At 71.9% G+C, this 103,767-nt stretch carries 98 protein-coding genes, 13 tRNA genes and 3 pseudogenes (1 of these 114 running past the window's edge); 69 read left to right on the forward strand and 45 right to left on the reverse strand.

Features of this window, described 5'->3' with window-relative positions:
* Window positions 1-2,315, forward strand: the 3' portion of a protein-coding gene (locus N912_RS52300; RefSeq protein ID WP_051580235.1) for a ribonucleoside-diphosphate reductase subunit alpha. It extends 460 nt beyond the left edge of the window; 2,315 of the gene's 2,775 nt are visible here — the last part of the coding sequence; its start codon lies beyond the left edge, outside the window; the stop codon is at window positions 2,313-2,315.
* The gene (locus N912_RS52305; protein ID WP_245645297.1) at window positions 2,312-3,382 is read left to right on the forward strand and encodes a ribonucleotide-diphosphate reductase subunit beta; all 1,071 of its coding nucleotides are present in this window, start codon (window positions 2,312-2,314) and stop codon (window positions 3,380-3,382) included. Before N912_RS52300 ends, N912_RS52305 begins: the two co-directional genes overlap by 4 nt.
* 130 nt (window positions 3,383-3,512) lie before the next feature.
* Here N912_RS52305 and N912_RS52310 read toward each other — a convergent pair whose 3' ends face one another.
* Entirely contained in the window at window positions 3,513-4,865 is a 1,353-nt protein-coding gene (locus N912_RS52310) for an MFS transporter (protein WP_051580236.1), read from the reverse strand.
* 97 nt (window positions 4,866-4,962) lie between these two features.
* Entirely contained in the window at window positions 4,963-5,592 is a 630-nt protein-coding gene (locus N912_RS0116225) for a LysE family translocator (RefSeq protein ID WP_028923257.1), read from the reverse strand.
* A gap of 75 nt (window positions 5,593-5,667) precedes the next feature.
* On the opposite strand from N912_RS0116225, the gene N912_RS0116230 reads away from it, so the two are divergent.
* A complete protein-coding gene (locus tag N912_RS0116230; protein WP_028923258.1) occupies window positions 5,668-6,543 on the forward strand; it encodes a LysR family transcriptional regulator in 876 nt (291 codons plus the stop codon).
* Here N912_RS0116230 and N912_RS52315 read toward each other — a convergent pair.
* Complete coding sequence (locus tag N912_RS52315; RefSeq protein ID WP_051580237.1) at window positions 6,462-9,716, reverse strand: AfsR/SARP family transcriptional regulator; 3,255 nt, start codon at window positions 9,714-9,716, stop codon at window positions 6,462-6,464. The two genes, N912_RS0116230 and N912_RS52315, sit on opposite strands and share 82 nt — an antisense overlap.
* 87 nt (window positions 9,717-9,803) lie before the next feature.
* Here N912_RS52315 and N912_RS52320 point away from each other — a divergent pair, with 87 nt between their 5' ends.
* The 10 genes from N912_RS52320 to N912_RS0116285 all read left to right on the forward strand — a co-directional run bounded on the left by N912_RS52320 (window position 9,804) and on the right by N912_RS0116285 (window position 21,727).
* Window positions 9,804-11,345, forward strand: a complete 1,542-nt coding sequence (locus N912_RS52320; RefSeq protein ID WP_037064482.1) for an MFS transporter — start codon at window positions 9,804-9,806, stop codon at window positions 11,343-11,345.
* Window positions 11,346-11,450: 105 nt separating this feature from the next.
* Entirely contained in the window at window positions 11,451-12,041 is a 591-nt protein-coding gene (locus tag N912_RS52325) for a hypothetical protein (protein ID WP_051580238.1), read from the forward strand.
* A 131-nt stretch (window positions 12,042-12,172) separates the two neighbouring features.
* Window positions 12,173-13,774, forward strand: a complete 1,602-nt coding sequence (locus N912_RS0116250) for an ABC transporter substrate-binding protein (protein ID WP_028923259.1) — start codon at window positions 12,173-12,175, stop codon at window positions 13,772-13,774.
* Window positions 13,771-14,790 (forward strand): ABC transporter permease, encoded by a 1,020-nt coding sequence (locus tag N912_RS0116255; RefSeq protein WP_211261247.1) that lies wholly within the window; start codon window positions 13,771-13,773, stop codon window positions 14,788-14,790. The genes N912_RS0116250 and N912_RS0116255 overlap by 4 nt, the downstream gene beginning before the upstream one ends.
* Complete coding sequence (locus N912_RS0116260) at window positions 14,787-15,662, forward strand: ABC transporter permease (protein WP_028923261.1); 876 nt, start codon at window positions 14,787-14,789, stop codon at window positions 15,660-15,662. The genes N912_RS0116255 and N912_RS0116260 overlap by 4 nt, the downstream gene beginning before the upstream one ends.
* Window positions 15,659-16,636 carry an ABC transporter ATP-binding protein gene (locus N912_RS0116265; protein ID WP_028923262.1) on the forward strand — a complete coding sequence of 326 codons (978 nt, stop codon included), beginning with the start codon at window positions 15,659-15,661 and terminating at the stop codon, window positions 16,634-16,636. Before N912_RS0116260 ends, N912_RS0116265 begins: the two co-directional genes overlap by 4 nt.
* Entirely contained in the window at window positions 16,636-17,607 is a 972-nt protein-coding gene (locus N912_RS52330; RefSeq protein ID WP_051580239.1) for an ABC transporter ATP-binding protein, read from the forward strand. Before N912_RS0116265 ends, N912_RS52330 begins: the two co-directional genes overlap by 1 nt.
* On the forward strand, window positions 17,591-19,237 hold the full coding sequence (locus N912_RS52335; RefSeq protein WP_051580240.1) for a DUF885 family protein: 1,647 nt from the start codon (window positions 17,591-17,593) through the stop codon (window positions 19,235-19,237). The genes N912_RS52330 and N912_RS52335 overlap by 17 nt, the downstream gene beginning before the upstream one ends.
* Window positions 19,230-21,203, forward strand: coding sequence for a S9 family peptidase (locus N912_RS52340; protein ID WP_084210957.1), 1,974 nt, complete (start codon window positions 19,230-19,232; stop codon window positions 21,201-21,203). The genes N912_RS52335 and N912_RS52340 overlap by 8 nt, the downstream gene beginning before the upstream one ends.
* Window positions 21,200-21,727 (forward strand): VOC family protein, encoded by a 528-nt coding sequence (locus N912_RS0116285; protein ID WP_028923263.1) that lies wholly within the window; start codon window positions 21,200-21,202, stop codon window positions 21,725-21,727. Before N912_RS52340 ends, N912_RS0116285 begins: the two co-directional genes overlap by 4 nt.
* On the opposite strand, the gene N912_RS0116290 is transcribed toward N912_RS0116285, so the two are convergent.
* Window positions 21,720-22,445: a helix-turn-helix transcriptional regulator gene (locus tag N912_RS0116290; protein WP_342670858.1), complete on the reverse strand. Its 726-nt coding sequence runs from the start codon at window positions 22,443-22,445 to the stop codon at window positions 21,720-21,722. The two genes, N912_RS0116285 and N912_RS0116290, sit on opposite strands and share 8 nt — an antisense overlap.
* 165 nt (window positions 22,446-22,610) lie before the next feature.
* On the opposite strand from N912_RS0116290, the gene N912_RS0116295 reads away from it, so the two are divergent.
* Window positions 22,611-23,081 (forward strand): hypothetical protein, encoded by a 471-nt coding sequence (locus tag N912_RS0116295; RefSeq protein WP_211261248.1) that lies wholly within the window; start codon window positions 22,611-22,613, stop codon window positions 23,079-23,081.
* Between the two features lie 150 nt (window positions 23,082-23,231).
* Entirely contained in the window at window positions 23,232-23,756 is a 525-nt protein-coding gene (locus tag N912_RS0116300) for a DoxX family protein (protein WP_037064485.1), read from the forward strand.
* Window positions 23,757-23,774: 18 nt separating this feature from the next.
* Here N912_RS0116300 and N912_RS0116305 read toward each other — a convergent pair whose 3' ends face one another.
* Entirely contained in the window at window positions 23,775-24,161 is a 387-nt protein-coding gene (locus tag N912_RS0116305; RefSeq protein ID WP_028923267.1) for a VOC family protein, read from the reverse strand.
* A gap of 88 nt (window positions 24,162-24,249) precedes the next feature.
* On the opposite strand from N912_RS0116305, the gene N912_RS0116310 reads away from it, so the two are divergent.
* Complete coding sequence (locus N912_RS0116310; protein WP_028923268.1) at window positions 24,250-24,432, forward strand: hypothetical protein; 183 nt, start codon at window positions 24,250-24,252, stop codon at window positions 24,430-24,432.
* Between the two features lie 24 nt (window positions 24,433-24,456).
* Here N912_RS0116310 and N912_RS0116315 read toward each other — a convergent pair whose 3' ends face one another.
* The 4 genes from N912_RS0116315 to N912_RS52345 form a co-directional block, all read right to left on the reverse strand.
* Window positions 24,457-24,684: a DUF2795 domain-containing protein gene (locus N912_RS0116315; protein WP_169747884.1), complete on the reverse strand. Its 228-nt coding sequence runs from the start codon at window positions 24,682-24,684 to the stop codon at window positions 24,457-24,459.
* Window positions 24,685-24,751: 67 nt separating this feature from the next.
* Complete coding sequence (locus N912_RS62075; RefSeq protein WP_084210898.1) at window positions 24,752-24,940, reverse strand: encapsulin; 189 nt, start codon at window positions 24,938-24,940, stop codon at window positions 24,752-24,754.
* Between the two features lie 190 nt (window positions 24,941-25,130).
* Entirely contained in the window at window positions 25,131-25,379 is a 249-nt protein-coding gene (locus N912_RS0116325; RefSeq protein ID WP_028923270.1) for a hypothetical protein, read from the reverse strand.
* 62 nt (window positions 25,380-25,441) lie between these two features.
* Window positions 25,442-27,079, reverse strand: coding sequence for a PP2C family protein-serine/threonine phosphatase (locus N912_RS52345; protein WP_156993613.1), 1,638 nt, complete (start codon window positions 27,077-27,079; stop codon window positions 25,442-25,444).
* Between the two features lie 86 nt (window positions 27,080-27,165).
* Between N912_RS52345 and N912_RS0116335 the strand changes: the two genes are divergently transcribed.
* On the forward strand, window positions 27,166-27,795 hold the full coding sequence (locus tag N912_RS0116335) for a TetR/AcrR family transcriptional regulator (RefSeq protein WP_028923271.1): 630 nt from the start codon (window positions 27,166-27,168) through the stop codon (window positions 27,793-27,795).
* Window positions 27,796-27,812: 17 nt separating this feature from the next.
* Here the strand turns inward: N912_RS0116335 and N912_RS0116340 are convergent, their stop codons facing one another.
* From N912_RS0116340 to N912_RS0116375, 8 genes are all read right to left on the reverse strand, one after another.
* Complete coding sequence (locus N912_RS0116340; protein WP_028923272.1) at window positions 27,813-28,220, reverse strand: RidA family protein; 408 nt, start codon at window positions 28,218-28,220, stop codon at window positions 27,813-27,815.
* A 1-nt stretch (window position 28,221) separates the two neighbouring features.
* On the reverse strand, window positions 28,222-29,052 hold the full coding sequence (locus N912_RS0116345; protein ID WP_028923273.1) for a phytanoyl-CoA dioxygenase family protein: 831 nt from the start codon (window positions 29,050-29,052) through the stop codon (window positions 28,222-28,224).
* 89 nt (window positions 29,053-29,141) lie between these two features.
* On the reverse strand, window positions 29,142-29,654 hold the full coding sequence (locus N912_RS0116350) for an SRPBCC family protein (RefSeq protein WP_028923274.1): 513 nt from the start codon (window positions 29,652-29,654) through the stop codon (window positions 29,142-29,144).
* A complete protein-coding gene (locus N912_RS52350) occupies window positions 29,647-31,200 on the reverse strand; it encodes a tripartite tricarboxylate transporter permease (protein ID WP_051580242.1) in 1,554 nt (517 codons plus the stop codon). Before N912_RS52350 ends, N912_RS0116350 begins: the two co-directional genes overlap by 8 nt.
* Entirely contained in the window at window positions 31,201-31,680 is a 480-nt protein-coding gene (locus N912_RS60380) for a tripartite tricarboxylate transporter TctB family protein (RefSeq protein ID WP_028923275.1), read from the reverse strand.
* 4 nt (window positions 31,681-31,684) lie between these two features.
* Window positions 31,685-32,695 (reverse strand): tripartite tricarboxylate transporter substrate binding protein, encoded by a 1,011-nt coding sequence (locus N912_RS0116365; RefSeq protein ID WP_064745262.1) that lies wholly within the window; start codon window positions 32,693-32,695, stop codon window positions 31,685-31,687.
* A gap of 88 nt (window positions 32,696-32,783) precedes the next feature.
* The gene (locus tag N912_RS52360; RefSeq protein WP_064745263.1) at window positions 32,784-34,076 is read right to left on the reverse strand and encodes an MFS transporter; all 1,293 of its coding nucleotides are present in this window, start codon (window positions 34,074-34,076) and stop codon (window positions 32,784-32,786) included.
* 87 nt (window positions 34,077-34,163) lie between these two features.
* The gene (locus N912_RS0116375) at window positions 34,164-35,072 is read right to left on the reverse strand and encodes a LysR family transcriptional regulator (RefSeq protein WP_028923277.1); all 909 of its coding nucleotides are present in this window, start codon (window positions 35,070-35,072) and stop codon (window positions 34,164-34,166) included.
* Between the two features lie 71 nt (window positions 35,073-35,143).
* On the opposite strand from N912_RS0116375, the gene N912_RS0116380 reads away from it, so the two are divergent.
* From N912_RS0116380 to N912_RS52365, 3 genes are read left to right on the forward strand one after another with little or no spacing between them, the layout of a single operon-like run.
* Entirely contained in the window at window positions 35,144-36,847 is a 1,704-nt protein-coding gene (locus tag N912_RS0116380) for an amidohydrolase (RefSeq protein ID WP_028923278.1), read from the forward strand.
* The gene (locus tag N912_RS0116385) at window positions 36,844-37,653 is read left to right on the forward strand and encodes an enoyl-CoA hydratase/isomerase family protein (protein ID WP_028923279.1); all 810 of its coding nucleotides are present in this window, start codon (window positions 36,844-36,846) and stop codon (window positions 37,651-37,653) included. Before N912_RS0116380 ends, N912_RS0116385 begins: the two co-directional genes overlap by 4 nt.
* Before the next feature lie 8 nt (window positions 37,654-37,661).
* A complete protein-coding gene (locus N912_RS52365) occupies window positions 37,662-39,170 on the forward strand; it encodes an AMP-binding protein (RefSeq protein ID WP_051580243.1) in 1,509 nt (502 codons plus the stop codon).
* Here N912_RS52365 and N912_RS0116395 read toward each other — a convergent pair.
* Complete coding sequence (locus N912_RS0116395) at window positions 39,102-39,995, reverse strand: LysR family transcriptional regulator (protein ID WP_028923280.1); 894 nt, start codon at window positions 39,993-39,995, stop codon at window positions 39,102-39,104. The two genes, N912_RS52365 and N912_RS0116395, sit on opposite strands and share 69 nt — an antisense overlap.
* A gap of 32 nt (window positions 39,996-40,027) precedes the next feature.
* Complete coding sequence (locus N912_RS52370; RefSeq protein ID WP_037064487.1) at window positions 40,028-40,792, reverse strand: MmyB family transcriptional regulator; 765 nt, start codon at window positions 40,790-40,792, stop codon at window positions 40,028-40,030.
* Window positions 40,793-40,800: 8 nt separating this feature from the next.
* Here N912_RS52370 and N912_RS52375 point away from each other — a divergent pair, with 8 nt between their 5' ends.
* The 3 genes from N912_RS52375 (at window position 40,801) to N912_RS0116415 (ending at window position 44,101) form a co-directional block, all read left to right on the forward strand.
* A complete protein-coding gene (locus N912_RS52375; protein WP_051580325.1) occupies window positions 40,801-41,694 on the forward strand; it encodes a Rossmann-fold NAD(P)-binding domain-containing protein in 894 nt (297 codons plus the stop codon).
* Between the two features lie 190 nt (window positions 41,695-41,884).
* The gene (locus N912_RS0116410) at window positions 41,885-43,195 is read left to right on the forward strand and encodes a reverse transcriptase family protein (RefSeq protein ID WP_425415294.1); all 1,311 of its coding nucleotides are present in this window, start codon (window positions 41,885-41,887) and stop codon (window positions 43,193-43,195) included.
* A 93-nt stretch (window positions 43,196-43,288) separates the two neighbouring features.
* The gene (locus N912_RS0116415) at window positions 43,289-44,101 is read left to right on the forward strand and encodes an SAM-dependent methyltransferase (RefSeq protein WP_028923282.1); all 813 of its coding nucleotides are present in this window, start codon (window positions 43,289-43,291) and stop codon (window positions 44,099-44,101) included.
* Between the two features lie 3 nt (window positions 44,102-44,104).
* Here the strand turns inward: N912_RS0116415 and N912_RS52380 are convergent, their stop codons facing one another.
* Both N912_RS52380 and N912_RS63545 read right to left on the reverse strand, forming a co-directional pair.
* Complete coding sequence (locus tag N912_RS52380; protein ID WP_037064489.1) at window positions 44,105-44,278, reverse strand: CsbD family protein; 174 nt, start codon at window positions 44,276-44,278, stop codon at window positions 44,105-44,107.
* Between the two features lie 80 nt (window positions 44,279-44,358).
* The gene (locus N912_RS63545) at window positions 44,359-44,511 is read right to left on the reverse strand and encodes a hypothetical protein (protein WP_156993615.1); all 153 of its coding nucleotides are present in this window, start codon (window positions 44,509-44,511) and stop codon (window positions 44,359-44,361) included.
* Between the two features lie 117 nt (window positions 44,512-44,628).
* Between N912_RS63545 and N912_RS0116430 the strand changes: the two genes are divergently transcribed.
* The gene (locus tag N912_RS0116430) at window positions 44,629-45,000 is read left to right on the forward strand and encodes a hypothetical protein (protein WP_211261249.1); all 372 of its coding nucleotides are present in this window, start codon (window positions 44,629-44,631) and stop codon (window positions 44,998-45,000) included.
* Between the two features lie 24 nt (window positions 45,001-45,024).
* Here the strand turns inward: N912_RS0116430 and N912_RS52385 are convergent, their stop codons facing one another.
* Both N912_RS52385 and N912_RS0116440 read right to left on the reverse strand, forming a co-directional pair.
* Entirely contained in the window at window positions 45,025-45,987 is a 963-nt protein-coding gene (locus N912_RS52385) for a dihydrodipicolinate synthase family protein (protein ID WP_051580244.1), read from the reverse strand.
* Window positions 45,975-46,718 carry an IclR family transcriptional regulator gene (locus N912_RS0116440; RefSeq protein ID WP_028923284.1) on the reverse strand — a complete coding sequence of 248 codons (744 nt, stop codon included), beginning with the start codon at window positions 46,716-46,718 and terminating at the stop codon, window positions 45,975-45,977. The genes N912_RS52385 and N912_RS0116440 overlap by 13 nt, the downstream gene beginning before the upstream one ends.
* Window positions 46,719-46,873: 155 nt before the next feature.
* On the opposite strand from N912_RS0116440, the gene N912_RS52390 reads away from it, so the two are divergent.
* The gene (locus N912_RS52390; RefSeq protein ID WP_211261250.1) at window positions 46,874-48,148 is read left to right on the forward strand and encodes an MFS transporter; all 1,275 of its coding nucleotides are present in this window, start codon (window positions 46,874-46,876) and stop codon (window positions 48,146-48,148) included.
* 3 nt (window positions 48,149-48,151) lie between these two features.
* Here the strand turns inward: N912_RS52390 and N912_RS0116450 are convergent, their stop codons facing one another.
* Complete coding sequence (locus N912_RS0116450; RefSeq protein WP_028923285.1) at window positions 48,152-48,796, reverse strand: TetR/AcrR family transcriptional regulator; 645 nt, start codon at window positions 48,794-48,796, stop codon at window positions 48,152-48,154.
* 82 nt (window positions 48,797-48,878) lie between these two features.
* Between N912_RS0116450 and N912_RS52395 the strand changes: the two genes are divergently transcribed.
* From N912_RS52395 to N912_RS0116470, 4 genes are all read left to right on the forward strand, one after another.
* Window positions 48,879-50,282: a DHA2 family efflux MFS transporter permease subunit gene (locus N912_RS52395; RefSeq protein WP_051580246.1), complete on the forward strand. Its 1,404-nt coding sequence runs from the start codon at window positions 48,879-48,881 to the stop codon at window positions 50,280-50,282.
* A gap of 98 nt (window positions 50,283-50,380) precedes the next feature.
* A complete protein-coding gene (locus N912_RS0116460; RefSeq protein ID WP_064745299.1) occupies window positions 50,381-50,893 on the forward strand; it encodes a cupin domain-containing protein in 513 nt (170 codons plus the stop codon).
* Entirely contained in the window at window positions 50,886-52,385 is a 1,500-nt protein-coding gene (locus tag N912_RS52400; RefSeq protein WP_156993617.1) for a gamma-glutamyltransferase, read from the forward strand. The genes N912_RS0116460 and N912_RS52400 overlap by 8 nt, the downstream gene beginning before the upstream one ends.
* Window positions 52,382-53,221, forward strand: coding sequence for a polysaccharide deacetylase family protein (locus N912_RS0116470; RefSeq protein ID WP_028923287.1), 840 nt, complete (start codon window positions 52,382-52,384; stop codon window positions 53,219-53,221). The genes N912_RS52400 and N912_RS0116470 overlap by 4 nt, the downstream gene beginning before the upstream one ends.
* On the opposite strand, the gene N912_RS0116475 is transcribed toward N912_RS0116470, so the two are convergent.
* Window positions 53,218-54,021, reverse strand: coding sequence for an SDR family NAD(P)-dependent oxidoreductase (locus N912_RS0116475; RefSeq protein ID WP_028923288.1), 804 nt, complete (start codon window positions 54,019-54,021; stop codon window positions 53,218-53,220). The two genes, N912_RS0116470 and N912_RS0116475, sit on opposite strands and share 4 nt — an antisense overlap.
* A gap of 140 nt (window positions 54,022-54,161) precedes the next feature.
* Between N912_RS0116475 and N912_RS0116480 the strand changes: the two genes are divergently transcribed.
* The 17 genes from N912_RS0116480 to N912_RS0116555 all read left to right on the forward strand — a co-directional run bounded on the left by N912_RS0116480 (window position 54,162) and on the right by N912_RS0116555 (window position 60,278).
* Window positions 54,162-55,013 (forward strand): SMP-30/gluconolactonase/LRE family protein, encoded by an 852-nt coding sequence (locus N912_RS0116480; RefSeq protein WP_028923289.1) that lies wholly within the window; start codon window positions 54,162-54,164, stop codon window positions 55,011-55,013.
* A 132-nt stretch (window positions 55,014-55,145) separates the two neighbouring features.
* Complete coding sequence (locus N912_RS0116485) at window positions 55,146-56,186, forward strand: DUF418 domain-containing protein (protein WP_028923290.1); 1,041 nt, start codon at window positions 55,146-55,148, stop codon at window positions 56,184-56,186.
* 316 nt (window positions 56,187-56,502) lie between these two features.
* Window positions 56,503-56,571: transfer RNA gene (locus tag N912_RS0116490), tRNA-Trp, on the forward strand.
* Window positions 56,572-56,759: 188 nt separating this feature from the next.
* Window positions 56,760-56,832: transfer RNA gene (locus N912_RS0116495), tRNA-Gly, on the forward strand.
* A 51-nt stretch (window positions 56,833-56,883) separates the two neighbouring features.
* Window positions 56,884-56,956 (forward strand) — tRNA-Asp (locus N912_RS0116500).
* An 18-nt stretch (window positions 56,957-56,974) separates the two neighbouring features.
* A tRNA-Phe gene (locus tag N912_RS0116505) sits at window positions 56,975-57,049 on the forward strand.
* Window positions 57,050-57,059: 10 nt separating this feature from the next.
* Window positions 57,060-57,136, forward strand: a tRNA-Leu gene (locus tag N912_RS0116510).
* 1 nt (window position 57,137) lies between these two features.
* Window positions 57,138-57,213 (forward strand) — tRNA-Thr (locus tag N912_RS0116515).
* A gap of 49 nt (window positions 57,214-57,262) precedes the next feature.
* Window positions 57,263-57,334: transfer RNA gene (locus N912_RS0116520), tRNA-Gln, on the forward strand.
* 29 nt (window positions 57,335-57,363) lie between these two features.
* A tRNA-Gln gene (locus N912_RS0116525) sits at window positions 57,364-57,439 on the forward strand.
* A 9-nt stretch (window positions 57,440-57,448) separates the two neighbouring features.
* A tRNA-Arg gene (locus N912_RS0116530) sits at window positions 57,449-57,520 on the forward strand.
* A gap of 9 nt (window positions 57,521-57,529) precedes the next feature.
* Window positions 57,530-57,602: transfer RNA gene (locus tag N912_RS0116535), tRNA-Asn, on the forward strand.
* 87 nt (window positions 57,603-57,689) lie between these two features.
* Window positions 57,690-57,762, forward strand: a tRNA-Val gene (locus N912_RS0116540).
* Window positions 57,763-57,764: 2 nt separating this feature from the next.
* Window positions 57,765-57,841 (forward strand) — tRNA-His (locus tag N912_RS63550).
* 76 nt (window positions 57,842-57,917) lie between these two features.
* Window positions 57,918-57,988 (forward strand) — tRNA-Cys (locus tag N912_RS63555).
* Window positions 57,989-58,682: 694 nt separating this feature from the next.
* Window positions 58,683-59,276, forward strand: a complete 594-nt coding sequence (locus N912_RS60390; protein ID WP_028923292.1) for a TerD family protein — start codon at window positions 58,683-58,685, stop codon at window positions 59,274-59,276.
* 177 nt (window positions 59,277-59,453) lie between these two features.
* Window positions 59,454-60,278 carry a DUF72 domain-containing protein gene (locus N912_RS0116555; RefSeq protein ID WP_028923293.1) on the forward strand — a complete coding sequence of 275 codons (825 nt, stop codon included), beginning with the start codon at window positions 59,454-59,456 and terminating at the stop codon, window positions 60,276-60,278.
* A gap of 4 nt (window positions 60,279-60,282) precedes the next feature.
* On the opposite strand, the gene N912_RS0116560 is transcribed toward N912_RS0116555, so the two are convergent.
* The 4 genes from N912_RS0116560 to N912_RS52410 form a co-directional block, all read right to left on the reverse strand.
* Entirely contained in the window at window positions 60,283-60,501 is a 219-nt protein-coding gene (locus N912_RS0116560; RefSeq protein WP_037064493.1) for a hypothetical protein, read from the reverse strand.
* 18 nt (window positions 60,502-60,519) lie between these two features.
* On the reverse strand, window positions 60,520-61,005 hold the full coding sequence (locus N912_RS0116565) for an aromatic-ring-hydroxylating dioxygenase subunit beta (protein ID WP_028923295.1): 486 nt from the start codon (window positions 61,003-61,005) through the stop codon (window positions 60,520-60,522).
* Window positions 61,002-62,276, reverse strand: coding sequence for an aromatic ring-hydroxylating oxygenase subunit alpha (locus N912_RS0116570; RefSeq protein ID WP_028923296.1), 1,275 nt, complete (start codon window positions 62,274-62,276; stop codon window positions 61,002-61,004). Before N912_RS0116570 ends, N912_RS0116565 begins: the two co-directional genes overlap by 4 nt.
* A gap of 156 nt (window positions 62,277-62,432) precedes the next feature.
* On the reverse strand, window positions 62,433-63,059 hold the full coding sequence (locus N912_RS52410) for a TetR/AcrR family transcriptional regulator (protein WP_051580250.1): 627 nt from the start codon (window positions 63,057-63,059) through the stop codon (window positions 62,433-62,435).
* A gap of 165 nt (window positions 63,060-63,224) precedes the next feature.
* Between N912_RS52410 and N912_RS52415 the strand changes: the two genes are divergently transcribed.
* From N912_RS52415 to N912_RS0116605, 6 genes are read left to right on the forward strand one after another with little or no spacing between them, the layout of a single operon-like run.
* The gene (locus N912_RS52415) at window positions 63,225-64,613 is read left to right on the forward strand and encodes a phenylacetate--CoA ligase family protein (protein WP_051580251.1); all 1,389 of its coding nucleotides are present in this window, start codon (window positions 63,225-63,227) and stop codon (window positions 64,611-64,613) included.
* Entirely contained in the window at window positions 64,610-65,413 is an 804-nt protein-coding gene (locus tag N912_RS0116585) for an enoyl-CoA hydratase/isomerase family protein (protein ID WP_028923297.1), read from the forward strand. The genes N912_RS52415 and N912_RS0116585 overlap by 4 nt, the downstream gene beginning before the upstream one ends.
* Entirely contained in the window at window positions 65,410-66,150 is a 741-nt protein-coding gene (locus N912_RS0116590; protein WP_028923298.1) for an SDR family NAD(P)-dependent oxidoreductase, read from the forward strand. Before N912_RS0116585 ends, N912_RS0116590 begins: the two co-directional genes overlap by 4 nt.
* Window positions 66,151-66,194: 44 nt before the next feature.
* A complete protein-coding gene (locus N912_RS0116595; protein WP_342670859.1) occupies window positions 66,195-66,986 on the forward strand; it encodes a class II aldolase/adducin family protein in 792 nt (263 codons plus the stop codon).
* Between the two features lie 25 nt (window positions 66,987-67,011).
* The gene (locus N912_RS0116600) at window positions 67,012-68,331 is read left to right on the forward strand and encodes an MFS transporter (protein WP_028923300.1); all 1,320 of its coding nucleotides are present in this window, start codon (window positions 67,012-67,014) and stop codon (window positions 68,329-68,331) included.
* Entirely contained in the window at window positions 68,328-69,197 is an 870-nt protein-coding gene (locus N912_RS0116605; RefSeq protein ID WP_028923301.1) for a 2-dehydropantoate 2-reductase, read from the forward strand. The genes N912_RS0116600 and N912_RS0116605 overlap by 4 nt, the downstream gene beginning before the upstream one ends.
* A 3-nt stretch (window positions 69,198-69,200) precedes the next feature.
* Here the strand turns inward: N912_RS0116605 and N912_RS62080 are convergent.
* The 6 genes and pseudogenes from N912_RS62080 to N912_RS0116630 form a co-directional block, all read right to left on the reverse strand.
* A pseudogene (locus N912_RS62080) lies at window positions 69,201-69,698 on the reverse strand (carotenoid oxygenase family protein); the annotation flags it as partial.
* Between the two features lie 133 nt (window positions 69,699-69,831).
* Window positions 69,832-69,972, reverse strand: a complete 141-nt coding sequence (locus N912_RS65750; protein WP_245645314.1) for a hypothetical protein — start codon at window positions 69,970-69,972, stop codon at window positions 69,832-69,834.
* A 64-nt stretch (window positions 69,973-70,036) separates the two neighbouring features.
* Window positions 70,037-70,150 (reverse strand): annotated as a pseudogene (locus N912_RS66770) (LysR family transcriptional regulator); the annotation flags it as partial.
* 25 nt (window positions 70,151-70,175) lie between these two features.
* On the reverse strand, window positions 70,176-70,889 hold the full coding sequence (locus N912_RS0116620) for an SGNH/GDSL hydrolase family protein (protein WP_051580252.1): 714 nt from the start codon (window positions 70,887-70,889) through the stop codon (window positions 70,176-70,178).
* A 101-nt stretch (window positions 70,890-70,990) separates the two neighbouring features.
* Window positions 70,991-71,845, reverse strand: coding sequence for an oxidoreductase (locus tag N912_RS0116625; protein ID WP_028923304.1), 855 nt, complete (start codon window positions 71,843-71,845; stop codon window positions 70,991-70,993).
* 126 nt (window positions 71,846-71,971) lie between these two features.
* Window positions 71,972-72,847, reverse strand: coding sequence for a helix-turn-helix transcriptional regulator (locus N912_RS0116630; protein WP_028923305.1), 876 nt, complete (start codon window positions 72,845-72,847; stop codon window positions 71,972-71,974).
* 295 nt (window positions 72,848-73,142) lie between these two features.
* On the opposite strand from N912_RS0116630, the gene N912_RS0116635 reads away from it, so the two are divergent.
* The 7 genes from N912_RS0116635 (at window position 73,143) to N912_RS0116665 (ending at window position 83,528) form a co-directional block, all read left to right on the forward strand.
* Window positions 73,143-73,898, forward strand: coding sequence for an SCO4651 family lipoprotein (locus N912_RS0116635; protein WP_156993619.1), 756 nt, complete (start codon window positions 73,143-73,145; stop codon window positions 73,896-73,898).
* A gap of 47 nt (window positions 73,899-73,945) precedes the next feature.
* The gene (locus N912_RS60395; RefSeq protein WP_051580253.1) at window positions 73,946-76,039 is read left to right on the forward strand and encodes a serine/threonine-protein kinase; all 2,094 of its coding nucleotides are present in this window, start codon (window positions 73,946-73,948) and stop codon (window positions 76,037-76,039) included.
* A gap of 17 nt (window positions 76,040-76,056) precedes the next feature.
* Entirely contained in the window at window positions 76,057-77,901 is a 1,845-nt protein-coding gene (locus N912_RS60400; protein WP_051580254.1) for a serine/threonine-protein kinase, read from the forward strand.
* A 346-nt stretch (window positions 77,902-78,247) separates the two neighbouring features.
* Window positions 78,248-80,416, forward strand: a complete 2,169-nt coding sequence (locus tag N912_RS0116650) for a DEAD/DEAH box helicase (protein ID WP_028923307.1) — start codon at window positions 78,248-78,250, stop codon at window positions 80,414-80,416.
* Between the two features lie 157 nt (window positions 80,417-80,573).
* Window positions 80,574-80,963, forward strand: a complete 390-nt coding sequence (locus N912_RS60405; protein WP_051580255.1) for an anti-sigma factor antagonist — start codon at window positions 80,574-80,576, stop codon at window positions 80,961-80,963.
* Between the two features lie 427 nt (window positions 80,964-81,390).
* Window positions 81,391-82,125, forward strand: coding sequence for a response regulator transcription factor (locus N912_RS0116660; protein WP_156993621.1), 735 nt, complete (start codon window positions 81,391-81,393; stop codon window positions 82,123-82,125).
* Window positions 82,122-83,528, forward strand: coding sequence for a sensor histidine kinase (locus N912_RS0116665; protein WP_245645300.1), 1,407 nt, complete (start codon window positions 82,122-82,124; stop codon window positions 83,526-83,528). Before N912_RS0116660 ends, N912_RS0116665 begins: the two co-directional genes overlap by 4 nt.
* Window positions 83,529-83,658: 130 nt before the next feature.
* Here N912_RS0116665 and N912_RS0116670 read toward each other — a convergent pair whose 3' ends face one another.
* The 6 genes from N912_RS0116670 to N912_RS52440 all read right to left on the reverse strand — a co-directional run bounded on the left by N912_RS0116670 (window position 83,659) and on the right by N912_RS52440 (window position 88,694).
* Window positions 83,659-84,183, reverse strand: coding sequence for a methyltransferase family protein (locus tag N912_RS0116670; RefSeq protein ID WP_211261251.1), 525 nt, complete (start codon window positions 84,181-84,183; stop codon window positions 83,659-83,661).
* Window positions 84,183-84,941 (reverse strand): TetR/AcrR family transcriptional regulator, encoded by a 759-nt coding sequence (locus tag N912_RS52435; RefSeq protein WP_064745264.1) that lies wholly within the window; start codon window positions 84,939-84,941, stop codon window positions 84,183-84,185. The genes N912_RS0116670 and N912_RS52435 overlap by 1 nt, the downstream gene beginning before the upstream one ends.
* Window positions 84,938-86,287 carry an MFS transporter gene (locus N912_RS0116680; RefSeq protein WP_064745265.1) on the reverse strand — a complete coding sequence of 450 codons (1,350 nt, stop codon included), beginning with the start codon at window positions 86,285-86,287 and terminating at the stop codon, window positions 84,938-84,940. Before N912_RS0116680 ends, N912_RS52435 begins: the two co-directional genes overlap by 4 nt.
* Before the next feature lie 84 nt (window positions 86,288-86,371).
* A complete protein-coding gene (locus tag N912_RS0116685; protein WP_051580257.1) occupies window positions 86,372-87,166 on the reverse strand; it encodes an SDR family oxidoreductase in 795 nt (264 codons plus the stop codon).
* Complete coding sequence (locus N912_RS0116690) at window positions 87,166-87,618, reverse strand: 2,4'-dihydroxyacetophenone dioxygenase family protein (RefSeq protein ID WP_028923313.1); 453 nt, start codon at window positions 87,616-87,618, stop codon at window positions 87,166-87,168. Before N912_RS0116690 ends, N912_RS0116685 begins: the two co-directional genes overlap by 1 nt.
* Window positions 87,619-87,725: 107 nt before the next feature.
* Entirely contained in the window at window positions 87,726-88,694 is a 969-nt protein-coding gene (locus tag N912_RS52440; protein WP_051580258.1) for a LysR family transcriptional regulator, read from the reverse strand.
* 89 nt (window positions 88,695-88,783) lie between these two features.
* Between N912_RS52440 and N912_RS0116700 the strand changes: the two are divergent.
* Window positions 88,784-88,996, forward strand: a pseudogene (locus N912_RS0116700) (fumarylacetoacetate hydrolase family protein); the annotation flags it as partial.
* Window positions 88,997-89,348: 352 nt separating this feature from the next.
* Here N912_RS0116700 and N912_RS60410 read toward each other — a convergent pair.
* Entirely contained in the window at window positions 89,349-89,537 is a 189-nt protein-coding gene (locus N912_RS60410; RefSeq protein ID WP_084210907.1) for a transposase, read from the reverse strand.
* Between the two features lie 389 nt (window positions 89,538-89,926).
* Between N912_RS60410 and N912_RS52445 the strand changes: the two genes are divergently transcribed.
* Genes N912_RS52445 through N912_RS0116730 form a run of 5 tightly spaced genes read left to right on the forward strand, consistent with a single transcriptional unit; the run spans window position 89,927 to window position 97,064 of the window.
* Window positions 89,927-91,588 carry a (2,3-dihydroxybenzoyl)adenylate synthase gene (locus tag N912_RS52445; protein ID WP_037064494.1) on the forward strand — a complete coding sequence of 554 codons (1,662 nt, stop codon included), beginning with the start codon at window positions 89,927-89,929 and terminating at the stop codon, window positions 91,586-91,588.
* On the forward strand, window positions 91,588-92,631 hold the full coding sequence (locus tag N912_RS0116715) for a cupin domain-containing protein (protein WP_037064495.1): 1,044 nt from the start codon (window positions 91,588-91,590) through the stop codon (window positions 92,629-92,631). The genes N912_RS52445 and N912_RS0116715 overlap by 1 nt, the downstream gene beginning before the upstream one ends.
* A gap of 4 nt (window positions 92,632-92,635) precedes the next feature.
* Complete coding sequence (locus tag N912_RS52450; protein WP_037064498.1) at window positions 92,636-93,487, forward strand: fumarylacetoacetate hydrolase family protein; 852 nt, start codon at window positions 92,636-92,638, stop codon at window positions 93,485-93,487.
* A complete protein-coding gene (locus N912_RS0116725; protein ID WP_028923316.1) occupies window positions 93,484-95,025 on the forward strand; it encodes an FAD-dependent monooxygenase in 1,542 nt (513 codons plus the stop codon). Before N912_RS52450 ends, N912_RS0116725 begins: the two co-directional genes overlap by 4 nt.
* Complete coding sequence (locus N912_RS0116730) at window positions 95,022-97,064, forward strand: acetate--CoA ligase family protein (protein ID WP_028923317.1); 2,043 nt, start codon at window positions 95,022-95,024, stop codon at window positions 97,062-97,064. The genes N912_RS0116725 and N912_RS0116730 overlap by 4 nt, the downstream gene beginning before the upstream one ends.
* On the opposite strand, the gene N912_RS52455 is transcribed toward N912_RS0116730, so the two are convergent.
* Window positions 97,059-97,925, reverse strand: a complete 867-nt coding sequence (locus N912_RS52455; RefSeq protein ID WP_169747885.1) for a PaaX family transcriptional regulator — start codon at window positions 97,923-97,925, stop codon at window positions 97,059-97,061. The genes N912_RS0116730 and N912_RS52455 overlap by 6 nt on opposite strands.
* Window positions 97,926-98,096: 171 nt before the next feature.
* Between N912_RS52455 and N912_RS0116740 the strand changes: the two genes are divergently transcribed.
* A complete protein-coding gene (locus tag N912_RS0116740; RefSeq protein WP_245645301.1) occupies window positions 98,097-99,002 on the forward strand; it encodes an NAD-dependent epimerase/dehydratase family protein in 906 nt (301 codons plus the stop codon).
* 122 nt (window positions 99,003-99,124) lie between these two features.
* Here N912_RS0116740 and N912_RS0116745 read toward each other — a convergent pair whose 3' ends face one another.
* Window positions 99,125-99,844, reverse strand: a complete 720-nt coding sequence (locus tag N912_RS0116745; protein ID WP_028923319.1) for an anti-sigma factor family protein — start codon at window positions 99,842-99,844, stop codon at window positions 99,125-99,127.
* Window positions 99,841-100,398: a sigma-70 family RNA polymerase sigma factor gene (locus N912_RS52460; protein ID WP_051580326.1), complete on the reverse strand. Its 558-nt coding sequence runs from the start codon at window positions 100,396-100,398 to the stop codon at window positions 99,841-99,843. Before N912_RS52460 ends, N912_RS0116745 begins: the two co-directional genes overlap by 4 nt.
* A gap of 1,105 nt (window positions 100,399-101,503) precedes the next feature.
* On the opposite strand from N912_RS52460, the gene N912_RS52465 reads away from it, so the two are divergent.
* From N912_RS52465 to N912_RS52470, 3 genes are all read left to right on the forward strand, one after another.
* On the forward strand, window positions 101,504-102,385 hold the full coding sequence (locus N912_RS52465; RefSeq protein ID WP_169747886.1) for a YVTN family beta-propeller repeat protein: 882 nt from the start codon (window positions 101,504-101,506) through the stop codon (window positions 102,383-102,385).
* Window positions 102,386-102,627: 242 nt separating this feature from the next.
* Window positions 102,628-103,113 (forward strand): superoxide dismutase family protein, encoded by a 486-nt coding sequence (locus N912_RS0116760; protein ID WP_245645302.1) that lies wholly within the window; start codon window positions 102,628-102,630, stop codon window positions 103,111-103,113.
* Window positions 103,114-103,196: 83 nt separating this feature from the next.
* On the forward strand, window positions 103,197-103,767 hold a 571-nt coding region (locus N912_RS52470), incomplete at its 3' end, for an RNA polymerase sigma factor (protein ID WP_156993623.1).

Genomic DNA, 103,767 nt, shown 5'->3' on the forward strand with positions numbered 1-103,767 from the left:
AGGTGCGGTCCGAGACCCGCGCGCTGCTCTACGACGGCATCGGCGTCGCCGAGCTGGACCAGGCCCCGGTGCTGGCCGCCCGCGCGCTGGTGGAGACCGACCCGGACTACTCGTTCGTCGCCGCCCGGCTGCTGCTGGACGTGCTGCGCAGGGAGGCGTTCGCCGCGCTCGGGCTCGCCCCGCCCGCCGACCAGGCCGAGACCGCCCGCCGCTACCCGGAGTACCTGGCCGCCTACCTGCGCCGGGGCGTCGAGCTGGGCCAGCTGGACCCGGCGCTGGCCGAGTTCGACCTGGACCGGCTGGCCGCCGAGGTCGCGCCGGAGCGGGACCTGGACTTCGGCTTCCTCGGGTTACAGACGCTCTACGACCGCTACCTGCTGCACTCCGGCGGCGCCCGCTACGAGCTGCCGCAGGCGTTCTTCCTGCGGGTGGCCATGGGCCTGGCGCTGCGCGAGGTGGACCGCGAGGCGCGGGCCGCCGAGTTCTACCCGCTGCTGTCGCGCTTCGACGTGATGTGCTCAACGCCCACGCTGTTCAACGCGGGCACCACCCGCCCGCAGCTGAGCTCGTGCTTCCTGACCACGATCCCGGACGACCTGCCCGGCATCTTCGGCGCGATCAGCGACAACGCGCTGCTGTCCAAGTACGCCGGCGGGCTGGGCAACGACTGGACGCCGGTGCGCGGCATCGGGGCGCACATCCGGGGCACCAACGGGGTGTCGCAGGGCGTGGTGCCGTTCATGAAGATCGCCAACGACACGGCGGTCGCGGTGAACCAGGGCGGCAAGCGCAAGGGCGCGGTGTGCGGCTACCTGGAGACCTGGCACATCGACATCGAGGAGTTCCTCGACCTTCGCAAGAACACCGGCGACGACCGCCGCCGCACCCACGACATGAACACCGCGAACTGGGTGCCCGACGAGTTCCTGCGCCGGGTGCGGGCGGACGGGCAGTGGACGCTGTTCTCCCCGGACGAGGCCGCCGACCTGCACGACCTCTACGGCGAGGAGTTCGCGGCGGCGTACCGGGAGCACGAGGCGGCGGCCGCGCTCGGCGAGCGGAAGGTGTTCCGCACGGTGCGCGCGGTGGAGCTGTGGCGGCGGATGCTGACCATGCTGTTCGAGACCGGCCACCCGTGGATCACGTTCAAGGACCCGTGCAACCTGCGCTCCCCGCAGCGCCACGCCGGGGTCGTGCATTCGTCGAACCTGTGCACCGAGATCACCCTGAACACCACAGCGGCTTCGGGCGAAGAGGAGGTCGCCGTGTGCAACCTGGCCTCGGTGAACCTGGCCCGGCACGTCACCGCCGACGGGCTGGACGCCGCGCGGTTGGCCAGCACGGTGCGGACCGCCGTCCGGATGCTGGACAACGTCATCGACATCAACTTCTACACGATTCCGTCCGCGCGCCGGTCCAACCTGCGCCACCGCCCGGTCGGGCTGGGCCTGATGGGGCACCAGGACGCGCTGTTCGCCCAGCGCATCCCGGTGGCCTCGGACCGCGCCGTGGAGTTCGCCGACGAGTCGATGGAGCTGATCAGCTACCACGCCATCGCCGCGTCCTCCGACCTGGCCGCCGAGCGCGGGCGCTACGCCAGCTTCGACGGCTCGCTGTGGAGCAGGGGCGTGCTGCCCATCGACTCGATCGAGCTGCTCTCCGCCGCCCGGGGCGAGGGCGAGCTGGAGCTGGACCGCACCACCCGGCTGGACTGGGACGCGCTGCGCGCCAAGGTCGTCGCCCAGGGCATGCGCAACTCCAACGTGATGGCCATCGCCCCGACCGCGACCATCGCCAACATCACCGGCGTGAACCCGTCCATCGAGCCGCTGTACCGCAACCTCTACGTCAAGGCGAACATGTCCGGCGACTTCACGGTGGTCAACCCGCACCTGGTCCGCGACCTGGCGGCGCGCGGGCTGTGGGACCAGGTGATGGTCGGCGACCTGAAGTACTTCGACGGCGCCCTCGGCGAGATCGAGCGGGTGCCCGACGAGCTCAAGCGGCTCTACGCCACCGCGTTCGAGATCGACCCCCGATGGCTTATCGAGGCGGCCGCCCGCCGCCAGAAGTGGCTCGACCAGGCCCAGTCGCTGAACCTCTACCTCGCCACCCCCAGCGGCCGCGAGCTGGACGCGCTCTACCAGCTGGCCTGGACCAGGGGCCTGAAAACCACCTACTACCTGCGCTCGCAGGCCGCGACCAGGGTGGAGAAGTCCACCCTCGCCGGCACCGACGGCCGGCTCAACGCCGTCGCTCCGGTTGTCGCCGCGGCCTGCTCGATCGACGACCCGGACTGCGAGGCCTGCCAGTGAACGCCAACACGCCGTCCGGACTCGGCGCCATCGAGCGCGGCGCCGCCCGCGTGGACGTCTCGGACAAGCGCATGATCAACGCCAGGGCGGACGTCAACCAGCTTCTCCCGCTGAAGTACCGCTGGGCGTGGGAGAAGTACCTGTCCGGCTGCGCCAACCACTGGATGCCCTCGGAGGTGTCCATGCAGGCCGACATCTCGCTGTGGCGCGCGCCGGCGTCCTCGGGAGGCCTGACGGACGACGAGCGGCACATGGTCAGGCGCAACCTGGGCTTCTTCGCCACCTCCGAGTCTCTGGTCGCCAACAACATCGTGCTCGCCGTCTACCGGCACCTGACCAACCCGGAGTGCCGGCAGTACCTGCTGCGCCAGGCCTTCGAGGAGGCCGTGCACACCCACACCTTCCAGTACATCTGCACCTCGCTGGGCCTCGACGAGGGCGAGCTGTTCAACGCCTACCGCGAGGTCCCGTCGATCACCGACAAGGCCGCCTGGGCGCTGGAGCACACCCGCAGCCTGTCCGACCCCGACTTCCGCACCGGCACCCCCGCCGCCGACCAGGCGTTCCTGCGCGACCTGGTCGCGTTCTACGTGGTGTTCGAGGGAATGTGGTTCTACACCGGGTTCGCGCAGATCCTGGCGCTGGGCCGGCGCGGCAAGATGGTCGGCATCGCCGAGCAGTACCAGTACATCCTGCGCGACGAGTCGATCCACCTGAACTTCGGCGTCGACGTGATCAACCAGATCGCCACCGAGAACCCCGGGCTGTGGACCGAGTCGTTCCGCTCCGAGGTGCGCGCCATGCTCGCCGAGGGCTGCGAGCTGGAGATCGCCTACGGCCGCGACACCCTGCCCAGGGGCATGCTCGGCCTGTCCGCCGAGTCCTGCGAGCGGTACATGCGGTTCATCGCCGACCGCCGCTGCGCGCAGCTAGGCCTGCCCCCGCTGTTCAACACCACCGAGAACCCGTTCACCTGGATGTCGGAGTCCATGGACCTGACCAAGGAGAAGAACTTCTTCGAGACCAGGGTCACCGAGTACCAGACCGGCGGCACCCTCGTCTGGTAACCCCACCGCGAGTCGGGCGTCTCAGCACACTGAGTCGCGGTTTTCGGCACATCCCGAGGCCGCCGGCGGGTGCCGAGCCGTGTGCTGAAACGCCCGACTCGGTGTGCCAGGAGCCCCGACTCGCGGGGGGTTAGGTGCGGGCGGTGTCTGTGGTCGCGGTGGTGGGGGTGCGAGCTTCGACGCGTTTCTGTTGGTCCCACACCACGCCGGCGACGACCGCGACGGCGCAGAGGAGGAACATGAGGGCGACCGGCCAGTAGGCGTGGTCGGGGGTCACGGCGATCAGGCCGAAGCCGACCAGCGGAGCGATGCCGCCGGCGATGCCACCGGTTTCCTTGCCGGTGCCCAGGCCGGTTGCCCGCACGCTGGTCGGGAACTGGCGGGCGAAGTATGCCCCGGAGGCGGCGAGCATGGCGGGGATGACGATGCCGGTGGTCGCGATCATCACGGCCCAGATCGGGAGGGGCGCGCCGGTGTCGAGCGCCCAGAAGAACGGGAACGCCAGCAGCGCGATCCCGGCCGCGCCGGCGAACAGCACCTGGCCGGCGTCGTACCTGTCGCACAGCCAGCCGGCGACCGGGACCGCGGCGATGGCCACGGCGCTGGCGAGCGTCACGCCGAACGCGCCGATGTTCGCCGGCACCCCTCGGAACTCGGTCAGGTAGGACAGGCTGAAGGTCTTGAACAGGTAGCTGGCGCTCAGGTAGCCGATGACCACCAGACCCACGGCGCACACCCCGCGCCAGTCGTAGCGGAACAGGTCGCGCAGCGGGGTGGCGTGCGAGCGCCGGTCGTCGTCGTCGGAGACCTCGGCGTACTCGGGCGTCTCCGGCATCCGGGAGCGCACCCAGAAGCCCACCGCCACCAGCGCGAAGCTCGCCACGAACGGGATGCGCCAGCCCCAGGTCACCAGGAACTCCTTGTCCATGCTGGTGAGCAGGGTGACCGTGAGCGACGAGGCGAACAGCCCGATGTTGACGCCCAGTGCGGGCAGCGAGCCGAACAGGCCCCGGGTGCGCACGCCCGCGTGCTCGTAGGACACCGCGATGGCGCTGCTGAACTCGGCGCCCGCGCCGAGCCCCTGGGCCAGCCGGAGCACGACCAGCAGGATCGGCGCGAACACGCCGATCGAGCCGTACGACGGGATCAGCCCGATCAGCCCGGACGAGACGCCCATGAGCAGGAACGTCAGCGTCAGCACCCGCTTGCGGCCGATCTTGTCCCCGAGGTAGCCGAAGAAGATCCCGCTCAGCGGGCGGACCACGAACCCGACGGTGAACGTGGCGATCGAGGAGAGCGTCGCGGCCACCGGGCTCTGTCCCGGGAAGAACACCTTGCCGAAGACCAGGGCGGCCATCGAGGCGAACAGGTAGAAGTCGAACCACTCGAGGGCCGAGCCGATGATCACGGCGGGGGCGACCGTGCGCGCGGCCGCGGACGTGGTGCGCCCGCCCGCCGGCGCGGGTGGGTCGGAGTGACTCATGGGCGCTACCGTCCTCGTGCGTCGTTGCGCGTACCATCTAGTGAAACATTCACACCACTGTGTGATGCATGTTTCCTACCTGCATCGGATGAACGGGTCAAGAGCCCTCGGTGACGAGTCGGACGGCGACGCCCGCCAGCAGGAGCCCGGTGACCTCTTCGATGCGCGCCTTCACCGTCGGTCGCCGCAGCCAGCGGCCGAGCCGGTCGACGGCGGCGATGTAGAGGCCGAACCAGGCCAGGTAGAGCGTCGCGAAGATCCCGGACAGCAGCAGCGCCTCGGCCCGAGGTGAGGCGCTGTCGGTGGACAGGAACTGGGGCAGGAAGGTGAGGAAGAACAGCGCGACCTTCGGGTTGAGCGCGTTGGACAGGAAACCCTGCCGCAGGTACGCCAGGCCGCGCCGGGGCGCCGCAACGGCGGTGTCGAGAACGTCGGCCGTCGGCGAGCGGCGCGAACGTATCGCCGAGCGCAGCATCTGCGCGCCCAGCCACAGCAGGTACGCCGCTCCGACGATCTTGAGCGCGGCGAACGCCGTCGCCGAGGTGAGCAGCAGCGCGGAGAGCCCGAGCGCGGCGGCTCCGGCGTGCACGGTCAGGCCGAGCACGCCGCCGAGCATGGTCAGCGAGGCCCCGCGCCGGCCGCCGACCACGGCGTTGCGGGTGATCAGGGCCTGGTCCGGCCCGGGCAGCATGATCAGTACCAGCGCGGCGAGAGCGAATGTCGTCATGGCTTTGAGCATCCAGTCGGACAATCGATAAGTCCAATGTCAGTCTTGACGGTCATTGATACGTAGACTTTATGGATGGTTACCCTGGTCCAACTTCGCGTCCTCGAGGCCGTCCGGCGACACGGGTCGGTCACCTCGGCCGCGAAGGAGCTGCTCTACACCCAGCCGGCGGTCAGCCACCACCTGTCCAGGCTGGAGGCGCAGACCGGCGCGATGTTGCTCCAGCGGGTCGGGCGGGGGATCCGGCTCACCGAGGCCGGCCACCTCCTCGCGGACCGGGCCGCCGAGATCATCGGCAGGGTCGACTCGGCGGCGGCGGAGCTGTCCACGCTGGTCGGCCTGAACGCGGGCCGGGTCAGGGTGGCCGGGTTCAGCTCGGCCATGAGCTCGCTGGTCCCGCGGGCGGCCGCCGTGCTCGCCCGGCGGCATCCCGGCCTGGAGCTCGGGCTGACCGACACGCACCCGGAGGACGCGCTGCGGCAGTTGCGGGCCGGCGAGGTGGACGTCGCGGTGATCTTTCGGTACGACGACACCGCCCCTGAGGAGGACGGCGTCCGGCTGGTGCACCTGCTCGACGACCCGGTCTTCCTGCTCACCGCCGACGGTGGGGGGACGCTCGCCGAGCACAGGGACGGGCCGTGGATCGCGGGCTGCGAGCGGTGCCGGGCGCATCTGGTGCGGATGTGCGAGCAGGCCGGGTTCTCGCCCCGGCTGGCGTTCGTCACCGACGACATGGTCGTGATGCAGAGCCTGGTGGCCGCGGGGATGGGCGTCACGACGATCCCCGGGCTGGCCCTGCGCGCCCACCACCATCCGGCGGTAGTCGCCACCGCGCTGCCGGTCCCGCCCCGCCGGGTGTACGCGGCCAGCTACGGCGAGCCGCCCGACCCGCCGGCGACCTCGGCGCTGCTGGCCGCCCTGACCGAGGCGGCCACGGATCCAGGTGCCTGATTGTCGGGCAGCCCGGCGAGCGCCTCGTCCGGAGAGAGCTCGGTGCCGGCGGCGTGCTCGGCGGCGAACGCGGGCTCTCCCATGGCCTCGATGACGGTGGTCTGGATGCGGCGCACGTCGGTTCGTTCGGCCGGCGGCAGCGGTGCGCCGACGCCGCGGCGTATCGCGTCGGCGGCGCCCAGCAGGCGGGCGGCTTGCGCTGAGTGGCCGGTGAGCGCGGCGGTGCCGGCCAGGCCTTCCAGGGCCAGCGCCACGGCCCTGGGGTCGCCGACGGTGCGCGCGCAGCGCAGGGCGTCCAGGTGCAGGCGCAGCCCGGCCTGGGCGTCGCCGCGCAGCTCGGCGACGAAGCCGAGCTCGGTGAGCACCAGCGCCAGGCCCGGTTCGCCGTCCGCCCGGCCCGCCCGGCGCAGCCACCCGCGCAGGTGCGCCTCGGCCCGGTCGAGCCGGCCCTGTCGGCGGGCGCCCAGCGCGAGGCCTATCTCGGCGAACTCCTCGCCGACCCTGTCGGAGTGCTCGGCGGCCACCCGCAGGCCTCGCCGGTGCAGCTCCTCGGCCGCCGCGAGGTCGCCGGTGAGCAGCGCGATGCGGCCCAGGCTGGACAGCCGCAGCGAGACCTGGGACCCGAGCCGCAGCTCCTCGGCCAGCCGCAGCCCGTCGGTGTGCAGCGCCTCGGCCCGCCGGTAGTCGCCGGAGATCTCGGCCAGCTCGGCGAGGGTGTAGCCGGCACGCAGCCGGCCCCAGCCGTCGCCGAGCGCGCGGAAGGCCCGCTCGCTGGCCTCGGCGTCGCGCGCCGCGCCGGCCAGGTCGCCGCCGGCCCGGCCCAGCGAGGCCCGCACCTCCAGCGCGGCGGCCACGCCCCAGCGGTCGTCCACCGCGCGGAACCCCTCCAGCGCCGCCTCGATCAGCTCGGCGGTGGCCGCCCGCTCGCCGTACCACCGGTGCGCCAGGCCGAGGAACCAGCGCGCCCGGGCCCGCTCGCGCGGGTCCTCGATGTCTTCAAAGCCGGCGTCGGTTGGAGAGTCGGCGCCCGCCGTGGCGAGCATCCCGAACCCGGCCCGCCACGCGCGTGCCCGCCGTGCCCACCCGCGCGCGCCCCCCACCGCCCGCGAGTCGCGGATTTTGTCAGGGTGAGTCGCGGATTTTGTCAGCGCGAGGTCGAAGGAGCGGGCCGCCTCGGTGAACCGCCCGCGCAGCACCCAGTGCCAGGCCAGGGCGTTGACCAGCCGCAACGCTTCCTCGGTGGGACCGGCCTGGTCCAGCGCGGCACGAAGGTTGGCGGACTCGGCGTCCAGCCGGCGCAGCCAGTCGCGCTGGTCGCCGGTGTAGAGGTGCGGTTCGGCGCGCTCGGCCAGCTCCAGGTGGTAGGACAGGTGCCGCCCGCGGACCAGGCCCAGCTCGCCGGCCTCCGCGAGGCGCTCCAGGCAGTAGGCCCGCACCGAGCGCAGCAGCCGGTACCGCGACCCGTCCGCCGTGACGACGGCGACGACCAGCGAGCGGTCCACCAGCCGGGCCAGCTGGTCCAGCACGTCCACGCCGTCCTCGGCGCACACCTGTTCGGCGGCCTCCAGGGTGAACCCGTCGACGTGCACGGCCAGCCGCCGCAGCACCCGGCGCTCGACCGGCGGCGCCAGCTCCCAGCTCCAGTCGATCATGGCGCGGAGCGTCCGCTGCCGGGCGGGGGCGTCCCGGTTCCCGGTGGCGAGCAGCCTGAACCTGTCCTCGATCCGGGCGGCCAGCTCCGCGACGCCCAGGGCGCGCACCCGCGCGGCGGCCAGCTCCAGCGCGAGCGGGAGGCCGTCGAGGCGCCGGCAGATGTCCGCGACGGCCCCGGCGTTGTGCTCGTCCAGCGCGAACCCCGGCGCCCCGGCCGCCGCCCGCGCCGCGAACAGCCGCACCGCGTCCGGCTCGTCCAGCGGTGGCACCGCGCTGAGCACCTCGCCGGAGACGCCGAGCGGCTCCTGGCTGGTGGCCAGCACGCGCAGCCCCGGGGCGCCGCGCAGCAGCGGCTCGACCAGCTTGGCCACCGCCTCCACCACGTGCTCGCAGCCGTCCAGCACCAGCACCGTCCGACCGGCCCGCAGCGCGTCGGTGAGCCGGTCCAGCGGGTCCGCGCGGCGCCGCCGAGGGCCGACGTCGCCGGGGGTCACCTCGTCGCGGATGCCGATCACCCCGGACACCAGCTCGACCACGTCGGCGACCGAGCCGCACCGGTCCAGCGCGCCCAGCTCCACCAGCCAGACACCGTCGGCGTCACCCCGCGCCAGGCCCGAGGCGGCCTCCAGCGCCAGCCTGGTCTTGCCCACCCCGCCCGGCCCGGTGAGCGTCACCAGCCGCCCGGCGGCGACCAGCGCGCGCACCGCCGAGACCGCCTCCTCCCGGCCGATCAGCTCGGTGAGCGGCGCCGGCAGGTTCGTCCGCGCCCGGGCCGGACCGGGATCGCCCGCCAGGATCGCCCGGTGCACCGCGACCAGCTCGCCGCCCGGGTCCAGGCCCAGCTCGTCGGCCAGCCGGCGCCGCAGGTCCGCGTAGCTGTCCAGGGCCTCGTCCTGCCGGCCGGACCGGTGCAGCGCGCGCATCTGGGCCGCCCGCAGCCGCTGGCGCAGCGGATGGCGGGTCACCAGGTCGGCGAGCTCGGCGACCAGCGGGCCGTGCTCGCCCAGCTCGAGCCGCGCCTCGGCCAGCTCCTCCAACGCGACCAGCCGCTCCTCCTCCAGCCGGGCGGTCGCGGCGCGCACGAACCGTTCGTCCGCGAAGTCGGCGTACGCCTCGCCGCGCCACAGCGCCAGCGCCTCGCCCAGCAGCTCCGCCCTGGCCCGCGCGCCGGTGGCGGCCCGCGCCTGGGCGAGCAGCGCCTGGAACCGGCCGGCGTCCACCGCCCCGGGGTCGGCGCGCAGCAGGTAGCCGGGCGGCTGGGACACCACCAGCCGCCGCGCGCCCGGCTCGGCCCGCTCCAGCGCCCGCCGCAGCCGCGAGACCCGGGTCTGCACGGCGTTGCCGGGGTCGGCGGGCAGCCGATCCGCCCACAGGTCGTCGACGAGCCGGTCCACCGACACCGGCCGCCCCAGGTTCACCACGAGGTCGGCCAGCAGCGCGCGGACCTTCAGCTCGGGGACGTGCACCCGCTGCCCGTCATCGGTCCAGGCGGCCAGCGGGCCGAGCACCCCGAATCGCATGCGTCCACGCTATCCGTCACACCGGCCGGGCCCGGCCTACAGCGAACCCACAGCGAACCTGAAGCGGCCGTACCTAGCGTCCGGATCATGTCCTGGAACATCCGCCAGTGGCTGGGCCTGGCGCTGCTGCTGGTGCCCACCGCCCTGATGACCGTCGACCTCGGCGTGCTCTGGCTGGCCACCCCGTACCTGACCGAAGACCTGAGGCCGTCCAGCTCCCAGCTGTTGTGGATCACCGACATCTACGGGTTCATGACCGCCGGGCTGTTGGTGGTGATGGGCACGCTCGGCGACCGGATCGGCCGGCGGCGGCTGTTGGTGATCGGTGCGGGCCTGTTCGTGGTGGCCTCGGTGGCGGCCGCCTACGCCGGGTCCGCAGAGCAGCTGATCGCGGCGCGCGCGGTGCTGGGCGCGGCCGGGGCGGCGGTGCTGCCGTCCACCCTGTCGTTGATCAGCCACATGTTCACCGACGCCCGGCAGCGGGCCACCGCCATCGCGATGTGGGTGACGGCGCTGTCGGTCGGGCTGGCCATCGGCCCGATCATCGGCGGGCTGCTGCTGGCGTCGTTCTGGTGGGGCTCGACGTTCCTGATCGGGGCGCCGGTGATGCTGGTGGCGATGGTGGCGGCGCCGTGGCTGCTGCCGGAGTACCGCGACCCGGACGCCGGGCGGCTGGACGCGGCGAGCGTGGTGCTGTTCCTGCTGGGCATCCTGCCGGTGGTGTACGCGGTCAAGCGGGTCGCCGAGCACGGCGTCGACTGGCCGGTGCCCGCCGCGCTGGTGGCCGGCGGGGTGTTCGGCGCGCTGTTCGTGCGGCGCCAGCGGCGGCTGGCCAGCCCGCTGTTGGACGTGCGGCTGCTCGCCGACCGGACGACGGCGGCCGCGCTGGGCACGCTGCTGCTCGGCATGATGGCGCTCAACGGCGTGGAGTACCTGGTGCCACAATACCTCCAGCAGGTCGGCGGGCTCTCGCCGCTGGCCGCCGGGCTGTGGCTGCTGCCGGGCGCCGCAGGCCTCGTCGCCGGTTCCCAGCTCACCCCGCCGCTGACCCGCCGGTTCCGCCCGGCCCACGTCATCGCCGCCGGGGTGCTGGTGTCGGTCGTCGGGTACGGGCTGACCATGCTGGCCGGCCGGGGCGGCCCCGGGGTGGTGCTCGCGGCGGCCGGGCTGACCGTGATGATGTTCGGGGTCGCCCCGATCAGCGTGCTGGGCACCGCGCTGGCGGTGGGCGCCGCCCCGCCCGAGCGCGCCGGGTCGGCCGCCGCCACCGGCCAGACCGCCTACGACCTCGGCCTGGCGCTGGGCATCGCGGCCACCGGCAGCGTCGCGGTCGGCGTCTACCGCACCCACCTGACCGCCGCGCTGCCCGCCGGCGTTCCCGTCGAGACGGCCGACACGGCCAGGAGCACCCTCGGCGGCGCGGCGGCCGCGGCGCGGGGGCTGCCGCCCGACGTCGGCGGTCGGCTGCTCGACGCGGCCGGGCAGGCGTTCGTCAGCGGTTTCCATGCCGCGGCCGCGGTGAGCGCGGTGATCGCGCTGGCGGTCGCGGGCCTGGTGCTGGCCCGGCTGCGGCACATCGGCCCGACACCGAAGGCCCCCGCCGCCTCGGAGGAGCTGAGCCGCCACTGACGCGACACACCGGTGGGCGGCGGTGATTCGCTTGCGGCCGGCAGATCGATCATGGTGTGGTGGGGTCACATGTTCACGCCTGCGTCCCGGAGGGGGAGGGGTCAGGTGCCGTCGATCGACGCGTTCGAACCCGCCGACCGCCACGGTTCCGCCGATCCGACCGCCGTGCGGCGCCGCCGGGGCCCCGGGCGGGGCGGCAGGCTCGGACCGAGGGCGTACCGGGTGCTGCGCGCCGCGCACATCGTGGTGTCCGGCGGCTGGCTCGGCGTGGGGATCGGCAAGCTGGTGCTCGAGCTCGGCGCGGTGACCGCCGGCTCGGCCCGGCGCGCCGAGGCGCTGTTCATGGCGGCGACGGCGATCAGCAAGGTCTTCCCGCCGATGATCATGGCCACCCTGCTCACCGGCGTGGTGCTCTGCCTGGGCACCCGCTGGGGACTGCTGCGCTACTACTGGGTCGTCACCAAGCTCGGACTCACCCTCGCGGTGGTGGTCACCGCCCTGTCCCTGCTCGACGGGCTGGCCTGGCAGGCGCTGCCCATCCATCCGGTCGGCGCCGACGCGGTGGCCGGCGGCCCCGTCGGCCTGCTGACCTCGCTGAGCGGCGTGTACACCGCGACCCTGCTGGTGGCCACCGTGGTCTCGGTGTACAAGCCCTGGGGCCGGATCTCCTGGCGCCGCCGCTCGCGGTCGCTGTAACTCGGCGGGCGTCCGGGTTCCGGCCCGTTGACAAGCCTCCGGCAGCGGCTAACCTTCAGTGTCGCTGAACAAGCTTCAACGCTGCTATTCGCGTCAGGCGTGCGCAGGTAGCAGCCGGGAGAGACGGGTCAATGGGGACCACGGGTCAGGCCGCGCGCGGGGTACGACGGCGGACGGCGGCGGTCGCGTTCGCGGCGTTGGTCGCACTGGCGCTGGCCGCGTGTGGCGGCGGGCCGTCCACGACGAACACGCTCACGATCGACGCGAGCTTCGACATTCAGGGCCTGGACCCCGCTCGTTCGGTCACGCCCGCGCAGACGGTGGCGACCCGGGGGATCTACGACACGCTGCTGCGGGCGAAGGGCGGTTCGGACACCACCCCGGCGCCGTCGGTCGCGGAGTCGTTCGAGGCCAGCGCGGACGCCAGGACGTACACGTTCCACCTCCGCCGCGACGTCACCTTTCCCAGCGGCCGCCGGCTCACCTCCGCCGACGTGGTCTTCTCCTTCCGACGCCTGGCCGCGCTGAAAATGGGGTCGTCCTACCTGATGGACGGGATCACGGCGTCGGCCCCCGACGAGACCACCGTCGTGCTGGCCTCGAAGGAACCGAACCCGGCGATCCCGTTCGCCGTGACGACACCGGCGTTCGCGCTGCTGGACTCCCAACTGGTCACACAGAACGGCGGGACCGATGCCGACGACGCCGCGACGTCGGACAGGACCGAAAGCTGGTTCAACCACAACTCCGCGGGCAGCGGGCCGTACCGCCTGGAGTCGTACAAGACCAACGACTCGATCATTCTGACCCGCAACGACCGGTACTGGGGGCGGAAGCCGGAGTTCGCGCGCGTCGCGATCCGGGCGATGAAGGCCCCGGCACAGCTGCTCAACGTCCAACGCGGCACGAACGAGGTGGCGCTGAACCTGTCGGCGACGCAGAGCAGGACGCTGGAGAACAGCCAGGCGCTGACCGTCCGGACCGATGCGTCGCCGTCGCTGGTCAGGATGCAGACGACCATGAACGCCGGCGTGTCGGCAACGGCGGCGAACCCGCACATCCGCGAGGCGGTCCGCTACGGGGTGAACTACGACGCGCTGGTGCAGTTGGCCGGCGCCGGGGCGGTGCGGGCCGCCGGGCTGTTGCCGGCGCCGAACGCGGGCTCGCTCCCTCCGGAGCTGGCGGTCGGCCGGGACGTCGAGAGGGCCAGGGCCGCCGTGCGCGCCTCCGGCATCGACCGGCCTTCGCTCACCCTGACCTACCCCAGCGACATCAACGTCAACGGCGTCGAGTTCGCCACGCTCGCGCAGCGGATCAAGGCGGACCTGCGGCCGGTGGGGATCGAGATCACGCTCGCGGCGCTGCCGACCACCACCTACCTGTCCACATGGCGAAAGGGGACCATCGAGATGACCCTGACGTACAGCTACCCGGACACCGCGGACCCCAGCACGCTGGTCACGTACCTGCCCGGGGGAGTGGACGGGGTTCGGGCCGGTTGGAAGGACGGCGACGCGGCGGGTCTGGAGGAGCAGGGCCGCCAGCTGTCGACGACGGTGGACGACGGCCGCCGCGCGGCGCTGGCCGCCCAGATGCAGCGGACGATCATGGAGTCCGGGCCGTACATGCCGATCCTGCAGGCCGCCCAGACCGTCGTGGGCTCGGCCAACCTCACGGGTGTGGTCCTCGACCCGGGGTGGACGATCGACGTGACCGGGATCGGCGTGCGGTGAGGTCGAGGCTGCCCCGGTTCGTCGCCAGTCGGGTCGTCGGCTCGCTGCTGATCCTGTTCGGGATCACGCTGGTCACCTTCGTGCTGACCCAGGCGGTGCCCGCCGACCCGGCCCTGGCGAACCTGGGCATGAACGCGACCGAGGACCAGATCCAGAGCTACCGCGCGGCCCACGGCCTGGACGACCCGCTGCCGGTGCGGTTCGGCAGGTACCTGGTCGCGCTCGGCCATGGCGATCTCGGCACGTCCCAGCACACGCACAACCCGGTGCTGGCGGACCTGGGCAGCTTCGTGTCCGCGACCACGGAGCTGGCGCTGGTCGCGCTGCTGATGGCGGTCGTTCTCGGCATCTCGTTCGGCGTGCTCTCGGCGGTCTTCCGGGACCGGTGGCCGGACTACCTGCTCCGGTTCGTGTCGCTGAGCGGGATCTCGTTTCCGCTGTTCTGGCTGGCGCTCGTGCTGTTGTACCTGTTGTTCTACAAGGCCGGCACGTTCCCCGGCGGCGGGCGCCTGGACCCGGCCGTCAGCGCCCCGCCGAACCGGACGGGCCTGTACACGGTGGACGCGCTCGTGGCGGGGGACTGGACGGCGTTCGGTGACGCCCTGCGCCACCTGGTCCTTCCCGCGTATGTGCTCGCGGTGTCGAGCATCGCGCTGCTGACCCGCTACACGCGCGCCGCCGTGCTGGACGTGATCGACCAGGACTACGTGCGGGCCGCCAGGGCGCAGGGCCTCTCGGAGCCCACCGTGATCGGCAGGCACGTGCTGCGCGCCGCGCTTCCGGCCGTCATCACGGTCGTCGGGCTGCTGTTCGCGAACGTGCTGGCGGGCACGGTGCTGGTGGAGAACGTCTTCTCCTGGCCCGGCATCGGCAGCTACGGCTTCCAGGCGGCCACCGCGCTGGACCTGCCCGCGATCACCGGCGTGAGCCTGTTCGTCGCCCTGGTGTACCTGGTCGTGAACTTCGTCGTCGACCTGCTCTACGGCTACCTCGACCCGAGGATCCGGGTGTCATGACGGCGCTGACCCACGACCGGGCGCCGCTGCGGCTGCGGCGCCGGCGGCTGCCCGTGCCGCTGCGCCGCCCGCTGGCGCTGACCGGGATGGTCATCCTGGCGGTGTGGCTGGTCGCGATGCTGGGCGCCCCGCTGCTCACCCAGTACACGCCGGACGAGCCGAGCACCGACCTGTTCGCGGCGCCGTCGGGAGCCCACTGGTTCGGCACCGACGAGCTGGGCAGGGACGTGTTCACCAGGGTCGTCTTCGGGGCCAGGATCTCGCTGCCGCTCTCGGCGCTGCTGGTCGCGTTCACGGTGCTCGCCGGCGGCCTGATCGGCGCGGTGGCCGGCTACTTCGGCGGCTGGGTGGACGGGGTGCTGATGCGCGTGGTGGACATCGTGTTCGCCTTTCCCGCGATCGTGCTGGCGATGGTGGTGACCGCCGCCCTCGGGCCGGGACTGCACAACGCGGTGCTCGCGCTGGCGCTGGTGACCTGGCCGACGTACGCGCGGGTGGTGCGGGGGCTGGTGTTGTCCGCCACCCACTCGGACTACGTGTACGCGGTCAGGTTGATGTCGGGGTCCTCCGCCCGGGTGCTCGGCAAGGACGTCCTGCCCAACGTGGTCGGCCCGGTGCTGGTGCTGGCCACGATGGACGTCGGCAACGCCGTGCTGCTGCTGGCCGGGCTGTCGTTCCTGGGGCTGGGCGCACAGCCGCCGGAGCCGGAGTGGGGCTCGATGGTCTCGGTCGGCGCGGACTACTTCAACGCGTGGTGGATCGGCGTCTTTCCCGGGCTGGCCATCGTCACGGTGGTGATCTCGTTCAACTTCCTCGGCGACAGCGTGCGCGACGCGATCGACCGCACCGGCTCGTGGGGGGAGCGGGCATGACGGCGCTGCTGGAGGCCAGGGACCTCACGATCACCGTGCCCGGCCCGCACGGCCCGGTCACGGTCGTCGACCGGGTGACGTTCGCCATCGAGGAGGGACAGGTGTTCGGGCTGGCCGGGGAGAGCGGCTCGGGCAAGACCATGACGGCCCTCGCGGTGCCTCGGCTGCTGCCGCCGCGCTCGGTGATCGAGGGCGAGATCCGGTTCCGAGGCCGCGACCTGGTCCGGATGCCCGGGAAGCGGCTCGGCGCCGTGCGCGGGCGCGAGATCGGCATGGTGTTCCAGGACCCGAACACGTCGCTGCACCCGATGCTGCCGGTCGGCGCGATCCTGACCGCGCCGCTGCGCCGGCACTTCGGGATGGGCCGCTCGGCGGCCAGGCAGCGGGCGGCCGAAGCCCTGGACGAGGTGCGGATCCCCGACCCCGAGGGCAGCCTGGCCCGCTACCCGCACCAGTTCTCCGGGGGCATGCGCCAGCGGATCGCGATCGCCTCCGCGCTGATCTGCCGGCCCGGGCTGCTCATCGCCGACGAGCCGACCACGGCGCTGGACGTGACGGTGCAGGCCGGCGTGCTGCGCCTGCTGGACCGCCTGCGCCGCGAGTCGGGGCTCGGCGTCCTGATGATCACCCACGACCTGGGCGTGATGTCCTCGATCGCCGAGGTGCTGACGATCATGTACGGCGGCCGGATCGTGGAGTCGGGCCCGGCGCGCACGGTGATCCGGCGACCGCGCCACCCGTACACCGAGGGGCTGCTGGCGGCCCTGCCGGCGACCGGCGGGCGCCGCGGCGGGCTGACCCCGATCCCCGGCGGCCCGCCGATGCCGACGGCCGGCCGGGTCGGCTGCGGCTTCGCGCCCCGGTGCACGCACGCCGTCGACTCCTGCCGCACCGAGACGCCCGAGCTGGTCGCGGTGGGTGACGGGCGGGTGGCCTGCCCGGTCAGGCTCGACCGGACCGACCGGGAGGCGTGATGGCGTTGCTGTTGGAGATGCGCGACGTCGAGGTCGCCTACCGGGACAGGCGGCACCGGCCGGTGCGGGCCGTCGCCGGGGTGAGCCTGACGATCGCTCGCGGGCGGATCGTCGGGCTGGTGGGGGAGAGCGGGTGCGGGAAGTCCACGCTGGCCCGGGCCGCCGTCGGGCTCGCCGACGCGGCCGGCGGCGTGGTCACGTTCGACGGCCACCCGGTGACGCCGCTGCGCGGGCGAGCCCGGCCCGCGACGCTGACCGGGCTGCAGCTGGTGTTCCAGGATCCCGGCTCGTCGCTGAACCCACGCCGGAGCATCGGCTCCCAGCTGGCCGACGCGCTCGACATCCTGGGAAACGTCCCCCGGGGCGAACGCCCGGCCCGGGTCGCCGAGCTGATCGAGCTGGTCGGCCTGCCGGCGGGCATCGAGGGCCGCTATCCGCACCAGTTCAGCGGCGGTCAGCGGCAGCGGCTCGCGATCGCCAGGGCGCTGGCGGCGGACCCGTCGGTGCTGGTGCTGGACGAGCCGCTGTCCTCGCTGGACGCGTCGGCGCAGGCGCAGGCGGCCGCGCTGCTGGTCCGGCTGAGCCGGGAGCTGGAGATCGGCATGCTGCTGATCTCCCACGACCTGGGGCTGGTCAAGGAGATCGCGGACGAGGTGGCGGTGATGTACCTCGGCAAGATCGTGGAGCGCGGCGCGACCGGCGACGTGTGGGAGCGCCCCGAGCATCCGTACACCCGCGCGCTCATCGGCGCGCTGCCCCTGGCGGACGGCAACGGTCGGCTGCCGGAGAGCCTGGCCGGCGAGGTCCCCGACCCGGCGAACCCGCCGCCCGGCTGCCGGTTCCACACCCGGTGCCCGGTGGTGATCGACCGCTGCCGAACCGACGAGCCCGCCCTGACCACCATCGCGCCGGCGCGTCACGCGGCGTGCTGGCTCACCGAGACGAAAGGTTCACATGCGGCAGCTCGTTGACGAGTTCTGGGAATGGCGGGTCGCTCAGCAGCCCCGGTGCGCCGATGACCTGACGCGCGTGGTCCGGCCGCCGGGGTGGACGCCGGACTTCTCCTCGGCGGCGATCGCTCGGTACCGAAAGGAGCTTGCCGATTTCGAGGCGCGGTGGGAATCGTGTGATCCGGGATCGAACGTGGCGGACGCCGTCGACCATATGCTCATCGGGTCCGCGCTCGCCCGGGTGCGGTGGGAGCTGGACGTACTGCGGCCCTGGCGGACCAACCCGGGTTTTTATGTCGACCAGACCGTCGGGGTCGTCTTCGATTTGTTGACGGTGCCCGACATCGACGATGCCCGAATGCGGGACGTCCACCGGGCATTGGCGCAGACCCCCCGAATCCTCGCCGACGGCCGGGCGAACCTCGACGGGCACGCCTACCGGGAGTTCGCGACGTTGAGCGCGACGCAACTGGCCACCGTCGAGTCCGACCTCGCCGCCGTCGTCGACGCCCTACCCGAGTATCACGACATGTCGTCGGCGGCCGGCGCGGCCATCGACGCCCTCGTGGAGTTCCGGGGGTGGCTGGCCGGCGAGTCGGCTCGTTTCGTCGCCGCGAAGCCGGTGGGGCGGGAGGCGTTCGAGCGGTACCTGCGCACCGTCGCGCTGGTGCCCTACTCGGTCGACGAGCTGCTGTCCCTCGGCCGCCGGGAGGCGGAGCGGGCGGCGTTCCTGGAGCGCCTGGAACGCCAGCGCAACGGCACCCCGCCGGCCGCCCGCCCCCGTCCGGTGTTCTCCGGCGGCGCCGAGCAGTCCGAGGCCCAGGCGCGCGCCGAACAGGAGGTCAGGGACTTCTACGTCGCGCGCGGCCTGCTCGGCCAGCCCGACGATTTGTTGCACTACCACACGCACCCCATGCCGGATTACCTTGCGCCGATCGCGTGGGCGGGCTGCGCGGACGACCTCACAGGACCGGACCGCCTCGACCAGAACGGCGGTGCCTATTTCCCGCCGCCCGGCCCCGACCTTCCGTACTTCTACGCCGCCAACGCGCACGACCCGCGAGCGGGAATCGTCCACGAGGGCGTCCACTACCAACAGCTCACCCTGTCCTGGAAACATCCGCGAGCGGCGCGGCGGTGGTACTACGACTCGTGCGTCAACGAGGGCATCGCGTTCTACAACGAGGAGATGGTCCTGGCGGCCGGGCTTTTCGACGACGCCCCGACCACCCGCGAAATCATCTACAACTTCATGCGGCTGCGGGCGTTGCGGGTCGTCGTCGACGTGGGCCTGGCCGCCGGAACGCTGGACATTCCGGCGGCGGCAGAGCTGCTCGAAGAAATGGTGCCGATGGACGCCGCGACCGCCCGGCACGAGGCCGTTTTCTTTGCCACCACCCCCGGGCAGGCGATGACCTACCAGGTCGGAAAGACGCAGATCCTCGCCCTGCTCAACGACGCCATCCGGGCCGGCGGGCCGGGCTTCGAGCTGCGCGCGTTCCACGACCGGTTGTGGCGCGAGGGCAACGTGCCGATCGCCCTGCAGCGCTGGGAGCTGCTCGGCGACCGCTCCGACATCGAGCTTCTGGGTGCGGCTCATGACGGTGCGGCTCATGACGGTGCGGCTCATGACGGTGCGGCTCATGACTAGGCCGGTCGTGGCGGAGGACCTGGCCGCGTTCGTCGACATCGAGGCCGTCGCGCTGGACCGCGCCGGCGCGCTGGTGGCCGGGGTCGTCTCGGTCCCCGACCCGGTCGCCAACACCTACCGCCGGGACGTCGTGGCCGGGCCGCCGGCGGGTCCGCTGGAGCGGGTCGACGCCGGCGCGCCCGGCGCCACGCACCTGCCGACCTGGTGCCCCGTCGACGACCGGCTGGCCGTCGTCACCCGCGACGCCGGCGGATGGTCGATCCGGCTGTCCGCGCCGGGCGCGTGCGGTCCGTGGCGCACCGTGGTCCGCGCCCTGCCGGACGCCGTGCGCGAGCTCGCGTTCGCCCCGGACGGGCGGTCGATCCTGTTCGTCGTGCGCGAGCCGGTGGACCGGGAGTGGTTCGCCACGCCCGAGGACCGGCGCCCTCCGCTGCGGCTGACGGCGCTGCGCTACCGCGAGGACGGCGTCGGCTGGACGGCCAACACGCGCCGCCAGGCCTACCTGGTGCCGGTCGAGGGCGGCGCGCCGGCGCGGCTGAGCGACGCCTGCCACGACGACGCCCACTTCGCCTGGCACCCGGACGGTTCCTCGGTGTACTTCGTGTCCCAGCGACACCCCGGCCGGGACCGGTCACCCCTCAACGACGTGTGGCGGCTGCCCGTCGACGACGGTGGGGTCGCCCGGCAACTGACCACCACCGCGTTCGAGCACGCCCACCCCACGCCGTCACCGGACGGTCGATGGCTCGCCTTCGGGACCGTCGACATCGTCGGGTACCCCTCGGTCCAGCGGCTGGCGGTGATGGACCTGGCCACCGGCGAAACCCGGCGGCTGGCCGAGGAGCTGGACCGCGACGTCCACGCCGACACGGTGGTCTGGCGGGACCCGACGGAGCTCGCGGCCCTGGTCTCCCGGTCGGGGCGGGTCGAGCTGCTCGCGTTCGACGTCCGTACCGGGCGCCACCGACCGCTCGTGAGCGGCCCGTTCCGGGTCACCGCCTTCGACACCCGAGCCGGCCGCGTCGCCCTGGTGCGTGCCGCCCCGGCCGAGCCACCCCGGATCCTGACCGGACCGCCCTCGGACCTGGCGACCGTGCACGACCCGAACGTCGCGCTGGCGGCCACCCGGCGGCTGGCCGAGCCCGAGCACCTGCCGGTCCGCGTCGACGCGGAGGTGAGCGTCGACTCCTGGCTGCTGCGGCCGCCCACGCCCGGCCGGTCGCCGCTGCTGGTGTGGCTGCAGGGCGGCGGGACGCAGTTCGGCTACCAGTGGTCGCACGAGGTGCAGCTGCTGTGCTCGGCCGGCTACGCCGTGCTGTACCTCAACGCCAGGGGCTCCGCCGGCTACGGGACCGACTGGATGCGGGCGGTCAGCGGGCCCGGCGCGGCCGTCCCGGGCAGCGGCTGGGGCGGCGTGGACGTCGCCGACGTGGCGTCGGTGGCGCGGCGCGTCCTGGACGAACACCCCGACCTCGACCCGGCGCGCGTCGGGGTCATGGGAGGTTCCTACGGCGGCCTGATGGTCACGCAGCTGCTGGCGCAGACCGACCTGTTCCGGGCCGGCTGGGCCGAGCGGGGTCCGTACAACCTGGTCAGCGACGCGGGGACCAAGGACGAGGCACCGTGGTTCTTCGAGGCGTTCCTGGGCGCGAACCACATGGAGGACCCCGGGCCGTACTGGGCGGCGTCCCCCCTGCGCCGGGTCGGGGACATCACCGCGCCGCTGATCATCGTGCATTCGGAGAACGACTACCGGTGCACGATCGGCCAGGCCGAGGAGCTGTTCATGGCGCTCAAGCTGCACAATCGCGAGGTGGAGCTGGTCAGGTTCCCGGGCGAGGGGCACGAGCTGACCAGGAGCGGCAGCCCCGTGCACCGCATGCAGCGCCTGGAGATCCTGCTCGAATGGTTCGGGCGCTGGCTCGAACCGGCCGCCCCGACGGACGGAGGGAGTACGGACAGATGAGCGAGGACGCGGTAGCGACGATCCCACTGATCGCCGACGCGGGCGGGCGGCCGGGGCAGGTCGCGATGGTCGTGGCGGACCTGGACGAGGCCATGGCGTCCTGGGGGGCGGTGGGTCACACCGCGCCGCGGTGGCGGATCTGGACCTACGGACCGGGGACCGTGTCGTCGCTGACCTACCGAGGCCGGCCCGCGTCGTACTCCATGCGGCTGGCGCTGGCGGGCAGCAACCCCCAGTTGGAGCTGATCGAGCCGCTCGAACCGCCGACGATCTACCACGACTGGCTGTTGGACGACCGGCGCGGCGTGCACCATCTCGGGTTCCACGTCGTGGACCTGCGGGCCACGACGGACAGGATGGTCGACGCCGGGTACTCGATGATCCAGTCCGGGGTGGGCATCGGCGCCGACGGCTCCGGCGGCTACGCGTACTTCGACACCGTCGACACGCTCGGGTACTTCCTGGAGGCGATCGAGGTCCCGGACGTCCGCCGCGATCCCGAACGGGTGTGGCCGCTCACGTGACGGACGGGGCGCAGAGCTCCACGCAGCACTCGCCCGCGGCCGGGTCGAGGACGGCCTCGACGCCGCTGGCGTGCAGGCCGGCCAGGAAGCCGGACAGGAAGGCGTGATTGATCCCGCAGACCAGCTCGGGGGACTTGGCGGTCAGCGGGTGGAACGGGCAGTTGCGCAGCCGGATCCGCGACGGCGCCGGTCGGGTGGGTTCGAACCCCCACTGGCGCAGCGCGGTGTCGGCCAGGGCGAGCGCCCGGTCCGCGCCGAGCCGGCCCGGCCGGGTGCGCTCCAGGGTGGCCGTACCGAGGTCGTGTCCGCGCTGGTGGGCGACCCGCAGGGTGGTGTGCCAGGCGTGTTCGCCGGCGGCCTGGGTGAGTACGGCGTCGATGAGGATCTCGGCGAGCTCGTCGTGCTGGCGGGCCGGGATGGCGACCCGCACGTCCAGGTCCGTGGGTTGGTAGACCTTGGGCCGGCGCCCGACCCTGGCGATGCCGCCCATCGGTGCGTCCTCGGCGCGCAGCAGCCCGACCTCGACGAGCTTGTCCAGGTGGAACGCGGCGAGCTTGCGGGAGATCCCGACCGCCGCGCCCACCTGCTCGCGCGTCACCGGGGTGGCCGAGCCGCGGATGAAGGCGTACATCCGCCGTCGCAGCTCGTCGTCGAGCGCCGCGACCGCCCGCACCGAAGGGTCGGAGCCCGGCTCGCTGTCCGGGACGTTCATCGCCATCGCACAACGATAAACCCACGACAATGCACCCAACTGTGTGTCACCGCCTGCTTGCGTGGGCGCTTGACCCCCTCGGGCAATAAGACCAAACTTCCTTGGCGATTTGAGGAAAGGAGGTGCGGTTGTGACCGGCCTGAGCATGTCCACCGAGGGGTGCGACCCGACATGACCACCATCGCGCTGGTTGCCCTGGTCGCCTGGATCGTCACCGCGGGCGGCGGCATCTACATGCTCGCCACCTGGCTGGCCAACGGCGGTGCGGGCCGGCGGCCCCGCGCCACCCGGCTGCCCCCGGGGCTGCTGTTCGCGCACTTCCTGCTCGCCGCCGCCGGGCTGGTCGTGTGGGTCGTCTACCTGTTCGCGCCCCGGCCCCTGTTGGCGTGGGTGGCGCTGGTCATCCTCGCCGCGGTCGCCGCCGGCGGGCTCGCGATGCTGGCCCGCTGGATCCCGGTCTACCTCGCCCGGCACATCGTCGTGCCCGCCCCGACCGCCGGCGGCGGCACCACCGAGCCCGAGCTCGCCGCCGCCCGGACGCCGCCGGAGCGGCACTTCCCGGCCCCCATCGTCGCCGCGCACGGCCTGCTCGCGGCAACGACGCTGGTGCTCGTGCTGCTCACGGCGCTGGGCGTCCGCTGAACCGGCTTGCATTAGCCTAGGCTCACCTAAGTTCATGGCCGGCCCCGACCGAAACTCGGGCGGCCCGGCGCGCACCCGGGCAACGCGGTCCCGGGCGGGCGCCACACATCTCGCCATTCGTTCACGACTCGACACGAAGGAGACACAGGCATGCCGAAAGCCGCTGGAAGCGCCACCGCGGAGTTGGCGGTCGATGCGCGCGGCGCAACCCTCGACGCCGGTTTGCTGCTGCTGCGGGTGGTCCCGTTCGGGATCCTCACCGTGCACGGCGCACAGAAACTGTTCGGTGTCTTCGGCGGCAAGGGGCTGGAGGGGACCGCGGCCGGCTTCTCGCGGATGGGCTACGAGCCGGCGCTGTTCTTCGCGGTGCTGGGCGGCGGGGCCGAGTTCGCCGGAGGGCTGCTCCTGCTGCTGGGCCTGTTCACGCCGCTGGCGGCGGCGATGGCGTTAGGCGTCATGATCAACGCGGCCGCCGCCGTGGTCGGCAAGGGCCTGGACGCGGCCGGCCACCCCATCGTGCTCGGCGTGCTGGCCGCCGTGCTGGCGATCACCGGGCCGGGCCGCTACGCCCTCGACCAGGGCCGCCCCTGGAACCGGACGACCCGGGCGGTGGCGCTGGCCAGCATCGGCGTCGGCGTGCTCAGCGCCGTGGCCGCGCTGCTGGCGAAGGGCTGAGCCGCCGCCGCGCCGCGGTCAGGGGTGGCGGGTGGAGAGGACGCAGAACTCGTTCCCCTCGGGGTCGGCGAGCACCACCCAGCTCTGGTCGCCCTGGCCGACGTCGGCGTGCCGGGCGCCCAGGTCGAGCAGGCGGCGGACCTCCTCGTCCTGGTCCCGGTCGGTCGGGTTGACGTCGATGTGGAGCCGGTTCTTGACGGTCTTGCCCTCGGGCACCTGGGCGAACGTCAGCGTCGGCGGCACCGGGCCGGGGCGGTTCCTGCCTTCGGGCACCATGGGGGAGCCGATCGTGACCAGCCCGTCCTCCTCGTCCTGGACCTCGTAGCCGAGGACCGAGCACCAGAACCGGGCGAGGCCTCGGGGGTCGGCGCAGTCGATCGCAAGCTCGGTGAACTTACTGGCCATGTCGGACCTCCCGGGTCGGGCGGCGGGTTCGCCACAGGCCACACGCTAATGCCGGTTTGATCGACGACGCGGCGGGAAGACCCTGGCGATGGAACGCGGTAGCGACAAGCACGGACCCCGGAAGGACGACAAGCTGGCCTCGGAGCTCGACGGTCAGCTCCAGCCGAAGGGCGGGCACCGCGAGGAGTGGGCGGACCCCGAGCCTCCGGCCGACGACGATCCCGAACCAATGGAGCGACGGCGGCCCGACCCTCGGCCGGGCGGGACCTGATCGTCAACGAGTGGGGGGCGGGGCCTAGGCCGCCCGCTCCCCGTGGGTTCGGGTCGCCGTCGGTATCCGGGGGTGGCGCTGTTCGCGCAGCTCGTCGACGATCTCCTCGATGCCGTGGTAGCTGCGTAGCGGCAGGCCGAGCAGCTCGGTGACGGACGCCCCGGGCGCGCCGTAGTGCTGCGCCTCGGCGATCGCCTGCCAGCGGCGCGCCGGAAAGCTCAGCTCCGCCAGCACCTGCCGAATGTCGATCATGTCGGGCATTGTGTCGATATCCGCCATCGTGCGGTGATGCCCGCCTCATCGCGTCTCAAACCGGTCCTCAGCCGGTGAGCGCGATCGCGGCGTCGGGTTCGGAGACCTTGAACGTGAAGCTCTCTTCGAGGTAGAGGTGCACCACGTCGGCGTCGTAATGGCTGTAGCCGACGGAGAGGCCCTGGCCGACGTCGAGGTGGAAGTCGTCGCCGCGCTTGCTCAGCACGACCGCGTCGTCCAGCCCCGGCGTCCAGATCCATGGTCAGCGTCCCTTCAGGCTGCCGATTCCGAGGGAGGTGTCGGTGGGCGCGGAGTCGGCCGGGTCGGTGGATCAGGCGGGTGATGTCGTCCGGGACGGCGTCGGGCTCGTGAGCGTCCACCTGCGCATCCATGCCGGCCAGATACCCGGTTCCGGACCGGCCATGCCTCGGGCCGCGAACGGGTGGTCAGACCCGGTCGACCAGCCGTTCGCTCACCCCCGGTTGGACGCCGCTGGCCTGTGCGCAGTGCGCGCAGCAGTAGAACCGCGGCCCGACCTGCACGCCGTGCCCGACGATCTTGCAGCCGCAGTGCTCGCAGATCGGCGCCAGCCGGTGGATCGCGCACTCGAAGCTGTCGAAGACGTGCGTCCCGCCCTGGGTGCGCACCTCGAACGCCATGTCGTACTCGTTACCACATACCTCACATTGCGCCATGCCGGCCGGATACCCGGTATCCGGGCGGGTATGTCAGGGCGCGGCCAGCCGGACCGATCTCCTCACAGGACGCGGACGGCGAGGATGACCAGGTCGTCGTCGGAGGGGGCGTGGTAGGCGAGGGTGTCGCACAGCTCGTCCAGCGACCCGTCGACCGGGGCCTTGGCGGCGCGCTCGGCGAGCTCGCGCATGCCGGCGTCGATGTCCTGACCGCGCCGTTCGACCAGGCCGTCGGTGTAGACGATCAGTGTGTCGCCGGCGTCGAGGTCGATCTCGGCGTCGATCCGCTCCGGATGGGGCATGCCCGTTCCCAGCACCAGCCCGTGCGCCTGCTCCAGCCACCTCGGCGGGTGCCCGGGGCGGAGCAGCAGCGGCGCGGGATGTCCGGCGTTGGCCCAGCGCAGCCGCCAGCCGCGGCCGGTCCTGTGCAGGTGGCCGTAGATCATGGTGGCGAACGAGGTGATGGCAAGCCGGTGGGTGACGGTGTCGAGGCGGTTCAGCACGGCGGCCGGCTGCTCGGCGCGGTCGACGGCGAGCCCGCGCAGGGTGGACCGGAGCTGGCCCATCGCGGCGGCCGCCGTCATGTCGTGGCCCACCACGTCGCCGACCGCGACGGCGATGTCGCCGTGACCGAGGTTGAACGCGTCGTACCAGTCGCCGCCGATCTCGTCGGCGCCGGCGGGCTCGTAGCGCACGCTGATCCGCAGCCCCGGCACCATCGGCGGATCGGTGAGCAGGCTGCGCTGCAACGTCAGCGCGGATCGCCGGCTGTGCTGGTACGCCAGGCCGTGGCCGAGCGCGTGGCCGGCCTTCTCCGCGATCTGCCCGAGCACGGCGAGCTGCTCGGCCTTCCACGGCGCGCGCCCGGCCAGGCACCCGAACAGCACCGCCGCCACCACCTGGTTCTCGACGATCACCGGGGCGGCGGCGAGGGTGTGCAACCCGGCCAGGGTCAACGCCGCCGTGCCGGCCTGTTCGAGCCAGGGCGAGGCCGCCTCGACCGGCCCGGACACCAGCCTGCCGGCCTGGATCGCCTGGGTGAGCACGTCCTCGCGCCGCCACCGCAGCCCGTGCCGAGGGGTGGGCAGGTCGAGCCTCTCCCCGGAGCGCGCCACCACCACCCGGTCGGTGACCACGGGCAGCGGCGGTCGGATGCCGGGCGCGGTGGGGTGCACCAGCAGGTGGACCATGGCCAGGTCCGCGAGCTCGGGCACCGCCGCCCAGCCCAGCGCCCGCAGCTCGTCGGAGGGATCCAGGCTGCGGTGCATCGCCGAGGTCGCCTCCGCGAGCACGGCCAGCCGGTCGGCATGTTCGGTCAGCTCGCGGTGGGCCACCACCCGCTCGGTCACCTCGACGAGCACGACCAGCACGGGGGCCGGCGCCGTGCCGTCCGTGCCCGCGGGCGAGCAGAACACGTCGAAGTAGCGCACCTCGCCGTCCGCCCAGGCCCCCTGGACGGCCTCCTGCGGCAGGCGCTGTGGCACCCCGGTGGCCGCGACCCGGTCGGCCGCCGCGATCATCCGCTCGCCGAGCGCCACGTCGACGCCCTCGGCCACCTCGCCGAACAGGTCCCGGAAGGCACGGTTGGCGTAGGCGAGCCGCCGCCCGCTCACCACCCCGACAGCGACGGCGGCCGCATCCATGGCCCCCAACGGCTCGCCAGCGGCCTGCCAGTTGACTGACCGCTCCGCGCGGCTCACGCTGCCACACTAGAGCACCCCTGCGCACGGACCCAGCCACCCGAAGGGCTTGTACCGCTTTACAGAACAACTGTTATGTTAACGCTGTGACGGAAAGACAGGTCGCGCGGCGCGGGCGGCCGGCGGGGGACCGTGCGGCGAAGCGGGCGGAGCTGCTGGAGGCGGCCACGTCGGTGATCGCGGAGCAGGGTTACGCCAACGCGTCGCTGCGCACCGTGGCCAGGCGCGCGGGATGCACCACAGGGGCGGTGACGTACTACTTCGCGAACAAGGAGGAGCTGGTCACCGCGCTGGCCGAGAGCCAGTTCGACGGCTACGACGCGATGATCGAGGCCGCCCGCGCCCAGACCGACGTCCGCGCGCTGGTCGAGCGGTGGCTGGAGCTGACCACCGGCGACGCCCGGTTCTGGCCCGTGATGTCGCAGCTGCTCACCCACGCGCGCTACGAGCCGGCGCTCGCGGCGGTCATCGGCCGGCGCTACGCCCGCTTCCGTGACCTGTATACCTCGATGCTCGCGGCCGGGCAGGAACGGGGCACCGTCCGCGCCGACATCCCCGCCGACCTGCTCGCCGACCAGCTCAGCGCGATCGGCGACGGCTGGATGCTGATGTTCCCGTTCGAGCCCGAGCGGTTCACGCCGGGCCGGGTTCGGGCGCTGCTCGACGCCGCGCTCGCCCTGATCGCCCCGGTCGGGGGGCGTGGCGGGTCAGGGTGACGCCAGGGCCGGGGTGGTCATGTGCTCGCGCCGCTGCCGGCCGCCGCGACGGCGCGGACCTCGACGAGGAGCTCGGGCAGGGCGAGCTGGGTGACGCCGACGGCGGTCCAGGCGGGGTAGCGGTCGGGGAGGTACTCGTCCTTGATCGTGGCGAACTCGGTGACGTCGCCGCGCAGGTCGGTGTGGAAGGTGGTGAGCTCGACGATGTCGGCCAGGGTGGCGCCGGCCGCCGCGAGAACGGCCTTGAGACCCTCGAACGCGAGTCGGGCCTGGGCGGGCATGCCGTCACCGGGTGTCATGGTGGCGGGGTCGATGCCGACCTGGCCGGACACCCAGATGAGGTCGCCGACCCGGTTCGCCTGGGAGTAGTGCAGCCGGTCGTAGATCGCCAGGGTGGGGCCGGGGTTGACGAGTTGGCGCTCCATGTCAGACGACCTGACGGAAGACCGGCGCTCGGAACGGGTCGCCCTCGTTGAGCCCGGCCATCTCCTCCACGAACAGGACGCCGTTGCGGGCGAAGTGCTTGTTGGTGTCCGGGAGCGGGCGGAAGGTGGCGTCGTCGCCGAAGAAGCGCAGCACCAGGGTGTGGCGGTCCGGGCAGCGGGGGTCGGTTCCGGCGCCGCCGTGCAGTGAGCGCGGGTGCAGCGCGATGACGTCGCCGGGCTCGACGGCCCAGGTGAGCACGTCGTGGGCGGTGGGGTCGGCGGCGAGGTCGGCGTCGATGTTCGGCAGCCGGGGCAGGGCCTGGGCGCCCCACATGGGTTCGGTGGGGTCGTCGGGGTTGGCGAAGGTGGTGCCGTCGTACTGCACGCCTCGGTGCGAGCCGCGGATGATCTCCAGGGCGTTGCCCTCGGGCAGCGACTGGAAGCTGATCCAGGCGTTGGCCCAGTGGGAGCCGGCCCACGGCAGGTAGGCGGTGTCCTGGTGCCACGGGCTGCGGCCGGCCTTCCCGCCCTGTTTGAGGAAGATCTCCTCGGCGAAGTACCAGACGTGTTCCGAGCCCCACAGCTCGGCGAACAGCGTGCCCAGCGGCAGCGCCGCCGCCAGCTCGTCGAGGCGGTGCTTGGCGCGCGGGTTGGCGTTGTCGACGTGCGAGCGCTGCTCGGTCCCTTCGAACATCGACGACGCGTTCGGGCCGGGGTTCGCCACGGCCCAGTCGAACGCCTCCTTGCAGGCGGCCAGGTGCCCCTCGTCCAGGCAGTCCTTCAGCAGGACGGCACCGTCGTCACGAAACGTCGTCCGCACCGACTCGTCCATGTCCGACCCCTTCTCGTAACAGCCGTGATGAAAAATACGGTAAGGGATCGACCGCAAGGACACAACAGTCGTTATGTGAAAGTCCGGCCTCAGCGACCGGCCTGGATCGCCCGTTCGATCGCCCGGAGGGTGGACCGGACGTTGCCGATCAGATCGTGCTCGCGTCGCTGGATGATCTCGGCGGCGGCCTCCGGGTCGTCGAGGATCGCGAGGAGCACTCCGCTGCCACCGGGGCCGTGGGAGAACGTCATGCTCACGCGCGTGCCGCCGGAGGGATCGGGTTCGAGCTGGTAGCGCCAGGTGGAGGACGGGGCGCCCTCGCCGTCGACGGACCAGGAGAGGACGCGCGGCCGCGCGGCTTCCAGGATCCGCCCGGTCACCTCCCAGGTCACGTCCCCGTGCTGGTTGACGGCGCGGAACCGGGCGCCGGTCCGGGCGTGGCCCGGGTGCGCGGCCCACGCGGCCCAGCGGCACTCCGGGCTCCACTCCCCGATGCGGGGAAGGGCGGCCAGGTGGTCCCAGAGCGTCCCGGGATCGGCCGAGAGGTGCTCGCTGACCGTGAAGGTCCAGTCCTCGAGCCTCGGCGCGGGCGTCTCAGGCATCGTCTCGGTCCTTCGGGGCGGGGGTCGGCTCGTCCGTGCCACCGCCACCGGCGGCGAGCGCGGCGCGCCGGCGCCTGGCGACCGGCAGCAGCGGCGGGATGAGCAGCGCCAGCGCCACCAGCACCCAGAGCGTGATCGTGATCGGCCCGGACACCAGGATCGTCGGGTCCCCCTCGGAGAGGGTGAGCGCGCGGCGGAGCTGCTGCTCGGCGAGCGGCCCCAGGATCAGCCCGACCACCGCCGGGGCGACCGGGATGTCGGCCTGGCGCATGAGCAGGCCGAGCAGCCCGATCGCGCACAGGACGATCAGGTCCGCGGTGGTGCCGCCGGCGGCGAACGCGCCGAGCGCGGCGAACACCAGCACGCCGGCGTAGATCCCGTAGGCCGGGATGGTCAGCAGCTTCGCCCACAGCCGGGCCAGGGGCAGGTTCAGCACCAGCAGCATCACGTTGCCGACGTAGAGGCTCGCGATCAGCGTCCACACCAGCGGCCCGGACTCGCTGAACAGCTGCGGGCCCGGCTGCAGCCCGTAGGACTGGAAGGCGGTGAGGATGACCGCGGCCGTCGCCGAGGTGGGCAGGCCGATGGTCAGCAGCGGCACCAGCACGCCGGCGGCGGCCGCGTTGTTCGCGGACTCCGGGCCGGCCACGCCCTCGATCGCGCCGTGGCCGAACTCGTGCCGGTGGCGCGACAGCCGGCGTTCCAGGCTGTAGCTGAGGAAGGTGGGCACCTCGGCGCCGCCGGCCGGCAGGCTGCCGATCGGGAAGCCCAGCGCGGTGCCGCGCAGCCACGCCGGCCAGGACCGGCGCAGGTCGGAGCGGGACAGCACGGCGCGCTCGCGCAGCGGCTCCACGGTGGTGTGCCCGGTGCCGGAGCGGACGTGCCCGAACGCCTCGCTCAGCGCGAACAGCGCCACCACCACGATGACCACGTCGATGCCGTCGAGCAGGGAGGCGACGCCGAAGGTCAGCCGGGGCTGGCCGGTCTGGGTGTCGATCCCGATCAGGCCGATCGTGATTCCGACCAGCAGGCTGGCCACGCCCTTGAGCAGGTTCGGGCCGAGTAGCGCGCTGACCGTCACGAACGCCACCGCCATCAGCGCCACGTACTCCGGCGGGCCGAACCCGACGGCCACGTCGGCGACCACCGGGGCGAGGAAGCTCAGCGCGATGGTGCCGATGGTGCCGGCCACGAAGCTGCCGACCGCGGCGGTGGCCAGCGCGGCGGCCGCCCGACCGGCCCTGGCCATCTTGTTGCCCTCCAGGGCGGCGATCATCGAGGCGCTCTCGCCCGGCGTGTTCAGCAGGATCGACGTGGTCGAACCGCCGTACATGCCGCCGTAGTAGATCCCGGCAAACATGATCAGCGCGCTGGACGGCTCCAGCCGGAACGTGATGGGCAGCAGCAACGCCACGGTCAGCGCCGGCCCGATGCCGGGCAGCACCCCGACCGCCGTGCCGATGGTGACCCCGACCAGTGCCCACAGCAGGTGCGCCGGGGTGAGGGCGCCGGCGAAACCGTCGAGCAGCAACCCGAGCTGGTCCATCTAGAAACCCCACGGTCCGGTCGGCAGGCTCAGCCCGATCACCCGGTCGAAGACGAGGAAGACGATCGCGGCCAGCGCCCAGCCGTAGCCGAGCACGGTCCACCGCCGGGGAGCGCCGAGCAGCAGGGCGGCCGCCACGAACAGCCCGGTCGAGCACACCACGTACCCCAGGACCGGGAGCAGCACCGCGAACGCCAGCAGCGTGGCCACCAGCGCCGCCACCCGCAGCCACCGGCCGGCCGCCGTCGGAGCAGCGCCGAGACGCCGAAGCGCCGACCGCGCCTGCACCACCAGCCCGGCCCCGACCACGCCGAGCAGCACCCCGACCACCGTGGGCACCGCACCAGGGCCGACCGCCGCCGAGCTGTCCCGCAGCCGGGCCGCGTCGATGATCACAACAACGCCCCCGACCAGCAGCAACAGCCCGAACAGCGCCGTCGGCGGTGCCGTCTCCTTGGGCTCCGGCGGTGGTGTCGTCATTCGCTCACCTCAGACCAATCGACCGCAGCACCCGCGCCACCCGCTGTTGCTCGTCGGCCACGAACCGCTCGAACTCCGGCCCGGCCAGCGTCGCCTCGCCCCAGCCCCGCCTGGCCAGCGCGTCGCGCCACGCCGGGGTGCGGGTCATCGCCACCAGTAGCCGCTCCAGCTCGGCCTTCTGCTCCGCGCTGATGCCCGGCGGGGCGACCACCCCGCGCCAGTTCTGCAGCTCGACGTCCACGCCGCTCTCCCGCAGCGTCGGCACGTCCGGCAGCGCGGGCAGCCGCTCGGGGCTGGACACCGCCAGCGCGCGCAGCGTGCCGGCCTTGATCTGCGGGCGGATCTCCGACACGCCGGACAGCCCGGTCGTCGACCGCCCGGACAGCAGCGTGGTCAGCGCCTGCCCGCCCCCGGAGTGCGCGACATAGTTGACCTGGGCGGGGTTCGCGCCGATGGCCTGCGCGATCAAACCGGCCAGGATCTGCTCCGCGCCACCGGCCGAACCGCCCGACATGGACACCGACGGAAGGTTCGCGCGCATGGCCGCGACCAGGTCGGGCATCGTCCTGAGCGGCGAGCTCGCCGGCACGACGATCACCTGGTAGTCGGTGGTCAGGCGGAGCAGCGGGGTGGTGTCGGCCAGCGAGTTGGGCGCGCGGTTGCGCTCCACCGCGCCGATCATGATCAGGCCGGTGGTCATCAGCTCGGTCGGCTGGCCCCGGTGCCTGATGAACTGGCTCAGCCCGATGGTCCCGCCCGCGCCCTCCACGTTGTAGACCTCGGTGCGCCCGACCAGGTCGCGCAGCGCCGCCTGCATCTCGCGGGAGGTCTGGTCCCAGCCGCCGCCCGGGGCCGCCGGCGCCATGATCCGCAGCTGCCGGCCGTCCAGGACCTGCTGTCCGGCGGACCGCTCCTGCGAGGGCGAGGTCAGGACGACGGCCACCGTGGCGGCGACGGCCACCACCAGCGGCGCCCAGCTGGTCCACCGGGACAGCGGCGAACTCGATCTCGGCATGACCCGTCCACGTGACCTAGATGGGGTAATGCCGGCAAACTGTATACACGGCTGCGCCGCTGGACAAGCCGCCGAACAAGGCGTCAGATCAGCCCGCGACGGTGCTCCTGGGCTCGCTCGATGCCGTGGCGCCCGCGGTGAACCCGGCCAGGCCGAGGGCGCTGATCACCACGACGTAGAGCGCGATGGGCCAGTACGACCCGGTCGCGCCGTGCAGCGCGGCGGCGACCAGCGGGCTCAGGCCGCCGATCACCCCGGCGGCGACCGCGTAGCTCATGGACGAGCCGCTGTAGCGCAGGTGGGTCGGGAACAGCATGCTGACGTAGATCGGCACGATCCCGTAGACGATGCCGACGGCGAAGCCGATCACCGCCATCATCAGCCACGCCAGCGCGATGTTCCCGCTGTTCAGCGCGAGGAAGAACGGGAACGTGGCCGCCACCACGGCGATCGCGCCGACGATGCCGACCGGCCGGGGGCCGATCCGGTCGGCGGTGCGGGCGGCCAGGAGGACCGCGACGGCCTCGGTCACGGCGGCGATCATCACGCCGACCAGGATCTCGGTGCGGCCGTAGCCGATCGCGGACGTGGCGTAGGACGGGCCGAACACGGTGACCACGTAGAACGCGACGATCGAGCCGGCGATCGCGGCGATGCCGGACAGCACCTGGCGCGGGCTGCCGGTGACAACTTCGACCAGCGGCCGCGCCACCCGCCGCTGCTGCCGCTCGACCTCGGTGAACTCCGGCGACTCCGGCAGCCTGGCGCGAATGAGCAGGCCCACCACCACCAGCACCGTGCTCAGCAGGAACGGCACCCGCCAGCCCCAGGCGCCGAACTGCGCGTCGGGCAGCAGCGAGACCAGCGCGAACACGGCGGTGCCCAGCACCAGCCCGACCGAGGACCCCACCTGCGGCCAGCTGCCCAGGAACGCCCGCCGGTTGCGCGGCGCGTGCTCCACCGCCATCAGCACCGCGCCGCCCCACTCGCCGCCGAGCGCGAACCCCTGCGCCGTGCGCAGCGTGACCAGCAGGATCGGCGCCCACACGCCGATCGCCGCGTAGGTCGGCAGCAGCCCGATCAGCACCGTCGCGACGCCCATCATCAGCAGCGCCACGACCAGCATGTTCTTCCGCCCGAGCCGGTCGCCGAAGTGACCGAACACGAACCCGCCGATCGGCCGCGCCACGGTGCCCACGCCGAACGTGGCCAGCGCGAGCAGGGTGCCCACCGCCGGGTCGAACCGGGGGAAGAACGCGGTGTTGAAGACCAGCGCGGCGGCGGTCCCGTAGATGTAGAAGTCGTACCACTCGATGCTCGTGCCGATCAGGCTCGCGCAGGCCACCCTGGTGGGCGAGGAGTTCGGAACGGTCGTCGTCATGGGCTACCTCCCGTCCGGTGCGATAACTATCCGCGCGGGTGGAAGAGCCGTAAAACACAATCGTCTGGCGAGGCCGACGAGTTTTTCTCATGTAGGCGCGAACTCGTCCCGGCAGAAGTCGATGAACGCCCGGGCGCGCTGGGTCAGCCGCGCGGACTCGGGGGTCGCCAGCACCACGCCGACGTCGGGCACCTCGTCCCGGATCTCCAGCATGACCAGCGGCAGGTTCTCGTAGCTGACCTCGATCGAGGGCCGCTGCGCGAGCACCGACCAGCCGATGCCCCGCGCCACCAGCGCCCGGACCGACTCGAAGTCCACCGCCCGGTGCGAGACGTCCGGGGTGATCCCAGCGCGCACGAACAGCTGGGTGAACCACTCCTCGTTCGGCGGGTAGTCGATCATGATCGCCGGGTACTCGGCGACCTCGCGCAGGTAGACGGTGGGATGGGCCGCCAACGGGTGGTCGGCCGCGACGAGGATGTGCGGGCGCATCCGGTACAGCGAGATCGTGGCGATCCCGGGGCCGATGCCGATGTCGTAGGTCAGCGCCACCTCGCACAGCCCGCCGAGCAGCCACTCCTGCAGCTCGGCGGCCGATCCGTCCCGGAAGCTGATGCTCACGCCGGGGTGGCGGCGCGGCAGCTCCCGCAGGATGCGCGGCATCAGGAACGGCGTCAGCGTGGGGAAGCTGCCGATGGTCAGCCGGCCGGACAGCTCCTGGCCGAGGCTGCGCACGCTGGTCTCCAGCTCGCCCGCGTGTTCGAGCAGCCGGCGCGCCTCGACCAGCAGGTGCGTCCCGGCGGGCGTGAGCGAGAGCCCGCGCGCCTTGTGCCGCAGGAACAGCTGCGCCCCCAGCGCCCGCTCCAGCTGCGCGATGGCCAGCGACACCGCCGACTGCGAGATCAACAGCCCCTCGGCCGCGCCGGACATCGTCCCGGTGTCCGCCGCCGCGACGAAGTACTCGAGCTGGCGCAGGGTGACCCGCGTCGACCTCATGAGTTCAGTCTATCAAGGTTAGAAGATTGATGTATTTTACAAATGGCGAGGCGACGTGTTTCCGTTTCGGAATGGCGGAACTGCTGTACACCGGTGGCGTCGTATACCCGTTCGAGGACGGCAGAGCCGATCCGGTGGAGGAACTGTTGGTGCGCGACGGCAGGGTGGTGGCGTACGGGGCCGACGGCGAGCTTGCCGACCGCGCGACCAGGAGAGTCGCGCTGGACGGCGCCACCGTGCTGCCCGGGCTGATCGACACGCATCCGCATCTGCTGCATTTCGGGTCGCTGGCCGAATCGCTGGTCCCGCTGTGGGACGCCGCGTCGCACGCGGACATCGTGGCCCGGATCGCCGAACGCGCGCGGCGGACCGCGCCGGGGGAATGGGTGATGGCGAGCCCGGTCGGCGAGCCGCACTACTTCATCCGGAGATCCGCCCGCGACCTCGCCGAAGGACGGTTACCAGACCGGACGGTATTGGACCGCGCGACCGAGAACCATCCGGTGGTGATCCAGTCCTGGGCGCCGTCGCTGCCGAACGTGCTGGCGTTCAACAGCATGGCGCTGGCGAAGCTGGGAATCGACGCGTCCACCCCGGATCGAATCGGCCATGTCTGGGTGGGCAAGGACGCGGCCGGAAATCCCACCGGGCTGCTCCGGGGATCGGTCACGAACTATTACAGCTACGACGATTTCGCCCATTCGTTGTGGCGGAGGATCCCGTTCCTGAACTACGACGACCTGGTCCCGGGTACGAAGACCGCGATGCGCGCCTACAACGCGCTCGGCGTCACCTCGGTCTACGAGAACCACATGCTGGACAAGCCGCTGCTCGACGGTTACCGGGAGCTGCGCCGCCGCGACGAGTTGACCCTGCGGGTGCTCGCCTCCCAGGAGGCCGAGGCCTACGGCATGCCGTGGAGCCGGCCGCGCGAGCCCGAGGACTTCCGGCGCAGGCTCGACAGCGCCGCCGCCGAGCTGGACCTGACCGACGACTACTTCCGGTTCAACGGCCTGTCGCTGATGTGGGACGGCACCGGCGCGGTCGGCGGAGTCATGATGTGCCGCCCGTACCTGGGGCCCTACGGCGAGCGGACCGAGGGGTTCCACAACATCGCGCCGGACAAGGCCGAGCAGGTCATCCGGTTCTGTGCCGAGCGGCGGATCCGGCTCAACGTCGCCTGCATGGGGTTGAAGGCGCACGAGGAATGCCTGCCGTTGCTGGAGGCGGTCGACTCCGAACACGACATTCGCTCGCTGCACTGGGTGCTGGTGCACGCGCAGTTCATCACCGGGGAGCAGGTCCGCCGATACCGCGCGCTGGGCATGGACGTGACCACCTCGATGTCGTTCGCGTGGGGCGAAGGGCACCTCTACGCCGAGCGGATGGGCGCCGAGGAACTGGCCGACCTCAGCCCGCTGCGCCGTTTCTTCGACGCCGGATGTCATCTCGCCGGCGGCAGCGACTGGGGGCCGAAGAACGCGTTCGAGCACATCCAGCTCGCGCTCACCCACGAGTTCGCCGGCTCCGGACACCGCAACCTCGGGCCGGCGCAGCGGATCAACCGCGCCGAGGCGGTGCGGATGTGGACCTGGGACGCCGGAAAGGTGCTGCGCTGGGACGGCATCGGGCACCTCTCGCCGGGGGCGCACGCCGATTTCGTGATCGTCGACAGGGATCCGTTGACGTCCGACATCGACGACATCGGGAAAACCACTGTACTTCGCACGGTGTTCGACGGGAGAACCGTGCACGACACCGGGGAGCTTTCATGACCGTGAAATATGAGGATTACCGGAATCTCGCGTTCGAATGGCCGTGCGACGGCGTGCTGAAGATAACCATCGACCGGCCGCACCGGCACAATGCGGCCGACGAGGTGCTGCACGGCGAGCTGGTGCGCATCTGGTCGGACGTCGACGGCGACGACCGGGTCCGCGCGGTGCTGATCACGGGCCGGGGCCGCGCGTTCAGCGCCGGCGGCGACTTCGACATGATCGAGCGGAACATGACCCGGTTCGACACCCGCGCCCGGAACTGGAAGCAGTCGGCCCGCCTGGTCTACGACATGGTCAACTGCGGGAAGCCGATCGTGTCCGCGATCAACGGCGCCGCCGCCGGCGCGGGCCTGACCGTCGCGCTGCTCGCCGACGTCTCGATCGCCGCCCGGTCGGCCAAGCTGGTCGACGGGCACACCCGCCTCGGCGTGCCGCCCGGCGACCACGCCGCCATCGCGTGGCCGCTGCTGTGCGGCCTGGCCAAGGCCAAGTACTACCTGATGACCTGCGACGCGATCGACGGCGAGACGGCCGAGCGGATCGGGCTGGTGTCGCTGGTCGCGGACGACGACCGGCTGGCCGACACCGCGCTGGAGGTGGCCTCCCGGCTCGCCCAGGGCCCGCCGACGGCGCTGCGCTGGACCAAGTACGCGCTGAACAACTGGCTGCGCGCGGCCGGCCCGATCTTCGACGCGTCGCTGGCCCTGGAGTTCCTGGCCTTCACCGGACCCGAGCCGGTGGAAGGCCTGGCCGCGCACCGGGAGAAGCGGGCCCCGAGCTTCTCGCCCGACTCACCGGTCTGACAGCGCCCGTGATCGTCTCCGACATCGTCGAGCACTTCGCCGCCGCCACCCCGGACCGGACCGCCGTCGTCGACCGGGGCCGGGAGATCGGCTATGCGGCGCTGAACGAGCGCATCCGCCGCCGGGCCGCCGCCGTGGCCGGCCTCGGCGTCCGCCGGGGCGACCGGGTCGCCACCCTGTCCGCCGACCGGGTCGAGCACCTGGAACTGATCTGCGCGCTGTCGCGGGTGGGGGCGGTCTGGGTGGCGGTGAACCACCGGCTCACCCTGCCCGAGGTCGCCCACATCCTCGCCGACAGCGGGGCCGTCGGGCTGTTCTACTCCGAGGAACACCGCGAGCTGGCGCACGAGGCCGCCGCCACCGGCGGGGCGTGGGCGCGGCCGCTGCGCGACGAGCCGGCGGCGGGCCCGGGAGGGGAGCGACCGTCCGCCGGTGACGACTTCTGCATCATGTACACCAGCGGCACCACCGGGCGTCCCAAGGGCGCGGTGCTGACCCACCGGCAGTTCCTCGCCGGCGCCTACTACCTGGCGTGCGGCGCCGGCATCACCGCCGCCGACCGGATCCTGCTCGGCCCGCCGCAGTTCCACGCCGGCGGGGCGATCTACCAGTTCGCGCACCTGCTCGCCGGCGCGTCGGTGGTCCTGCTGCCCCGGTTCGACCCCGAGCTGGTCGAGCGGGCCGCCGCCGCGCACGGGGTCGGCACGCTCGGGCTGGTGCCGACGATGATGCACGCGCTGGCCGACCGTCGCCCGCCGTCCCAGGGCCGGGTGCGGCGGGTGCTCTACGGCGGCTCGCCGGTGAGCCGGTCGGTGCTGCGGCGGATGATGGCCGCCTACCCGGTCGAGTTCGTCCAGACCTACGGGCAGACCGAGGCCGGGGTCATCGTCACGATCCTGGACGGCGACGCGCACCGCGGCGCGCTGGCCGGCGACGAGCGCCTGCTGGCCTCCTGCGGGAAGCCGCTGCTCGGCTACCGGGTGCGGCTGGACGGGGTTACGGGCGGGATCGGCGAGGTCATGGTCGACTCCGAGTCCGTCATGCGCGGCTACTGGCGCCGGCCCGAGGCCACCGAGGCGGCGCTGGCCGGCGGCTGGCTGCGCACCGGCGACATGGGCAGCCGTGACGAGCGCGGTTTCCTCTACATCCACGACCGGAAGAGCGCGATGATCATTTCTGGCGGGGAGAACGTCTACCCGCTGGAGGTGGAGCGGGTGCTGGCCGAGCATCCGCTGGTCGACGAGGTGGCCGTGATCGGGGTGCCGGACGAGCGCTGGGGCGAGGTGGTCAAGGCCGTCGTGGTGTCGGCGGGACGGCGCCCCGAGCTGGCCGAGCTGCGGGAGCACTGTCGCGGCAGGCTCGCCGGTTTCAAGATCCCGAAGCTGCTCGAGCACCTGCCGGTGCTGCCGCGCAACGCCGCCGGCAAGGTGACCAAGCACCGCCTGAGCTCACATCTGGTCGGCCAGCCGGTCCGCGGCGTCGACGGCGACCTCGATGGCCCGGGCCGCGAGCGGTGACCGGGTGCGCCTGGCCGGCCAGTGCAGGTACGTCTCGCGGGCGGGCGCCGGTTGCAGTTGGTGCACACGCAGCCGGTCGTCCGACCAGGCGCCGGTGCCGCGCAGGGCCAGCCAGGGCAGCACCGCCGAGCCGATGCCCGCCCGCACCATCGCCAGGATGGTCTCGTGGCCGGTGGTTCGGAACACGATCCGCGGCCGCCCGCCGTGGCCGGCGAGCTCGCGTTCCAGCCAGGTCTGGTGATAGGTCGGCGGCCAGGCGACCATCGGAGCGTCGTCGAGCAGCGGCACCGGCACCGGTCCGTCGGGGAACGCGCCGGCGCCGGCCACCAACAGGTACGTCTCGTCGAACAGCTTGACGCTCTCGACGTCGCCCTCGATCCGGCCGTCGAAAAACAGCAGGTCGAGGTCGCCGATGTGCGGACTCTCCGGCCGCACCTCGGACAGCCTGATGTCGCAGCCGGGGTGCTCGTCCAACAGCCGGCGCACGACGGCCGGCAGGATCAGGTTGGACACGCCGGGGAAGGTGCCGATGTCGATCCGGCCGTTGCCCGCCCTGAAGCGGTCGACGGCGTCGGCCAGCGCCTCCGACTTCGCCAGCAGCTCGCGCCCGTGGGCCAGGACCACCTCGCCGAGGGGAGTGATCCGCACCGGCCTGGGACCCCCTGGCCGATCGAAGACGGAACCGCCGACGGCCTTCTCCAGCGCCGCGATCTGCTGGCTCACCGACGACTGGGTGTAGCCGAGCCGACCCGCCGCCCGCCCGAACGTGCCCTCCTCGGCGATCGCGGCCATCGTCCTCAGATGGCGAAGCTCGACGTCGGCCATGACACCAGAGCATAAAACGATCGAACCAATCGTCAGGCATCGCTATTCGTAATGGATCGCACGGCGCCACCGGTGACGCGCAGCAGCTCGAGCTTGCCCGCGTCCGCGCTCCCGCCCGCCGCCGTGTACGTGACCACACGCAGGTCGGCACCGGGAACGACGAGCACGTCACAGTCGAGCCGGATGTCGCCGACCTCCGGGTGCCGGATCGTCTTCCGCTCGCCGGCGTGCGGGGCCGCCGTCGCGGTGGCCCAGTAGCGGGCGAAGGCCCCTGACGACCCGAGCAGCCCCTGGACCCGGCGCCGGAGCCGGGCGTCCGAGGGGTAGCGGGACGCGGCGTCCCTGAGGTCGGCGACGATCGACGCGGCGAAGGCGTCCGCGCCGCGCTCGGACCACACCAGCCGCGACGCCGCGCGCCCGGTGCCGTCGCCGAACAGCGCGGCGGCCAGGTTCCGCTCGGCGGCCGGGACCTCGGGCGGGTCGCCGAGCAGGGCGCTCCACATGTCGTTCCACCACGCCAGGGTCCAGTCGGCGGTGAACACCCCGACCGGAACCTCGCCGAGGCGCGCGGCCAGCCGCTGGATGCTCGCCGGCACGTGCGCGCTGATCGTCCCGTCCTGTGGCGGGAGCAGGCCGGCGGCGCGGAACAGCTGGTCACGCTCGGCGCGGGACAGCTGCAGCGCGCGGGCCAGGGCGCCGACGACCTGCGCCGACGGGTTCGTCGCGCGGCCCTGCTCGAGGCGCAGCACGTAGTCGACGGACAGCCCCGCGAGCTGGGCGAGCTCCTCGCGCCGCAAGCCGGGGGATCGGCCGCGTCGCCGCGCGGCGCATCCTGGCCGAGTCGCCGGACACCCACCTCGTCGCGGTGGCCAGGGACGCGGCCGGTGCCCGGCTCGCGTTCGGCGGGTCCTCGGTCACCCACGTCGCGGCCGACCTCGGGTCGCTGCGCGGCGTGCGGGCGGCCGCCGCGCGCATCCGGGAGCTGCTCGACGCCGGCGAGCTGCCGCCGCTGCGCGGGTTCGTGGGCAACGCCGGCGTCCAGTACACCAACGCGCTCACCGAGACCGAGGACGGACTCGAGGCCACCTTCGCGGTGAACGTGCTGGCCAACCACCTGCTCGTCCGGGCGTTGGGCGGCCACTTCGGCACGCCGGCGCGCGTGGTGATCACCGTCAGCGACACCCACTTCGGGGATCTCCGGCACAACCTGGGCCTGGTGCCCGGCCCGGCGTGGTCGGCGCCGGAGGTGCTGGCCCGCCCGGGCGCGTTCGCCCGGCCCACCACCGCGACCGCCGGCAGCACCGCGTACTCGACCAGCAAGCTGGCCGCCATCTACCTGGTGCACGAGTACGCGCGCCGGCTGCCCGGGATCGATGTGATCGCCTACAACCCGGGTTTCGTGCCCGGTACCGGCCTGGCCCGCAACGCCGGCCCGCTGGCCCGGTTCGCGATGCGCCGCCTGCTGCCGGTGATGGCCCGCACGCCGCTCGCGACCGGCCAGGACGCCGCCGGCCGCCACCTCGCCGACGTCGTGCTGGGCCGCACACCCGCGCCGACCGGCTCCTACGTGGACCGGCACCGGGCGGCCCGCTCGTCGGACGAGTCCTACCACCCCGAACGCGAGCGCGAGCTGTGGGACGCCGCCGAGCGGCTCACCGCTTCCTACCCGAGCCGACCGTGCCACGGCTGTCACGGGTGAGTAGCCTCGCCCGCGTGCGGCGGTGTTCGGTGGAGTCGGCGTGGGCCCCGTTCGCGGGGCGGCGTCGGTCCGGGGCAACCCCGGGCAGCAGGTACTCAGCACCGCATGGCGTCCCGCGCGCGACCGCACGGTTGGTGCCCCGGCGCGCGGATGACAGGGAGAACCGGTCCTCCGACGCCGCCGCACACCGATGGCGGTGAACTGGCTGTCGTTGGCGCAGCGCGCGCTCGACGGGCCCTGGCTGCAGGGACCGCTGGCGGAACGGCTCGGCGACGAGCTCGACCCGGCCGCCGCCGAACGGCTCGCCTCCGCCGTGCTGGCGCACCGGCCGAGGATGCCCTGGACCGAGCAGGCCCGGTTCGCGCGGGAGCTGGCGGAGATCCCGGACGTGGTCGCCGCCCTCGCGCCGGGCAACGGCCGAGGCCCGAGGGTGCTGGTCTCTCCGGAGTGGCGGCCGGTCTGGCGCTGGCCGGTGCCGGAATGGACCACCACCGAGCACCTCGCCCACGCGCTGGACCTCACGCCGGGCGAGCTGGCCTGGTTCGCGGACTCGCGCGGTTGGCTGCGGCGGCACCGCGGCGGTCCGCTGCCGCACTACCGTCACCGCTGGCTGCGGACCCGAGGCGGCGTGCCCCGGCTGTTGGAGGCGCCCAAGCCCCTGCTCGCCGAGCGCCAACGCCGGCTGCTGCGCCACCTGCTGCGGGCGATACCCACCCACCCGGCCGCGCACGGGTTCGCCAGGGGCCGCTCCGTCCTCACCTTCGCCCGCCCGCACGCCGGGAAGGACCTGGTCCTGCGGTTCGACCTGGAGGGATTCTTCAGCTGCATCGGCGCGGCCAGGGTGGCCGGGCTGATGCGGTGGGCCGGCTATCCGGGCCCGGTGGCCACCGCGCTCACCGGGCTGATGGTCACCGCGACACCGCCGCCGGTGCTGCGCGAGGCCCCGCCACCGGCCGGACCCGGACAGGTGGACGCCCGACGCCGGCTGCTGACCCGTCTCGCCGGGACCCACCTGGCCCAGGGCGCGCCGAGCTCCCCGGCGCTGGCCAACCTGGTCGCCTACTCGCTGGACCGCCGGCTGAGCGCCCTGGCGCGAGAGCGTGGCCTGGCCTACACCCGCTACGCCGACGACATCGCCCTGTCCGGGGACCACGCCACCTCCGTCCCGGCGCTGCGGCGCGCTGTCTCGCGGATCGCCCGCGACGAAGGTTTCCGCATCCGGGCGGACAAGACCCGGGTGATGCCCTCGCACCGGCGCCAACGCCTGACCGGCCTGGTGGTCAACGCCGAGCCGGCGGTGGCCCGCGACGAGTACGACACGCTGCGGGCGCTGCTGCACAACTGCGCACGCACCGGCCCGACGGAGCAGAACAGAACCGGGCACCCCGACTTCGCGGCGCACGTCCGAGGGCGCATCGCCTGGGTCGCCGCGACCCATCCCGGGCGCGGCGAGAAGCTGCTCGCCCAGTACCGCGCGATCCGCTGGCCCACACCATCGTGACGGCCGATCGAGGTAGCATGACCTCGGCTAGTCCTTCCAGGTGGAAATATTGGATAGTGCGCCCGTCGTTGATCGGCCCGAGGAGCCTGTGACATGGGAGATGACCGTCCCGAGCCGAGGGCGGACCTGCTGGCCAAGATCGATGCGACCAAGCAGCACCCCGCCCGGGTCTGGAACTACTGGCTGGGCGGCAAGGACAACTACCCGGTCGACCGGGAGGCCGGGGAACAGTTCGCGTCCCTCTATCCGGAGATCCGCAAGGCGGCGAGGGAGTCCCGGCAGTTCCTGATCCGGGCGGTGCGGTTCCTGGCCGGCGACATGGGCGTCCGCCAGTTCCTGGACATCGGCACCGGGCTCCCGACCATGCAGAACACCCACGAGGTCGCCCAGTCCGTCGCGCCCGAGTCGCGAATCGTGTACGTCGACAACGACCCGCTCGTGCTCGCCCACGCCCGCGCGCTGCTCACCAACACCACGCCCGAAGGCGTGACCACCTACGTCGACGGCGATGTCCGGGAACCGGACCTGATCCTCTCCGACGCCCGCAACGTGCTGAACTTCGAACGGCCGACCGCGGTGCTGCTGCTCGGCATCCTCGGCCACGCCGCCCAGACCTTCGAACAGGCCCGGTCCATCGTCAACCGCCTGCTCGACGCCGTGCCGTCAGGCAGCTATCTCGTGATCCTGGACGGCGTCGAGATCGGCGACGATGGCCTCCGCGAGGCGACGGCGCTGCATCAGTACCGCCTGACCACCCCCGACGAGTTCCGGTCCTACTTCCGCGATCTCGATGTGGTGGACCCGGGCCTGGTCCGCGTCAACGAATGGCGCCCGTCGGAGGACATCCACATCGGCACCTTCGAGCCGACCCGAGGCAGTTTCGCCTGCGTGGGACGCAAACCCTGATCCTCAGCGTTTGAACGCGTCCTTGACCTTCTCGCCGGCCTGCTTGAGGTTGGCCTTGAGCTGGTCGACGTGGCCCTCGGTCTCCAGCTCGGGGTCGCGCATGGACCGGCCCCTGTTCTTCTTGATCTTTCCCTTGAGCTCGTTGGCCTTGTTCTTGATCTTGTCGCCGGTACCCATTGTTCTTCACATCCTTTGAGGTGAGCGTTCCCGAACAGGCGGGATCAGCGTGGGCGGTCGGGGCGCGGAGGCGGGGCCGGTTACCCGGCCCGTCGGCGATCGCCGGTGTGCTCGACGCTGTGCTCGTACTCCGGGCCGAACCGTTCCCGCAACCGCTGGGTACGCCGGTACCGCGCGGTGTAGAAAGCCCCTGTGGCCAGCGCGATCACGACCACGGCCGCAAGGATGATCACAAGTGTCAAGGTGGCGTTACTCATGCCGACAGGTGCCCGGTGACCGGTCGGCCAAACAGGGCCGGCCGGCATTTCGGGCTTGCATCCGGTACCCGGGTACGGGCTTACCGTCGCGGTATGAGCGCTGAACATGCGGCCGGGCCGATGTCGTGGGCGTCGGAGGCGTGCACGTTGCCGACTTCGGAGCAACCGTTGCGAGAGGCCGAGTTCGACGAGCTGTTCGCCACCGCGGTGCGTGGCATCGAGCGGCGCGGGCCCGGGCTGCTGCGGCTGGAGCTCGACCCGACCGAGCCGGCGGCGGTGTCCTCGGCGGGGCTGCTGGCGCGCGAGACGAGCTGCTGCTCGTTCTTCACCTTCACCCTGACCGCCAGCGGCGGCAGGTTGATCCTGGAGGTCGGCGTGCCGTCGGGCCGGGTCGAGGTGCTCGACGGTCTCGCCGAGCGTGCCGCCGCGATGCAAAGCCGCTGGTCATCACCCGTGAGTGGTTAGCGTTGCTATGACAACGCTAACCACTCACGGCTTCTGACCAGCGGGTTTCACGAGCGGCTCGGTGGGGGCCAGTTCGTCCGCGAACTCGGCGAGGAAGCGGTCGATCATGGCGGTCTCGTACGGGTCGAGGACGTGGCGGGGGCGGCGGCAGGTCGCGGTGGCGGTGAGGCCGCGGCGCCGGGAGATCAGCTTCTCGGCGGCGATGATCAGCTCGACGTGCTGGAGCCAGTACGAGAGGTAGGGGAGCAGGCGCCGGTGCAGGTGCTCGGCCGCGTCGGCGCGGCCCTGCTCCCAGTCGCGCCAGATTCGCTGGTAGAGCTCGGTGAACGAGCAGCCGGGCTGGACGCCGACCGCGCCGCGGCGCAGGGCGTCGGGCAGCTGCAGCCCGCCGTAGCCGATCAGCGAGGGGATCGGGAGGTCGCCGGCGAGCAGGTCGGTGACCATGCGGCCGGGCGGGGTGGACTCGACCTTGACGCGGTGGAGGTTGTCGTGCTCGCGGCGCAGCGCGGCGATGGTCGCGGCGGTCAGCGCGGTGCCGGTCTGCGCGGGGGCGTACTGCAGCACGACCGGCACCGGATGGACGGCGTCGAGCACCGAGGCGATGTGCGCGCGGACGGCGTCGGGTGCCGGGCCGAGCAGGTGCGGCGGGAGCAGGTTGATCGCATCCGCGCCCGCGCGGACCGCGTCGACCGCGGCGGCGACCGCGAGGACGGTGGCGTGCTCCGGGACCGAGATGATCGCGGCGACGTCGGGCCGGTCGCGGGTGCGGGCGAGCAGGACGTCGCGCAGCGTGATGCGCTCGTCGCCGCCGAGCTTGTGGAACTCGGAGGCGAACCCGGGGAACATGACGCTGCTCACCCCGGTGCCCAGCACGTGGTCGACGAGCCGGCCGAAGCCCTCGGCGTCGATGTTCTCGTCGTCGTCGAACGGCACCTCGAGGACGGGGCTGACACCCCGGATCAGGTCGGCGGGGTTCATGGTCTCCATCCGAGCTCGTGGGAGATGGTGCTGGTCACGGCCCGAAGCTGGGGCAGCAGCGGTTCGAGCGCGGTGAGGTCCGCGCGCGCCTTGAGCGAGGTGACGGACACGGCCGCCATCACCTCGCCGGTGGCGTCGCGCACCGGCATGGCGATGCAGTTGACGTAGTCCTCGAACTCCCCGTCGTCGACGGACCAGCCGCGCTCGCGGACGGCGTCGAGCTCGGCGAGGAACGCGGCCCGGTCGGTGATCGTGGTGTCGGTGTGCCGTTCGAACGTGCAGTGGGCGAGCATGGCCTCGACGCGGTCGGCGGGCAGGAGCGCGAGGATGGCCTTGCTCACGCCCGCGGTGTGCAGGGACACGGGCAGGCCGATCTGCGAGTACAGGCGCACCGAGCGTGGCGGTTCGAGCTTGTCGGCGTAGACGATCTGGTCGCGTTCGAGCACCGCCAGGTGCACGGTGTGGGTGGTGGCGCGGCACAGCTCGGTCAGGCACGGGCGGGCCACCTGGGCGAGGTCGAACTGGTCGAGCGCCTGCTGGGCCATGCCGGCAAGGCGGTAGCCGACGCCGTAGCGTCCATCGCCCCGGCGGCGCACCAGCCCGCGCTCGGCCAGGGTCTCGAGCAGCCGCAGCGCCGTCGACCGGTGGACGCCGAGCATCTGGGCGACGTCGGACTGCGTGCGCGGCTCGATGCAGACGTACTCGAGGATCTCGATGGCTCTGGCAACGGTCTGGGACATGCCCTGGTTCCTCCGACGGAGCTTGACACCGACTCCGGCGCGCACCGAGACTAGCGAATAGCGCAATCGGTGTGCAACATATGCAACAAGGCTGGAAGGGTCGGATGGGCGGACTGGTGGATCGACCCGACACCGCGGGGTTGGAACGAACGACCATGCGTCGGGTCGCGCGGCGGCTGATGCCGTTGATCGTCGTCTGCTACCTGATCGCGTACATCGACCGGTCCAACGTGTCGATCGCGGCGCTGACGATGAACCAGGACATCGGGCTGACGGCCGCCGCGTACGGCCTGGGCGCGGGCCTGTTCTTCGTCACCTACATCATCTTCGAGATCCCCAGCAACCTCGCGCTGCACAGGTACGGGGCTCGGCGCTGGATCGCTCGCATCATGATCACCTGGGGGATCGTGACCGCCTGCATGGCGCTGGTGGTCGGCGAGAAGTCCTTCTACACGGTCCGGTTGTTGCTCGGAGCCGCCGAGGCCGGCTTCACCCCCGGCATCATCTTCTACCTGGCGCAGTGGTTCCCGAGCAGGCACCGGGGCCGGGCGATGAGCCGGTTCTACATCGGCGCGGCGCTGGCCACCGTCATCGGCGCGCCGCTGTCCGGGCTCGTGCTCGATCTCGACGGCCTGCTGCACATCGCGGGCTGGCAGTGGCTGTTCGTCATCTCCGCGCTGCCGGCGGTGGTGCTCGGGTTCGTCGTGCTCTACCGCTTCACCGACCAGCCGTCGCAGGCGCACTGGCTGCCCGCCGAGCAGCGGGCCTGGCTGGTCGACACGATGACCCGCGAGCAGCGCGAGGTCCGGTCGGCGCGGAAGTACTCGGTCATGGGCGCGTTGCGCAACCCGGGAGTGCTGCTGCTGGCGACGTTCTTCTTCCTGTACTCGTTCAACAGCATCGGGCTCACGCTGTGGATGCCGCAGGTCATCAAGGGCACCTTCGGCCACCCGAGCAACCTCGAGACCTCGCTGCTCACCGCCGTCCCGTACATCTTCGCGGTCGTGTTCATGCTCGTCGTGGGACGGCGGATCGACCGGGGCGGCAGCCACCACCTGCACATGGCCGTGCCGATGGCGGCCGCCGCGGTCCTGCTCGTGGGCAGCGTCATGGCCGGCCAGTCCGTCGCCGGGTTCCTGCTGCTCGCGGTCTCCACCGGCGTCGCGTGGTCGGCCGTCCCGGCACTGTGGGCCACGGCCACCGCGTTCACCAGCGGCATCGCCGCCGCGGCGGCCGTTGCGTTGATCAACTCGACGGCCAACATCGCGGGCCTGGCCGTCCCCCCGCTGATCGGGCGGGTGCACGAGGCGACCGGCACCTTCGTCGCGCCACTGATCATCATCGCGGTGGCGATGCTGGTCGGAGCGGTCGTCGCCCTGGTCTCGGCCAGGTTCACCGGCCGGGGCGGACTCGCCCGGTCGGCCGGCTGACCGTCAGGATCCGCCGGCCGTCCAGTGGTCGAGGTTCTCCTCGCGGGTGGGCGCGCGGCCGGGTGGGGCGGCTGTGTCGGTGTCAGGGTCGGTGTCGAGCATGCCGTCGAGGGCGAGCTGGAGGTAGCGATGGGCCAGCTCCCGGTCCCGCGCCGGCTCGCCGAACATCGGCCGGGCGTGCAGCGTGACCACGAGGGCGAGGTCGATGGCGGTCAGCCCGGGTCGTAGGTAGCCGGCCGCGGCCAGCACCTCGCCCAGGGCCGCGTGGGTGGCGTCCGCCGCGTCCACCAGCTCGGCCTCGGAGGCGACCTGGCCGGCCAGGCCGAACAGGATGCTGGCCGGCGAGTCCAGGTAGCGGTGCATGAACCGGACGAACCCTTCCGGGCCGCGCCGTACCCGCGGCAGGTACTCCTGGACCAGCTCGCGCGCCTCGGCCATGCCGGTCAGGCACAGCGACCGCACCAGGTCGTTCTTGCCCCGGTACCTGCGGTAGAGCGAGCCCTGGCCGACGCCGGCACGGACGGCCACCTCCGACATCGGGGCCCGCGGGTTCCGGGACAACACCTCGGCGGCCGCGATCACGATCTTGCGGTCGTTGTCGGCGGCTTCGGGCTCACGGCCGCGCAACCCTCGGGCGGTACTGGTCACGGATCACAGCCTATCCGAACGGACAAGATCTGTCCGATCAGCTACCTTGAGCGGACAGAAGTTGTCCGATCGAGGGGAAGTCATGTCCGACAGGATCTCCGGGCGCCGGGCCGGCGCCCTCACGCTGCTGGCCTCGGCGCAGCTCATGTTGGTGATCGACAGTTCGATCGTGAACGTGGCGTTGCCGTCCATCGAGGCGGACCTGCACATGACGGCCGGGCAGCTGTCCTGGGTGGTGAACGCCTACGTGCTCGCCTTCGGCGGGTTCCTGCTGTTGGGCGGGCGGCTCGGCGACCTGGTCTCGCGCCGCCGGCTGTTCATGGTCGGCCTCGGGCTGTTCGCGGCCGCGTCGCTGCTCGGCGGGTTCGCCCAGGCCCCGGCATGGCTGTTCGCCGCGCGCGCCGCTCAGGGGCTCGCCGCCGCGCTGACCTCACCGACCGCGTTGTCGCTGCTCACGACCACGTTCCCGGAAGGTCAGGGCCGCGGCCGGGCGCTCGGGGTGTGGGGAGCCGCCATCGGCGCGGGCGGTGCCTGCGGGGTCCTGCTGGGCGGGCTGCTGACGAGCTGGCTGGGTTGGCAGTGGGTGCTGTTCGTCAACGTCCCGGTCGGGCTGGCCGCGATCCTGCTCACGCCCGCGCTGCTGCCCGAGCAGGCCGGGCGGCGCGGGGCGACCGGGATCGACCTCCCGGGGGTGGTGGTCGCCACGGGTGGGCTGGCCCTGCTCGTGTTCGGCCTGGTCGACGCGGAGCGCACCGGGTGGCTCACCGCGCCCACGGTGGGTCGGCTGGCCGGCGCGGTCGCCCTGCTCGCGGTGTTCGTCGTGATCGAGAAGCGGGTGGCCGCGCCGCTGGTGCCGCTCTCGATCTTCCGGAACAGGCAGCTCAGCGGCGCGAACGCGGTCAACCTGCTGCTGAACATGACCCTGCTGGCGATGTTCTTCTTCATCGCGCTGTACCTGCAGCGGGTGCTCGGTCTCGGCGCGCTGCTGGCCGGCGTCGCCTACCTGCCCCTGACCGTCACCATCGTCGCGGCGGCACAGCTGGCCGGGCGCGTGATCGGTCGCTTCGGAACCCGCACCGCCCTGGCCGGCGGCCTGGTCACGCTCACGGTCGGGCTGGCCTGGTTCGCCGCCATCGACGCGCGCGGCAGCTACCTGGTCGACGTGCTCGGACCCTCGCTGCTGTGCGGGGCCGGCATGGGGCTGTCCCTGGTCGCGGTGACGGTCGCGGCGACCTCACGGGTCGAGCCGCGCCACGCCGGGCTCGCCTCCGGCCTGGTCAACACGACCCAGCAGATCGGCGGCGCGCTGGGCCTGGCCGTCATCGCCGGCGTCGCCACCGCGTACACCACCGGCCCGGGCACCGGCGAGCTCGTCGCCGGCTTCCGCGCCGGGTTCCTGCTCGCCGCCGCCATCGCCGCTGCCGCCGCCGGACTCGGCCTGGTCGCGCTGCGCGGCCCGGCCGCCGTCGGATCGCAACCCACCTAGGGCCTTTCCCGGAAACCGCAACATTGCTTGCTCGCGGGGGGTCGGGCTTCGCATGATCTGTGGTGTTCGAAATGGGCGGTGTCGATGAGGAGAATTGCATGACCAGCGGTGCACAGGTGACTTCGGCGCTTCGGCGGCCCACGGTGGTAGCGGCCGATGGCGGTCGACGCGTGGCCTCGGTCGGCAACATCTACCGATACCTGGCCATTGGCGAGCAGACCAATGACACCTACGCGCTTTTCGAGGTGACTCTGCCCGTCGGCGAGGGCGCGCCCATGCATGTGCACAGCCGGGAGGAGGAGGCCTTTTTCATCCTGGAAGGGGAGGTCGCCTTCTACAGCGAGTCGTCGTGCACGCGCGCCACGCCGGGGATGTTCCTCAATTTCCCGGTGGGGGTGGAGCGCGGTTTCCGCAATGAGACCGACGGCGCCGCGCGGATGTTGGTTCTGGTGGCCCCGGCGGGGTTGGAGGGCATGATGCTCGAGGACGGCGTCGAGCTGGAGGGACCCGACGACGTCCCGCCGCCCATCGCGACCGAGGCGCGGGAGTGCCCCCTGGCCGCCGCCCGCTACGGCATCACGCTCGTTCCCGGTGCCCTGCCCGGTGCCTGAGGTCAGCACCGACGGCGGTGTGGTCGTGGCGAACGACCAGCGGGCGGCCGACGCCGGGGCGTTGATGTTGTCTCGCGGCGGCAACGCCGTGGACGCCGCGGTGGCGACGGCCTTCGCGTTGGCGGTCACCGAGCCGTTCCTCAGCGGCCTCGGCGGTGGGGCGTGGATCGTCGGACACCACGGTCCCACCGCCGCGCCCTTCGAGGTCGCCGGCGCGATCACCGCTCCCGCCGCCGCCCGGCCGGACATGTTCGCCCTGGCCGGCAGCGACGATCCGGTCGGCTTCTACGGCTGGCCCAAGGTCGTCGACGACGCCAACATCCTCGGCGCGAGGTCGATAGGGGTGCCCGGCGCGGTCGCCGCGCTGTGCCTGGCCCACCGGCGCCTCGGCGCACTCGACCTGCCCACGATCATGGCCCCCGCGATCTCGCTGGCCGCCGACGGGCACGAGGTGGACTGGTTGGCCTCGGCGTTGACCACGTCGGCCGCGCCCGAGCTGGCCCGCTTCGAGTCCAGCGCCGAGGTGTTCCTGCCCGGCGGGCTGCCGCTGCGCGGGCCGGTGATGGGCACCGGGGACCTGCTGCGCCAACCCGCCCTGGCCCGCACCCTCGACGCGATCGCCGCCGGCGGGGCGGCCGCGTTCTACCGAGGCACCGTCGCCGAGCGGCTCGCCGAGTCCATCCGGGAGCTCGGCGGCATCCTCTCGGCGGCCGACCTGGCCGACTACCGGGCACGGTGGGCCGGCCCGACATCGGTGCGCATCGGCGACGCCGAGCTGCTCGGCGCGCCGAACACGGGGTTCCCCACCGCCGTCGAGATGCTGCACGCCATGGCCCGCACGCCGCCCGAACAGGACCCGGTCGTCGGCTGGGCGACGGCGATGGGCAGCGCGTTCCGGCGCCGGCTCGAGCCCGCCGCGGCGCGCAGCGGGTGCACCTCGCACGTGACGGCCGCCGACTCCGCCGGCACGGTGGTGTCGCTGACCCAAACTGTGCTGGACCTGTTCGGGTCGCGCTACCTGGAGCCGCGCACCGGGGTGCTGCTCAACGACGGCATGCTGTACTTCGACCCACGTCCCGGTCGGGCGAACAGCGTGCGTCCCGGGCTGGCCGGGCTCGCCGCGGTCACGCCGATGCTCGTTCGCCGTGCGGGCGAGCCGGTGGCCGCGCTCGGCGCCTCCGGCGGGCGGCGCATCATCACCGCCGTCGCGCAGGTCACCCACCGGCTGCTGGCCGGCCAGTCGATCACCGACGCCCTGGCGGCCCCGCGCATCCACGCGGAGAGCGGGACGGCCTGGGTCGACCCACGCCTGGGCTCGGCCGCGCCGCTGCTGCGCGAGCGTGGCTGGCAGGCGGTTGTCGTCGGCGAGACGCCCACCACGTTTCCGTACGCGCGGGCCAACGGAATCGACCGCCGGGGCGAGGGATGGCGCGCGGCCGCCGACGCGTTGAAGCCGTACGGACTGGCCACCGAAGGAGAAGGACGAGAATGACTTTACGCCTACCCGAAGGCAAGCGGCTCGCGGTGAACATCGGTGTCGATTTCGACGCCCAGTGCGCCTTCAACGGGGTGATGGGCACGCTCAGCCCGTCCATTCTGTCGCGCGGTGACTTCGATGTCGAAGTGGGCACGCCCCGGCTGCTGGCGCTGTTCGCGAAATACGACATCAACACGACCTGGTGCGTGCCGGGCCACACGCTTGTCACGTTTCCCGACGCCGTGCGGCGGGTCCTCGACGGGGGGCACGAGATCGCCGCGCACGGCGCCTATCACGAGGCCGTCACCGGGCTGAGCGAGGCCGAGGAACGGCGGTTGATGGACCTCCAGCTGACGCAACACGACAAGATCGTCGGGCGGCGACCCCGCGGCTACCGCTCACCGTCCTGGGACTTCTCGCAGGCCACGCTGGGGATTCTGGAGGAGTACGGGTTCGACTGGGACAGCTCGCTGATGGGCAACGACTTCTTCCCCTATCGGCCGCGTCCGGTGGTCACGCACCGGGAGCGCGCCAACGAGTTCGGGCCGCCCAGCCGGGTCCTGGAGCTGCCGGTGTCGTGGTTCATGGACGACTTCCCGGCGATCGACCACGTGCCCGGCGCGCTGCAGGGGCTGATGTCCACCGACGGGGTCTTCGCGCGCTGGCGCGACACCTTCGACTACGCCTACGCCAACGCACCCGGCGGCATGGTCACGCTGACCGTGCACGGCCTGGTCAGCGGCCGCGCCCACGCGATCATGATGCTCGAACGGTTCATCCGGCACGTCGCCGAGCACGACGGGATCTGGTTCACCGGCCTCAGCGACATCCACGACCGCTGGCGGGACTAGATCGTCCCCGGGGCCGCCAGGTCGGTGGTGATGCGGTGGTAGGTGCCGGTGGACACCATGCCGCCGTCGACGACCAACTCGGCCCCGTTGATGTACGACGCCTCGTCGGAGAGCAGGAACGCGATGGTGCCGGCCACCTCCGACGAGGACGCGGCCCGCCCGGCCGGTACCGCGCGCAGGCTCACGTCCACGAACCGGGGGTCCCCGGAGTTCAGCAGCGGGGTGTCCACCAGCCCGGGGTGCACGGAGTTCACCCTGATCTTCTTGGCGGCGAACTCCAGCGCGCCCGTCTTCGACACGCCGCGCACGCCCCACTTGCTCGCCGCGTACGCCGCCGAGAAGTAGCCGAGCATGCCGGCGATGGACGAGACGTTGACGACCGAGGCGCCGCCCGCCCGCTCCAGCGGCCCCGCCAGGTACTTCATGCCGTAGAAGACGCTGGAGAGGTTCACGCCCAGCACCCGGTTCCAGTCCTCGACGCTGGTGTCCGCGATACCGGCGCGCATGCTGACCCCGGCGTTGTTCACCAGGCCGTGCACGGCACGGTCGCCGACGGCGTCGACCAGGCGTTCCCACCCGAGCGGGTCCGCGACGTCGAGACGGTGGACGCGGCAGTCGCCGCCGTCGCGCCCGATCTGGTCGGCGACGACGTGGGCGGCATCGGTGTCGATGTCGGCGGCCCAGACCGAGGCGCCCTCGGCGGCCAGGCGGACCGAGACGGCGCGGCCCAGCCCGCTGCCCGCACCGGTGACGACGATCGTGCGGCCCGCGAACCGCTCGGACCTGGGCGTTGTACTCACAGCGGCGAACTCCGTTCGGCGTGGTGTCCCTGGCGAAGGAAGTATCCGGCCGTCGCCGTCACGTCGCCCGGTGTCGATCGGCCGGGCCGTGGTTCGTATAGGAGACGAGGAGCTCGACCCGATCACACGAGGAGGCATCGATGTCTGAGCCGAAGGTCCTGCTGGACGGCCTGGGAATCCCCGAGTCGCCACGGTGGCACGAGGACCGGCTGTGGTTCTGCAACTGGATCGACCGCGAGGTCGTGGCCGTCGACCTGGAGGGCAGGTCCGAGGTCATGGCCACCCGAGAGCCCGACAGCCACCCGATGGGCTACTCGATCGCCTGGCTGCCCGACGGCCGGCTGCTGGTGACCGGGGACAAGCTGCGGCGCCAGGAGCCCGACGGGTCGCTGGTCGTGCACGCCGAGCAGCGCGCGAACGAGATAGTGGTGGACGGCCGGGGCAACATCTACCTCAACGGCGCGGACTTCAACTTCGTCGCGGGCGCGCCGCCCGAGCCCGGCTACATCAAGCTGGTCACGCCCGACGGCCGACTCCGCCAGGTCGCCGGCGACATCCAGTTCCCGAACGGAATGGTGATCACCCCCGACGACCGGACACTGATCATCTCCGAGTCGTTCGCCGGATGCCTCACCGCGTTCGACATCGACGCCGACGCGGGGCTGTCCCACCGCCGGGTCTTCGCCAAGGGGGTCAGCCCGGACGGCATCTGCCTCGACGCCGAGGGCGCGGTCTGGGTGTCCACCGGCGTCTCGTCGATCGCCCGCGTCGCCGAGGGCGGCCGCATCCTGCAACGCGTCGAGCTGGGACCGAACCGGGCACCGTTCGCGTTGATGCTCGGCGGCCCGGACCGGCGGACCCTGTTCATCCTGACCGCCGAGTGGCGGGAGGCCGACGACCACGTCGCCAACCTCGCGCGGCTGACCAACGGCCCCCGCACCGGAGAGATCCTGACCCTGCCGGTCCGCGTGCCCGGGGTCGGCCGACCATGACCCGGGGGGCGACCCGGGCGGCGACCCGGGCGGCCGCCCGGACGCGAACCGGCCGAAAGCACGATCGCGTCCGGCGGCAACCCTCCCTCTGACCGGTGTCGGCGACCGGGCCGGGGACACAGGATGAGCCCCATGCCTGGCGACGATCCCTATCCCGGACGGCCCCGGCTGGTCGCGCTCGACGTGGTGCGCGGGTTCGCGCTGTGCGGTGTCCTGGTGGCCAACGTCGCGCCGATCGCCAACGTCGACCCCGCCGCGGTGGTGTCCGCCGCGCGGCCTCCGGGAGGCGCGCTCGACTGGATGCAGCTGTTTGTCGCGCTGCGTTTCTTCCCGATCTTCTCGCTGCTGTTCGGCATCGGGTTCTCGCTGCTGCTGACCTCCGCCACACACCGCTGCGCCCGCCCCCGGCTGGTTCTGCTGCGGCGGCTGGTGGTGCTGCTGGCGATCGGCCTGGCGCACCTGTTCCTGCTGTGGCGGGGCGACATCCTGACCGTCTACGCCGCCGTGGGCCTGCTGGTGCTGCTGCCGTCGACCTGGCTGCCCCGGTGGGTCGTGGCGGGGCTCGCCGCCGTGCTCCTCACCGCCGCGTTGCTGCTGGACGGTGGCCACTTCGCCATGGTGCCCGGGTTGTTCCTGCTGGGCTCGGCGTTGACCCGCTACGGCGTGGTCGCCGGGATCGAGCGGTCCACCCGGGCGCCGGCCGTACTGGGCCTCGTGCTCGCGGCCGGTGCGGCGCCCGTGCTGTGGCTGCAGGCCCAGTTCGAGCGGTCCGGCGACGTGGACGGCTGGGGGTTCAGGCTCTGCTACCCACTGGCCGGGTTGCTGCTGGCGGGGGTGTACGTGTGCGCCCTGCTGGTGTTGCTCCGCACGCCGTTGCGGGCCGCCCCTCGGGTGCTCTTCGAGCCACTGGGCCGGATGGCGCTGACCAACTACCTGACCGCCACGGTCTTGGTGTTGGGGGTCGCGGCGGTACACGGCCACCCGGAGCGCTGGTCGACGACGACGGTGCTGGTGATCGCGGGTGCGATCCTGGCCGTCCAGTGGCTGTGGTCCACCTGCTGGCTGCGCCACTGTCGCCAGGGTCCGCTGGAGTGGCTGTGGCGGTGGGCCACCTGGGCGCGCCGCCCGCCCCTGCGCCGCGGGCCCGACCACCGCGTGGCCGTCGCCGGTTAGGCGGGCGCTTCGGGTCTTCCTTACTTCCCGCATACGGAATCTCCGTAAAAGGTATTGACGTGTCCGCCCATTTCCCGGACTATGAAGATGTTCTACTGAGGAGGAAGTCGTGACGGGCACGTTGACGGGTTGGTCGCAGCGCCACCATTTCGGCGCGGCGAGCGATGTCGCGAGCATGACCGAACGGCAAGGGCAGGAGCTGCTCTGCAGCTCAGGCTCCCCGCCATGACGTAGACGAGCGTCATGCCTGGGAGCCGCCCATCGGGAGACCGATCGGGCGGCTTTCTATTTCGGCATGCTCAAGAAATTCCGAACTGTCGGCGAGCAATGGACGCGGAACGGTCTCCAAAACCGTTTCCCGGGGGTTCGAATCCTCCCGCCGGCGCGCTCGGCCACGCACCGAACCGCGGTGCGGGTCAGCCGTCCATTGACAACTCCACAGCGGAGCAGACAATGCCCGCACGACGTGACGGACCGCGTTCACCGCGCCGAGGTCCGCCGGAGGCGGGCATGCCGGCCGCACACCGCCGGGGCACCCGAGGTCGGGTGGGTCCCCGCGGTGGAGCGGACATCGGGGTCGTGGTGAACTCGGCGGACACGTCGGTCTTCCAAACCGAAGCAGTGGGTTCGATGCCCACCGGCCCCTCAAACCTGGCCGATGCGGCCGGCGGTCGGGCCGCCGCACCGCCAGGTTCCTGCTCACGTGGCCCGGCGGCAAGGGCACCGCATTGTCGATGCGGCGATCGCGGGTTCGAGTCCCGTCGTGAGCGCGAGACCGCCGACGTCCCGGCTGCCAGGCGCTGACGGCGGCGCATTCGGTTGAAACCCGAGGGGGCCAGGTTCGACTCCTGGGGCAGCCACCACGAAACCCGCGCGGTTCTAGCCCAACCGGCAGAGGCAACTGGTTGAGGGCCAGTCCAGTCGGGGTTCGACTCCCCGGAACCGCACCACGCCTCTCGAGCTCAACCGGCAGAGCACCCGTCCAGTAAACGGGAGGAACTGGGTTCGACTCCCAGGGGAGGCTCCACCGCCGCCGGCCGTCGGCGCACCCCGCAACTCCCGCCCTCGTGGCCCGGTCCCGGTTGGTGTAGTCGGCAGCACGGCGGACTTTGAATCCACAAGGCCAGGTTCGAGCCCTGGGCCGGGAGCGCACATCCGATACCCGGTACCCCGCCGGTGCCCGTTGGTCCAGCCGGCATGGACACCGCGCTCTGAACGCGGAGACCGAGGTTCGAATCCTCGACGGGCAGCCACCCCACCACGCCCTCGTGGTCCAACGGAGAAGACACCGGCCTCCGAAGCCGGAGATGCAGGTTCGACTCCTGCTGGGGGCGCTCGTCCATTCCCTCGAGGTGCAACGGGCTGCACGCCCGGCTGTTAACCGGGAGGCACCAGGTTCGAGCCCTGGCGAGGGAGCACATCGAGTCACGGGGGACGCGCCGGTGCGCAGGCCATCCTTGCACGATCGCCGTGGAGGGTTCGACACCCTCGTCTTCCACATTCCGTCCCGTAGCTCAACGGCAGAGCGCCTACCCGACGCGTAGGAGGCCGCGAGGTTCGACCCCCGCCGGGACGACTGTGACCGAGGCCGAAGCAGACGAGGCCCCAGGCTGTGAACCTGGGTCAAGCCGGTGCGAGTCCGGTCGGTCACCCCAACGCGCGCGGCACGGCTGCCACCCCGGGACTCATACCCCTGGGCGGCCTGGTTCGACACCGGGGCGCGCGACCCCCGGCCCACGTCACGACGGTCGTGTGGCGGCCCGCAAAGCCGTTGGTACCGGGTTCGACTCCCGGGTGGGTCTCGCATCGTCTGCTCCGCCGTGGAGCCGCACCGACAAGGAGCGACAAGGCGGGAGCCGGCGATGCTGGAGGCGCTGGTCGTCCACAAGGCGCTGCGGGTGCCCGCGAGCGACGGCCCGGCCGGGGACGGCGCGGCGGTCGCCCGGCAGCTCGACGCCGCGCTGCTGCAGGTCGGGTTCAGCGCCTCCGGCGAGCTGCTCGCGCACGTCGCGGGGCTCGAGCCCGGGGCGGCGATGGACCTCGCGGCGGGTGCGGTGCGCGCGGTCCGCGAGCTGGTCGGCGACCGGGTGTCCGGCCGGGTGCTGTGCTCGGTCCGCGAGCACCTGACCAACCGTGCCGAGCCCGACGCCGCGCGGGTGTTCGTCAACCGCAACCGCCGGGCCTGGACGACCGCCGACCGGCGCCCGCCGCTGGACCCGGCGGCGGTGGCCAAGGCCGTCGGCGTGCTGGACGGCGAGCTGGCGCGGCGGCTGCCGGCGCACCAGCGGCTGGTCGTCGACCCCTCGGCGCTGGACCTGGCGCTGCCGCTGTCCGGAACGGCCGGCGAGGGCGGGTTTGCGGTCATGCCCCGCGGCTCGCGCACCCGCGTCGACGGGGAGCTGCCGCGGTTCTTCACCCACTGGCGGCAGGCCGCGCGGCGCACCGACTTTCGACCTGTCCGCGCTGCTGCTCGACGACTTCGGCTACGCCGGCCACATGTCCTGGACGAACCACCACGCCGACGGCGCCTACTACTCCGGCGACATCACCGACGCTGCCGACGGCGCGACCGAGTTCATCGACGTGCCGCTGGCCGACGTGACGGCCACCCACGTGGTGCCGCAGGTGAACATCTACGCCGGCGAGGGCTTCGACCAGGCCGCCGAGTCGATGTCCGGGTTCATGACCCGCGAGCACCACCAGCAGGGCATGCCGTTCGAGCCGGCCACCGTCCGGTCCCGCTCGGCCATGCGCGGAACGGGACGGGTCGCGCTGCCGGTCGTGTTCAGCCGAGGGGCCGACGGCGCGTGGACGGCGACGTGGCTGCACCTCTACCCGCGAGGGATCAGGTGGGCCAACCGCACGGAGGCCAACCGCACCGGCACCGCCACGCTGGTCCGGGCGATCGTCCGGCGCCGGCACCTGACGGTCGCCTACCTGGTCGAGCTGATGCGCGAGTACACCCCGTACACGCCCGACCTGGCGCCGGCCGAGCCCGTCACGTTCATCGGGATCGAACGCCCCGACGGACTCCCGGAAGGCTCGGAGGTGATCACCCTGGACCGGCTCAACCAGCTCGTCCCGGACTGACCGGGCCGATACCATGCCGATGGAGGCCATGAGGGCGCTTCCTTATGACGGGGCTTCGGCCCCGCTCTTCACGGAAAGATCTAGCGCCCTCCTTCTCCTCCAACGGTGTCCGGTAGAAACTCTCACTCACGATCCAGGGGAGTCGACGACGTGGCACGCCTTCATGTCGGCTGCGCGATGTGGACCCACAAGGCGTGGCCAGGGCGGTTCCTGCCGCGGTCGCTGCCGGTCCAGGAGCGCCTGCGCGCCTACGCCGGTTGGTGCAACGCGGTCGAAGGCAACACCACGTTCTACGCCACTCCCGCGCGGAACACCGTCGTGACGTGGGCGCGGCAGACGGGCCCCGGCTTCCGGTTCGTGGTCAAGCTGCCCAAGGTCGTCACGCACGAGCGCCGGTTCGTCGGGGTCGAGGCCGAGATGCGGGCGTTCCTGGACGCGATCGAACCCCTCGGCGAACGGGCGGTCCTGTGGACCCAGTTGCCCGGCTCGTTCGGTCCTTCGGACGTCGACGCCCTCGGCCGGTTCCTGCGCCGGCTCCCCGCCGACCGCCGGCGCGCCGTGGAGGTGCGTCACCCCGGGTTCTTCACCGACGCCGGCTCGACGTCGCTGCTGGAGAGGTCGCTCGCCGGCGCGGGCGCGGAGTGGGTGCCGTTCGACACCACAGTGTTCTTCCAGCGCCCACCGACCAGCGAGGCAGAGCAGGACGCCTGGGCCAAGAAGCCGAGGCTGCCGAGGCGGACGCGGGCACTGACCGACCAGCCGATCGTCCGGTACCTGGGCCGGGACTCGGTCGAGGAGACGGTCGAGGGGTGGCGGCCGTGGACCGAGGTGGTCGCCGGGTGGCTGCGCGAGGGCCGGGCACCGACCGTCTTCCTGCACACCCCCGACAACGACGACGCGCCGGCGCTCGCCCGCCGGTTCCACGACGACGTGCGAGCGCTGGTGCCCGGCCTCGACCCACTGCCCGAGCCGGAGCCGGTCGAGCCCGCGACCCTGTTCTGACCCTTCACGGGGCGAGGCGTGACCACCTGTGCAGGCCCGGATCGAGCAGGCGCCGCAGTTCGGCGTCGGGCGCCCAGACGAGCGTTTCGAGCAGCAGGGCGTCGAAGTGCGCCGTGCGGCCGGTCTTGTTGTCGGTGACGCGGAGCCTGGTGGCGTTGCCGTCGTGGTCGAGCGAAACGGTGACGGAGGCGAACTCGTTCTCGATGAGCTGATCCGGGTCCATGTCGATCTCGTGCCCGGGTCAGATCAGGAAGGACAGCGTCGGGATGGGTTGGTCGCGGTTGACCAGCATGACGACCTTCCGGGACATGCGGATGACGCCGTCGACGCGGGTCAGGGTGTGCTCGACGGTTCCGGCCCATGTCGTGAGGCCTCGGCTACGGGACTCCATGGCGATGAAGGTGGCCCGGGTGTCGGTGCCGCGTTCGCCGTCGCGCGTGACTTCGACGTTGGAGATGAGGCGGGCGACCCTGCTGGCCGGGTCCTGGGAATGTCGCTTGCCGGTCTTGAGCTGTGCGACGCGCAGGGCGATGCGGGAGCGATGGTCGTAGATGACCGAGATGTACCGGTCCGGGTCGGCGGCGGACTCGGGGCCCGCCGGCACCCAGTACAGGGCGTCATCGGTCCAGAGCGCCTCCCAGTCGTCGTAGCGATGGCCGTCGGCCAGGCGGGCCTCGGCGTGGAGGAACCGCTCGGCCTCGTCGCGGGTGATCCGGGCGGCGCTCATGGCGTACCTCCTTCGGTCATCAGGTGCCTGATGTGACGCCAGATCCCGCGCTGGGTGGTCTCGTCCGTCACCGCCCCGGCGAGGTGGCCGTCCTCGTCGATGCGCTCGCGGTGCAGGCCCCGCCTGAGCGCCAGCCACTCCGGCGCCCGGCTCGCCACCCCCCGCTGGTTGCGTTCGTACATCTCCGAGTCGTCGGCGAGCAGCAGGCCGGCCGGGCCGACCGAACCGCTGACCTGGTGGAGCAGGCGCCGGTTCAGGTCGGGGGCTCCCTTGAACCGCAGTGGCGTGACGTGCTGGACGGTTCGGTCGACCGCGGTGGGCTGGATGACGAACACCTGGATCTCGGCGATGAACAGGTTCGGGAAGATCATCACGTGTGGTGAGCCGTCGACCATGATCTCGCGGGCCGCGGTGTCGCCGTGCAGCTCCCGCATCGACCGGGCGTAGTCCGGCAGCCGGTCCTCGGTGGTGCCGAACCAGCCCAACGGCAGGTCGTCGGCCCGGAACTGCGGGCGGAGGTCGTGCTCGGTGTGGCCGCCGCCGAGATCGCGGGCGGCCGCCAGGGACTTCTCGCTGTACATGGCGGCGACGTGGCTCTGGCCCACCTCGAAGATCGAGGCATGCACGAACTGCGGGTGGTAGCCGTCCGTTTCGTTCTCGACCAGCATCTTCCAGTTGGCCGCGACCTCGTGGCGGAGCCAGCCGGCGGTGAGCTCCACCTCGCCCTCGGGGGACAGGCGGGCGAGCCGGTCGAGGGCGTCGGCGGCGGCGCCGAGGTGCTCACGCAGGCTCGGACCCTCGGCGGCGAAGCTGCCGAAGACGAACCCTCGGTAGGAGTCGACCCGGGGCAGGCGCGCGAGGCCGAGTGACGCCTTGGCCTCGTTGCCGTCGTAGCCCTGCCGGAAGGGGTAGCCGAGCAGCGCTCCGTCGGTGCCGAACGTCCAGCCGTGGTACTGGCAGCGCAGCGCGCCCGAGTTGCCGCGCGCGGCTTCGCAGATCTGGTTGGCGCGGTGGCTGCACCGGTTCAGCAGCAGGTGGACGGTGCCCTGCCGGTCCCGGGTCATGATGATCGACTGCGGTCCGATGCACTTGACCACGTAGTCGTTCGGTTGCGGGAGCTCGCTCTCGTGCCCGACGTAGACCCAGGTCCGGTACCAGATGCGTTCGAGCTCGTCGGCGAACACGCGCGGGTCGGTGTACAGGGACCCGTGAACTCGGTCGGCGCCGATCAGGCGCGCGTAGTCGGGACCGTCGACAGCGCGGGCAGTCATGACCAGACCGTACCGAACGATCGGTTGATTTCAAGTCGCAACGGCCGGTCGGGTGCGCACGATCGGTACGACCAACAATACAATGCAGCATCGTATTGTTATGCGCCGACGGGACGACGGGCGTTCATACGGCGGACGTTCATACGGCGGGCGCGATCAGTCCAGGGTCGCGGTCAGCGAGTGGGGCGACGCGGCGGCGAGCGGCGAGGCGAAGATCAGTTGGTCGACGGCGTCGACGAGCTGGTTGGACGAGACGCGGCCGGTTGGCCGGTACCACTCGACCACCGAGACCGCGGCGCCGAGCGCCAGCCGTGAGAACAGCGCCGGGTCCATGCCCAGGCGCAGGTCGCCGTCCCGGACGGCCTGCTCGACCAGTGCCGTCATCGCCCGGTCGAACTGCTTGCGGCGCTGGGTGGCGCGCTGCTCGGCGGGCGTGTTGGCGTGCGTGCGGACCAGCAGCGCCACCTCGGGCAGCCGCTGGGTGATGATCTGCACCAGGCGCCGGACGATGTGTCGGACGCGGGAGATGGCGGGGCCGTCCAGGGCGCCGGGCTCCTTCAGCACGTCGAACAGCGCGTCGAGGGCGCGGCCGACGCCGAGCTCGAACAGCTCCTCCTTGGAGCTGACGTGGTGGTAGAAGCTCGACTTCGTGATCCCGGCCGCCTTCGCGAGGTCGCCCATCGACGTCGCGTCGTAGCCGCGCTCGAGGAACACGCCCACGGCGATGTCGACGATCTCGTCGAGCCGGAACGGCGGGCGGACCGAGCTGCTGATGCGCGCCACGCATGCCTCCCGCTCGACCTCGGCCGGTTCCGAACCGGGTCCAACGATAGCCGCGATCGCCCGGCCGGCGGTCCGGAGGCTTGACGTCCCGGATCCTCTACTGCCAATCTATCATCCGAACGGTCGGTTGATTCTTTGATCACCTACTGGCAAAGGGGCCACGGCGTGACCACCTACTGGTCTGCGGCCATCGAGACCGCATCGGTCGGCGAGGTCGAGCGACTTCAACGGGATGGCCTGCGGCGCACGTTGCGGGCGTGCCTGCGCGTCCCGCACTACCGTGACCGCCTCGCGCGGGCGGGTGTCGACCCGGCCGCCGTGCGCTGCGCCGACGACCTGGCCTCGGTCCCGTTCATGGACAAGGACCAGCTTCGGGCGATGCAGCCGTGGGGGGTGTGCGCGACGCCGCTGGCCGACGTCGCCCGTTTCAACGCGACGACCGGCACCACCGGCCTGCCGTGCAACATCGCGTTCACCCGCCTCGACCTGGACGACATCGGCGAGCTGGGTGCCCGCAACCTCACGGCGATGGGCGTGAACGGCGACGACATCGCGTGGCAGTGCTACGGCTACGGGCTCTGGATCGGCGGGAGCGCGCTCGACCGTGCCTACGAGCGGGTCGGTGTCACGGCCTTCCCGGCCGGCCCCGGTCGCACGTCACTGGCCATCGAGCGGCTCCGGGACCTGGGCGTCACCGTCATCTCCTGCACCCCGACGTTCGCGCTGCTGCTGGTCGAGCGGGCGCGGGAGGCGGGCATCGACCCGGCGACCGACTGGAACCTGCGGGTCGGGATCTTCGGCGGCGAGACGATGAGCCCGGCGGCGGTCGACCTGCTCACCGAGGCCATGCCGGCCGGGTTCCAGGCGCACAACACCTACGGCACGACCGAGCTCGGCGGTCCCTTCGTGGCCGGGACCTGCGAGTTCTCCGCCGCGCAGGGAACCGTCCACGTCTGGGCCGACCACCACCTGGTGGAGATCGTCGACCCGGAGTCGGGCGCGCGGGTCACCCAGCCCGGCGTGACGGGGGAGCTGGTGGTCACCAGCCTGCGGCGGGAGGCATCCCCGATGCTGCGCTGGCGCACCCGCGACCTGACCTCGTGGGCGGCCGACGCGTACGACTGCCCGTGCGGACGCCGCGCGCACCCGAAGATCAGCTGGGTCTCCGGCCGCACCGATGACGTGCTGAAGGTCCGAGGCACGCTGGTGATGCCCTCGCAGGTGGACGACGTGGTCCGCGCGACAGTGGGGACGGGCGCCGGGTGGCAGCTGGTCGTGGACAAGGACCCGGAGGGGCTGCGTGCCACCGAGGCGACAGTCGTCGTCGAGGTGGCCGGCGGGTTGGACGAGAGCGTGGTGGCCGACATCGGCCGGCGCCTCGCCGACCGGTTGGGCATCCGGCTGCCGGTGCTCGCGTCGCGCGAGCGTGAGCTTCCCCGGTACGAGGGCAAGGCCCGGCGGGTGCTGTCGGTGACGGAGTTCGCCGAGGTCGCTCCCTCGCTGGCGGCCCTGGTCGGGGCGCGGCCGGGCACCGTGGCGGAGCCGGCCCGATGACCGAGGTGATCGCGGAGGGCGACGTGCTGCTGGACGTCGCCGACGGCGTCGCCAGCCTGCGGATGAACCGGCCGGGGTCGGCCAACGGGATGTCCGTCGGCTTCCTCCGCTCGCTGTACGAGGCGCTGATGGCCTGCCACCGCGATCCCGGCCTGCGGGTGCTGGTGATCAGTGGCAACGGCAGGCACTTCAGCGGCGGCGGCGACGTGCGCGACTTCGCCTCGAAGGGGCACGGGCTGCCGGACTACCTGCGCGAGGTCACCTCGTGGCTGCAGGTCTCGGTCTCGGCCATGATGCGGCTGCCCGCTCCGGTGATCGCGCAGGTCCACGGCTTCGCGGCGGGGGGCGGCGGGTTCGGCCTGGTCTGCGCGGCCGACTTCGTGGTCGCCGCCGACACCGCCCGGTTCCTGCCCGCCGCGACCGCCGTCGGCATGGCTCCGGACGCCGGCACGACCGTGACGCTGAGCAGGATCGTCGGCATCCGCCAGGCGATGCGCATCGTGCTGACCAACCCCCGGCTGACCGCGGCCGAGGCCCACGAGCTGGGCATCGTCACCGAGGTGGTGCCCGAGGCGGAGCTCGCCGAGCGAACGCTCGCGCTCGCCGGGGAACTGGCCGCCGGCGCGCCGAGGGCGATCGCCGCCACCAAGCGACTGATGTGGGACGGCCTCGGACGATCCGTCGAACAGGCCCTGCCCGACGAGGCGCGCACCGTCGCCGAGCTGTCCGGCACCGCCGACGCGCGCGAGGGCCTTGCCGCCGTCCTGGAGCGCCGCGCACCGAGGTTCACCGGCCGATGACCGCCCGCTTCACCGGCCAGCGGGCCGTCGTCACCGGGGCCGCCGGCGGGATCGGGGCGGCCGTCGCCGCCCGGCTCGCCCGCGAGGGCGCCCACGTCCTGGTCGTCGACATCGACGCGCGCGGCGCGGAACTGACCGCCTCCAGGATCGGCGGGACGGCGGCCGGCCTCGACGTCACCGATCCCGCCTCGGTGCGCGCCGCGCTCGGCGGCGAGCCGTTCGACGTCCTGGTCAACAACGCCGGGATGGACGACTTCGGCTGGTTCACCGAGGTCGACCCGGACCGCTGGCGGAAGGTGCTGGCGGTCAACGTGGAAGGCGTGCTGGCCTGCACCCAGGCGGTGCTGCCTGGCATGCAGTCGCGCCGTTACGGCCGCATCGTCACGGTGACCTCGGAGGCGGGCCGGATCGGCTCCAAGGGCAACGCCGTGTACGCGGCGGCGAAGGCGGCCGTGATCGGGTTCAGCAAGTCCATCGCCAGGGAGAACGCGCGCTACTCGATCACCGCGAACTGCGTGGCCCCCGGCCCGACGGAGACCCCGATGGTGCAGGCCATCCGGGACATGGGTGAGCGCGGAGACACCATGCTCGCCCGGATGATCGCCGGCACCCAGCTCGGCCGGCTCGGCACCCCGGACGAGATCGCCGCCGGCGTCGCGTTCCTGGCCTCCCCGGAGGCGTCCTACGTCACCGCCGAGACGCTCGGCGTCTCGGGAGGCATGGGCCTCGGCGGCTGAGCCGAACCGCCATCGTCCGCGCACACCAGAGGAGGAGCCCGCCAATGACCGCCCCTCGCCGCACCGACGGCCCGCCCGGCCGGATGGTCTTCGCCGAGCCACCGGTGTTCGACTCCGTCGAGCAGGAACGCCTCGACCGCAGGCAACGGCTGGCCGTCGCGCTGCGCGCCTTCGCCCGCCTCGGCTTCGACATGGGCGTGGCCGGCCACATCACCGCCCGCGACCCCGAACACCCGGACCGGTTCTGGGTGAACCCGTTCGGCGTGCACTTCGGCATGATCCGCGCCTCGGACCTGATCCAGGTCGACCACTCCGGCGCGGTCGTGGCGGGCGACGGGATCCTCAACACCGCCGCGTTCCGGATCCACTCGGAGATCCACGCCGCGCGCCCCGACGTCGTCGCCGCCGCCCACGCGCACAGCCTGTACGGCTCGGCGTGGTCGGCGATGAACCGCCCGATCCAGCCCCTGACCAACGAGGGTTGCATGTTCTTCGAGGACCACGTGATCCACACCGAGCACACCGGGGTGACCCTGGAGGACCTCAAGGCCAAGGCGATCGCGCAGGGCCTCGGCCCGCACCGCGCCGCCGTGCTGGCCAACCACGGCGTGGTGACCGTCGGGCAGAGCGTGGACGAGGCCGCGTGGTGGTTCATCGCGTTCGAGCACAGCGCCCACGTCCAGTTCCTCGCGGAGGCCGCCGGCACGCCGCGGCCCGCCGACCCGGCGGATGCGCGGACCGTCCGCGACACCATGGGCACCCCGCGCGCCGCGTGGTTCAGCTTCCAGCCGCTCTACCAGCGGATCGTCCGCGAAGACCCGGACGTCCTCGACTGACCACCGGCGGGAAGGGGAGCTGGCGATGACCTCGACGCACGGCCCGTCGCGGGCGGGCGTTCCTGCGGCCTCGGCCGGTGAGGTGCGCCGTGCGGCCTGGGCGAGCCTCGTCGGAAGCACCATCGAGTGGTACGACTTCCTCGTCTTCGCCGCCGCCGCCGGCCTGGTCTTCGGCCCGCTGTTCTTCCCCGGCCTGGAGCCGGCGTCGGCGCTGCTGGCGTCGTTCGCCACGATCGGGGTCAGCTTCCTGGCCAGGCCGCTCGGCGGGATCGTCGCCGGGCACCTCGGCGACCGGCTCGGCCGCAAGGCGATGCTGGTGGCGACCTTGCTGCTGATGGGCGGTTCGACGACGGCCATCGGCCTGCTGCCCGGGTACGCCGCCATCGGGGTGTCCGCGCCGATCCTGCTGGTGCTGCTGCGCTTCGTCCAAGGGCTCTCGGCGGGCGGCGAGTGGGGTGGGGCCGCCCTGCTGGCCGTCGAGCACGCGCCCCCGGGGCGCCGAGGCACCTACGGGGCGTTTCCCCAGCTCGGCGGGTCACTCGGGCTCGTGCTGGCGAACCTGGCGCTGCTCGCGGTGTCGTCGGCGACGACCCCTGAGCAGTTCCTCGCCTGGGGCTGGCGGGTCCCGTTCCTGCTCAGCGTGGTGCTCATCGGGGTCGGCCTGGCGGTCCGGGCGGGCGTCGCGGAGAGCCCGGTGTTCGCCGAGCTGCGGCGCCGCGGTGCGCGCCAGCGGGCACCGCTGGCGGCGCTGTGGGGTGGCCACCGGCGGGAGCTGCTCATCGCCACCGGGCTGTTCGTCGGCCTCAACCTCTGCGGATACATCCTGATCGCCTTCCTCGGCTCGTACGGCAGCCAGCGGGTCGGGGTGTCGCGGTCGACGATGCTCGTCGTCGGCGTGTTCGGGGCGCTGTCCTGGGCACTGTGGACGGTGCTGGGGGCGCGCTGGTCGGACCGCGTCGGCCGCCGAGCCGTGTTCCTGGCCGGCACCGTCGCGCTGGCCGTCTGGGCGTTCCCGCTGTTTCCGCTGCTCGCCACGGCGTCCCTGCCGTTGATGCTGCTCGCGGTGTTCGGCCTGGCGTTCGGGCTCGGGCTGACGTACGGGCCCCAGGCCGCCGCCTACGCCGAGCTGTTCCCACCCGCCGTGCGGTACAGCGGCTCGTCCCTCGCCTACGCGGCCGGCTCGATCCTCGGCGGCGGGTTCGCGCCGATGGTCGCGTCCTGGCTGCTCGCCCGCACCGGCAGCGCGCTGGCGGTCAGCGCGTACATGGCGCTCGGATGCGCCATCACGCTGGTCGCGGTCCTCGCCTGGCGGGAACCGTCGAGCGCCGAGCCGGCGCGACGATGAGCGAGATCGCCGTCATCGGCGCGGGAGGCATCGGCACCGTCCTCGCCGCCGCCTTCGCCGACGCGGGTCATCGGGTCACGGTGTGCGCCCGCTCGGCGAACGCGCCGCTGCGCCTGGAACGGGACGGGGCATCGCGCGCGCTCGGCGTCCCGGTCGTCGACGACCCTTCCGAGGCGCGGCATGCGGAGTGGGTGCTGCTCTGCACGAAGGCGCATCAGACGGCGACAGTGGGCCCGTGGCTGGAGCGGACGTGCACGCCGGCGACGACGGTGGTGGTCTGCCAGAACGGCATCGACCACCGCGAGCGGCTGGCCGGCCTCGGCGGCCCGGCGGACATCCTTCCCGCGCTGGTCTACATCGCCGCCGAGCGGACCGCGCTCGGCCTGGTCCGCCACCGCCGGGGCCGGCACCTGGTCGTGCCCGCCGACCGTTCCGGCGAGCGGTTCGCCGCCCTCGCGCCGCGCGGGGTCGACGTCCGCACCGAGACGGACTTCACCACCGCCGCCTGGCGCAAGCTGCTCACCAACATCGCCGCGAACCCGATCACCGCGCTCACCGGGCAACGGATGGCGGTGTTCGGCCGGGCGCAGATCCGGCACCTGGCCGTCACGCTTCTGCGGGAGGCGGTGGCCGTCGGGATCGCCGAGGGTGCCTCGCTCGGCGAGGAGGACGTGTCCCGCACCCTCGCCTTCTACGACCGGTTCGGCGAGGAGGACGGCACCTCCATGCTCTACGACCGGCTGGCGGGCCGAGCGCTCGAGCACGAGCCGTTCAACGGGGCTGTCACCCGCCTGGGTGCCCGCCACGGCATTCCCACGCCGGCCAACCAAGCCATCTACGCGGTGCTCGACGCTATCGCGGCCTGACCGGACCGCATGCAGCTCGCCGGTCGCGGGGTCGTGCTTGGGGTGCGCGGTGTAGCCCCCGGGCAGGGTGCCGTCGAAGTCGCAGTAGCCGATCGTGTCCAGCTCGTCGGACAGCTCGTAGTTCGCGGAGCCGGCCTCGATCAGGGCCAGGGTGCGGCCGGCGTGCTGGATGACGTTGGTGTTCGCGCCCGGCGAGAGCAGCGAGGTGCTGGCCCGGCCGGTCAGGGGTGGTTCGCCGAGCGCCTTGACCACCTCGGGGCCGCGGATCCAGCGGTTGCGGTACCACTTCGCCTGCCCGTCGCGCAGCCGCACGCCGTGCACCATGCCGTCACCGAGGAACCAGTGGTAGACGACCGGATCCACGTCGGAGATCGGGTTCGGGCCGTCGCGCAGGTAGCGCCCGTCCAGGTATTCCAGAATGGTGCCCGACACATTCAGGTCGGTGATCGTAAGCTCTTTATGAACTGGAGCGAAGGCGCCCTTGAGATAGGTGTTGGCCATGGCCAAGGTTAAGCTCAGGTTTAATGGTGTCCAGTAACTATATTATAGCCCTATAAGCGCCTCTAAATGAACGTTTAGTTTTACTGAATGATCGGTGGAGAATTGAGAGTTGGGTTCTGGACGTAAGTCTCGGTCAGGATTTTGACAAATGCGTGGGTTGCGGCATGGTCACCACCCGCCGGGTCGGGTAGCGCGCCTCGAACACCGCCGCCACCTGGGCCACCTGCGACGCTCCGATGGCCGCGAAATGGGCAACCCGCAACTCGCCGGCCACGCCGCGCGCGCCGCGAGGTGCGCGTAAACAGCGGCGCGCCGATCTCCACCTCCAGGGCCTGTATCGTCTGGCTCACCGGTCCCGTACTGACGGACAATCGTCCCGCGGTGCGTCCGAAATGCAGTTCCTCGGCCAACACGAGAAATGTCTCGACCTCCCGCGGCTCCACTGCGGGCACCCCCTCGAACCCAGGGCTCGCTCGACTAGCCGCGAGAAACCATTTCGGCGACCGTCGGCCCCAGCTCGGCGGCCCAGTCCGCGTATCCCGAGCTGGACGGATGGAAGCCGTCGGCGGCGAAGAACCGCGCGTGGGAGGGGGCGGTGAACGGCACGTGGCGTACGCCCGCCGTGCGGTCCGCGACCCGGCGCAGGCGACGGTCCATCGCGCGGGCCCGCCGGCCGAAGATCGCGCGGGTCGGCTGAGGCAGGCTGGGGAACATCCCCAGCGGCGGCATCGCCGACAACGCCACGGGGACCGGCGTGCCCACGCACTCCCGTACGGCTGCCACCAGCGCTGCCACCTCACGCTCGAACGTCCGGAGCGAGCGCAGCCGGAGCAGGTCGTTCACGCCGACCGCGACCGACACAGCGTGCGGCGGCTCGTCGTCGCGCAGCCTGGGCACCAGGCGGTGCCGCACCGACGCCGCCGTGGCACCACTGCGCGCGAGCACCCGCCACCGAACCGCACGACCGGTGTGCCTGGCCACCTCGGCGGCGAGGTAGCCGGGCAGCGCCGCTTCGTGCCGCTGCGCGCCCACCCCGGCCGCCGTGGAGTCGCCGATGACCGCGATTCGCAACGGTGCGCCGTCGCCGCGAGCGGTTCCCTCGGTGGGGCCGCCGGCCTCGGGCAGTCGAGGGACGGTCGCTCGGATCCTCCTGCCCTGCCAGGCCAGTATCGGTACGAACAGGTAGATCACGACATCCTCCAGATGGATAGTGTAAGTATCTATTATAGATAGCTACAGTATCCATCTGTCCACGCGTTGCGCGTCACAGCTCCAGCGCGCTGACCGCTGTGTCAGGAGGAGACGGTGACTCCGCCGTCGGGGCGATCGGTGGACAGGCTGAGATCGGTCCACGTGTCGATGTCGTTCTGGACGCGCCGGCGTCCGGCGGTGACCAGGCGCAGGGCGTCCGAGCCGAGCAGCAGGTGCACGGGTGGGGTGTCGGCGTCGAGCACGGTGAGGATGGCCCGGCCGGCGCGGTCGGGATCGCCGATCCCCTGGCCGGCCAGGGCCTGGCGGCGGGCGCGGATCGGGTCGAACAGCTCGTCGTAGTCGGGGACGCCGCGTGGCGCGCGGGCCAGCGACCGGCCCGCCCAGTCGGTCGCGAACGCGCCGGGGGCCACCGCGGTCACCCGCACCCCGAACTGCGCGACCTCCTGTGCGAGCCCCTCGGTGATGCCCTCCATCGCGTGCTTGCTGCCCTCGTAGAACGACAGGCCGGGGAACGTGGTCATCCCGCCCATCGAGGTGATCACGAAGATGTGGCCGGCGCGCCGCTCGCGCATGCCGGGCAGCACCGCCTTCATGGTCGCCACCGTGCCGAACACGTTGACCTCGAACTGGCGGCGCAGGTCGGCCATCGGGGACTCCTCGAAGGTGCCCTCGACGCCGTAGCCGGCGTTGGCCACGAGCACCTCGATCGGGCCCAACGCGGCTTCGGCGGCGCGGACGGTCGGCTCGATCCGGTCGGAGTCGGTCAGGTCGAGGATGAAGGCCCGGGCGCGTTCGGCGTCCAGGGACTGGAACGCGGCCGCGTGCCGCTCGGTGCGCACCGTGCCGGCCACCCGGTGTCCGGCCGCCAGCGCCCGCCGGGCGATCGCCAGCCCGAGCCCCGTGCTGACACCGGTGACCAGGAACGTCTTGCTCATCAGGGTTTTCCTTTCGGTGACGGCCTGTTCAGGCCGTGATGGAGTGCCGCCGGGCGCGCGGGTGCGCACGGCGATATCGACTCGTGTCCGGGTGATAGGGGGTGGCTGGATGCCCGCTGGGGCCGATCAGGAGCCGGCGTCAGCGCTCCGGGGCGCCGCGGCCGAGGGCTCGCTTCCCCAGCTGGCGAGCAGCCGTAGGCGCTCCTCGCTGGGGGACCCGGTCGGGGCCGAGTAGACCAGCATCGCCAGGCTCGGGTCGGCGACCGGGGTGAAGATCTCGAACTCCAGCTCGAGGTCACCGACGATGTGGTGGTGTATCCGTTTGCTGCCGGTGCTGCGTTCGTGGACGCGCTGCTCGGACCACCACGCCGGGAACTCCGGTGAGCGGACCATCAGCTCGCCGATCAGGTTGGTGATGCGCTGGTTGCGGGGCTGGTCCGCGGCGGCCAGCCGCAGCACGTGGACGTGGTCACGGGCCACCCGCTCCCAGTCGCGCCAGACCAGGCGCGCGCCGGGGTCCAGCAGCGTCCAGCGGACCATGTTGCGCTCCCGGCGGGGCAGCGCGGCGAGATCGGGGAACACCAGCGCCCACAGCGCGTTCCCGGCGACGATCTCGAGATTGCTGTCGCGGACGTAGGCGGGGCACAACTCCAACGACTCCAGCACCCGCCGCATCGCCGGCCGCGGCCGCGCCGAGTGCTCGCCGCGCCCCCGCGCCCCGGACACGGCGCCGGCGAGGGTGAACAGGTGCCGTCGCTCGACGTCGTCCAGCCGCAGGGCGTCGGACAGGGCGAGCAGCACCTGCTCGGAGGGATGTCCGGCGCGGCCTTGTTCGAGCCGGGTGTAGTACTCGACGCTCACCCCGGCCAACCGGGCGACCTCGCCGCGCCGCAGGCCGGCGACGCGGCGACCGACACCGAGCTCGACCGGAAGCCCGATCTCCTCCGGTGTGAGTCCGGCGCGGCGGGCGCGGAGGAAGTCGCCCAGTTCCTTGTTGGCCATGCCTCCAGTCTGAGCGCGCCGCCCTCACCCGCCAACGGGGTAGGTGGCCCCGCGAGGACCACCCAGGCAGAGCCGCGGATCGGGCGTTGCCGGCGCCGACATCGGCCGTCGTGTGGAGGGTGGCTCCAACTTTCGTCGAACACCGCCGCCACCGCGCGCCGATGTTGGGGGCGGGCGCGGGCGGGGAGGGTCTCGGCCATGAACAACGGGTCGGCGGCGATGGGACCGCGCCCAACCGGTCGGCGGTTGCGTGCGTCATTGACGGGGAGCCCGTTGGATCGATGAGGGGATGAGGATGAGGAAGCGCGGAGGGACCTGGACCGGGGCCGTGGTTCTCGTGACGCTGCTCGCGGCCGGGTGCGGCGGCGCCGCCCAGGACGGCGGGCCGTCACCGGCCGGGGGGCCGCCGACCCCGGCGCCCGACCCGCTCGAGCAGGTCGTGGCCGCCTCCGAGGCCACGCTGTCGGCGAGGTCGGCGCGCTTCACCATGAAGGTCGACGTGACGGGCGGCGGCAACACCTTGACCGTCCTCACGGGGGCCGGCGGCATGGACTACACGGCCCACGTCGCCGACATGGAGATGTCCGTGGTCCGCGACCCGAGCACGCCGCCTCAGAGGGTGCGGAGCGTCATGATCGGCAACCTGCTGTACCAGCGGCCGGCCGGGCAGGACCGTTGGTTCGTCCTGGATGCCGCCGCCGTCGGCCAGGCGCAGAGCGACCCGGCCGAGCAGATCAGGCAGTTCCGCACCAGGGCGAGGGACGTGCGGGATCTCGGCGTCGCCGAGGTCAACGGCAAGGCCATGCGGCATTACGAGCTCACGTTGTCGACCCCGCCGATGCGGGTCGGCGCCGGGGCGCAGGCGCCGACCGTCGACGCGCACGCCGATCTGTACCTCGACGATCAGGGCCGTTTCGCCCGGCTCCTGACGCGGACGTCGACGCCGACGCCGAACCAGGTGGCGCTGATGACGATGGACCTCTCCGACTACGGCAGCCCGGTCTCGGTCCAGGCGCCCGACCCTCGGCTCGTCGAGTCGATGCCGCGCTGACACCGAGCCAGCCGTCGCGTCGGCCGCCATCCGTTGAGGAGTACCGAGTGCGCAACGATCAGAGCCCGCGGGGCACCGGGGCCGTCGCCGGGCTGCGTTCCGGGGACCCGGCGTCGATTGGGCCGTTTCAGCTGGTCGGGCGGCTGGGCGTGGGTGGTATGGGGCAGGTGTTCCTTGGCCGGGGCGGTGGTGGCCGGCTGGTCGCGGTCAAGGTGATCCATGGCGCGCATGTGGGGGTTCCGGAGTTCCGGCGCCGGTTCGCCAGGGAGATCGAGGTGGCCGGGCGGGTGCGTGCTCCGTGGACGGTCGCGCTGGTCGATGCCGATCCCGATGCGCGGCGTCCGTGGCTGGCGACCGAGTACGTGCCCGGCCCGTCCCTGGCCCGGGCGGTGTCCGAGGCGGGCCCGCTGCCGGAGCGGGCGGTCGGGGTGCTGGCCAGCCGGCTGGCCGATGCGCTGGCCGGGCTGCATTCCGCCGGGTTGGTGCACCGGGACGTGAAGCCTTCGAACGTGATGCTGGGCATGGACGGCCCTCGGCTGCTGGACTTCGGGATCGCTCGCGCGGTGGATGCGAGCCGGATCACCCGCACCGGTTTGGCGGTCGGCACTCCCGCGTTCATGTCGCCGGAGCAGGCCGGGGGCGCGGAGGGTGGGCCGGCCTCGGACGTGTTCTCGTTGGCTTCGGTGCTGACCTTCGCCGCAACCGGGCGCGGGCCGTTCGGCACCGGCGGCAACCCGGTCGCCGTGTTGATGAAGGTCACCCGCGGTGAACCGGAGCTGACCGGGCTACCGGCGGCGCTGCGCGGCGAACTGGCTGGCTGCCTGCGCAAGGACCCGGCCGAGCGGCCGAGCTCGCGTCAGCTCGCGGCCGTGCTCGCGCACTGGAGCACATCCGCGCCGGCCGCCTGGCCGCCTCCGGTCGTCGCCCGGCTGACCGCCGCGCCGCCCGCGCCGCCCGCGCAGCCCGATCTGCCGCCCGCCGTGCCGATCCAGGCCCCGCCGGACGGTCGGTCGTCCAGCCCGGCCAGGGGCCGGCGGTCGCTCGGCGATGTTCCCGCCGGGCTCACCCCGACCAGCACCGCGCTGCGCTCGCTGACCCGGCTGTTCCGCACCGGTCGCCGGCAGCCGGCGGGCGTGCTCGCCCTGCTGGTGCTGCCGCTCGTGGTCGGGCTGGTCCTGGTTGCGCTGGTGCCGACCGTGTGGTCCGGACATGGCGCGCGGCGAGCGCCCGACGGGCCGGCGCCGACCGGCCCGGGCAGCCCCCCGCCACCGGTGCGCGCGGTCTCGCTCGGCACCCCGAGCCCGCTGCCGGGGCCGGACTACGTTCTCGACCTGGCGGTGGACCCGAAGCGGGGGGTGTTCGTACTGGACGCCGGCGCCGTCACGGTGCTCGACCCGGCCTCGCTGGCGGTGCGCAACCGGTTCTCGGTGCCCAACCTCCCGACCAAGCTGTACCTGACCCATGCCGGTGAGCTGTACGGAGTGGATCCGGGGCGCGTCGAGGCCATCGGGCCCGACGGCGCCTCGCTCGGGCAGTTCGCGGTACCGGATGACGGACTCTTCCGGGCCAGCGCGCTGAGCCAGGACGGCGGCCGGCTGGTCCTGCTCGGCCAAACCGGACACGTCGTGCTGGCGGTCAACCTGACGACCCGGACCTGGATGCGGTTCGAGGTGCCGTCGAGCGACGTCGACGACGTCGTGCTGAGCCCCGACGGGGGCGCCGCGTACCTGGCCAGGACGCTGGACTCGGTCTGGCGGCTGGACCTGACCACCGGGCAGGTCGCCGAGGTGCCGGCGGCGCTGCGCGCCAGGCACCTCGCGGCTTCGGCGGACGGCAACGAGCTGTACGCGGAGTCGGCGGGCCTGATCACGACGCTGAACGCACGGACGGGGGAATTCGTCCGGCGGGTCGCGGTGCCGGGCCTCATCGACGCGATGTGTGCGCTGCCCGGCGGGCAGCTCGCGCTCGACGATGCCCGCGACCGCACCCTGAAGGTGATCAACCCGGTTACCGGCGCCGTGCTGGCCACCGCGCCGACGACCGGCTACCTCACCCCCGGCGGCCTGAGTACCGACGGGCGGCGGCTGTACCGGAAGCACGACCACTCCGCCGTCGACGTCATCCCGATGACCGAACACTGAGCACAGGGGAGAGCGTGATGGAACCGCTGCGAGCGGACGATCCGGAAGGTGCCGGGCCCTACCGTTTCCTCGGGGTGCTCGGCTCCGGCGGGATGGGCCGGGTCTACCTCGGCGGTGACCGGAACGGGAAGCTGGCCGCGGTCAAGGTGGTGCACGACGAGCTGGCCGAGGACCCGGGGTTCCGTGCCCGGTTCGCCCGCGAGGTGGAGGTGGCGAGTGCGGTGGGTGCGGTGGGCATCTGCGCGGTGCTCGCCGCCGATCCCGAGGCCGACAGGCCATGGCTGGCCACGGAGTACGTGCCGGGGCCCTCGTTGGAGCAGGCGGTCGAGCGGGCCGGTCCGCTGGCCGCCGACCCGCTGCGGGTCCTTGCCGCCGGGTTGGTCGGGGCGCTGGCCGGGCTGCACGCCGCCGGGCTGGTGCACCGGGATGTGAAGCCGTCGAACGTGATGCTGTCCGCCGACGGGCCCCGGCTGATCGACTTCGGGATCGCGCGCGCCGTGGACGCCGCCCCGATCACCCGCACCGGGGCGTTGCCGGGCACCCCCGCCTACATGTCGCCGGAGCAGGCCGGCGATGTGGAGCCCGGTACCGCCTCGGACATCTTCTCGCTGGCCTCGGTGCTGGTGTTCGCGGCAACCGGGCACGGCCCGTTCGGCTCGACCGCGCACCCGGTGGCGATGTTGCTGCGGATCGCGGGCGACGAGCCGAACCTCGACGGCGTCCCCGACGCGCTCGCGCCGGTGCTGCGCCGGTGCCTGGCGAAGGAACCGGCGTCGCGGCCGAGCGCCGCCGAGCTGGTCACCGAGCTGCCGGCGAGTGCCGAGCGGCTCGCCGGCTGGCCGCCCGAGGTGGTCGGGGCGCACACCGAACGGTTGCCCCACGTCGCCGCGTCACGGCCGTCGGGGGACGGGGACCGGACCAGGCCGGTGGACCCCTCGGCGGAGACCACCCATGCCGTCGAGACCGTGCTGGTGCCGGCCGAGGTCGGGCACCGCATGCGCAACCGGGGGTTGTGGCTGGGCCTGGGCGGCGCGGTGGTGGCGGCGGCCGTGGCGGGGGCGATGGTGTTCTCCGGCGGGTACCCCGGCGACGTCGCCCGGCCGACCCAGCCCGCGTTCGACACCCCGGCCGCGCTCAGCGCCGCGATCGATGCGCAGGTGCGCAAGGCGGGCACCCTCAAGTCCGCCGGCACGGTGCACCTGGCACTCGGCGACATCCCGACGACCATGCGGTACGACGCTCAGCTGCGCATCGACGGCGACCACGCCTGGTACGCGATCAGCTCGAAGGCCCACAGCGACCCAACCCACCGGCCCGGTGGAACCGCGCTGTCCGCGACCGACACCGACGGCGGGACCGTGGCGCTGCCCGGGCACCTGTGGACGCGCAACGCGCCCGCCGCCGGGGCGGGCACGCAGTGGACCGACTATCCGTTCGACTCGACCAAGGCCACCGACCGGCGGATGAGGAGCACCGTCGAGAACTCGGCCTGGCGGTACGTGAACCCGCTCAGCCGGGACGTGCCGGCGGCGACGCTGGTCGGCAGCGACGACGAGCAGCTGGACGGGGTGGCCACCACGCGGTACACGCTGCGGGTGGATCCGGCCGTGCTCACGCAGCTGGCCCAGGACCCCGCCTGGCGGCCGGGCGGGCCGGTGTCCGCCGACCCGGCGACGACCGGGAGCTACACGCTCTGGCTGGACCGACAGAACCGGCTGGTGCGGTTCCGCTCCGACCGGCCGGCCGGGTCGGCGTGGATGCTGCCGATGACGCAGGACGTCCGGTTCTCCGGCTGGGGCGAGCCGGTGCTGATCAGCCCACCGCCCGCCGACCAGGTGACGTCCAGCCCCGGCCCTCCGTGATGGGGTGTGAAGCCTCGCGTCCTGTCGCCGTTGGGCTCGACGCTCCACAACAGCCTTGAGGTGCGTGTCCCTCGGCGACAGGTACGATTGTTCCGGTACCGGGAGCGAACCGGTGCCCGAGGAACACCGGCCCGGCCAGGACCGAATCGGATCTGGGCCGGCGTCTGGCCCGCGGAGACGTGGACGGCTCCCACCGTGATCGGTGTGCCGGAGCGGCCGCTGTTCCGGCACATGACCCGAGGAGCCACAGGTTCACACCCTGTGCCCGCTCTGACGAAATGCCACGTCAGGTGCCCGATCGCCGACTGGGGATCGGGCTTCGACCGTATGGAGGCAGGAGTAGTTCGTGGCTCGAGGTGACCGGCGCCCACGGCGCGCACATCGCACCGCCCGTGGACCGCAACGCCGTACCCGCGACCGGGACGACGGCGGCATCATCCCGATGCTCGCCCGCACCGCGCGCGACGTCGAGGCGGCAGCGCAGCGCGGCCGCATGCTGCCATCGGACCGGACGAAGTTCCAGGTCATCGCGTTCCTGGCACGCCAGGAACGAGCCAGGGTGCGGGCCGAGGTGAACGGCGACGCCCGCCGGTCCGGGATGCTCAAGCGCCTCGACGGGATCGCGCTGATCCTCGCGCAGATCGCCACCCGTGACACGTCGTTGCTCGCGCTGCTCGCCGAGGACGCCGTGATGCCCGACGCGGCCAGGTCACTCATGCGGAACCTGCTCGAGGACGCCGGAGTCGAGCCGGCCCTGGTCGAGGTCACGTCCCCGGAGTCGTCGGAGTCGTCGGAGTCGTCGGCCGCGCCCGCCGCGGCCGAACGGCAGGTGGTGCCGAGGGCGGTCGTCTCGCGCCAGTTGGCCAACCCCTTCCTCGCCCCGGACTTCTCGGCCGCCAGGCCGAGCGCCGCCCCGCCACGCCGGCTGGCCACCTGGGAGCTGCTCGGGCCGCTGTTCAGCTCGTTCGAACGGGCCGGCGCGGGAGCGCCGCAGGGCATGGCGCTGCCGGCGCCGTCGTTCCCGCACGCGCCGGGCGGTCGCGAGTTGATGCCCCACCAGGGGCAGGTGGTGGCCGCGGCCGCCGCCGGGCACCGGAGCTTCCTGCTCGCCGACGAACCGGGCCTGGGCAAAACGGCTCAGGCGCTGCTCGCCGCGAAGGCGGCGGACGCCTACCCGCTGCTCGCGGTCGTGCCGAACGTTGTCAAGACCAACTGGGTCCGCGAGGCCGAGCTCTGGACCCCCAACCGGTCGGCCACCGCGATTCACGGCAACGGCGACACGATGGACGGCTTCGCCGACATCGTCGTCGTCAACTACGAGGTGCTCGACCGCCACCTGGGTTGGATCGGCGACCTGGGCTTCCGCGGCATGGTCATCGACGAGGCGCACTTCATCAAGAACAAGACCTCCCAGCGCTCCCAGCACGTGCTGCGGCTCTCCGAGCGCATCCGGTCCCGCGTCGCCCGGCCCCTCCTGATGGCCCTGACCGGGACCCCGCTGATCAACGACATCGAGGACTTCCGGGCGATCTGGCAGTTCCTCGGCTGGATCGACGACACGAAACCGCTCGCCGCGCTGATGCACGCGCTCGAGGACACCGGCCTGACCCCGGCCGACCCCGGGTTCTACCCCCGCGCGCGCCAGTGCGTGGTCGACCTCGGCATCGTCCGTCGCCGCAAGGTCGACGTCGCCGCCGACATCCCGGCCCGACGGATCGCCGACCTCCCCGTCGAGCTCGACCAGAAGGTCGGCCGGTCGATCCGCAAGGCCGAGCAGGACCTCGCCCGCCGCATGGTGGCGCAGTACGAGAGCGCACTCGCCCGCCGCGAGTCCGGCCCCGTCGTCGAGGGGATCGACCACGACCTCGTGCGCAGGATCGCCACCCGGGAACGGAAGGAGGCGACCAACGCCGAAGGCGGCGAGAACGTGTTCGCCATGATGCGGCGCATCGGCCGGGCAAAGGCCGTCCTCGCCGCCGACTACGCGATCCAGCTCGCGCACAGCGCCGGCAAGGTTGTCTTCTTCGCCAAGCACGTCGACGTGATGGACGCCGCCGAGGAGACCATCGCCAAGGCCGGGATCAGGTTCTCATCGATCCGAGGCGACCAGGCGCGGACGGTGCGGCAGAAGCAGATCGACGCCTTCGTGAACGATCCCGACGTCGCAATCGCGGTCTGTTCACTGACCGCGGCCGGGGTCGGCATCAACCTGCAGGTCGCCTCCAACATCGTGCTCGCCGAGCTCTCATGGACCGACGCCGAGCAGACCCAGGCCATCGACCGCAGCCACCGCATCGGCCAGACCGAGCCCGTCACCGCCTGGCGCATCATCGCCGCCCAGACCATCGACGCGAGGATCGCCGAGCTGATCGACAGCAAGGCCGGGCTCGCGGCACGGGCGCTGGACGGTTCGGAGGACGAGGCGCCGTCCTCGGCGGACGTGCAGTTGGAGGCCCTGGTGGCCCTGTTGACCGACGCGTTGGGCGCTACCCCGCCGGCGAGGTTGGCGACGTAGAACGCGATTGCGTCCTCGTGTCCGGTGCGGCGGGCCACCCGCCGCAAGTTGTCAGCGGAACGTCAGGTGGCGGGGCAGCCGCGAACGACATCCGGACCACACAATGGGTGGACCAGCACCGGCAAATCCGCGGACTGGCCAAACCCGAGGAAGCGCAGTGGTCACGCGAGATGTCAACCAGCGGCAACGGCAGCCCGGCATCGAGCAGTTGCTCAGCGTCCGGCAGCGAGCCGATCGCGCCGCGATCGTCGTGACGGTGGTCGGCGAGGTGGACCTGTCCACGGTGGGACGCCTGCGCGCCGGGGTCGGCGCCGCCCTGGCGGCGGCCGGTGGGGGATGTGTGGTGGTGGACCTGCGATCGGTCAGGTTCCTCGGCGCGGTGGGCCTGGCCGCGTTGGCGGACGCGGCGGCGCGAGCCGGTGAGCAGGGCGCGGTGCTGCGGGTTGTGGTCGACGAGCCCTGTCCGGTGATCCGCCTGCTGCGAATCACCGGTCTGGATCAGGTGCTTGCCCTGTGCACCAGCGTCTCGGACGGCGTGGCCAGCTGAGCGGATCTCGCCGTGGTCATCCCGGTGCCGACCCAGACGGCGGTGGCCACCGGAGCCTCGCCGAGCTGTCGGTTGCCTGACGATCGCCGGCGTGGTTCGCGCTCGCGGGGGCGACCTGACGAGTGTCTGACGATTCGGCCTATGTTGGGCCTCGGCGGTGGGACGGAGGCGGCCCGCCGCGGTACAACGGCGGTCGCGGCGGGCGAGTGCGGGTCATCACCGTCGCTGCCGTCGGGAGTTGTGTGCCTTCCGTGGCGGCCCGCGGCGTGCCCCCGGCGCCGAGGGCCGCTCGCGGGGCGGTGGTTTCGATCCCTCCCGCACTCGCCCGCCGTCCTGCGCCGGTTCGCCGAGGGGACACCGGGATCGGGCTGGCCGATCCGTTCGGGCGGGATGGCGAGTGCCGGGTCGGTGGCGAGGAGAGCGGGGTATGGCAGCGGACGGCGGCCCGGGTGGGCCGGTGCGGGAGCGGCCGAGGATTCTGCTGGTGGAAGACGATCCTCGGATACGTGACGCGCTCGGTCTGGCGCTGGACGACGAGGGTTTCGATGTCGTTCCGGCACCGTCCGGGGAGCAGGCGATGGTCCTGGCCGAGCAGTACCTGGTGGATGTGGTGTTGCTCGACCTGATGCTGCCCGGCCTGGACGGGCTGAGCGTGTGCCGGCTGTTGCGTTCGGCCGGTGACCTGCCGATCATCATCATCACCGCCCGCTCGGACACCGCCGACGTGATCGCCGGGCTGGAGGCCGGCGCCGATGACTACGTCACCAAGCCGCTGGTCGCGGCCGAGCTCGCGGCCCGGATCCGGGCGTTGCGCCGGCGCCGGCGCCGCCCGGACGCCGTGGCGTCGGTGTCCTGTCTGAGGATTGGCGAGGTCGAGATCCTGCCCGAGGAAGGCGTGGTGCGCCGCGCTGGCACCGAGGTACACCTGACCCGCACCGAGTTTCGGCTGCTCGTCGAGCTGGCCGCCGCGGGCGGGCGGATCGTGACCCGGGAGGAGCTGCTGCAGCGGGTGTGGGGCTACGACTACTACGGCGACACCCGGTTGTTGGACGTGCACGTCCGGCGGCTGCGACGCAAGATCGAAGCCAACCCGGACGACCCGTGCCTGGTGCTCACCGTGCGCGGTGCCGGCTACAAGTCGGCGCCGCCGACCCCTCGGTGAGTGCCGGCTCGCGGTGGCGTGAGCGGCTGCGCCGGGGGCCGCTGCCGCTGCGCTGGCGGGTCGCGGTCGCCTTCGCCGTGGTGTCCGCCGTGGTCGCCGCGCTGTTCGCGCTGGTGACCTTCAGGCTCGCGGCCAACTACATGTTCGACCAGCGCGAGCAGAGCGCACTGCGCCAGGCCAGCGTGAACGAGCGGCTGGTGCGCGACTCGCTGGCCTCCCGCGCGCCGGGCCAGCTCGGTGACCTGCTCACCGGGCTGTCCGGCAACCCCGACACCACCATCGCGCTGTGGACGGCCGGGTCGTGGCTCGTTCGGGGCCGCCACGTCGAACCCGGCGCGCTGCCCGCCGGTATCCACGAGCTGCTCGGCGCCCGACACGCCGGCAGCCAACGCGCCGCGGTCGGCGGCATCCCCACCCTCGCCGTGGTGCTGCCCATCGAAGGAACCGCCTCGATGTACGTCGAGCTGTTCCCGCTGGTGGAGCTGGAGCAGATCGTCGGCTTCCTACGCGTCGTGCTGGTCGCCGGGGTCGCCACCAGCACCGTCCTCGGTTTCGGCCTGGGCCGCTGGGCCTCCCGGCGCGCCCTGCGCCCGCTCACCGAGCTGACCGTCGCGGCCGGACGGGTCGCGCGAGGTGACCTGCGTGCCCGGCTGCCCGAGCACGCGGACGCCGACCTCGCGCCGCTGGCCGCGTCGTTTAACCGCACCGCCGGCGACCTCGAGCGGCGGGTACGCCGCGACGCCCGGTTCGCCGCGGATGTCAGCCACGAGCTCCGCTCACCGCTGACCACCATGCTCAACGCGGTCGCCGTCCTGCGCCGCCGCCGAGGCGAGCTGCCCCCGGCCGGCCGGCAAGCCGTCGACCTACTGGCCGCCGACGTGCGGCGTTTTCACCGCATGGTCATCGACCTGCTCGAGATCTCCCGCGGCGACGCGGGCGCTGACGACCGCGAACTGGAGACCTGTGACCTGGCCGAACTGGTCCGGCACGCCCTCGCCCAGCGATCCGACACGCCGGTCCACGTCGACAACCCCCCGCCGACGGTGCTGGCCGACCGGCGCCGTCTCGACCGGGTGGTGGCGAACCTGCTCGACAACGCCCGGCACCACGGCGGCGGCACCGTCCGCGTCGCGATCCGCAACGTTCCCGGCCACGTGCGTCTCGAGGTCGACGACGCGGGCCCCGGAGTCCCGCCCGAGCTGCGCGAGGAGATCTTCGAGCGCTTCACCCGAGGACACCGAGCAGGCGACCGGGGCCACGACACCGACGACACCGGCAGCGGCCTCGGGCTCGCCCTGGTCGCCCAGCACGTCCACCGCCACGGCGGCACCACCTGGGTCGAGGACCGACCCGGCGGCGGCGCACGATTCATCGTCGAGCTCCCCACCCACCCCCGGCCCTGACCCGGCCGCGTCCCCGTTTCGCGGAGGAAAGTTGACGTCGGTTCCGTAGGTGAGCTCGGCGACAAACCCGTCGGGCACGCCGGCGAGGATCTTGTTCAGCAGCCAGAGAAGAGCCGCTTGGCCTGGCGGGTCATCGCGCTCGCCGCGCGCCGTGGCCGCTCGGGTTCCACGGCCGCGGCCGAGGCCACCAGGCGGGCACCGCGCGACGGTAGGTCTCGTACTCGGCGCCGAACTGCCGGAGCAGCGTGGGTTCCTCGTACCAGCGGACGAACGCGGCCGGGACCGCCCACGCGATGGCGGCGTAAACCAGCAGGCCGACGCTCGCGAACAGCAGAGCCTGACCGAGGATGACCAGCACGAGCCCGAAGTACATCGGGTTGCGGAGGTAGCGGTTGAACCCGGAGACCACCAGCCGTTGAGTCGGCGCGAGTGGCATCGGGGTACCGCCGGCCTTGACGAACTCGACGAACGCCGCCACCGGCGGCACCAGGCCGACACAGATCAGCCCGACGCCGATGACCTGTGCCACCATCCAGTACGGCCAGGGCTGGTGCGGCTCCCAGCGCGTGATCAGCCACGGGATCAGCCCGACCACGGTTCCCGGTGCCACGACGAAAAACGCCGCGCTGCCCAGCGCCGCCCTCGATCTGCGCATCACGTCCGGTCGCCTTCCGTCACGGTGGGTGACCTCGCTTTCGAGGCCGATGTCGGCGGCTCGGAGGTCCCCACGGCCTGGACGAAGGCCGCCGCGAACGTTGCGCACGCCTCGTCCAAGCTGGGCTTCTCCGGCCCGACGTGCCGGGTGATGAGCGGGCCGGAGAGGAGGTGCAGCAGGAGCGGACCGAGTAGCTGATGGAGGAGCAGCGCGATCGGCAGGCGCCGGATACGCCCGGCCGCGATCTCGGCCGACAACCAGCCGCCGATGCTGCCGAGCGCCCGGGGAAAGAACCGTTGGACGAGTTGCCCCGCTGCCCCGTCCGGGCGGGCGAATGCATCCGCCAACATCATCGGCGCCACCCTGGGCTCTCGGCTCAGGCCGGTGGCGAACGCCCGATATATGCCGTACACGGTCTGTTCGAGGCCGTGGCCGGGCTGTTCGAGGAGCGCTTCGATGTCGAACAACGGCGTGTAGCTCTCGTAGACGGCGCTCAGCAGCCCGTCGCGCCCGGCGAAGGTGGCGTACAGGCCGTGCACCGAACAGCCGGCCGCGCTCGCCGCCGCCTCCAAGGTCATCGCCGCCACGCCCTGCTCGCTGATCAGCCGCGCGGCCGCGTCGACCGCGCGGCGGCGCACCGGGACCCGGCCACCCGGATCGACCCCGGCCGCGCGTACCGCCTCTTCCAGCGCCCGCCGCGAACCGCCCAGCCGTCGCACCAGCGTGCTGCGCGAGCGAGCCGCCTGGACCCCGATCATGTCTGGCGTGGGATGGGCGGTGGGGAGCCCAGGTCTCGGCTTCCCAGCGGCACGATCTGCCCGATGACCAGGCCATAGACGAGCGCACCCGCGATGGCCACCGCGCCGGCCACCGCCAGCGGCACGGCGTACGACCCGCCGGTCGCGTCCAGTAGCACGCCGATGACGATGGGGCTGGCCAGGCCGGCGGCGTTCGAGGCGAAGCCCTGGATGCCGGCGAGCGAGGCGACGTTGCCCGGCGCGGGGGCGACGTCGGCGGGCAGCGCCCACAGGCTCGACGCGGCGAAGGTCAGCGCGCAGTACGAGATCGTCAGCAGGGTGAGTGCGGTGGCCGCGTTGGGCGCCTCGCCCGCGAAGACGATGACGGAGGCGAGCACCAGGCCGCTGATCAAGGGGACTTTCCGGGCATAGGACACGCTGTGCCCTCGGCGGATCAGCCGCCCCTGGAGCAGGCCGCCGACCCACTGCGCGGGTATCGCGAGCAGCGCCGGCAACATGCCGAAGATCCCGAGCTTGAGCAGGTCGAAGCCGCGCGCATCCACCAGGTAGGAGGGGAACCAGGTGATGAAGAAGTAGAGGACGAACGACAGGCAGAAGAACCCGAGCACCATCCCCCATGTCGTGCGATAGCGGAAGAGATGGTGCCAGGGGAGGGCGGCGCGTTCATGCTCGCCGTCGTCCGGTTGGCCGTCCCGGATGAGGGCCTTCTCCTGCTCGGAGACCCCGGGGTGCTCGTCGGGGTCCCGGTACAGGCGCAGCCACACGGCGACGAAGACGAATCCGAGCAGGCCCGCGGCCACGAACGAGCCACGCCAGCCGATGACCGCGATGAGCGCCGCGATGATCGGTAGGGACAGCGCGGTGCCGGCCCTGGCGCCGCTGTCGAAGATGGACGCCGCGAGGCCACGTTCGTGGACGGGGAACCACCGCGACACGACCTTCGCGCCGGATGGGTAGCTGGGCGACTCGCCGACGCCGAGCAGCAGCCGCAGCAGGATGAGCACCAGGAAGCCGGTGGCCGCCCCCATGAGCATGGTCGCCACCGACCAGGCCGCCACCGCAATCGCGAGCATCCGGCGGGGGCCGAACCGGTCGACGAGCCAGCCCGAGGGAAACTGCATCAGCGCATAGGTCCAGAAGAAGGCTCCCAGCAGAATGCCGGATGACGTCTTCGACAGACCCAGCTCACCCGACATGTACGGGAGAGCGACACCGAGATTGGCCCGATCGAGATAGTTGATCGACGTCGCGATGAAGACCATACCGATGATCGTCCAGCGGGTGCCGCCGGCTCGACGCGTTCCTTGTGATGAGCCGGTGTTCTTGGGAATTGGCGTTTCAGTCATGCATGCTCCTGCACTGATGCGCGGTCCTGGACAATGCGGACCGCGCCTGCGAGTGGGAGAAAGCTCGAGCTCGACGCTGATGGCTCAGCGGGCGAGCCAGCCTCCGTCGACAACGAGCACGTGACCGTGCACGTACGCCGCGGCGGGCGAGGCGAGGAACACCGCCGCGCCGGCGATGTCCTCGGGGTCGGCCCAGCGGCCGGCCGGGATGCGGGCGCTGATCTCGCCTGCGCGCCGTGGGTCGGCGCGCAGGTCCTCCGTCGTGGCCGTGGCAACGTAGCCCGGAGCGATGGCGTTGACGTTGACGCCCCGCCCGGCCCACTCGTTGGCCAGGGCCTTGGTGAGCCCGACGATCGCGTGCTTACTGGCGGTGTAGGAGGAGACGAACACACCGCCCTGGAAACTCAGCAACGACGCGATGTTGATGATGTTCCCATACCCGCGCTCGAGCATCCCGCGTCCGGCCGCACGAGAGAGCTCGAACGCGGCATGCAGGTTCACCTCGATGACGTCGTGCCAGTCCTCGTTGGTGAACTCATCGGCGGGTGAGCGGCGGATCAGACCCGCGTTGTTGACGAGAATGTCGACGCTGTTCCCGTCGAACGCCTCCTTGATGCGGGAGAGCCGATCCTGTCGGCCGAGGTCGAGCCGCAGGCAGTCGACCTTGCTGCCCATCTCGGCGGCGCCGACGGCCGTGGCATCCAGGTTTTCCTGTTCGGACAACAGGATAAGGTCGGCTCCGGCGGCCGCCAGTGCGAGGCTGATCGCGCGCCCGATCCCGGTTCCGGCACCGGTGACCAGCGCGGTGCGGCCGCACAGGGCGAACGGTGACGACGCCGAAGCGTCCGCCCACCGCGCGGGGTGATGCGCGACGTCCATCAGAAGTCGATCGCGGCAAGCGGGAGGCCCTGCTCGGCGCAGTAGTCGTGGTAGCGCCGCCGTTTGGTCTCGACGGTTTCCACGAACATCACCCGGTTGTCCTCGTCGAGGTACTCCAGCGGACCGTGGATCGAGAAGAGCGTCACCATTTCTTCCTCGCCGAGGACTTCGAGCGTATGCACATCGCCGGGGGCTTCGAATACGAAGTCACCGGCGCGCGCGACCCAGTCGTGTTCGAGGTAGTGCCAACTGCCGGAGAGGAGAAAGCCCTCGACGGCCCCGAGATGCCGATGACGGCTCACCCGGCCCGCGCGCCGCACCCGCAACAGGTTGACCCACTCTCCCGTTGCAAGGTTGAGCCGGAGCGGCTTGAACTCGATCCCGTCACCCTGGGGCACCCAGGGCAGCCGCTCGGCCTCGACCAGGAGATCAGACGTCATTGTCTCGGTCATAGAGGTTTCCCTTCACCGGGTCGGCCTCCGGCGCGCCGCCGAAAGCCGCGTGCGTGACGACGCTAAGCCGCCGTTTTCCGGGTGTGAAGCGCGGTTCGGTGATGCAGCTATTCGACTCTCTGATCGGGTCCTGCCCAGGGCTCGCCGGCCGGCTCGGTGCCCGAGGGCAGCGGGCTGGACCCGAGCTGCCGGAACAGGGTTCGCGCGGCGGGGGTCAGCGGACGGGATGCGTCCCAGTAGGCCGCGACGCGGCGCACGCGGCCTCCCGCCAGCCGGCGGACCGAGACACCACCGGTGTCGGAGATCTGGGCGGCCAGCGCGTTGGTCAGGCCCACACCGAGGTTCGCCCGTACCAGGGCCATCAGCGTCTGCGGCTGGTTGGTGGCCTGGACGGGTTCGAGCTCGAAGCCACACTCACGGAACGCCCGGTACGACTCGAACCCGACCGCCTCCGGGTCCCTGAGCCGTCCGATCGTGATCAGCGGGTACTCCGCGACCTGGGCGACCGTCAGCGGTTCCGCCAGCTCGGCGAGGGGGTGTCGGGACGGGTGCAGCACCACGAGCGGCTCCCGCCACAGCACCTGGCACCGCAGTGACTTCGAGGCCGGGGCCGGAGCCATCGGTCGCAGGCACACGTCGACCCGCCCGCTCATCAGCGCATCGTCGAGTTCCAGTGTCGAGTGCTCGGCCAGCACCACCTGGACATCGGGACTCGTCCGCGCGAGCTCGGTGAGCAGGGCCGGTACGAACGCGGCGCTCGCGCTGGGGTAGCTGCCGAGCGTCACCACGCCCCGCGCGGACCCGCGCCGGGCCGCCATCGCGGCTTCCGCGGAGTCGAGCTCGCGCAGGATCGTCCGGGCGTGCTCCGCCAGCGCGGCTCCGGCCTCGGTCAGGGCGACGGGACGTTTGCGCCGGTCGAACAGTATGACCCCGGCTTCCCGCTCGAGCGCCCCCACGTGCATGCTCACCCTCGGCTGCGACCGGTGCGTCACCTCCGCCGCGGCACCGAAACTCCCGGTGTCGACGACGGCCAGGAAGGACACCAACCACTCGAGCCGCACGTCCGGCTTCAGCACGAGCTCATTGTCCTGTCATGACGTGAGCGCAGCCATCGATCGCCCCTCGCCGTTGCCGTTCCACCACCAGGCCGAGATGAGCCTGCCGCCCCCGACCGGGAAAGGTGATCTGCGTCGGGCTGAACTACCGCAACCACATCCTCGAGTTGGACCGTGAGCTGCCACGTCACCCGACCCTGTTCACCAGGTACGCCGAGTCCCTCATCGGCGCCACCGACCCGATCGCGAATCCCGCGGAGACCGACGAGCTCGACTGGGAGGCCGAACTCGCCATCGTCATCGGCGCCGCGGTGCGGCGCGCGAAGGGGGCGACATCAAAGAGGCCCTGAACAGGGCGAATCTCGCCCGCTTGTAGAGGAGCTACGACGGCGTGTGCCTGGAACTGATGAACGACCCCGAGGCCAACGCGGTGGATGCGAGCATCCCCCCGCCCGGAGAGGTAGTGCGGGCGTCCGAGGGGGAGTAGAACACCGCTTTGTGGCACACCCGCGCAAGCAGGTGTTCAATGCGGGGAAGCCGAGCGGCTTGGTGAACGAGGAAGCGCCGCGCGGGTTGGTGCCCTCGGCAGGGCACGACACAGCCGGTCCCGGTCTGTGACCAGCGGATATCGTCCTCGTTGCGGGCATGTCGTGCCGCCCGGCGTGGTGGGATGGCCTAGGCCGTGTTCTGTAGGTCTGTGCACAGCCACAACACGATCGAGGCGGTGATGATCTCGGCGCGGTTGTAGGCGGCGCGTTTGGCGTAGCGGGTGGCAAGGTCGCGGAACTGCTTGAGCCGGTTGAAACAGCGCTCGACCACTTTGCCGTGGTCCAGGTCCGTAGCCGTTCGTGCGCGGTCTTCCACGGCCCGCGACCGCAGGCAGCAGCGGTTCGATCCGCGCCCAGGCTTTGTCGGTCAGCTCTCCACGCCCCACCACCCGGGCATGATCAACTGGTGCGGGTCACAACCCCTACAGGACACGCGCTAGAAGCCGGATCCGCTTCCTTCGCCGCAACCGAGGCGGTGACCGCGACCTCAAACGAGCCCTCGCGCGCCGCTCTACCCGCGGACGCACACCGCGACGCGACCACCCACGCCTGCGATGTCATGGCGGCTGACCAGCGTATTGAGTAGTCGGAGTCCGTCGTCGCTGTGCGTCCAGCACAACTCGGACGCTGTCGCGAAACAAACATGTTGCCGATCGCATCAGGTTCTGTTTCAATTTGGCGACCAGGAGTCGAGGGGTGGGATTGATGAGGGTGGGTGTGGCGCCGTGGCCCGAGGCGTTCGCCGCGCGGTACCGCGAGCGCGATCTGTGGCGCGGGGTGCCGCTGGGCGTCGCGTTCGCCGAGCGGGCCGAACGGACTCCGTCGAGGGTTGCTCTCGTCGATGGTGAGCAGAGTTGGCGTTACGGGGATCTTGCCGAGGCGGTGGACCTGCTCGCCGAGCGGCTGGCCCGCCATCACGGCCCGGGCGAGGCTCTGCTGGTCCAGTTGCCGAACGTGGCGGAGTTCGTGGTCCTCACGTTGGCCTGCTTTCGGGTCGGTGTGGTGCCGGTGATGGCGCTGCCCCAGCACCGACGGGGGGAGATCGGCTATCTGCTGGCCCATTCGGAGGCCTCGGGTTGGGCGGTGTCGGCGGAGTTCCGGGGTGGCGCGCATCTGGAACTGGTGACCGAGCTGGCCGCGGGCGCGCCCGCGTTGCGCCAGGTGTGGGTGCAGGGCGGGTCGGGCGGGGACGGCTGTTGCGATCTGTCTGCCGCATGCCGGCGCGGTGGCGACCTCGCGGCGGCCCGCTCGGTGATCTCGCGGCGTTCCCCGGGCGGCTCGGATGCGGCGGTGCTGTTGTTGTCCGGGGGCACGACCGGGCGGGCGAAGCTCATCGCGCGCTCCCATGACGACTACGCGCTGAACGCACGGCTCACCGCGAGCGCCTGCGAGGTGGGCGAGGACACCGTGTACCTGGTGGCCCTGCCGGCGGCCCACAACTTCGCGCTGGCCTGTCCGGGGATCCTGGGGGTGCTGCTGTCCGGGGGGACGGTGGTGCTCAGCGACAGCCCAGCTCCGGAGAAGGCATTCGGGCTCATCGAGCGGCATCGGGCAACGCACACGGCGGTGGTCCCGGCGGTCGCGCACCGGTGGGCGGAGCACGCGGGCGGCGGCGGTCATGACCTGTCGAGCCTGCGCAGCGTGGCGGTGGGTGGGTCGCGCCTGGCGCCGGCGTTGGCGCGGCGGCTGGAGTCCAGCCTGGGTGCACGGGTGCAGCAGGGCTTCGGGATGGCCGAAGGGTTGATCAACTACACCCGGCTGGACGACCCGGACGAGGTGCGTTGGGAGACACAGGGTAGGCCGGTGTGCCCGGCGGACGAGGTGCGCATCGTCGACGAACTGGACCGGGACGTGCCCGGCGGCGCGGTCGGTGAGCTGCTGACCCGAGGCCCGTACACCATCCGAGGCTACTTCCGCGCGCCGGAGCACAACGCGGCATCGTTCACCCGCGATGGCTGGTACCGCACCGGTGACCTGGTGCGCTGGCATCCGACGGGGAACCTGGTGGTCGAGGGGCGTCGCAAGGACGTCATCAATCGCGGCGGGGAGAAGGTCTCGGCCGAGGAGGTCGAGGAGCTCGCTCTCGGACATCCCGATGTCGCGCGCGCGGCGGCGGTGGCCGCGCCCGATCCGGTTCTGGGCGAGCGGGTGTGCCTGTACGTGGTGCCGCGCGGTGCCGTCGAGCTGACCGTTCAGGTTCTGCGCGAGCACATGACCGACGCCGGCGCGGCCGGCTACAAGCTCCCGGAGCTGCTGCACACGGTGCCGGAGCTGCCGGTCACGAACGTCGGCAAGATCGATAAGAACGCGTTGCGCGCCGACGCGGCAGCCCGGGCGCGCGGCTCCCGACCGGATGTGGAGAAGTGATGGTTTCCCAGGCCGATCCCGGCTATGACGTGATCCACCAGCTCTGCGCCGCCCCGTTGTGGAGGTACTACGGCAACCTGTTCACGGCCGAGCCACGCGGCGACGCGGTGCCCTTCCTGTGGCGCTACGCCGAGCTGCGCCCGCACCTGCTGCACTTCGCCGAGGAGCTGTCCATGGAGGAGGCGGAGCGGCGAGTGCTGATGTTGGTCAACCCCGGCATGCCGGACCCGCCCGCCACGGTGGCCACGCTGTACGCGGGGATCCAAGTGATCATGCCGGGCGAGACGGCTCAGGCGCACCGGCACACGGCCAACGCGTTCCGGTTCGTCATCGAGGGCAACGGCGCGCACACCACGGTGGACGGGGAACGGGTCACCATGCGCCCCGGTGACCTGCTCCTCACCCCGGGCTGGCGTTGGCACGATCACCATCACCGTGGCGAAGGCCCGATGATTTGGCTCGACGCGCTTGACTATCCGCTGGTCAATGCGCTGGGCGCGGGTTTCTTCGAGCTCCACGGCCAGCGCTCGCAGAAGACCACGATGCCCGACGACCTCTCCACCCGGCAGTTCACCCATGGCCATCTGGTGCCGGCCTGGAGCATGGACCGGACGGTGAGCTCGCCGGTGGGGAACTACCCGTGGGAGCAGACCCGGCGCGCGTTCGAGTCGATCGCCGACGACGCCGAGGGCAGCGCCACCGACGGGGTGATCCTGGAGTACACCAACCCGTGGACCGGTGGCCCCGTGCTGCCCACCATGGCATGCCGGGTGCAGCGGTTGCGGCCCGGTTTCCACGGCGAGGCGGTCCGGCGCACGTCGAGCTCGATCCACCACGTGATCCGGGGCACCGGCGCCGTGGTGGCCGACGGGAAACGGCTGGACTGGCACGACAAGGACGTCTTCGCCCTGCCCGGCTGGACCACCCGCGAACTGATCAACACCAGCGGAACCGAGGACGCGATCGTGTTCTCCTACAGCAACGAACCGGTGTTGCGCGCACTCGGCATGTACCGCGAGGAATCCGTCGAGCGGCAGGGGTGACGAGATGCGCTTCGCGGTGTTCGGCCAGGACCGGTTGGGCCTGGTCCAGGGCGAAGAGATCGTCGATGTCACGGCGAGCGTCCCGGGGCCGGCGTCGCCTGCCGGCGTGCTGCATCGGCTGATCGAGGCCGGCGATGTCCCGATGCCGACGGACGCGGTCGCCACGCACGCGCTGTCCTCGGTGCGGCTGGCCGCGCCGCTGCCCAGGCCACCGAAGATCATCGCCGCCCCGGTGAACTACCGCGACCATCAGGCGGAGATGGCGGCCGCGCACACCATCGCCGACCTCGGGGTGTTCCTCAAGGCGCCGTCGTCGGTCATCGGCCACGGCGCAACGGTCCGCCTGCCGTACGGCGACGTGCGCACCGACCAGGAGGGTGAGCTGGCCGTGGTGATCGGGCGCACCGCCCGCCACGTCCCCGTCGACCGGGCGTTGGAGTTCGTGTTCGGCTACTGCTGTGCGTTGGACATCACCGTCCGTTCCACCGAGGATCGTTCCACGCGCAAGTCGTTCGACACCTTCACTCCGCTCGGTCCGTGGGTGGTCACCGCCGACGAGGTGCCCGATCCGAGGGAGCTGACGCTGCGGTGCTGGGTGGACGGCGAGCTTCGACAGTCCGCGCGGGTCGATGAGCTGATTTTCGGGGTGGCCGAGCTGATCGCGTACGCCAGCTCGGTGATGACCCTGTGGCCCGGTGACGTGCTGCTGACCGGTACCCCGGCCGGGGTTGGCCCGATCAACGACGCGAGCTCGGTGGCCGTGCAGGTCGACCCGATCGGCCGGCTCGAGGTGCTGGTCAGCTCGGAGAGCGCGGTGCCCTACGCCGCGCGCCCGAGACCGGAGGCGCGGTCATGACCAGGGTCGCGGTCATCGGCGGCGGCCCTGGTGGCCTGCTCGCCGCGTCGCTGATCGCCGAGCGCCGCCGCGACATCGAGGTCGAGCTGATCGAACGCAACGGCCCGGACGAGAGTTTCGGGTTCGGCGTGGTGTTCTCCTCGGCCAAGCTGGCCCGGCTCGCGGCGGCCGACGAACGGCTCGGCGCCGAGCTGTCCGACAACTCCCGGCAGTGGGATCAGATCGAGCTGCGCCTCAACCAGGAGCGCATCCGTTGCACGGGCCTGGGTTTCTCCGCCATCGCCCGGCGCCGGCTGCTCGATCTGCTCCGGAAACGAGCCGAACAGGCCGGTGTTCGGCCGCGGTTTCGGACCGAGGCCGACCCCGCCGCCCTGGAGCGCTCGCACGATCTCGTCATCGCCGCCGACGGGGTGAACAGCCGGGTGCGCGAGCTGCACGCCGAGTCGTTCCGCCCGACCATCGACGCCGCCACCGCCCGCTACATCTGGTTCGGCGCGGACCGCCCGTTCGAGTCGATGACGTTCCTGTTCGAGCGGACCGAGGCGGGCTGGTTCGCCGTGCACGCCTACCCGTTCGACCAGCACACCAGCACGTTCGTGGTCGAGTGCGACGAACGAACCTGGCGACGCGCCGGGCTCGACGCCGCCGGCGCGCTGCCGCCGGGAGCCAACGACGAACACAGCCGGCGGGCGATGCAGGAGGTGTTCGCCGGCCACCTCGACGGCGCCCGGCTGCTGGCCAACAACTCCCGCTGGGCCGCCTTCCGGACGGTGCGGACCGCGCGCTGGTGCCACGACCGGACCGTGCTGCTGGGCGACGCCGCGCACACCGCCCACTTCTCGGTGGGCTCGGGCACGACCATGGCCCTGGACGACGCCCTCACGCTGGCCCGCGTGGTCAGCGAAGCCCCCGAGGGCGGCATGGCAGACGCCCTCAGATCCTACGAGGACACCCGGCGACCACAGGTGGCGAGCGTGCAGGACGCGGCGACCCCCAGCCTGTCCTGGTGGGAACACTTCGGCCAGTACGCCAGGCTCGCGCCCCGGCAGTTCGCCACGCATTTCCTCACCCGCAGCGGCCGGGTCTCCTTTCACCGGCTCGCCCAAGGTGATCCGGCGTTCGGCGCCGACACCCTGCGCTGGTTCGGCGCACCGGACGCGGAGGCCGTGCTGCGCACACCCGGTCCGGCTTCGTTCCCCGGGCGGCTGGTGACCCGCGAGGACATCCGGCGGCGATGCCCCGCGGCGCGGTGGCTGACCGCACCGGCCGATCCGAGCGAGGTCACGCGGGTCGTCTCGGAGCTCTCCGCCGAAGTCTCCGCGGCCGGCCGACCGCCGCTGGTCGTCATCGATGGCCGAGGGCACGGACAGGCGCCGCGCACGGCCGCCGTGCTGCTCGCCGAACTGGTGCGGCTGGAGCTGGGCATCGCGGTGGCGCTCCTCCTCGACCGGCTCGACACCGAATGGCTCACCACCTACATCCTGTCCGGCCGGGCTGACCTGCTCGTGCTGCCCGACCCAGGAGGCACCACCGGATGACCGAGGCCGTCCCTCACCGACTGCGCCGGCTGGTGGCGCCCCGCTCGATCGCCGTCGTCGGCGCCACGGCCGGCCCCGGAAAGGCCGGGCGGGCGGTCATGGCGGCGCTGGCCGACTTTCCCGTCGTCCATCCGGTCCACCCGACGGCCACCGAGATCGCCGGGCGGCGCGTGTTCGCGCACGTGGACGCCATCCCGGATCCGCCCGAGCTCGCCGTGCTCGTCGTCGGCTCGGCCGCCGTGCCCGATGTGCTCGCCGACTGCGCCGGCGCGGGAGTGGATGCCGTGGTCGTGTGCGCGGGCGGGTTCGCGGAGAGCGGTCCCGACGGCGTCGCGCTGCAGCGGCGAATCCGCGACATCGTGACCAGCACCGGCATCCGGCTGCTCGGCCCGAACACGTCGGGGCTCGTCAACCCCGCCCTGCGGGCGTGTCCGAACCTGATGCCGTCGGTCCGGGCGCTGCGGCCCGGGCCGGTCGGAATCGTGGCGCAGAGCGGTGGCATGAACCTCGCGCTGGCGTTCTTGCTGCATCAGGAGGGCATTGGGATCTCGCTGGCCGCCGGGCTGGGCAACGCGGTGGACGTCGGGTTCGTCGACCTGCTCGACCACCTCGCCGCCGACGAGCACACCACGGCAATCGCCCTGCACGTCGAAGGTGCGCCCGACGGCCGGGCGCTGGCGGACGCGATCCGGCGGGCCACCGCGGTCAAACCCGTTGTCGCACTCAAGGCCGGCAAGGCCGACGTGGGCGCCTTCGCCCGGTCCCACACCGCGGCGCTGACCGGGGACTGGACGTTGGCGCGGGCCGCGCTCACCGAAGCGGGCGCCGTCGTCGTCGACACTCCCAGCGAGCTGGTCGACTCGATCGCGGCCCTGGCCCACCGGCGCCTGCCGGCCCGCGACGACCCCGGCGTCGGCGTCATCACCGGCCAGGCCGGCCCCGGCTTGCTCACCGCCGACCAACTCCTCGGCTCCGGGTTGCGGCTGCCCGAGCTGTCCGAGACCACCGCGCGACGACTCAGCGCCCTGTTGCCGCCGTTGACCTACCAGCGCAACCCGGTCGACACCGGACGCCCCACCGACACCTTCGCCCAGGTCGTCACCGCCGTCGCGGCGGACGACAACGTCGACGCGACCCTCGTCTACGCCCTACAGGAGGAGCACACCCCCCGGATCATCGAGGACCTCACGACCAACCGGGACGCCACGATCTTCGTCACCGGAGGGCTCGAGCAGGACATCGAGCCGCAACGCCATGCCCTGCGCGCCGGCGGCATCCCGGTCTACACCGCGCCGGACCGCGGCGTGGTCGGACTGCGCGCCCTGATCGCCGACGCCCGTGCCCAGGCCCTGGCCACGAGACGAGCCCAGCCATTCACCGAGCACCGCCCGAGCCCGACCGCGCCGAAGCACGAGCTCGACGAGGACCAGGCGAAAACACTGCTGGCACGGCTGGGGCTGGCCAGCCCCCGACGCGCGGTGGCGACCACACACGCACAGGCGCGGGCGGCCATGACCGCCCTCGGCGCCCCGGTCGTGGCCAAGCTGTGCGACGCGCGGGTTCGCCACAAGTCCGACATCGACGCCGTGCACACCGGGATCAGCTCGCAGGACGAACTGCTGGCCGCCTTGGGCCGGATCGACGCGGCCGCCGGCGGGAGGGCACGCCGCTACCTGATCGAACGCCAGGCCGGCCCGGGCACCGAACTGATCGTCGGAGCGGTGCGTGACCCCGCCTTCGGGCCGGCCGTCCTGCTCGGCCTGGGTGGAGTGGATGTCGAGGTCCTCGGCCGGGCCGCGATCCGGCTGGCCCCCATGCACCCGGCGGACGCACGGGAGATGGTCAACGCACTGCCTGCAGCGGTCCGCGCCGGCAGCCGGGGGAAACCGCCGATCCGGACGGCCGCGCTGATCGACCTGTTGGTCCGCCTGAGCGCGTTCATGGAGGCGAACCCCCATATCGGTGAGATCGACATCAATCCGCTGCGCGTGACGGCCGATGGTCTCCTGGCACTCGACGCGCTGATCATCCCGTCATAGCGTCCCTGGCAACGGCGGCACGGCCGGCGATGGACGGTCCTCCGGCGGGCCCGGCATCGCGGCGGTGACCTCACGGTAGTGGCGCATCGCGGGCTCGCGAAGCACCTCGAAGTTCTCCAGCATGACCTCGTGCGCCCGAGACCCCGGCCAGTCCGGGGGGAGCAACGGCATCGGCAGGTCCGGATCCTCGAACAAGAACTTGCGATACTCGTGGATCACCTGGATACGGCGCACGAACGCCGCTTCCGGATCCGGCGGGGTGGCACGCACCCGCTCGACCTCGGGCTCCCATCGGGCCAGGTACTCGCGATAGCGGTCCGCCAGCCCGGCCAGGTCCCACGCCCTGTTGGCCCGCTCGCGATCCTCCTCGGGGCCCACCGACCGCGCCACCAGGCGGTCATACCGCACGCACGGCTCGCCCTCGAGCATCGCGGTGGCCTCATCGAGCCGATCTCGTGGCGAGACCCACGTCGCCGCCGCCAACGGGGCGAAACCCAGCCACGCCAGCCGCTTGCGGATCCGCACCCGAGCGGTCCGTTCGGTCTCGGGCACCGAATAGATCACCACGTACCACTCGCCCGACCACGGCGCCAGTGGCCTGCCCATGATCCGCACGTAGCCTTCGTCAAGGACCCGCCAACCCCGCTCGGACGGCACATAGAAACTGTGCCGGCCGGACCGGACCGTGTCGAACAACCCCTCCCGACGCAGCCGCGACATCAACACCCGCAGCGAGTCCGGTGGAACGTCGAATGGCCCCAGCAGGCGTGACAGCGCGCCCAACGTGAGATACCCGCCGTCCGCGCGGACGTACTCACCGAACACGTCGAACACCAACGAGCGCGGCGTACTGTCGATCACCACCCCAGTATCCCCCGCGAACAAAGTGGTACAGCAAATCAAGGGTTATCTGGTCTAGTTTCCTGATCCGATCGGTACCTAACGTGGACGACATGACAACAACATCCCCGGGTGGCAACACGATCTGGGAGCCGGGCGGCGACGTGATCCACTATCAGGCTGCCAACGACCGTGGCCGACGCGCGCCGCGACCGGTGGGGCGCTGACATGCGCGTCCTTGTGGCCGGCGCGACCGGTGTCATCGGCCGACGGGCCACCGACCTGCTGCTCGCGCGAGGTCACCAGGTCACCGGCCTGTCCCGAAGCGACCAGCATGCCGCCACGCTGCGCGCGCGGGGTGCTGACGCAATGGTGGTTGACGTCTACGACGCCGAGGCACTCGCGGACGCGGTCAAGGCGGCGGCGCCCGACGTGGTCATGCACCAGCTCACCGACCTGAGCGGGGGCAGCAGTGAGGCCAACGCACGGATGCGACGCATCGGCACGCGCAATCTGACCGATGCCGCGTTGACCGTCGGGGTAAGGCGCATCGTCGCGCAGAGCGTGGCGTGGGCGTACCAGGCCGGACCGAATCCCGCCGACGAAGGGACACCGCTGGACCTGCACGCTTCCGCGCCCAGATCGACGACCGTGGGGGGAGTCGTCGCCCTGGAAAGTAGCGTCCGGGACGCGCCAGAATGGGTGGTGCTGCGCTACGGCCTACTCTACGGCCCCGACACCTGGTACACGCCGGGCGGGCTGGTGGCCGAACAGGCCCGTCGCCGCGAGCTGATGGCGAACGCTGACGTCAGCAGCTTCGTGCAGGTCGACGACGCGGCGGAGGCCGCTGTCGCCGCGCTGGACTGGCCAACCGGCGTGGCGAACATCTGCGACGACGAACCCGCCACCGGCCACGAGTGGGCGCCGCTCTTCGCCCGATGGGTGGGCGCCCCGGAACCGCCGAAAGACCTCGACACGCCACGACCCGGCTGGGCCCGCGGCGCCGACAACCGCCGGGCGCGCCACGAACTGGGCTGGGAACCACGCTACCGCTCGTGGCGAGACGGGTTCACCGCCGCGCCACGCGCCAGGTTCTGACGACCGAGCGTGACGAGGGGACCGATGAAACGCACAGAATGCGTAGGTCACGACGAGGGGTTCCCGCGCCGTGGTCGGCGATCCTCACCGACGTGTCCCGGCCGCCCTCGCGGCGAGTGGGGTCAGGCGAGGGCTTTGATGAGTAGTTGGTTGTCGAGGCTTTCGACGGTGATGGTGGACACGTCGGTGAGGGGTACGGCGGCGCCGGCGTCGACGGTGTAGTGGTTGCTGCCTTCGCTGGGGTCGGGCACGGCCCAGCTGCCGACGATGTAGCGGTTGGCTTTGTTGTCGGTGACGACGAGCATGCAGCGTTCGTGTGGTGGGAGGCCGACGATGTTGGCTTTGATTCCCACCCAGCCGGTGTTCGGGGTCAAGGTGACGTCGATGCGTGCTCCGCTGGACGTGTTGAGCCCGGTGAGTGTTCGGGTTCCGGCTACGGGGGTGGCTGGTGCAGCCACGGCGTTCGACGTTGGGGTGGGTGGTTGGTGCAGGGCGTATCCAGCGGCCGCACCGAGCGAGCCGGTGAGCGCGATGAGTGCCGCGGCGGCGATCGCGGTGCGGCGGCGACGCCGTTGTAGGCCGTGACGTTGGCGCTGTTCGGACTCGCGACGCAACTGTCGGGTGGCGCGTCGCAGTACCCAGTCGGAGTTCGGAGGTGGGCCGTCGAGGAACAGTTCCGGTGGCATGGCCTGTAGGGCGGCGTCCATCGCACGCAGCTCGGACAGCTCCGCCTGGCACGCCTGGCATCCGTCGAGGTGCCTGGTCAGCGCGGGCTGGTCGTGCTCGGGGAGTAGCCCGACAGCGTAGGCGGTCAGCCGCTCGTGGTCGTGGGCGTCGGTCACGCTGTCACCTCCCGATCATGTCGCTGGCCGCGCTGTTCGGTGTCATCGGCTCGGGTTCCGAGCTGGTCCCGAAGCGTACGTAACGCGCTGAACAGCCGGGACTTGACGGTTCCCTCGGGGGTACCGAGCGTCTGGGCGGCCTCGGAGATCGTGCGCCCCCGAAAGTACACCTCGATGACCACCGAGCGGTGCGGTTCGGACAGGTTCCGCACCGCTTGGTAGAGCGGGATCGACTCGACCAGCCGGTCCACGGGGTCGTTGTACTCGGCGGGCTCCGCGGCGGGTTGATGGACCTCTTGAGGTCGGGCCCTGGCCCGCCGCGCCCGGTCCACCACGATTCGGGCGGCGACGGTCAGCAGCCACGGTCGGATCGGCCCCCGATCCGACGCGAGCGCCTCAGGGTGACGCCAGGCCCGGATCAGCGTCTCCTGCAGCACGTCCTGTGCGGCGACGGGGTCTCTGGTCAGCCGAGTCGCATAGGCCAGCACGGCCGCGCCGTGCTGCTCATACAGCGCGCGCAGGAGCGCTTCATCGGCCCCCTCGGACCGTGCCATGCCCGAACCGTCCACACTCTGGGCCGCCCGGTCGAACACCCGTCCAGCGTAAGCCCCCTCCTCGACGCTGGTGTGAGAGGTCGTCGGTTGGGCGTCGGTACCTTTCCCCGCCGTCTGGAGGCCGCTCGAGTGCTGTCAAGCCACGTTGATTTGTGATTGCACTCGACTACATGGCCGACGGGCCCGTGGAGGCCAGGCGGGCAGGGTAGGGAGAGTCAAACGATTGTCATTTCCGATCGTGTTCCACCCCGGTTCGTCAGCGGCGAAGCTTCGGTGAACCCGACGGGTGCTGATCTGTCATCGCCGCGCCCTTGCCGCCGCGGCGAGCTCGGTGCGGCAGGGTGGTGGTCGCGGTGGCGATGACGCCGGCGAGCGGGTTTGGCCATGGTGCGTTGCCGGGCGGGCGATGGCTGGGGTGGTGATGCATCCACTAGTTATATTCACCCACATGGGTGGCATCTCTTCGGTGCGGCGAACTGTGGACGCGCGATTGGCGTGCTCTGGGTAGCGGTGAGATCGGGAGGGGGACGGATTGTGAACGATCGATCCGATTACTGCTGGGGCGACGAGATAGTTCCGCGGCGTGAGAGCGCCTGAGTGAGTGCGCGCGGGGGTCGTCCTCGCGGCACGCCTGCCTGCTAACCCCATGACGATCCTCTCTGCCGCTTCGCGGTTTCAGTGTTTGCGATTGTGAACTGCTTTCACGGCGCTGACAGTCTGCGCTATGTCGATAACGGGTGGTGTGATGTCGAAAGTGAGAGGTGTGGACCCTTCGGGTAGGCAATGGCCCGCTCCGGATGGCACGCAGCCGGAAGGCGCGAGTTCGTTGGCATCGGTATGGCCGGGCCAGTCGGACCAGTCGTACTGGCTTGGTCGGCCCCCCGATCGGCGAGTTCGCCATTTCGTTCCTGGGCGCGGTGGCCGGCTGGTGTTGTTCGGGGTTCTCGCGACCGTCTTGGTTCTCGCGGCGGTTGTGGTCGTGTCGATGTCCATCCGCGCTGGCGGACCTGTTCCGGTCCCGCGGACTGCTCTCCCCGCCGGGTCGTCGCCGGCCGTGGCCCCGGCGGTGGCCGCCAGCGTTCCTCGGCCGCGATTCGGTAGCCAGGTGTCGGCCGGTCAGGCACCGGAGTTCGTAGCGGTCTCCCCGGACGGGCGTGGCGCCTATGTCGGGGACTCGTCGACTCGAACGATCACCGTTCTGGACATCGCGACCAATCGTGTCACCGCGACCGTCCCGATCGTCGCTGGGCCGCCCAGATTCCTCACCTTCGCGCCCGACGGCCGCCGGGCGTATGTCAGCATCTTCACCGACTCGGGAACGAGCGCGGCGATCGATGTGCTGGACACCGCGACCAACACGATCAACGCCACGATCCCGATACGCACGCGCCCGTACTTCAGTGCCGTCACCCCGGATGGCGCGAAGCTGTTCGTGCCCAACCACGACTCGGGTAGGGTCTCGGTTGTCGATACCGCGGAAAGTCGAGTCATCAGAGAAATAACAGTACCGCCCAACCCGCATTGGATCAGCCTGAGCCGGGACGGCGCACACGCCTACATCGCCAACCACGAGTCGAATGTGATCTCTGTCCTCGATACCACGAGCTACGAGATCGTCGAGCAGATACCGGTCGGGCGCAGTCCACACAGCGTCGCCGTACACCCTTCCCAGCCCCTGGTTGCGGACTGCGACTACGACGGGAACACCGTCACAATGATCGACACTACTGCGCGGAAGGTGATCGCGACCGTCCCGGTGGGAAAGAACCCACAGGCCATCGTATGGTCGGCCGACAGCCGCTTCGCCTACGTCGTGAATAACGGTGACGCAACGGTATCGGTGATCGATGCTCGTACCTTCCGGGTCACCGCGACGGTGCCGACAGGCCCCAATCCGACAACCATCACAGTAACCCCGGACGGGCGACGAGCGTTGGTGTCGAACATCGGCAACGGCACGCTCACGGTGCTGAACACGGCCGGCTGAGCGGAACTTACACCGGCCGCCTGCTCCAGTCCGAACATCGCGGCGCTGGTGTGAGTAGTTTAGTCCCGGCGAAATTTGAACTTGAGTTTGGCTGTCAATCTCGTAAGGCGGTGGAAGAAGTGGCGACTTCACGACGTTCTTGTTTTATCTTGTGTGGAATATTCTCCTTGCTCGTTGGGTGTGGTGGGCCGTCGGTGGGCGGTCACGGTGAACACCCCTCCCCGGCCCCTGATGGGCCTTCGGTGGCGAACAGCGTCCGAGGACAGGCGCTGGTCACGGCGACCTTCGCGCGTGGTGGCGGTGCGTTTGACTATGACAGGACGCTGGTACCCGAGAGCGCCAGGGCGATGGTGGTTGAGAACACGTTCGATGGCGCGACCACCGTCACCCTCAGTGTGCGAGGCCTCCTGCCGAACCGCGCTTATGGCGCGCACGCCCATGCCAAGCCGTGCGGACCCGGCGGTGATGACTCCGGCGCGCACTTCCAGCACATGCCGGACCCGAAGAAGCCATCGGTGGACCCAGCCTTCGCCAACCCTGACAACGAGATCTGGCTGGACTTCACCACCGACGCCCATGGCGATGCCACAACAGCCAACACAGTGCCCTGGATGTTCACCGATGCGCGCGCTGGCTCGGTTGTCATCCATGCCGACCCGACTCAGACGGCCCCCGGAAAGGCTGGCACCGCCGGCGCCAGGGCCGGATGTGTGAGTGTGGCCTTCTAAAACTCGGCCTGACCGTTCACTACCGAGTGACACTTTCGCTCGGATAACACCGACTTCCTTTGCGGGAGTGGAGGGGGAGATCGATGACTGAGAACGCCGTTCCGCATGGTGACGGGACGGTCCTGGGCTTGGTGCCGCCTGGGCGCGGCGGTGTCCGGAGGGTGTCCAGGGCGCTGGCCGAGGAGTTCGAGTGGGGGCTGGTGCGGGCCTACCGGGACCGGATGCCGATGCTGGTCCGCTACGCCGCGCGCAAGGTCGGCGACCACGGGCGCGCCGAGGACGTCGTGCAGCGCGCCTTCGAGAAGGTGCTGCGCCGCCAGCGGCAGGACAGCCCGGAGATCAGCAACCTGGACGCCTACCTGCTCACCGCGACCTGCAACGAGGTCAACCGCGAGCTGCGCTCGGTGATCCCGGACCGGCAGCGGCTGGTCGCCGAGGACGACTCCGGCCACGCCGAGCTGCCCAGCCAGCGCCCGGACGTCTCCGCGCAGGTCGCCGACGCGCTGGCGGTGCGCGCGGCGCTGGCCGAGCTGCCGCCGAGGGAGCGCGAGGCGGTGGTGATGCGGCTGCAGTGGCAGCTCAGCGTCGCGGAGGCCGCCGAGGTCATGCACCTGAGCTCCGGCGCGGTCAAGCGGTACACCGCCGACGGGCTGC

The organism is Actinospineispora acaciae DSM 45401 (genome assembly GCF_000620785.1).
Classification (GTDB): Bacteria; Actinomycetota; Actinomycetes; order Mycobacteriales; family Pseudonocardiaceae; genus Pseudonocardia; species Pseudonocardia acaciae.

Coding starts and splice junctions, on each gene's coding strand:
- N912_RS0116290 (WP_342670858.1), bottom strand. CDS start 22,445: ATGGCGATGAACGTCCCGGACAGCGAGCCGGGCTCCGACCCTTCGGTG.
- N912_RS0116305 (WP_028923267.1), bottom strand. CDS start 24,161: ATGGCCAGTAAGTTCACCGAGCTTGCGATCGACTGCGCCGACCCCCGA.
- N912_RS0116555 (WP_028923293.1), top strand. CDS start 59,454: ATGTGGACCCACAAGGCGTGGCCAGGGCGGTTCCTGCCGCGGTCGCTG.
- N912_RS0116685 (WP_051580257.1), bottom strand. CDS start 87,166: ATGGACGTCGCGCATCACCCCGCGCGGTGGGCGGACGCTTCGGCGTCG.
- N912_RS60380 (WP_028923275.1), bottom strand. CDS start 31,680: ATGACGACACCACCGCCGGAGCCCAAGGAGACGGCACCGCCGACGGCG.
- N912_RS0116480 (WP_028923289.1), top strand. CDS start 54,162: ATGTCTGAGCCGAAGGTCCTGCTGGACGGCCTGGGAATCCCCGAGTCG.
- N912_RS0116365 (WP_064745262.1), bottom strand. CDS start 32,695: ATGCCGAGATCGAGTTCGCCGCTGTCCCGGTGGACCAGCTGGGCGCCG.
- N912_RS52380 (WP_037064489.1), bottom strand. CDS start 44,278: ATGGGTACCGGCGACAAGATCAAGAACAAGGCCAACGAGCTCAAGGGA.
- N912_RS52320 (WP_037064482.1), top strand. CDS start 9,804: ATGTCCTGGAACATCCGCCAGTGGCTGGGCCTGGCGCTGCTGCTGGTG.
- N912_RS0116585 (WP_028923297.1), top strand. CDS start 64,610: ATGACCGAGGTGATCGCGGAGGGCGACGTGCTGCTGGACGTCGCCGAC.
- N912_RS52445 (WP_037064494.1), top strand. CDS start 89,927: ATGAGGGTGGGTGTGGCGCCGTGGCCCGAGGCGTTCGCCGCGCGGTAC.
- N912_RS52315 (WP_051580237.1), bottom strand. CDS start 9,716: ATGCGATTCGGGGTGCTCGGCCCGCTGGCCGCCTGGACCGATGACGGG.
- N912_RS52335 (WP_051580240.1), top strand. CDS start 17,591: ATGCGGCAGCTCGTTGACGAGTTCTGGGAATGGCGGGTCGCTCAGCAG.
- N912_RS0116380 (WP_028923278.1), top strand. CDS start 35,144: ATGGCGGAACTGCTGTACACCGGTGGCGTCGTATACCCGTTCGAGGAC.
- N912_RS0116625 (WP_028923304.1), bottom strand. CDS start 71,845: ATGAGCAAGACGTTCCTGGTCACCGGTGTCAGCACGGGGCTCGGGCTG.
- N912_RS0116230 (WP_028923258.1), top strand. CDS start 5,668: ATGGTTACCCTGGTCCAACTTCGCGTCCTCGAGGCCGTCCGGCGACAC.
- N912_RS0116590 (WP_028923298.1), top strand. CDS start 65,410: ATGACCGCCCGCTTCACCGGCCAGCGGGCCGTCGTCACCGGGGCCGCC.
- N912_RS0116725 (WP_028923316.1), top strand. CDS start 93,484: ATGACCAGGGTCGCGGTCATCGGCGGCGGCCCTGGTGGCCTGCTCGCC.
- N912_RS0116375 (WP_028923277.1), bottom strand. CDS start 35,072: ATGAGGTCGACGCGGGTCACCCTGCGCCAGCTCGAGTACTTCGTCGCG.
- N912_RS0116670 (WP_211261251.1), bottom strand. CDS start 84,183: ATGCGCAGATCGAGGGCGGCGCTGGGCAGCGCGGCGTTTTTCGTCGTG.
- N912_RS0116470 (WP_028923287.1), top strand. CDS start 52,382: ATGACTTTACGCCTACCCGAAGGCAAGCGGCTCGCGGTGAACATCGGT.
- N912_RS0116690 (WP_028923313.1), bottom strand. CDS start 87,618: ATGACCGAGACAATGACGTCTGATCTCCTGGTCGAGGCCGAGCGGCTG.
- N912_RS0116385 (WP_028923279.1), top strand. CDS start 36,844: ATGACCGTGAAATATGAGGATTACCGGAATCTCGCGTTCGAATGGCCG.
- N912_RS0116345 (WP_028923273.1), bottom strand. CDS start 29,052: ATGGACGAGTCGGTGCGGACGACGTTTCGTGACGACGGTGCCGTCCTG.
- N912_RS0116440 (WP_028923284.1), bottom strand. CDS start 46,718: ATGTCCCAGACCGTTGCCAGAGCCATCGAGATCCTCGAGTACGTCTGC.
- N912_RS60400 (WP_051580254.1), top strand. CDS start 76,057: ATGGAACCGCTGCGAGCGGACGATCCGGAAGGTGCCGGGCCCTACCGT.
- N912_RS0116325 (WP_028923270.1), bottom strand. CDS start 25,379: ATGGCGCAATGTGAGGTATGTGGTAACGAGTACGACATGGCGTTCGAG.
- N912_RS52460 (WP_051580326.1), bottom strand. CDS start 100,398: ATGGCACGGTCCGAGGGGGCCGATGAAGCGCTCCTGCGCGCGCTGTAT.
- N912_RS0116560 (WP_037064493.1), bottom strand. CDS start 60,501: ATGGACCCGGATCAGCTCATCGAGAACGAGTTCGCCTCCGTCACCGTT.
- N912_RS0116350 (WP_028923274.1), bottom strand. CDS start 29,654: ATGCCTGAGACGCCCGCGCCGAGGCTCGAGGACTGGACCTTCACGGTC.
- N912_RS0116300 (WP_037064485.1), top strand. CDS start 23,232: ATGCCGAAAGCCGCTGGAAGCGCCACCGCGGAGTTGGCGGTCGATGCG.
- N912_RS0116565 (WP_028923295.1), bottom strand. CDS start 61,005: ATGAGCGCCGCCCGGATCACCCGCGACGAGGCCGAGCGGTTCCTCCAC.
- N912_RS0116260 (WP_028923261.1), top strand. CDS start 14,787: ATGACGGCGCTGACCCACGACCGGGCGCCGCTGCGGCTGCGGCGCCGG.
- N912_RS0116415 (WP_028923282.1), top strand. CDS start 43,289: ATGGGAGATGACCGTCCCGAGCCGAGGGCGGACCTGCTGGCCAAGATC.
- N912_RS0116715 (WP_037064495.1), top strand. CDS start 91,588: ATGGTTTCCCAGGCCGATCCCGGCTATGACGTGATCCACCAGCTCTGC.
- N912_RS0116410 (WP_425415294.1), top strand. CDS start 41,885: ATGGCGGTGAACTGGCTGTCGTTGGCGCAGCGCGCGCTCGACGGGCCC.
- N912_RS0116730 (WP_028923317.1), top strand. CDS start 95,022: ATGACCGAGGCCGTCCCTCACCGACTGCGCCGGCTGGTGGCGCCCCGC.
- N912_RS52340 (WP_084210957.1), top strand. CDS start 19,230: ATGACTAGGCCGGTCGTGGCGGAGGACCTGGCCGCGTTCGTCGACATC.
- N912_RS0116225 (WP_028923257.1), bottom strand. CDS start 5,592: ATGACGACATTCGCTCTCGCCGCGCTGGTACTGATCATGCTGCCCGGG.
- N912_RS0116605 (WP_028923301.1), top strand. CDS start 68,328: ATGAGCGAGATCGCCGTCATCGGCGCGGGAGGCATCGGCACCGTCCTC.
- N912_RS0116315 (WP_169747884.1), bottom strand. CDS start 24,684: ATGATCGACATTCGGCAGGTGCTGGCGGAGCTGAGCTTTCCGGCGCGC.
- N912_RS52395 (WP_051580246.1), top strand. CDS start 48,879: ATGTCCGACAGGATCTCCGGGCGCCGGGCCGGCGCCCTCACGCTGCTG.
- N912_RS52390 (WP_211261250.1), top strand. CDS start 46,874: ATGCGTCGGGTCGCGCGGCGGCTGATGCCGTTGATCGTCGTCTGCTAC.
- N912_RS52385 (WP_051580244.1), bottom strand. CDS start 45,987: ATGGAGACCATGAACCCCGCCGACCTGATCCGGGGTGTCAGCCCCGTC.
- N912_RS0116630 (WP_028923305.1), bottom strand. CDS start 72,847: ATGGCCAACAAGGAACTGGGCGACTTCCTCCGCGCCCGCCGCGCCGGA.
- N912_RS0116285 (WP_028923263.1), top strand. CDS start 21,200: ATGAGCGAGGACGCGGTAGCGACGATCCCACTGATCGCCGACGCGGGC.
- N912_RS52330 (WP_051580239.1), top strand. CDS start 16,636: ATGGCGTTGCTGTTGGAGATGCGCGACGTCGAGGTCGCCTACCGGGAC.
- N912_RS0116295 (WP_211261248.1), top strand. CDS start 22,611: ATGACCACCATCGCGCTGGTTGCCCTGGTCGCCTGGATCGTCACCGCG.
- N912_RS0116460 (WP_064745299.1), top strand. CDS start 50,381: ATGACCAGCGGTGCACAGGTGACTTCGGCGCTTCGGCGGCCCACGGTG.
- N912_RS52450 (WP_037064498.1), top strand. CDS start 92,636: ATGCGCTTCGCGGTGTTCGGCCAGGACCGGTTGGGCCTGGTCCAGGGC.
- N912_RS0116340 (WP_028923272.1), bottom strand. CDS start 28,220: ATGGAGCGCCAACTCGTCAACCCCGGCCCCACCCTGGCGATCTACGAC.
- N912_RS0116660 (WP_156993621.1), top strand. CDS start 81,391: ATGGCAGCGGACGGCGGCCCGGGTGGGCCGGTGCGGGAGCGGCCGAGG.
- N912_RS52435 (WP_064745264.1), bottom strand. CDS start 84,941: ATGATCGGGGTCCAGGCGGCTCGCTCGCGCAGCACGCTGGTGCGACGG.
- N912_RS60390 (WP_028923292.1), top strand. CDS start 58,683: ATGTCCTGGACGAACCACCACGCCGACGGCGCCTACTACTCCGGCGAC.
- N912_RS52360 (WP_064745263.1), bottom strand. CDS start 34,076: ATGACGACGACCGTTCCGAACTCCTCGCCCACCAGGGTGGCCTGCGCG.
- N912_RS0116250 (WP_028923259.1), top strand. CDS start 12,173: ATGGGGACCACGGGTCAGGCCGCGCGCGGGGTACGACGGCGGACGGCG.
- N912_RS52310 (WP_051580236.1), bottom strand. CDS start 4,865: ATGAGTCACTCCGACCCACCCGCGCCGGCGGGCGGGCGCACCACGTCC.
- N912_RS0116485 (WP_028923290.1), top strand. CDS start 55,146: ATGCCTGGCGACGATCCCTATCCCGGACGGCCCCGGCTGGTCGCGCTC.
- N912_RS0116570 (WP_028923296.1), bottom strand. CDS start 62,276: ATGACTGCCCGCGCTGTCGACGGTCCCGACTACGCGCGCCTGATCGGC.
- N912_RS0116600 (WP_028923300.1), top strand. CDS start 67,012: ATGACCTCGACGCACGGCCCGTCGCGGGCGGGCGTTCCTGCGGCCTCG.
- N912_RS0116680 (WP_064745265.1), bottom strand. CDS start 86,287: ATGACTGAAACGCCAATTCCCAAGAACACCGGCTCATCACAAGGAACG.
- N912_RS0116635 (WP_156993619.1), top strand. CDS start 73,143: ATGAGGAAGCGCGGAGGGACCTGGACCGGGGCCGTGGTTCTCGTGACG.
- N912_RS0116265 (WP_028923262.1), top strand. CDS start 15,659: ATGACGGCGCTGCTGGAGGCCAGGGACCTCACGATCACCGTGCCCGGC.
- N912_RS0116430 (WP_211261249.1), top strand. CDS start 44,629: ATGAGCGCTGAACATGCGGCCGGGCCGATGTCGTGGGCGTCGGAGGCG.
- N912_RS0116595 (WP_342670859.1), top strand. CDS start 66,195: ATGACCGCCCCTCGCCGCACCGACGGCCCGCCCGGCCGGATGGTCTTC.
- N912_RS0116395 (WP_028923280.1), bottom strand. CDS start 39,995: ATGGCCGACGTCGAGCTTCGCCATCTGAGGACGATGGCCGCGATCGCC.
- N912_RS52350 (WP_051580242.1), bottom strand. CDS start 31,200: ATGGACCAGCTCGGGTTGCTGCTCGACGGTTTCGCCGGCGCCCTCACC.
- N912_RS0116310 (WP_028923268.1), top strand. CDS start 24,250: ATGGAACGCGGTAGCGACAAGCACGGACCCCGGAAGGACGACAAGCTG.